We start from the raw sequence: 115343 nt of genomic DNA, 5'->3' as shown, positions 1-115343 counted from the left end.
ATAAAAGTATGTGAAAATTTAAATAATTTTTTTTATAATAGAGGTGAATTTAAAGAATTTTTAAATATAGGTTTTAGTACAAAAAAAAGTGATTTGCTGAGAGATGCTCATACATTTAAAATGTTTAAAATAATTTTGTATAACTTTAATGTTGATTTATTATTTGGTGACAATAAATTTTATAATTTTATAATTTTATTATTGAAGAATAAGATTTTCTTATTGGCTTATTTGTTTTTGTCGTTTAGAAGGTTGATGGTTAAAGCTTATTCTTGTTTTTTATTTTAAAATTTATTTTTTCAACTTGGATTCCATTAATATGAAGTTATTATACTTTATTCCTAATCTTAGTACTGCTGGTGGTATGGAGAGAGTTTTAACAAAAAAAGTTAACTATCTTGCTAAAACTGGTAACTATAATATTTTTATTATTACAACAGATATGAATGAGTGGGAGGCTCCATTTTTTGAACTGGATGATAGTATAAAAGTTTTTAAATTTAAATTATTTTTTAATGAACTGTATGGCTTAAATATTTTTCTGAAAACTTTAGAAACATATAGGTTATTAAGAAAATATCGTGAAATGTTAGAGTTTTTTCTTAATAAAGAAAAAATTGATTTTTGTATTAGTATGGGGGGGAAAGAGTTAGAGTTCTTATATAAAATTTCATATCCTGTTAAAAAAATATATGAAGCTCATTTCAGTTATGGAATAAGGACTAGGAACTTATTACAAAATAAATCTAATAGTATTTTTTGGAAAATTATAGGAATAATTAGAGAGAAACAATCTTTAGTTCAAACAAAAAGCCTTGATAAAGTAGTTGTCTTAACAGAGAAATCTAGAGTAGATTGGAGTAAAACTAATAATAATGTAGTAGTGATCCCGAATCCATCGTCAATTTCGACAAGTAACTGTGATTATAAATATAATCCGAATTCTAAAAGGGTGATTGCAGTAGGGCGTTTAGAATATGAAAAAGGGTTTGATTTATTAATTAATGCTTGGGTGGAAGTTAATAAAAAACATTCTGATTGGAAATTGGATATTTATGGTGAAGGTACTTTAAGAAAAGAATTACAAGAATTGATCAATATTAATAATTTGAATGATAATGTGAATTTATGTGGTTTAACAAATAATGTTGCTTTAGAATTGTCAAAAAGTGCTTTTTATGTACTTAGTTCTAGGTATGAAGGACTTCCAATGGTCATGTTAGAGAGTTTAACATGTGGTATACCTATGGTTGCATTTGATTGTGATACTGGACCTAGGGATATTATAGAGAATAGTGATTGCGGATTTCTAGCAAGAAATGAAGATGTTGCTGACCTTAGTAAGCAAATTATTAAGATGATTAATCTAGGCTGCAAAAGATTTAACCTTTCTCAAAATTGTAAAAATAAATCTCAATTATATTCAATAGATAGAGTTATAAATATATGGGTTTCTCTTTTTAATAGTTTATGAATTAAGTCATTTATTTTAGTAACTCTATATTTAGGATATGTTTATGAGTCGGGCGAATTATAGTATTTCTATCACTGTAATAAATTTTTTGTTGGCTTTATTGCCTGGATATTTATCCGTATCATCATATATATTTCTTAGCTTATGTTTAATAACTAAATATAAATGGGCACCTGTGATTTTTTTAAATTTATGTTTTTTGGTTCTAGGGAATGAAGATCTTTTTACTGGTTTAAGTAGCTTTGGAAATCTAAAATATCTTATTATTTTTATTTTTATTATTCAATCCATTTTTTATTTTCCTCGAAGTTTTATAAATAATAATCATTTTGTTTATTTGGTTTTATTATTCTTTGTTATTTTTACTCATAGTTTATTTTTTAGTTTTTTCCCATTGTATTCAATTATTAAAATTGGTTTTTGGTTTTCTTTTGTTATGTGTTTTTTAATATTTTTTTATAAATTTAATGTTGATGATAAAATTAAAATCTTCAGCTCTTCTTATTTTGTGCTATTATTAGTGGTAATATTTTCATTAATTTTAAATTTTTTCCCTTCTATAGGTTATTCTCTTAATGGTGAAGGTCTCCAAGGTATAACTAATCAGCCTCAAGTTTTTGGGGCTATTTCAGGTTTATTCTCTTTAGCTTCTTTAATTTTATTTTTTAAAAAAAATAAATATTTACTTTTATTTTGCTTTTTAATGGGGGTTTTTGGGGTTTATTTGAGTCAATCAAGAACGGCTTTTCTAGCTCTTTGTATTTCATTATTTTTTTTGTTAATTCAAGTTTTTTGGGATAAAATTTCATTAAGTAAAATAAAAGTATTCTCTAAAAATTCATTAAAAATCTCTATTAGTTTTTTATTTATCTTCCCTTTTTTTATTTTGTTTAACTTTGAATATTTTATTGATTTTCTTAATAAGCGAGGAGAAGGGGGGGTTACAAGTGTTGGTGAATCATCAAGGTCTTTTTTTATAGGACGCATGTTAAATAATATTGATACCTATGGTTTAACTGGTATTGGTTTAGGGATTCCTTCTGATTTTAACTTTTCTGATATGAGTTATTTACCATTTATTGATTTACCTATTAGTTTGCCTGTAGAAAAAGGTGTATTTTATATTGCAAATATAGAAGAGTTGGGGTTTTTATTTGGCGGATTGGTTTTTCTAATTTTATTTATAATGTTTAAAAAGAGGTTTATTGTAAATATATATGCTTCTATCATTGTATTTATATTTTCTACTAATTTAGCAGAAAACACTTTTTTTTCTGTGGGTGGTTTGGGTATGTTGTTTTGGGTTTTTGCTTGTATGGCTATGGTTTATTTAAGAAGAGAGAGTTTAATAAAATGATACTTCTTGATTCAGTATATATTAATACAGGTGGTGGTTTAGTCTTACTAAAATACTTGGTAGATTGCTTTGAGTCTGCCTTTGATAATGTTTTCTATTTGTTTGATAAGCGTACGGAAAATATTTTTAAAAAAATCCCTTTAGAAAAAAAAATGTTTATATCTAATTCTATTTTAGAAAGGTATTTTTTTTATAAAAAAAATAAACACCAATTTAATAAAGTTATTTGTTTTGGTAATTTACCTCCTAATATTCGATTAAATGCTAAAGTTTTTGTCTATTTTCATCAAAAACTTTTTCTAGAAATACCTGGAAATTTTTCAATTAAGAATAAATTTATAATTTTTTTTAAACAAAATATATTAAATTTTATAAAAAATAATACTGATTACTGGTTGGTTCAAAGTAACACTATGAAAATAGAGCTAGCTAAAAAATATTTTAATGGGTTTAGTGGGAAAATAGTCAAATTGCCATTCTATCCTAAGTTAGAATTTTCTAAGCTTAGTGTTCCACGTATTGCAGGAAGTTTATTATATGTCAGTAATAGTTCACCACATAAAAATCACTATAAATTAATAGAGTCTTTTTGTTTAGCTTATGATGAAATAAATAAATCAAGCTTAACAATTACTGTACCAATTTCAGATGTTAATCTATGTGATCTTATTAAAGAAAAAATAAATTTAGGTTATCCTATTATAAATGTTGGTTTTATTGAAAGAGAAAAGCTGGCTGAACTTTATTTAAGTCATGAATATTTAATATTTCCTTCATTAGCTGAGAGTTTTGGTTTGGGACTCGCAGAAGCTATTGATGGGGGATGTAAAATTATTGCGGCAGATTTGAATTATACTTATGAAGTGTGTGAACCTTCCTTAGTTTTTAATCCTTACAGTGTAGAATCTATGAAAAATGCAATAGTAACTGCTGTCCAGAATGAATTACCATATGCCCAAAAATTGATTGAAAATGATATTTCTAAGATTATGCAACTTTTAGCGGATTAAATAATGACTTTTGTAAACAAAACTTTACTTATTACAGGTGGTACGGGTTCATTCGGAAATGCTGTTTTAAACCGTTTTTTGGAAACAGATATTAAAGAAATCCGTATTTTTAGCCGTGATGAGAAAAAGCAAGATGATATGCGTAAGAAATATCAGTCATCTAAGCTTAAATTCTACATTGGTGATGTACGTGATTATAACAGTGTCTTAAATGCTACTCGCGGCGTAGATTATATTTATCATGCTGCAGCTTTAAAACAAGTACCTTCATGTGAATTCCACCCAATGGAAGCGGTTAAAACCAATGTACTGGGTACAGAAAATGTTCTGGAAGCTGCTATTCAAAACCACGTAAAACGTATTGTATGTTTAAGTACAGATAAAGCTGTTTATCCAATCAATGCAATGGGTATTTCAAAAGCAATGATGGAGAAAGTCATTGTGGCGAAATCACGTAATTTAGAAGACTTAGATACGACTATTTGCTGTACGCGTTATGGTAATGTTATGGCATCACGTGGCTCAGTGATTCCTTTATTTGTTGATCAAATTCGTCAAGCTAAACCTTTGACAATTACAGATCCTGATATGACACGTTTTATGATGACTCTGGATGATGCGGTAGACTTAGTCTTATATGCATTTGAACATGGTGAAAACGGTGATATTTTTGTACAAAAAGCACCAGCCGCAACAATTCATGTGTTAGCACAAGCTTTAACTCAGCTATTAAATGTACCAGAGCATCCTATTTCAATTATGGGTACTCGTCATGGTGAAAAGGCTTTTGAAGCATTATTGAGTCGTGAAGAAATGGCTGTTGCTTTAGATCAAGGTTATTATTATCGCGTGCCAGCGGATCAGCGTGACTTAAACTATGCAAAATATGTTGAAAATGGTGATTTAAAAATTACCCAGTTTGAAGACTATAACTCCCATAATACAGAACGTTTAGATGTTGAAAGTATGAAAAAGCTTTTACTCAAGCTGGAATTTATACGTGCCCTAACTCAAGGCCAATATATTGATCCTGAGGCTTAAAATATGAAGATTTTAGTCACCGGTTCAAATGGCTTTATTGCAAAAAACTTGATTCAATTTCTCTCAGAAAAATCTGATGTTGAAGTATTAAAGTTTCATCGAAATTCCGCTGAGTCAGAACTGGAACAGTCTGTACTTGCTGCAGATTGGATTGTACATTTAGCGGGGGTCAATCGTCCCTTGAGTGAACAAGAGTTTATTGATGGTAATCTTACTCTCACACAAAAAATAGCAGACATTCTTAAACAAGCAAAAAAGCAAACCCCGATCATTCTCTCTTCCTCTATTCAGGCTGAACGTGATAACGCTTACGGTCAGAGTAAATTGGGTGGTGAACAAGCTTTAGTGGAACTGCAGCAAAAGCAGGGCAATCCTGTCTATATTTGCCGTTTAGCCAATGTATTTGGTAAATGGTCACGACCGAACTACAATTCGGCCGTTGCAACATTCTGCTATAACACCGCGCATGATTTACCGATCCAGATTCATGATGAAAATGCAGTTATTCGTCTAGTGTATGTAGATGACGTTGTAGAATCATTCTGGAATATTATTCAGGGTACACAGCAGGTAGAACAAGTTTTTGCCATACAACCTGAGTATCAGATTAGTGTTGGTGAGTTAGCGCGGACACTGAAAGGTTTTAAAGAATCTCGTAATACATTAATTACTGATCGTGTCGGAACAGGTTTAACTCGTGCATTGTATTCAACCTACTTAAGTTTCTTAAAGCCTGAACAGTTTGATTATAGTGTGCCGAAATATGGTGATCAGCGCGGTGTGTTTGTTGAAATGTTAAAAACACCTGATGCAGGACAGTTTTCTTATTTCACAGCACACCCAGGCATTACTCGTGGCGGACATTATCATCACAGTAAAACTGAAAAGTTCTTAGTCATTAAAGGCAAAGCATTATTCAAATTTAAGCATGTGGTTACTGGTGAATTCTATGAATTAGAAACAACAGGCGAAGAACCGCGTATTGTTGAAACTGTACCAGGCTGGACACATGACATTACCAATATTGGTGATGAAGAAATGGTGGTCATGTTATGGGCAAATGAAATTTTTGACCGTGAAAAACCAGATACTTATGCTATGCCATTAACCAATTAAGAGTTGAAATTGTGAAAAAATTAAAATTAATGACGGTGGTTGGTACTCGTCCTGAAATTATTCGTTTATCACGTGTCATGTCTGCCTGTGATAAATATTTTGACCATGTATTGGTACATACCGGTCAAAACTATGATTATGAATTAAATGAAATTTTCTTTACTGATTTAGGTATCCGTAAACCAGATCATTTTTTAAATGCTGCAGGTGCGACGGGTGCTGAAACGATTGGTAATGTGATTATTGCAGTTGATAAAGTTTTGGAAGAAGTTCAGCCAGAAGCATTACTTGTATTAGGTGATACCAACAGTTGTATGGCGGTTATTCCTGCTAAGCGTCGTAAGATTCCAACCTTCCATATGGAAGCGGGAAATCGTTGTTTTGATATGCGTGTGCCTGAAGAAATTAATCGTCGCATTGTCGATCACACTGCTGATATCAATTTAACCTATAGCACAATTGCACGGGATTATTTACTTGCTGAAGGCTTAGCTGCTGATCAAGTAATTAAGACAGGCAGTCCGATGTTTGAAGTGTTAAATCACTATAAAGCAAAAATTGAGTCTTCAGATGTACTTGAGCGTTTAGGTTTAAAAGAGCATCAATACTTTATTGTCAGTGCGCACCGTGAAGAAAATATCAACTCAGACCAAAATTTTTTAGATTTAGTTGAAATGCTCAATGCAGTTGCTGAAAAGTACCAATATCCTGTGATTGTTTCAACACATCCACGTACCCGTAAACGTATTGAAGAGCTGAATATTGAGTTTCATCCCTTAGTTCAATTACTAAAACCACTGGGTTTTAGTGATTACAATAAATTGCAACTTGCTGCAAAAGCAACTTTGTCGGACAGTGGCACCATTAATGAAGAATCTTCAATTCTGAATTTTCCTGCTTTGAATTTACGTCAGGCACATGAACGCCCTGAAGGTATGGAAGAAGCAGCAGTGATGATGGTAGGTTTAACGTCTGAGCGTATTTTACAAGGCTTAGAAATTTTAAATCATCAGCCTCGTGGTGAGGAACGCTTATTACGTTTAGTGGCTGACTACAGCATGCCAAACGTGAGTGAAAAGGTTGTGCGTATTATTTTAAGCTATACCGATTATGTTAACCGTGTAGTGTGGAAGAAATATTAAGCTATGAAAATTCTTCTTTTAACGCAGTGGTTTGATCCTGAACCTACTTTTAAAGGATTGGCTTTTGCGAAAGAGTTAAAGCGCCAGGGCCATGAAGTACAGGTGCTTACAGGATTTCCTAATTATCCTGGTGGAAAAATTTATGATGGTTATAAATTAAGATTGTGCCAACGTGAGGAAATAGAAGGTATTTCTATTTTGCGTGTTGCTTTATATCCAAATCATGATAGCTCTGCGTTAAAAAGAATTTTTAACTATATTAGCTTTGCTTTTATGGCCATGCTGTTTGGTATTTTTGCGACTAAAAAAGCCGATGTAATTTATGCTTATCACCCACCTTTAACGGTGGGTATTGCTGCTATTTTTATTAAATTGTTCCGCCGTACACCAATTGTATATGATATTCAGGATATGTGGCCTGATACCTTAAAAGCAACAGGCATGCTGAATAACAATAAAATTTTAAATCTTATTAATTCAGTATGTAAGCTGGTTTATCGATCTGTTGATCATATTGTCGTGTTGTGTCCGGGCTTTAAAAAGCTGTTGATAGAGCGTGATGTACCAGAAGAAAAAATTAGCATTATTTATAATTGGTGTGATGAACAAGGCTTGACTCAGGCTCAGCCGGCAAAGATTGAATATCAACAACTGATGCAGAATAAATTTAATATTGTTTTTGCTGGAAATATGGGGAAAGCTCAAGCTTTAGATAGCATTTTAGATGTTGCTAAAAAAGTTCAGCATATCCAAGAAATTCAATTTGTTTTTGTCGGTGGTGGAACTGAAACCGAGCGTTTAAAACAACGTTTAACTACTGAAAATATTTCTAACACCATCTTTATTCCACGTATGCCTATGGCCGAGGTCGGGGGAGTCTTAAAGCTTTCGAACTTATTGTTGGTACACTTAAAAAAAGATCCATTGTTTGAGATTACTGTACCATCCAAGACTCAAGCTTATATGGCGATGGGTAAACCTGTATTAATGGCAGTGGCTGGAGATGCTGCTGATCTTGTAGAAAGAGCGGAGTGTGGCTGTATTGCAATCTCTGAGGATGTAGCAAGTATTCAGCAAGCTGTTTTGAAAATTTATCATCTAAGTGATTCAGAGAAAGCAAATATGGGTAGAAATGCTTCGTATTTTTATGAAGAAAAACTCTCTGTTAAAAGTGGCGTAGGTCAATTTATAGAGGTTTTTAGAAAGGTTTATAAATGTTAAAACGTTTACTTGATATTATTATCGCTTCAATAGCCCTCATTCTGCTTTCTCCACTTTATTTTATTGTCGCACGTAAAGTTAAAAAGAATTTAGGCTCGCCTGTATTATTCCGCCAAGTACGTCCGGGTTTGCATGGCAAGCCATTTGAAATGATTAAGTTTCGTACCATGAAAGATGCTGTGGATACACAAGGTAATCCATTACCAGACAGTGAACGCCTAACGCCATTTGGTAAAATGCTGCGTTCAACCAGTCTGGATGAGATGCCAGAGCTCTGGAATGTGGTTAAAGGGGATATGAGTATTGTTGGCCCCCGTCCATTATTGACAGAATATTTGCCACTTTATAATACTGAACAAGCCAAACGTCATAATGTGCGTCCTGGTATGACAGGTCATGCACAAGTCAATGGACGTAATGCGATTAGCTGGGAAGAAAAGTTTAAACTGGATACCTGGTATGTAGAGAACCAGTCGACACTACTTGATTTTAAAATCATGCTAAAAACAGTGCACAAAGTTATTGCTAAAGATGATATCAGTGCCGAAGGTGAGGCGACAATGCCAAAATTTACAGGGAATGCGAAAAAATAAACATGAATATTTTAATCACTTCAGCAGGGCAACGAGTTTCATTAGTACGTTCTTTCCAAACAGAACTGAAAAAATATTTTGAAAATGGTCAGGTCTTTACCACTGATTTAAACCCTGTATTAGCCCCTGCATGTCATGTTTCTGATCAAAGCTTTACTGTACCACGTGTCACAAGTCCTGAATATATTGATCAGTTGTTACATATTTGCTTGAATAATCAGATTAAATTAGTCGTGCCAACGATTGATACAGAGTTGTTAGTTTTAAGTGAAAATATTGAATATTTTAAGAAACAAGGTATTCACTTATTGGTGAGCGACACTGAACTAGTGCAGCAATGCCGTGATAAACGTCAAATTAATCAGTTTTTTGAAAATCATGGAATTTGTATTCCTCAGCAATATGATTTAGACAGTTTACAGTTCCCTGTATTTGTCAAACCTTATGACGGCAGTTTAAGCAAAGGTATTTTCACTGCACATAGCACAGAAGACATTAAGCCTGAACATTATGCTGATCCTAAACTGATGTTTATGGAATACATTGTGCCAGAGGATTACGATGAGTTCACCGTCGATTGTTACTATGATCAAGCTTCTGAATTAAAATGTGTGGTACCACGTAAGCGTATTTTTGTTCGTGCGGGTGAAGTCAATAAAGGCGTGACTAAAAAGAATATTATTGTGACTGAGTTTAATCAGAAGTTAAAACATATACCAGGTGCACGTGGTTGTTTAACAATTCAAGTATTCTTGCATAAAACTGAAGATAAAATTCTAGGGATTGAAATTAACCCACGTTTTGGTGGGGGTTATCCACTCAGTTATTTGGCTGGTGCCAACTATAGCCAATGGGCTATTAGAGAATATTTATTAAATCAAAAAATTGAAGAGTTTGCAGCATGGAGTGATAAATTGCTGATGCTACGCTATGATGCTGAGGTTTTGGTAAATGACTACCAAGGTTAAGGCTTTAGTTTTAGATTTAGATGACACGCTTTACGCTGAAATAAAGTATTTGCAATCAGCATATCATTTTATTGCAGCACAAATTAGTGCTCAGCCACAACAACTGAGTGCTAAAATGCTGGCAGAATATTATGCTGGCGAAAATGTTTTTGAAAACATTTCCAGAGTATATCAACTAGATAAGGCAAAATTACTAGATTGGTATCGTTTCCATAAGCCAGATATTACATTATTTCAGGATGTTGCAGAGACGTTAAATCATTTAGCTACAGAATATAAGTATGCAGTCATTACTGATGGGCGTTCAGAAACTCAGCGTAACAAATTACAAGCATTAGGATTGACTGATCTTTTAAGTAGTATAGTAATTTCTGAGGAAATTGGTTCAGAAAAGCCATCTACAGCTAATTATGAAAAAGTAATGCGCGATTTACAGTGTGAACAGTATATCTATGTGGGCGATAACTTAAAAAAAGATTTTGTGACCGCAAAATGCTTAGGTTGGACAACTATTTGTTTGAAAGACCAAGGACAAAACATTCATAAACAGAATTTTTCAATTGCTGAGGAGTATCAAGCTGATCATTGCTTAAACTCTTGGCAAGAAATTAGAAACTTCTTATCAATAGATAGCAATAAGATCAAATAGGATTAGTTATAAATGTTAAACACTGCATTTGAACCATGGCCAAGTTTTACCCAGGAAGAAGCTGATGCGGTTTCCCATGTATTATTGTCCAATAAAGTCAACTACTGGACCGGACAGGAATGCCGTGAGTTTGAAAAAGAATTTGCCCAGTTTGCGGGAACTCAATATGCAGTAGCACTTGCCAACGGTACGGTTGCTTTAGATGTTGCACTTAAAGCATTAGGCATCGGAGCAGAGGATGATGTGATTGTCACTTCCCGTACTTTTTTAGCTTCTGCCAGTTCAATTGTCACAGCAGGTGCAAATCCAGTATTTGCCGATGTGGAACTTGACTCCCAAAATATTTCACGTCGCACCATTGAAGCAGTACTCACACCAAATACCAAAGCCATCATTTGTGTGCATTTAGCCGGTTGGATGTGTGACATGGATCCGATCATGCAATTGGCTGAAGAGAAAGGCTTATATGTGATTGAAGACTGTGCTCAAGCACATGGCGCAATGTACAAAGGTAAATCTGCCGGCTCCATTGGTCATATTGCTGCTTGGTCATTCTGCCAAGACAAGATCATGAGCACTGGCGGTGAAGGTGGCATGGTCACCACTAATGATGAGTCGCTTTGGAAAAAAATGTGGTCCTATAAAGACCATGGTAAAAATTTTGATAGCATCTATAACAAACAACATCCACCGGGGTTCCGTTGGTTGCACGATTCATTTGGTACCAACTGGCGCATGATGGAAATGCAGGCGGTGATTGGGCGTATTCAGCTGACAAAAATGGTTGAATGGACAAAAAAACGTACAGAAAATATGGAAAAAGTTTTAGCGGTATTTGAAAGCAGTCCATATTTTACTGTGTATCGTCCATCCGCAGATTATGTACATGCAGCCTATAAATGCTATGTACAGGTCAATACTGAAAAGCTGCCTGAAGGCTGGTCACGTGACCGCATAATGAATGAAATTGCAGCTTTAGGCGTGCCTTGCTTTAGTGGTTCATGTTCAGAAGTTTATTTAGAGCTTGCTTTTGATGATACACCTTGGCGACCAGCACAGCGTTTGAAAAATGCGCAAAAATTAGGTGAAACCAGTCTGATGTTTTTAGTTCACCCTACTTTAAGCCAAGAGAGCATGAATAAAACTGTAGCGGGTATCCAGCAGGTGATTAACCAGCTTTAATAGTGCATTGAATAATGTGGAGCGTAAAAATATATGCTCCACATTATAAAATAGGTGGATTAAATGCATGGGATCTAGATTAAATCAAGAGATATCTAATCTATATAAAATAATCGAATTGAAAAAGAAGCCTTTCCAGTGAAATCAATTATTGTTCCATTCGCTACAGCATCAAGACATAAGAAACAAAGCTTTTTAATCGTTTTAGATTTTTTGGTTTTTCCTGTTCTTATCTGGCTTTGTTATGCCATTCGTCAGTTTGACCTCGGCGCAGAGGTTGTTCCAAACTTGGCTTTTGGCTCTTTATGGGTCAGTGTTTTGGCAGTTTGTTCATTACTGGTTTGTGGTGTTTATCTTTTTATTGTACGTACCTTCAATGAGGTATTCATTGCTAAATTAGCACTTGCAACTGCCTTAACGGTTGTAGGTCTATATGCAATGGCATATTGGACTGATGCTTTTATTCCAACATCGATTCCTTTGATGTTTGGTTTCTTGATGTTTAGCTGGATCTGGGTAAGCCGCGGCATTATTCGAGCTGTGGTGAAGTCTTATTTACAGTCCGATATTCCGCGTAAACGTGTTGCAATTTATGGTGCCGGATATGCCGGTCAACAGGTGGCAGCCACACTCTACAGATCCGATGAGCATTTACCGGTATTTTTTATTGATGATGATGTTTCATTGTCGAGTCAAATGATTGGCGGATTAAAAGTTTATCATCCTGCACATGCTTTAAATTTATGTGCAAAACAACAGGTAGATGAAATACTGATTGCACTGCCTTCTGTGGGGCGTGTGCGCAAAAGTGAAATACTCAAGTTTTTAGAGCCAGCACATCTTAAAATTACTGAAATCCCGGGTTTGACCCGATTGGTGGATGGGGAAATTCGCGTTTCAGACATCAAAGAAGTAGATATCATTGATTTGTTAGGCCGCGATCCCATCCCGCCTATTCAAGAATTATTGGCTAAAAATATCCTGAATAAAGTCGTGATGGTGACTGGCGCGGGCGGTTCAATTGGTTCAGAACTGTGCCGACAAATTATTAAAAATAAGCCTCAAAAATTAGTGATTTATGAACTTACAGAATTTGCCTTATATGGTATCGATAAAGAGCTGAATTTAAATACCGATATTGAAATTATTCCTATTTTGGGAACCGTGCTGGATCAAGCAAAATTAGAACGGGTGATTGAACAATATCAAGTTCAAACGATTTATCATGCTGCCGCATATAAGCATGTACCTTTAGTTGAATGTAATCCACTTGCTGGGTTAAAAAATAATTCGATTGGTACTGCATTTAGCTTGAATGCTGCGGTAAAAAAAGGTGTTGAAACTTTTGTTTTAATTTCAACAGATAAAGCAGTACGTCCGACCAACGTGATGGGCGCCTCAAAACGTATGGCAGAATTGTACTGTCAAGCCATGGCTGAAGCACAAAACCAGACCCAAGTCAGTATTGTCCGTTTTGGTAATGTTTTAGGTTCATCGGGCTCAGTGGTTCCTTTGTTTAAGCAGCAAATTGCTAAAGGTGGTCCAATCACTGTGACCCATCCCGATGTAACCCGATACTTCATGACTATTCCGGAAGCATCACAGCTGGTGATTCAGGCCGGTGCTTTGGGACAAGGTGGTGATGTATTCTTATTGGATATGGGTGAACCTGTCCGTATTCAAGATCTTGCACGACAAATGATTTCCTTAAGTGGATTGACAGTTCGTGAATCAGATTCGAAGCATGGGGATATTGAAATTCAATATTCCGGTTTACGTCCAGGTGAAAAACTGTATGAAGAATTACTGATTGATCATGAAGATACCGAGATCACACAACATACTCGTATTTTAAGATCCTTCGAAAAGCATTATCCTTTGAACGAGTTGATTGAAATTTTTGAAAGAATCAATATGCTGACCGCTGTTGAAGATGATGTAAATTGGGCATTAGTGCAATTAGAACATTATGTTGATGGCTATCAACGTGGTAAAGAAATTAAAGTAAATTAATATTTAGGTATGATGATGATCAAAAAAGCGATTCTCCCTGTTGCTGGATTAGGCACACGTTTTTTACCCGCAAGTAAGTCGATTCCCAAAGAAATGGTTACGGTTGTTGACCGTCCTGCAATTGAATATGTAGTCCGCGAGGCAGTTGCGGCAGGGATTGAACAAATTATTCTGGTGACGCATTCTTCAAAAGCTTCCATTGAAAATTATTTTGATCGTAACTTTGAACTTGAAACCATATTAGAAAATAAAAAGAAATTTGATTTGCTCAAAGAAATTACTGAAATTTTACCACTGCATGTCAGTGTGATTAGTGTTCGTCAACCTCAACCGCTGGGTTTAGGGCATGCTGTTCTTTGCGCTAAAGCAGTGATTGGTGAAGATGACTTTGCTGTATTGCTTCCAGATGTGTTGGTGAAAGATTCTGATACTCCAAATGACTTAAGCCTGATGATTCAGCGTTTTAATGACACTCAAGCATCGCAAATTATGGTGGAAGCGGTTCCTGATCGTCTGGTGGATCAATATGGAATTGTTGACGTTAAGCATTCACCGAATGAAGGTGAAAGTATCGTGATGCAGGGTATTGTTGAAAAGCCTGCAATAGGTACAGCACCATCCAATCTTTCAGTGGTTGGTCGCTATGTTTTGCCTGCAAAAATTATGAAATTACTTGAAAATACACCAAAAGGTGCTGGTAATGAAATTCAACTGACCGATGCTATTGCCCTGCTTCAGGAAACAGAAACTGTTGAAGCCTATCGTATGAAAGGTCAAACCTTCGATTGTGGGAGCAAAATTGGTTATTTAAAAGCAGTGCTTCATTATGGTATTGATCATCCTCAATTAGGTGATACATTTAAAGGGTTAATCAAAGAATTAAAACTATAAAACTATAAAATTATAAAGCTAGGAGCTTCTATGAAAGTTGCGGTATTTGGACAAACCCTTTATGCAGGTGTAATGACAGCTTTATTGGCAGAGTGTGGACATCATGTTTATTGGTGTGATGTATTAAAAAAATCATCATCAGAACAAGCCTATGCACAAGATGAAGCAGTTAAGCATTTATTGGAAAAACAAGCAAAAAATGGATTTCTTCAATACTGCAACTTCAATGAAATTTCTTTAGATATCGATGTTTATTTTTTTAGTTTAAGCCCTGCTGAAGAAGCCCAAGGCATCGAACTTCTAAACGAGCTAAAACAACGGCCAATTATTCATCCCAAATTGATGATCAATGCTTCAACTTTGGGGCTACATAGTACTGAAAATTTTCAACATATTCTTGCTCAAGATGAGTGGGTGTATTTACCTGATATGATTCAGGAAGGTAATGCACTACCCAGTATGACGCAAGCCGAGCAGCTGATTGTCGGCTGTACGCAATCTGAAGTTCAAAACAAAGTCCGGGAATTGTTACGTCCCTTATTTCCCCGCCAGCAACAGTATCTGTTTATGCCTGTTTTAGATGCTGAGTTTACCAAGCTGAGTATTTCAGGCATGTTAGCAACGCGCATTAGCTATATTAATGACTTGGCTGTAGTTGCAGAAAAACTAGGTATTGATATTGAGCATGTCCGTCAGGGTATGGCTGCAGATAGTCGTATTGGCGCTTCTTATTTGTATCCGAGTGCCGGCTTTGGTGGGGAAAATTTCTCACACGATATTATGACTTTGGCCAATACGGTTTCTGGTACGGGGGTTAAAAGTCAGTTGCTGGCTCAAGTTTGGGAAATTAACCAACAGCAAAAAGAACTTTTATTTAGAAAATTATGGAACTATTTTCATGGTGACTTGAACGGGAAAACCGTCGCCATTTGGGGGGCTGCCTTTAAGGAAAACACCTCTCGTATTCAACAATCGCCTGTTCATGTCATGCTGAATGCCTTATGGGCACAAGGGGTTAAGGTTAAATTACATGATCCTCAAGCCCTCGCTGAAATTGAAAAAATATATGGTCATCGTGAAGACCTGATTTATTGTACAGATCAATATGAAGCTGTAAAAGACAGCCATGCGTTGTGTTTACTGACTGCGTGGAAGCAATACTGGAGTCCAGATTACAAGAAACTGCTTCAAACCATGCAGCATCCTTTAATTTTAGATGGTCGTAATATTTATGACCCAAGTTATGTGAAAGCTCAAGGCTTCGCTTATATGGGAGTAGGACGATAATGATCGGGCAGATTCATCCTTATCCTGTAGAGGATTTAAGTTCAGTCATTACTCAGTTAAATACATTAAAAAATGAATTTGAATCTAAACATCTAATTGAACTATTTGCACAAGATACGGACCGATTTCAGCATTTTTCTGTGGCTTTAGAGCCGATTGTTTATGATTTTAGTAAACATCGGGTCGACCAGAAAGTAATTAAGGCATTAGTTCAGTGGGCACATGCACAAGACCTGACATCGTGGATTAAACGCTTATTTTCGTCTGAAGAAATTAACTATACAGAACAGCGTGCAGCCATGCATTGGGCATTACGCTTGCCTCGGCAGGATGTCGAACATCCTGAAATTGCAGGTCAGGTCCATGAACAGTTAGAGCGGATGTTTGATCTGGTCAATAAAATTCATGAGGGTCAATGTCGCGGTGCAACGGGTGAAGTCATTCAGGATCTGGTCAATATTGGAGTCGGGGGGTCGGATCTTGGACCGATGATGGTCAGTCATGCCTTATCTGACTTTAAAAAAGCCACACAAAAACCACTAAATACGCATTTTGTATCGACCATTGATGGTAGCCAACTTTCAGACTTGTTGCATAAACTTCGCCCTGAAACCACCTTGTTCATTATTTCATCAAAGTCGTTTAGCACGATTGATACATTATCCAATGCACAAACCGCGCGTTTGTGGCTGGAAAAAGCATTGGGCGAACATAATCAGGTCCTCAAGCACCATTTTATTGGCGTTTCGACAAAACCTGAAAAAATGACCGAATGGGGAATTGCGCCTGAAAATCAATTCTTGCTTTGGGATTGGGTCGGTGGTCGCTATTCACTCTGGTCATGTATTGGTCTGCCTATTGCCTTAACCGTAGGTGTAAATGGATTTAAGCAATTGCTGGCAGGCGCTTATGCAATAGATCAACATTTCCAGACTGCACCGCTTGAAAAAAATATTCCTGTGCTCATGGGACTGTTGGGTGCCTGGAATAATAATTTTCTCGATATCCAAACCCATGCAGTATTGCCTTATGATGGCCGTTTAAAATACTTCGCATCTTATTTACAACAGCTGGAAATGGAGTCAAATGGCAAGTCGATTCAACGTAATGGCGAGAAAGTCGAATGGGATACTTGTCCAATTGTTTGGGGTGAAGTAGGACCAAATGCACAACATGCATTTTATCAACTGCTGCATCAGGGAACTCAATCTGTAAGTAGTGATTTTATTGCCCCAGTGAATCGTTATAACGGCAATCAGTTTACCTATGTCGACAATGCAGATGCGTTGATTGAACAACATTATTTGGCATTATCAAACTGCTTGGCACAATCACGTTTACTGGCATTTGGTAACCAGGCCTTAAATGAGCAGGAGTTGAAGGACCTGCCTGCCTACAAGCAATATAGCGGTAATCAGCCAAGCTCGACCATTTTGATGCAAGAGCTCAATCCATATAGTTTAGGCATGCTGATTGCGATGTATGAGCACAAAGTATTCGTGCAGTCTGTACTCTGGAATATCAACCCATTTGATCAATGGGGCGTTGAAAAGGGCAAGCAAATTGCCGATCAGCTGTTGCCGATTTTAAATGGTGAACAAACAGATTTATCGAAATTAGATGCTTCTACACAAGGCTTAATTCGTATTTTAAAGGGAAAGGATCATGTCTAAAGTTTTAGTCACCGGTGGGGCAGGCTATATTGGCTCGCATACTTGTGTTGAATTATTAAATGCCGGGCATGAAGTTGTTGTTTTAGATAATTTATCCAATAGTTCTGAAGAGTCTTTAACACGTGTAAAAACTTTAACTTCTAAAAATTTAGACTTTGTAGAAGGTGATATTTTAGATCAGCAAATTTTGGCTCAAATTTTTCAAACACATGATATTGATGCGGTGATTCATTTTGCAGGGTTAAAAGCGGTAGGTGAAAGCCAGCAGATTCCGCTGAAGTATTTTGAAAATAATATTTCAGGTTCAATCAGTCTGGTTCAGGCCATGCAGCGTGCTCAGGTTTTTAATCTGGTTTTTAGCTCATCGGCAACGGTGTATGGTGATAACCACCTTTCACCATTGAATGAAGATATGCCGACGGGTATGCCGAGTAATAATTATGGTTATACTAAACTGATTGTTGAACAGTTATTAGAGAAATTAGCGATCTCCGATAAGCGTTGGTCGATTGCTTTATTACGTTATTTCAATCCGGTTGGTGCACATAAAAGTGGGCAAATTGGTGAAGATCCGCAAGGAATTCCAAATAATTTAATGCCATTTGTGACCCAGGTGGCAGTAGGTCGTCGTGAAAAGCTGTCTATTTTTGGCCAGGATTATGACACCATCGATGGCACTGGTGTGCGGGATTATATTCACGTGGTCGATCTGGCCAATGCTCATTTATGTGCCCTGAATAACCGTCTTGGGGCACAAGGTTGTCGTGCCTGGAATATTGGAACAGGCAATGGTTCATCTGTGCTTCAGGTTAAAAATACTTTTGAAAAAGTAAATGGTGTACCCGTCAAATTTGAATTTTCGCCACGTCGAGAGGGTGATGTTGCAACATCATTTGCCGATAATGCACGTGCAGTTACAGAACTGGGTTGGCATCCACAATACGGCTTGGAAGACATGCTTGCCGACAGCTGGAACTGGCAGAAGCAAAATCCGAATGGCTATCGCTAAAATGCTTGAATTTGTATGAATAAAAATGGGAGCAAAATTGCTCCCATTTTTATTGTACGTGATACAGCAGTATTAACTCTGGATCAGCTGAGTTAACTCATCCACATAGTCTTGCATCGGTCGTGGATTTTGATCACGACGGCTTTCGATATTTAAACGTAAGAGTGGTTCGGTATTTGAAGCCCGCACATTGACACGCCAGGCACCAAAATCCAGGCTGACGCCATCCGTTTGATCAATTGCAGGTTTTTGATCGGCATAGTGATCGAAAATCTTTTGAATTGTTTCCTGAGTATCGGATACTTTGAAATTGATTTCACCCGAGCAAGGGAATTTGGCGATCATTTCTTCTACAAGGCTAGACAATGGTTTCTGGGTTTCAGACAAGACTGATAACGCCAATAACCACGGAATCATGCCGCTGTCGCAGTAGGCAAAGTCACGGAAATAGTGATGGGCACTCATTTCACCGCCATAGGCCGCATTGTGTTCACGCATCACATCTTTAATAAAGGCATGGCCTGACTTCGACTGAACGGTGATCCCTTGGTATTGTTCCACGATATCCAGCGTATTCCAGACCAGACGTGGATCATGTACAATTTTTTCACCCGATTGTTTCAGTAAGAAGGCTTGAGCCAAAAGACCAACAATATAATAGCCTTCAATAAACTGGCCTTTTTCATCAAACAGGAAACAGCGATCAAAGTCACCATCCCAGGCAATCCCCATATCCGCGCCATGTTCAATCACCGCATTACGGGTGCTGTCACGGTTTTCAATTAAAATCGGGTTGGGAATCCCGTTCGGAAAATTGCCATCGGCTTCATTATGAATTTTGATAAATTCAACCGGAATCTGCAGCTGTTGAAATTTTTGTTCAATCGCATCGACCACATGACCTGCAGCCCCATTACCGGCATTCATCACCAGTTTCATCGGACGGATTTTTGCCGGATCAATATAAGTCATCAGGTGATCAATAAACTCAGGCAGAATATTGTATTTTTCAGTACGGCCTTTGTGGGTGACTTCAATAAATTTACCTGATTCTGCTAAAGCCTGGATTTCTTTAAGACCGGTATCGGCACTGATTGGGCGCGCATTTTCGCGTACCAGTTTCATACCATTATAATCCATCGGATTATGGCTAGCCGTTACTTCAATTCCACCTTGAACATCGAGATGAAATGCGCCGAAATAAACTTCTTCAGTGCCGGTCATGCCCAGATCTAGAACATTGACCCCGGCATCATTTAAACCGCGAATGGTGGCCTGTTTTAAACCTTCACTGCTAAGGCGGATGTCACAGCCAATCACCACGGTTTTCGGTTGATAGATCTGTCCATAAGCACGCCCAACTTTATAGGCAATGTCTTCATTCAGTTCAGTGCCGAGTTTGCCGCGAATGTCATAGGCTTTAAAACAAGTGAGTTGTGTCATCTGAATTCTCTACATAATTCCTGAGAAGTGAAGGAAGTATAATTATAGGAGGAAAATAGTTCCTCTATGCTAAGTTACTGTTTAAATTTTATATCTTCTTTAAAAATAGATGTTTAAGTGTATAGAGTACTATTTCATCTAATTTTTAAAGTTTAGTACTTCAGCATGCTGTTATTTCTAGGGGGGATTACCTTAGCTCTTCATAAAATTTATATTGATTTTACCTTTGCTAAGATCCGCTCCGCCCAGTCAGCATAATAATTTACATCTTCTACTTCTTCCTTTTTTGAAGGATGATTAATTGTAGTTATTGCAGTAATACCTCTCACTTCAGATAGAAACTTTTTAGGCCAACTGAGTGATTGAGACAGTATCGAATTATTTAATATTTCCAAATCTATCTCAATTAATCGTTGAGTTTCTTCTTCATATGGGAGTAATAAGGTAGAGATATTTTTTTTACCATCTGAAGTATCAATTTCACACAAATAAAATTGATGATTATTTTCTATATTTAAAATTTTATAGACATAAAAGTAGCGTAATTGATTGTTTGCAAACTTATGCCCTCTGAAACGTTTATATTTTTTAAAAGGTGAGTTCTTGATTTCTTTGGTTTTATATCCTTTTTTCTCAATTTGTTCCAGTAGTTTAATCAAGTCTTTATGAGTGACTCGCTCTAGTTGAATTTCTGATTCTGTTGTAAATCCAGGCACTGTACCCTCTATATCTCCTTCTCCACCAGCAAATCCTTCTTCTTGATTTTGATCTTTATCCATTTGCTTTCGTCTTTTACGTACTACAGTTTCAGCGGGAAGTGTCTCTAAAGAAATTTTTAATTCTTCTATCGTATAAATTTCTCCAGGTAGGTTTCTTAGCTTGGCCAGTAGCTTATCGGTATCTGCCTCAGCATTTTTATTCAATTTCTCTTTAGGTTGACTCGCTGGTTTTGGTTTATTTGAACCTTGCCCTTGAGCATTTTTGACCTGTTGTATTATTTTTTTTGAAGTGAAATGAAATTGAATAGGGCGGTTGATAGCTGTATCCAAATGTTTGAAAGATGTGATACGCTCAATTCTGTAAATACCTGTTTCTTGATCATAAATTCCATCTACTGTTAGATCAATATTTCTGATATTAGGAGCTTCCATGTCAAAATTAAAACTTTTAGCGCCTTTTTGATCAATAATTGTTTTCTGATAAATACTAAGGAAGGCCTTATTTAAATCAGGCTGTAATAAAATTAAAGCGAGTTTCTTTAAAAAATGAGGATCAGAGATATCTGCTTTCATAATTTTTTTGTTTTGTGCGATAGTAATATGAATAGCCTTTTCATCACTCCTATCCACTAAAATATCGGTTGAATAATTTTCTGCAAAAAGTGCTGCACGTAAAAGATAAGGGTGTGAAAAAAATAGATCTCTAGCAAGAATGAGCTTAGGTAAAAGAATCGTAATACTTTTATTTAATATAGGTGAATCATAATTAAATTCAAAACATAACCGACCAGTATGAATTTTTTGATTACAGTTCTCGGATGAATCCAAAGCGTTGAGCGCTGAAAAATCTACTGCTTTAAGTGTATGGTCAAATAACTTCTTTGGATAGTGATTAGCAATTGGAGTGTTATAGTAATAAAGAAGAATACTTTCAATCGGTAATTTAAGCTGAATGGATCGGTTAATAATAGGATTAAACAAGCGAGTATCAATATCAAACCGAGTTTGACCACGTCGACTAATTTTTGTCGCAGTATAGTAAATCATATCATTCGGTAAAAAGTCGGTTGAACAATCACTCATTTTTTATTTCTTCCCAAATATTATTAAAAAATCGACGTGCTTCTGGCGTTAATCGCTGCTCACTTAATCCTGATTGACGTAAAAAAACACTCGGTGGATAACATTTATCTTCAATATTTTGGCGAATAAATGTTCGAGTCATGCGACGTATTTGATAGCAATCTATGGACTCAGCGTAACGATCTAGAAATGCTGCAGTCAATGGGAAAAAATTCCAGTTTTTTTCAATCATACTCACTGAACCAAGTTGTCTAATAAAAAACTTTTTTGTCCATTGAGGTGATTCGAGATCTTCTAATAATTCATTCCGTATTTTGATGAGTTGTTTAACAAACTGTCGATCTCTCTCTTTCCAATCTACACGTGGCTTGGAAAGAGAAGAGGGTAATATTACTGCAGATTTATTTGTCAGTAATATCCAATCTTTATTATTACGGTATAGGCGAGCGTACAAGGCTGAATCACATTGACGTGCCTGTTTAGCAGAATGTTTCTGAATTAATGTTGTCCATCGTTTTTGGTCCTCAGATAACGTTTGATCTACTTTATTATCAATACATACTGTTGCGGCGGCTTCCTCTAGATCCAGTGATGCTAGGTCAATATATTGTTTATATGTTTCAATCGGATTTTTCTCTGGAACAAGAGCTTTTAATACGATGAGATGCTCAAGATAAGAAAATGCTTTACGATGTTTTCTTAATATATTTTTCAGCCAGCAGTTTTCACTATCTAAATCTGCTAATTGATAATATGCAAGCAAACTTTCGCCCCAGTAATCTATGACTAATTGACGAGCTTTTTCGTAGTGGATGTTTTTACGACCTGATAGTAAGTCCCTATTTTTTAAAATCAGAAAATAAGCATCTGATAAAGTAGAAAAATCTTGCACACTAACGTATGTCGAATGAGCGAGTAGCTCTTCGATCAGTCCTGAAAGCTCGATATGGTGATTTAAGTCCTGAGGACTAAATGCAAGTTGTGAAGAATCTTCAAGAGCATTTAAATGAGCAACATAAAACTTTCGGTCTAGTCCATTACAAGGGATAGAACTCACAAAAAGAGGTTGCTGATGCTTTGTACAATACTCGAATCCAGTAATCTGCCAGCGGCGCTTCCAGTAAACTTCCCCATATTGCTCCATCTGTTCTTGCCAGCAATCTGGACAAAATCGAAAAAAAGTCACAGATTTGATCCGCGATGCATTTTTTCCTAATTTGGTATGCAATGATTGGTATTGCTCACTCCGCAATGCTTGCACAGCATAACGCATCACTGTATAAGGCTGAAATAATTGAAAAATTGGTAGTAGAGTGTGCTGCCTGATCAAAGTAAGCGCATTATATTGATCTGGTAAATAACTGGCTAACCTGTCTAGATGAGAGGGTAAATCATAAGTTGGAGTCAAATTCCTGTTGTTGAATAATTCTTCCGTGAGATATTTTGGACTCAGAACTCCATGGTGAACGGCATAACGTGCAATTACACTATAAATCAATTCATCCGGATATGGGGTGGGGAAATTCGAAATCATGATAACGTGCTCTCCATTTTTTGTGCTTAATGTAAAATGGGGCGAGTAGGATCAAACAAATAGTGAGATGATTTTAATAGCTCATAGACATCTACTTCCTGTTCTTGTGCTTGACTGAAAAAATTTCGTAAATCATTCGCTTCAGTACTCTTCCATTCCTCTGCTTTCATCACTTTACGTGATGCTCTTGGCTTCTTTACTGGAGTCATAGTCTGATCTTGTCCAGGTTCATCTTCAGTGGAAGAGCTATCTAATATCTCTAAAATATGCTGGAGAAGTACCTGTAATTTTTCGTTTGGATATCGTTTTAATGTAGAAGTAACATACGGTTCTATTGTAGCAGCCGGGTGACCTAAGGCTGTCAGCATACCAATGAGGGTAGAATAATGCGGTCCTAAATCTTTATGCTGTTTTTTCATTTTTAATTCAGATTTAAAGCGTTGTTTTTCAATATATTCTTTAATTTGAACTTGAGGGATGGTTAGGTCAGAATACCGTGCAATACGTGCGGGATTGCCTGAACGCAGTGCATCTAAAATGTCGTGGACTGGCTGTAATTGTTCTTCATAGACCTTTTTAAATAATTCTGAGGTGATTTTTTCCAGGCCGATGGTGATGGCGTGAATTTGTACCAGACAGAACAGCTTAACCACTAGATCTGGAATACCCTGCGTATAATAATACCAAGTGTTTCTTAATTCATCGGTCAGTTCAGCTGGTTGTTGAACCCATTGATATTGCCACAGCTTGTTGGTAAAGGCATACCATTCAGAAATGATCATTTGATCAGGGTCGCCAGGATCGGGAATAGGCGCTTCATTGCGCATAGGTTCCCAGATTAAAGAGCCTAATCCTGCACTGCGTCTAGCTGACCTTAAGTCTTCTTGCAGGATTTCATTGGCTTTAGGTGTCCCAATCATCACGATAGGGATCGATGCCACATTCACCAGCGTGACAAAGAAATTAAGAATGATCTCAGCCCCGCCAGATTTTTTTGTATTCAAATGCTGGATTTCATCAATGATTAAAAGTCCAATAGAATAATTATTTGCGATAATTTTCATCTGTTGCAGCATGGCATTCACATTTAAGCGGCTTCTGGTGAAACGATGCTCGAAGTTAGTATCTCCTAACGCTAAATCTACTGCTCTAAAAAAGTTTGAACATAAGTTTTTTAAAGAGCTGTCATGCGGGCAATCAATTTTAAGGAAAACAATTTGTTTTAATCCTAGCTCTTTATGCCCAATCACTTGTGGGTAATAACGCAAAATCTTGTTCATCGTCGTTGTTTTTCCGCTTCCTGAGCATCCTATAATTGACATGCTGGTCGCAGTTGATTCTGGAGGTGCATAGCGGTAAGAACTTTCATTCGATGGTTCAAGTTGTTGAAAAGCGGCGTGCAAATGCCTTTGTCTATCACCATTATTGATGTTTCTACTCACGTAACCTTGCCGGATCATGATAGAAATTTTTTGTTCCAGTGATAGATGTTTGGTTAGTGGTTGAAAAAAATCATGAGGCAGCTGAGCAATCAGATGGATTCTTTCTGGTTGGGGTAAAAAACGCTGCTCTGGAATAAATTTCAGTTTTCCTCGTAGGTGTTTAATGACTGATTTCGTATCAAGGATAGGCGGTAATTTAGTAATGAGAGGATTATCCCCATAGATGTCTTGTATCGATGTATTAACTACTATTTCATTATTATTCATTCTTCATCGTCCTCTTCAAATAATTGTCTCATTAAGTCTGGTTGACTGGTCAAATCCAGATTGCTGCTGTCAGATTGGGATATTTGAGAATTGTCTTGGTTGGGATGGATAGTCCGGATAGAATTGCTGGGTCTGTTCTGGAGATGTTCCGCACGTTCCACTTGGATAGCTTCTTGTTTATTCTGACGGATATCCCGAGTACGTTGTGCTTTAGAAAGTTGGTGAACTCCTACTTGAGCCTGCCGACTCTGTGCTGCATGAATGATTTTGTCAGTAAAATCCTGCAATTCACTGATGGCTACAGACTTTAGTTGCGAATGCTGTTTTTCAACAGTTTTGATTGCTTTTTGAATTTGTTCAGCTTCCCACCAGGTCAGATGCTGATATTGACGTGATGCATCACTTAAGTGGGCTTCCCAGTATTCCAATTTATTTTCATCAAAAAAAACATAAATGGTATTTACTGAGTATGGGTCAAAACCAATCCGCAACTTTTTCGGGCGGGATTTGGTCGTGTTACGAATAAACCAGCCTTGTTGATGCATTTCCAGACATTGATAGACTAATCCTTTGACTTTAAGTCCTTTGTCACTTAAGGAGGCATCGATCCTAGGTAGCAAGCCAACATATAGTGATTTGTTATCCACTTGTCTCAACATCCCAGTACGGTGCTGTAGGCCCCACTGCCAGAGTTTAAGGGGTATAGAAGGCAGATCAGTCGGCATATCGGCACTGCGATCATATTTCGTCAAAACATCAAAATTATTGCGTAATAAGATGCAGCTTAATATGATTTTTCTGAACTCTTCCAAAGTCAGACAAGCTTCTAGTCGATAATCATGTCCGCCTTTCTTTTTTTCCTTGAATCCAGAAACAACACCGATATTATCGTAGGATTTAAAGCGTGACTGAATAATTCCGAAAGCCCTCTCCACAATACCTTTGGCATCGCTTCGATACGGTGGCGCATTTTCAATTCGAACAGAAAAGTTTTTTTCAAGAAGTTCAATTTGATAGCCAATTAGTTCACCGCGGTCTGCAAGTATGGCGCTAGGTAAACCATAAATAGGCCAGTCTTCCGGTTGTATTTGCAAGCCGTAACTCTGACAGAATGTCACTTTATCTTGGATTGCGACGCTGAGGCATTGTATGGCTGTGTTAAATGAACTGTTTTCCATACCGACATAAAGCCCAGTAATCATCCGGCTGAATACATCGATAACAATATATACGGTAGGTCTGCCAATAATCTGTGATGGATCTCGTGATGATACAAGGTAGATATCAGCAATTGTTGAATCTATCTCATAACGTGCACCAGGACCATTTGCTTGCTTGGTTGCTGTTGAAGTCAGAGGTTTGTGATCTTTCAGTGTTTTCTGATTCGTCAGAATTTCCTTGGAATTGTTCTTATTTCTGTATCGCGTATTATAAAAATAATAGAATTGAGCATACGTTGGAATATCTGCGGCTTGCACTTGATGAAAGTGCTTAGAAAATGAATTTTTAAACCGAAGATAAGTTTCGTTAATGGATTGTTTTTTGACGGGTACTAAATACTCTTCGATAGCTTTCTTAAAATACAATTCAACCTGTTCAGTGACATTCTTACCTTCACTCGCTTCATAGATGCGTGGTCTGCCAATCTTTTTATTACCTATAACTCTTTTTTGGCCTTTTCCACCTGAGTTTTCATAGTCCGGTACCAAAGCATTTATAGTTTGACCACGCTGCCAGTAACGTCTCAGGAGTCGTAAAATTTTATTAATTGATACCTCTTTTTCCAGATGTATAGTTTTTATTCTTGCTGTCCTAATTTTTGCATTGATAAGCACGTGTTCATCATTAATTAGATCTTGAATAATCGAAAAGTTTTCATCTCTTTTTTTGAGTTGAATAGAATCTTCACTCAAGTTTAATCGTTTTAAGTATTCATAAGGATCTTGTGCTGGTATTAGGCTTTGATCATCTGAGAGAGTTTGAATTTCCTTGGACAAAATGAGTTCAGGGAATGCATTTTTATTATCAATAGCAATCCATACCGTATATTGAGGTAGGAATTTGAGTATTCGGTATTGTGTTGAATTCAATAGGTAAACTGAATTAATTAGTTGCATGGACTGTATTCTCATTCTGGAGCAAATTACTTGCATGAATATCAGAGAGTTTAAGCTCCAAGTATGAAATTTCTAGATTAAATTGCAGTATTCGCAGTGCAAATAGTTTTCTAAACAATGCGAGCGTCGTTCCGATACCCATTTTTTGAGTTTGGTCAATATGGTTACAGAAGAGGATCAATGTGCTTTGAGGATATTGGCTAATTTCTTCCATAAAATAAATTGCTTGATCAATCATATGATTTGTTATTTCAAGATCACTTTTTTCTACATACAGCCATTTAATGTTCTCTAGTACCGTAGCAGGAATGTCTTTTTCAGTAATCAGTTTGAAAGGCGTATTGTGCTCTTCTTCCCAGTAGCGACGTTTAATTTCTAATGACTCAATAATATGAGCTTTATTCAGATCTTTGCTGTAAAGAGTGTCAAGTGCTATAGGAAACTTGCCAAAATCAACTAAAAAATCTGAAGATAGGGTAAACGGTATATAATCAACCGATACCTTTTTCATCCGATAACGAGAACAGATAGAGTTAAGATCATAGATATCTAAAGGATAATGTTCGCGAATATCTGTAACTTTCTGATTCCAATCAAGTAGTAAAAAAGTGGATAGCTCTAGATCAGAAAATAAGTGATGAAGACGTTTACTGACACGGCCTTGTACTCTGTGAGAGCGACCAATTGAACTGAAGTTTTGAACAGTTTTACAAGGTTTATAATCGCGTCCATGGCCTTGGCCATACCCTTCCGTTACTAATTCTTCATAGTTTTTTATAATTTTTGCCATACAGAAGACCTGTGAGTTTTGGTTGATAATTCATCATATCTGAAGGGAGCTAATTTTGTATTTGGCAAAAATATACAAACTTAAATATATTTATATACAAACAAAATTTTATAATTTTAATTCTATTATTCATATAATTTAATAACTTAAGTTTTAATTGAGTATTTTAATACTCAATTATTAGACTTTGGAAACATTATTGATAGGCTAAATCATCCACAACACGTCTTAGTGAGCATAGTTCCTTCCTAATATAATTATACTTTTATGACCAAATATTATGCCTAATTATGGGAATTTAATTAAGTTTGTCTAATTTTTTATCTTAAGTTATTGATATTTTTCATTCATTATTTTTTAATTTTAAAATTAAGTTTGTATTTAAATTTTATATATTAAATTATGAGCAAAATTAAGTTTGTTTTCATATTTTCATTATTTGAAAATATAAAACACGATTTTTTGATCGGAAAGGCAAAGATCAACTGAAATAAGAATGATATTTTCAAGAGAAATTTAAAAAATTGATACTTGTTGAATGTTAAATAAGAGTTTTATGTAGATATATGCTATTGAATATATTGTATTTTTAATAAAAAATTTGTTTTTGTAGCATGGGTTTTAATTTAGATTGCATTATATTAAAAAACCCTTTAGATTTGGCAGAGAACTACCATACCTAAAGGGTTTGATTTGCTGTTTGCTTACTTTATCAATATACAAACTAAAATAATTAAATCTAAACTTAATTATTTGATATGAACTTAATTATACGAACACATCAGCCTTTTATATATTAAATCTTTATTCTACGGTGACCGATTTCGCCAAGTTACGTGGCTGATCGACGTCGGTTCCACGTAATACCGCGACATGGTAGGACAATAGTTGCACCGGGATACTGTAAACAATTGGAGCAAGGATCGGGCTGATACTTGGGACATGTACCACGTGTTGACGGTCTTTTTCTTTAATGCCACTGTTTTCATCAGCAAAAACAAATAACTCACCACCACGGGCTTGAACTTCTTCCATATTGGATTTGAGTTTATCTAGCATGTCATCTTGAGGGGCAAGAATCACCACAGGCATGTCATTATCAACTAGAGCTAATGGGCCATGTTTGAGTTCACCTGCAGCATAACCTTCAGCGTGGATGTATGAAATTTCTTTCAGTTTTAAAGCGCCTTCAAGTGCAATAGGAAACTCTGTACCACGACCGAGGAATAGGCAGTGTTGTTTTTCTACAAACAATTCAGATAAACGCAAAATATCTTTATCTTTTTGCAGGGTGTCTAAAATTACTTTTGGTGTATGCCATAAATCAGTAATGATCGCGCTGGTTTTTTCATCGCTAATACTTTGTTTCACTTGACCAATTTTTAAAACCAACAGCATAAGTGCTGCAAGTTGAGTAGTGAAGGCTTTAGTCGAGGCAACCCCAATTTCTGGCCCAGCCAAAGTGAGTAAACTATGGTTGGTTTCACGAATCATTGAAGAGGTTGCAACATTACAAATGGTCAGGGTGGCAATGTTTAGGTTTTTTGCAGCAGCACGTTTTTGTGTGTCACGAAGCGCAGCCAAAGTATCGGCAGTTTCACCTGATTGAGAAATACACACATAGAGTGTGTTATTCACAATCACCGGGGTGCGATAGCGGAATTCACTGGCAATTTCAACCTGGCAAGGTAAATCAATCAGTTGTTCGAACCAGTATTTTGCGATCATGCCGGCATGGTAGCTAGTACCACAGGCAATGATTTGTACTTGTTGAATTTTTTCAAAATCAACCACAGCATTTTTTAAAAAATCTTCACGTAAAACATTTCCGTTTAATGCTTGGGAAATGGTTTGTTGAATCGCTTCTGGTTGCTCATAAATTTCTTTGAGCATGTAGTGTTTGTATTCACCTTTCGATGAATTGCTCACAGTCGCATCTAATTCTTTAACAGGACGCTCAACCAATTGACCATTTACAAATACTTCAATGCTATTACGGGTTAAACGTGCAATATCACCTTCTTCAAGGTAAATAAAGCGGTTGGTAATTGGAAGTAAAGCTAGCTGATCTGAACTGATAAAGTTTTCACCAATCCCGACACCAATCACCAAAGGTGAACCTTCACGCACGGTAATGAGTTCATCAGGATGATCGGTATGTACAATCCCGAGTGCATAAGCACCTTTGAGTTGCGGAACAACTTGTTGTACTGCAGTTAAAAGGCTAGAAGTCGATTTCAATGCATCATTGACTAAATGTGCGACAACTTCGGTATCGGTTTGTGAAGTAAATACATAACCGAGTGCTTCTAGATCATCTTTAAGTTCTTGATAGTTTTCGATGATGCCGTTATGAACAACAGCCACCGTGCCTGAAATATGTGGATGAGCATTATCTTCAGTTGGTTTACCATGCGTTGCCCAACGAGTATGGGCAATACCGAGTGAACCTTGAATATCAGCTTCTGCTACTGCCTGTTCCAAGTTGACGACTTTACCAACACGGCGTTCACGCAGTACATGGCCGCCATTAATCAGCGCCAGACCTGCCGAATCATAGCCACGGTATTCCAGGCGTTTTAAGCCTTCAATTAAAATATTGCTAATATTACGTTCAGCAACGCCACCGACAATTCCGCACATATTTAAATCCTCTTATTTTTTCAGTTTTTGGGGGCGTTGATAGTTTTCTTTAGCCACTTGTTTTGAACGTTCAAAAGCTAAGCTATTCTCGGCAACATCACGGGTAATCACCGAGCCTGCACCAATGGTTGCACCATTGCCAATGCTTACAGGGGCAACCAGTGAGCTATTTGAACCGATAAAAGCAGCATCGCCAATAATGGTTTTATATTTATTTGCACCGTCATAGTTACAGGTAATGGTACCCGCACCAATATTTGAACCTGCACCGACTTCAGCATCACCCAAATAAGTGAAGTGATTGGCTTTAGACCCTAGACCAATGCTTGAATTTTTAACTTCAACAAAGTTACCAATATGCACTTCGTTGGCAAGTTTGGCACCTGGGCGTAAACGTGCAAATGGACCAATTTGTGCATCCGAACCCACCACAGCATTATCAAAGATGCTATACGGTTGAACTTTGGTGCCGGATGCAATCACAGTATTTTTGATCACACAGCCTGCACCAATTTCAACATCATCACCAAATTCGCAATCACCTTCAATGATCACATTGATGTCAATACGAACATCTTGACCAACTTTTAAGTTGCCACGTAAGTCAAAACGAGCAGGGTCGATTAAATGCACGCCTTGCTGCATGAGTTTTTTTGCTTGATAGCTTTGGAATTCACGTTCTAATGCTGCCAGTTGAACGCGGTCATTAACCCCTTCAACTTCAAAAGCAAGTTCTGGTTCAACAGAAGCAACTTCCAAGCCATCTACAATCGCCATAGCAATAATGTCAGTCAGGTAATACTCGCCTTGCGCATTTTCATTCGAAAGCTTGGGTAACCATTGATGCAATTTGGCATTGCTGACACAGTAAATACCGGTATTAAATTCTTTAATTTTACGTTGTTCATCATTAGCATCTTTATGTTCAACAATGGCTTGAATCTGACCATTTTTACGAACGATACGACCATAACCTGTTGCATCATCAACAGTTAAAGTCACAATACCAATGCCTGTTTGTGCTGCAGCATCAAGTAGACGTTGTAGTGTCTCTTGAGTCACACACGGTACGTCACCTGAAAGGATAAGAGATACACCTTCAGTAGGAAGTACAGGGAGTGTTACTTTTACGGCGTGACCTGTCCCGAGTTGTTCTGCTTGTTCAACCCATTGCACATTTTCTTGTGCGAAAGCTTGCTGTACTTTATCGCCACCATGACCATAAATGGTAATAATATTTGCCGCATTGAGTTTTTTTGCCGTTTCGATGACATGACCCAGCAAAGGACGTCCTGCAAGGGGTTGTAATACTTTCGGTAAATTAGAACGCATACGTGTCCCTTTACCTGCAGCAAGAATAATAACGCTAGTAGACATCTGTAATCCTACAATTTTTAGCTTAAGCCATCATGAACAATAAATAAATGTAAATGCATAGTGCAGCCCAAATGCCGGCGATAATATCGTCAAACATAATGCCAAAGCCGCCACCGATTTGACGATCGATCACGCGAATAGGCCAAGGTTTCCATACATCAAACAAACGAAATAAGGCAAATCCAACCAATACCCATAACCAGCTCATGTGCCCTAAATAAATGAGGGGTAAAAAGGTAATGGATTGCCCGGCAAACTCATCCCAGACAATGCGACCATCATCATGAACACCCATAACTTTAGCGGTTTGCCCACAAATATAGATGCCCACAAGGGACATCACAAAAATAGCCAAGATGGAATTCACAAATCCCAATGCCAGCCAAATAGGAATAAACAGCAATGCGAAAGCGGAACCGAATGTTCCTGGGGCTTTGGGAGCCAGTCCAGAACCAAATCCCACACCACAAAACACGATGCAGCGGTTTGACCATGACATGCTTTTAAAATTGATGCTGGGTTTATGCAAAGTGTTGGTATCCATGAAATTGCAGCGAATGATCTACGCCATTCTGCACAAAAGTTAAGCCTTTTTGTTGGGTGATTTGTCCAATCTTGGTAATGTTGACATCTAATTGTTGTTGCAAAAGTTTTTCATAATTTTGCGGGCTTATTGTAAAGCATAATTCATAGTCGTCGCCACCCGCGAGTGCGTATTGCCATTGCTTTTCTTGTTGTAATTTTTTTAAAGCGGCATCAATTGGTAGTTGGTCTAAATCCAAAGTTGCACCGACATGCGATGCTTTAAGGATATGCCCTAAGTCTTGGGCTAAGCCATCTGATACATCAATCATGCTTGATGCCAAGCCTTTTAATTTTTGACCGAGCTGACAACGTGGTGTTGGATAATCCAGACGTTTTTGTAATGGATGACCCAAATGAGCTAGCCCAAAAGCTGCATCGCCAACGGTTCCACTGACACAAATAAAGTCACCCACTTGAGCGCCAGAACGTGTTACGGCTTGACCTGTTTCAATCCAGCCGAGGGCAGTGACTGAAATGGTCAGATGAGGACTTTGCGTGGTGTCACCACCAATTAAACTGACTCCAAATTGATCGCAACAATCATATAAACCCTGACTAAAGCCTTGCAGCCAGTCATGATCAATTTGGGGTAAGCTCAATGCAAGAAGAATACTATGCGGTTTGGCACCCATAGCCGCAATATCAGATAAATTGACAGCAACAGATTTCCAGCCAATGGCATGTGGGTTGGTATTTAAGGGGAAATGTCGACCGGCAACCAAAGTGTCGGCACAGATAACCAATTGCTGGTTGGGTGGGGGAGTGAGCAAGGCTGAGTCGTCACCAACACCTAAATCGACAGAATTGACATCGGTAGATGTAACAGTCTGACGATTGAAATAGGTGTCAATAATCGAAAACTCAGCCATACAACAAATCTACTGAAAAATTAGTCGGCTTGTTGCTTTTCTGCTGCACGTAAGCTTGCTGCTAAACGGTCCAATACACCATTGATGTATTTATGGCTGTCTGCACCGCCAAAGTGTTTAGCAAGCTCAATCGATTCATCTAAAACGACGCGATATGGAATTTCAAGATGATCTTTCAATTCATAGGCACCCAGACGAAGGGTCGCGAGTTCAACGCCATCAAGGGCGCTAACTTCGCGGTCAAGCACCGGGATTAAGAGCGCATCCAATGCTTCATGATTGGCAACCACTTGAGTCAACAATTCATGATAATAGCCGAGATCCACTTTGTGCATGGCATTTTCCACACGCGTACGTGCTTCAATCTCATGCACTGGATTGTGGCTCATCTGCCATTCATAAATTCCTTGTACAGCAAAGCGACGTGCTTTACGTTTCGCTGCATAAGTTGCTTGAAGTGTTTGCGACATAGCGTTAAATAGCCTTTAACAAGTTAACCATTTCAATCGCAGTAAGGGCAGCTTCACCACCTTTATTACCTGCTTTTGTTCCAGAGCGTTCAATCGCTTGTTCAATACTATCCGTAGTTAATACACCGTTGATCACTGGTAAGCCAGTGTCCAGGCCAACAACGCCTAAACCTTTAGCACATTCACCCGCAACAAAGTCAAAGTGAGGCGTGCTACCACGAATCACGGCGCCAAGTGCAATGATCGCATCAAAACGATCTGAAGCGGCAAGTTTTTTTGCAACCACAGGAATTTCCCAAGCGCCAGGTGCGTGAACAACAGTGATATTATCCTCTGATACGCCATGACGTTTCAACGTATCAATTGCACCTTCTAGCAAATGTTCAACAACAAAGCTATTAAAGCGACCCACTAAAATCGCGTAACGGCCTTCGCTCGCGAGATGTAACATACCTTCAATACGGCGAACTGCCATAGCAACCTCGATTATTTCTTAAGTTGTTTGATGTGCGGTGATGTATTCCACCACTTCTAAGTTAAAGCCAGATAGCGCGTTGAAACGTAATGGAGAGCTAAGCAACTTCATTTTTTCAACACCTAAATCACGTAAAATTTGTGCCCCAACACCAATCGTTTGATATTGCTGTGAAAGGGCAGCATTGGATTTTGTTGGTTTTGGCGCAGTCAAGCTGTCCAGTGCAGGACCCAAATCCTGTAAATGGCGTTGACCAATCCAGACCAAAACACCGCGATCACTGTTTGCAATTTCTTTCAGTGCACGGTCTAAGTTCCATGCCGGTGCGCCGTCAATTTTATTGAGCTTAAGTAAGTCGCGTGCTGGATTAAAGCCATGTACACGAACAGTGGTCACGCCGTCTTTTGGTTGACCTTTCACTAAAGCTAAATGAACGTCTGGGTTACCAATTTCGCGGTAACGATATAAATCAAATGTACCGTATTCTGTATCAATGCTTTGTTGGTCAATACGTTCAACCGTTTGTTCATTGGTCATGCGGTAATGAATCAGATCGGCAATGGTACCCATTTTCAAACCATGTTTTTCTGCGAAAACTTCAAGGTCGGGACGGCGCGCCATGCTGCCATCTTCATTGATAATTTCACAAATGACAGATGCTGGCTCAAGACCTGCTAAGCGAGCAAGGTCGCAACCTGCTTCGGTATGACCGGCACGGTGCAATACGCCGCCTGGCTGCGCCATCAATGGGAAAATATGTCCGGGTTGTACGATGTCTGCCGGTTTTGCATGTGCCGCAACTGCAGTTTGAATCGTGTGTGCACGTTCAGCAGGAGAAATACCTGTTGAAATACCTTGCGCTGCTTCAATCGACAATGTGAAGTTGGTGCCGTGTTGTGCACCGTTCGCATCCACCATTAAAGGTAGATTGAGTTGCTGGCAACGGTCGCGACTAAGCGTTAAGCAAACTAAACCGCGCGCATGCGTAATCATAAAGTTGATGTCTTCTGCACGTACGTGTGTCGCCGCAATGACTAAATCACCTTCATTTTCACGATCTTCATCATCCATCAGGATGACCATTTTTCCTGCACGGATATCTGCTACGAGCTCTTCAACGGTATTGAGCGGCATCAACCTTCACCTTCTTTTTGTCTCAAATGACATTTTGCTTGCATTGGTTGCTGCATAGTCTAACGTGTTTTGACGTCATTTGCCTATGCTTATTGATTTCCCTAAACTGCCCATTGTTATACACAGTCGTGGAATGCTTGAAAAGAGGACTTTATTTTAAAAAGCCGTGATTATGCCCAATCTTTAAGCAGTTGAAATACATAAATAATGACAAGCTTATGCAAAATGGTGATGATTGATTAGATTTTAAACTGTTATTGCATAAAAAAAGCGCTCTATCTTTCGATGAAGGCTTTTTTGAAATTTTTCATTCGTGAACTGATGAGTTGTAAAATCAGGCTTGGTTGGATAGATACATTTTTGTCTATGACAAAGTTCAGCAGATGAATGGAATTTACGACAAACGAATCAGGAATTACAAGTACAAAATAAAGTTCAATTACAGATTATCTGATTAATATTTAAGCTTTTTTATGTGACTATCAATTGGGTCAGAAGAATAAACTTATCTTTAGTCGAATAGGCTTATCCATTATTAGGGTTAACTAATAATCTACTTTATAAAGATTAGGGATGCCGGTATGATGTCATCCACATATTTAACTTAATATGATTCACTAATAAAAAGCTTATATACATGGAATTTCCAGAACAACATCAACTGAAAAAACTACCAAGACTTGAGCCACGTGGTGGCTTAAATGTAATGCAGGCTGCTATTCGTGCACTCTTATTAAGGGAGTTACAAACTCGCTTTGGTCAATACCGTTTAGGATATTTATGGGTCTTTCTAGAGCCCTTATTAACCATTGGGATCATGGTGATACTGTTTGGTACAGTCATGCAAAGAACATTACCCGGTATGGATTATTTGGTCTTTTTAATTAATGGCATTATTCCCTTCTTTATGTTTAGAACAGGAGTGACGCTTGGAATTAGTGCAACCGAGTCAAACCGAGGGCTGTTTAGCTATCGTCCAGTAAAACCGATCGATGCTTTGCTCGCGCGTAATATTCTTGAGTTTTTGCTGAAATTTACGGCTTATATCGCTTTTACTGCAGCATTTGTATGGTTTGGCTATAGCATCAGTTTTGAACAGATTCCGCAGCTTTTGGGCTATTGGGCGCTATTATTTATATTTATGCTGGCATGTAGTCTTATTTTTATTGTGATTGGCGATTTTTCACAAGAAGTGGGTAAATTTCTTTCAGTGTTTTTTTTAGTTCTTTACTTCCTGTCTGGCATTTTGTATTCCATCCATATTATTCCAGTGGAATATCGTGAATACCTATTATATAACCCGCTGATTCATATCTTTGAGTTAATGCGGCATGCTGTTGCACCTACCTATAGTTTAGTACCAGGGATTAGTTTAAGTTACTTTGTATTATGGATGATTATATCTTTATTTATCGGATTACTACTGTATAAGCGCTTTGAACGCCATATGGTGAAATCAAAATGATCGAATTAAAAAATTTAACAAAATCATATACAACACCCAAAGGCCGGCATTATGTCTTTAAAAATTTAAATGCTTTTTTACCCGAAAATAAAAGTGTAGCTCTATTGGGTAAAAATGGTGCAGGCAAGAGTACCTTGCTGCGTGTCATTGGTGGGATTGACTATGCTGATTCTGGCAGGGTTATTACCAATAAAACGATTTCATGGCCAGTGGCATTGTCAGGTGGCTTTCAAGGCAGCCTAACAGCCAGACAGAATGTTCGTTTTGTCGCCAGACTTTATGTAAATAGTCACGATGAAGTCGAACATGTAGTAAATTTTGTTGAAGAGTTTGCTGAAATTGGTAAATACTTTGATATGCCGATGAAAAGTTACTCGAGTGGTATGCGTAGCCGGATTGGTTTCGGTTTGAGTATGGCTTTTAATTTTGATTATTACTTGCTGGATGAAGCGGGTGCTGTAGGGGATGCATCTTTTCGGAAAAAGAGTCAGGCTTTACTCGATGAACTCAAAGAAAATTCAAATATTATTATGGTTTCTCACGACTTAAAAGATTTAACTCGTAATTGTGATGTAGCTTTCTTGGTGAGAGATGGCAAAGCAGAATATTTTGATAATGTACAAGATGCAGTAGAGGTATATAAAGCGTATGCAAGCTAAAATAAATAAGCGACTTTGGATCGCCTATACCTGCTGTGTTCTCATTCCGGTATTGATCATTGTATTTTATCTTTTTTCCTTTGCTAAAGATCGTTATCAATCTTCTTCTATAGTACTGGTGAAGCAGGTGGCCGATACCCCAGTTGTTGATGCCTCAGGAATAGGTGCTTTGTTGGGAGTGCCAAATACCAGTCGAGAGGATTCTCAAATTCTGAAGGAATATATTAGCTCTCGCGATATGATTGAGCAGTTAGATCAAACGCTGAATCTGCGTCAGGAATTTTCATCAGTCAGAGACCCAATCTTTGCACTGCCTAAAGATGCTTCAGTGGAAGACTTGGTCGAATACTTTAATAAAATGATTAAAGTTGAGCTTGATGAGCAAACCATGATGTTGCATGTGCATGCCCAGGGTTTCTCGCCACAGTTCTCACTAAAACTCAATCAAGAAGTGCTTAAGCAAAGTGATCAATTTATTAATGAAATTTCACAGACCATCGCGCAAGAACAGCAAGTATTTGCACAGAAACAGTATACGGAAGCAACGGCACAGTTAGATGAGGCACGTCAGGCGGTACTCGAATATCAAAATGAAAATGAAATTTTTGATCCTGAATTACAAGCAAAAGCTGTCGCTACATTGATTGCAGGCTTGCAAAGTAGTCTGGCGCAAATGAAAACCGAAGAACGGACTTTACTCAGTTACTTGACCCCTGAAGCCCCTCAAGTAGTGGCTTTACGTAGTCAAATTGCAGCACTACAACAGCAAATTAATACTGAAAGCTCAAAACTGACTTCACCGAATAATTTAAAGCTCAATAAAAATGTCGCTGATTTTGAAGCACTCAAAGCGCAAGTTGAATTTGCAGCCGACCTTTATAAAATTTCCCTAGTATCTCTTGAAAAAGCACGTTTAGAAGCTTCGCGTAAGCTGAAAAAATTAGTGGTCATTGCGACACCACGTTTAGCCCAAGATGCTTTATATCCACGAAAAGTGTATATCAGCCTGACCTCATTTATTTTATTGAATATAATTTTTGGTATTGGATTGCTGATCCATTCAATTATCCGTGAGCACAGAGAATAAATTATGAAAAAAATTGCTTTATTATCAGTTTTATCATTGGCATGTGCGACGGAAACTTATGCATTTGAACCAAGTTTACTGCCAACCGAAGTATCTCAGGCCTTTAATGGCGGAAATTTCGATACTGCAAGTACTAATAATGCCCCACTGTTAACTAGCCAGTCTGTGGTTGAGCTTTCTCCAAGCAGCTCAATGAAATACCCAACTCAAAATAAGATGTTTGGTTCGCAGCTTTTTAAAGGGGCTTTTGCCTCAACGGCGGGGTCGACCTTCAATAGCAATTATCAAATTAACCCGGGCGATAATATTAATTTACGTCTATGGGGCGCCTATCAGTTTAACGGCACTCAAACAGTCGATCCACAAGGCAATATTTTTATTCCGAATGTCGGGCCGGTCAAAGTAGCGGGTGTTCGTAATGGCAATCTGCAATCGGTAGTTGAAGCGCAAGTACGCCGTATTTATGTCTCTAATGTCGGGGTATATGCTGCTCTTGAGCAAGCTCAGCCAGTAAAAGTGATGGTCACCGGCTTTGTTAATCAACCGGGTAATTATGGCGGCGTGGCTAATGATAGTGTGATTGCTTATTTGGATCGTGCAGGTGGGGTAGATCCAGAGCGTGGCAGTTATATTGATATTAAAGTAATGCGAAATGGACAAACGATTCAGCAGGTCGATTTATACAACTTCCTGTTACAAGGTCAAATTCGTCCTTTTTCCTTCCGTGATGGTGACGTGATTGTCGTAGGACAGCGTACCCATACCTTTAATGTATCGGGTGAAGTCTATAACCAGAATGATTTTGAGTTTAATTCACCCGCAGTCACGCTGGCACAGGCATTGGCATTTGCCAAACTCAAACCAGGGGCGACCAATGTCAGTATTCAACGTCGACAGGGTGCAGAATACCGCAGTGAATATTACTCGCTGAGCCAAGCTTATAACGTAATGGTGGAAGATGGAGATATTGTCACTGTTACGGCTGACCGTTATGCAGGTACCATTCAAGTACGTGTTGATGGTGCACATAATGGTGCCCACGCTATTGTATTGCCTTATGGAGCCAAGCTCAGTGATGTCCTGACGCAACTGCAACCGAATGTTTTGGCTGAAGTTGAATCTTTGCAATTGTTTCGTCCTTCTGTGGCCAAGCGGCAAAAAGAAATGTTGAATGTTGCCTTAGATAAGTTAGAGGAAACCACATTCAATGCCCGCTCAAGCACTCAGGAAGAAGCAGCTTTGCGTTTACGCGATGCAGAACTGGTCAAGCAGTTTATTATAAAAGCGCGTCAAGTAGAGCCTAAAGGGCAGGTGGTACTCAATCCAGATACTTTTCAAGATGTGATATTGGAACAAGGTGATATTTTACATATTCCAGAAAAAACATCAGTGATTATGGTACATGGGGAAGTTGCTTTCCCTAATGGTATTGAATACAGAAATGGATTGAGCGCCAAAAATTATATTGAGCAGGTAGGCGGCTTTAGCCAAAAATCGAATAAATCCAAAGTGATTGTGATTCGTCAAAATGGTAAAGCTGAACTTGTACGTAAAGGTGAGAAAATTCAGCAAGGTGATGAGATCTTAGTATTACCTAAAGCTCAGACCAAAGGGATTGAGCTTACTCGTGGTATTACACAAGTATTATATCAAATTGCGGTTGCTGCAAAAGTGGCTTTGGATTTATGAAAGTAAAATAATTTCAGTTAATTTTTTATAATACTGAGATAAACATAAATGAATTTATTATAGATTGAATTCATTTAAATTAATAGATATACCTTAGGGTAACTATGTGTTTATGAAAATTGGTTGATATTCATTTAGTTTTCTAAAAGGTGAAAGTAATCTTGAAAAAATAGATTTATTAAATTACTTGGTGGAAATTTATAATTTTTGTAAGAAACGGAAAAATAAATTATTCACCCAATATAGAATTTTATTTTATTATTTATATAAGTGTATTTTAATTTCTAAGGTGAAAATCTGTATATTATGTTGAATTATTTTATTATAATTAAGATATATAGAGAGAGTTATATATAAATTATGAAATTTTTATTAGGAATAAGAACAAATAATGTAGATTACCAAACTATTAGTTTGTTAAGTTACTATAAGTCAAATGGCATTGACTGTATTTTATGTATTGATGAATTGAAAGAAGAATATGCTAAATATGATTTAGAAAAAATATCAATTAATAGTGATTTTATTAAAGAAAATCAACTAGATATTAGTATAAGTAAGCCTTTGCTATGGAATTGTGGAGATTATTTTTTATATGGAATGTTCAGTAAGTACCCAGATTATGATGGTTACTGGTTATTGGAAGATGATGCATTAGTAAAGCACGAAAATCTAAAGGAATTTTTAAGTAAGCCAATCAGAGAAAATGTAGACTTTAGTGCTAGTGCCATGAACTTATTGTCAAAAGAAAAAGATTGGGAATGGAAAAAATCTATTCAAAAAACTCTTAATATTGAAGAAGTATATGCATGTTTATTTAGTGTCGTATTTGTCTCTAGAAGATTTGTGGAAGAAGCATTTAAAAAAAGAGTAGAAAATTGTAAGATTTTCAAATCTGATTATTCTGATTATTTATATCCTAATGATGAAGGATTTATGATGAATTATCTAGATAAAAATAAATTTAAATATAAGTCCCTAAGAGATATCTACGGATTTTTTTATACAAATAATTTGAAATTTTCTTCAAGTGGGGATGTATTCTATTTTAATCAACTTCTTTCTAATAATGATAGTGGATTTTATCATCCCATAGTTATTGATCAAGAAATTTTGAGTAGTATAAGTAGGGATATTAAAATTAATAAAAAGCAAAAAAAAGATATATCTGATGTTTTAAATAAATATAAAATAGATTTAAGTGGGTTGAATTCTGAAGTGAGTAATAATAAATTTTTTTGTTTTATATTTTATGGTTTAGGTACAAATAAAAATTTAATAAAAAATCTTTTAAAACCAACATCTGTTTTTTTTATAGAGGAAAATATCAGTGATGATAAATTTTTTGAAGAATTAAAGAATATAGTTGAAAATAATGATAAATTTTATAGCTTTATTTTGATTGATAGGGATGTGGAAATAGCGAATAAAAACTATTTGAATTTTTTTTCCTATCCTGCTTTATCCAATGATAAGATTAAAATTTATTATAATAAAAAAAATAAAATGGTAGATAAGAGATTCTCTATTTTTTCTAGAAATAAAATTGAAGATTTTAAAAAATTTTTAAATAATAACTATGATATTGATAATTTAGATTTTTTGAATAATTATATTGAAATTGAGGAATACTTTAATTTTAGAAAAAAATAAAATAATTTTATTATGTAGAATAGAAGTTATTTGATGTTTTTTATAAAAATAAATTTTGTAATTAAAAAATAGCAAGTAATTTTTTAAAATATTACTTGCTATTTTTATTTAAATAATAAAACTATTTTATTATTTTTGCTATTGGTCTTAAGAAATTATATTTACTTTCTTTAAAAAAAAGATTAGGGTTTCGTACAAGTTTTCGTAGCTTTCTTCTAGATCTTAAAAACTCAGTATCTAATATTAAATTTAATACTTTATTATTTTCATTAATTGGCTTTGCTTTTAATGGTTGCTTATTGGTTTTTAAATAATTGTAAAACTTATATTCATTAAATAAAATTGATGATTTAATATCAAATTTATTATTTTTGAATTTTTTTTCAATATAGTTGGGAATACGTATAATATAATAATTAATAGATTTTATTTTTGTTACTTTGGATTTTTCATTCTTATTTTTTGTATAGGATTCCCAATGGGCATAGCTATAAAAATTTTGAGATAAGTAGAAATAAAATTTCTTAACTTTCTCTGAATCAATTGGTCTAATATTTTTTAATAATAATATTAAATTATTATAATCATTAAATTTATAATTAACACCATCTATTTTATAAAAACATTGACCATAGTAAAATACCGGTTTAAGAAATGCTTGAGCAATTAGACCTACTCCAGAATTAAATACACTAACTGCAGTGCTAGCTTCTAAAAGATCGTTTATATGATAATTATCTCCACAGATTGTATTTTTACATTCAAATTTTTCTAATGATAAAGGGTGATTTTTATATACTAAAACCCAATCCTTTGGTAATTCTTCCGCTAGACTCATTAATTGCTGTAAATAATTACTGTAGGTAAAACTATCTTCTGAAAAATATGTAGTAACAGTATCATCGGAGAGTTGAAGTGGGCAAAATAGTATTTTTTTATTACCTGTACTAAGTTTTAATTTAGTTAATGCTCCTCCCTGTCTAGAATTTTGTTTTTCAAGAGCTGTATCTCCAAATCTAATATTTTTGATATAGTTACTAACAATATCATTCTCTTCTTCAGTAAGCTTTCTATCCCATTTTTCTTGGCTATAGCTAGTGCTTTCTACACATAAACCATTTTCATCGAAATATATTGTATTTGGAAGGGCACCTCGTTCAGCAACAATAACTTTGATTTTGACTTTTAATAAAGCTTTATATACTTCTAATCTCCATAAAGTTCCATAAGGGTTCCAAATAATAACTATTTCTGGATTTAGATTATTAATTTTGTCGATATATTCTTGTGGTGTCAAATCAATATTTTCTTCTATAAAATAAGGATTTTCTAAACACTCTATTAATTGATTATTATATAAATGTGGATTATACCCTAGAATTATTTGAACTGGTTGATTGGTTTGAAAAGTGTTAGGTAAGATATTACTTTTAAAGTACATTAAAGCTTTTTCTTTAGCTAATTGAATATTATTTTTAGATAAGTCTGAACGCCAAGATAGCTTCTCATGATACAAGTGATACCCATATAAGCCATGATTTTGGACGTATTTTCCAATAATTTTATATAAAGATCTCCAGCCTTCAAAGACACTAACATCATTTAGATTTTGATTAAATGTTTTTTCAAAGAAATCTGGTTTATCTATTAATTTATTTTTTAGTAAGAGTTTGAAAACAAAATCTCTATCTTCTCCTCCCCATCCTGAAAAGTCTTCATCAAATCCCCCTACACTTAGAATTTCCTTCTTCTTTGCAAAAATGACAGAAGTTACAGGTGCAAATGATTCTATATAATTATTACTTAAATTAGGTTTGGGGTCTTCAAAATGCAATGCAGATAGAATTTTAGGAATATAATATTCAATATTTTTAGCACTTAAGATATTTTTACTAATATTCTCTTTTAAATAGATAACAGGCACAGTTATAAAGTTTAAAGGGGTATTGTGCAGATTAGCTAAAATATCCAATAGTGTTGGGTAGTGATTGCTAGGATATACTAAGTCAGCATCTTCGAAACCTATCCATTCAGTATTGGCATGTTGTATACCTACATTCCGAGCTCTAGATAAGGAGAATTGAGAATCTTTTGTATCTAAAAAGATATATTTATAGTTGTTTGATTTGCAATATTCTTCGATTTCTATAGAAGCAATAAGTGAACTACCATCATTTACGATAATTATTTCTATCTTATCATTTTTTTGATTCAATCTGAAATCTAAACGCTTTTTATAGAAATCAAAAACATCACATCTTAAGCAAATAATTAAAGAAACTTCTTTCATTGGAATTCTCAATTGATATTAAAATTTTTTAAGAAAATAAATTTTTATATTATAATGTTTTTATTTGAAAATATCTTTTTCTGAAATGTAAAAAATTAATTTATTTGATAATTTAAAAAGGAAAGAAATTTGTATTTTTCAAAAGGAATCAAAAAAATACCTGCCTTAAATTGCTTCTTTAGCCAAAACCAAAATATTACAGCAGGCTGGGGGCGTAAAAAAAGCTTTTTTAAAGCCAAAGCTCATGCTGAAAAGACAGGGACTCAGCTTTTATGCCTAGAAGACGGCTTTATCCGTTCTCTAGGTTTAGGCAAAGATGGTTATGCACCTCTTTCCCTTGTCGTAGATGAAATAGGGATTTATTTTGATGCTTTACAAACATCTGACTTAGAGCAGCTAATCCTTCAATCCGAAAAGGAAGAATTAAATCTACGGGCTACACATGCCATTCAGACCATTCTGAATCAAAAAATCACTAAATATAATCAACAATTCAAAAAACTTGATCCTTCTCAGTTTTCAAAAACAGCAAAAAATATACTGGTTGTCGATCAAACTTTTGGCGATCAATCGATTAAATATGCGGGTGCAACTCCTGAAATATTTAAACAAATGCTAAAACAAGCATGTCTTGATCATCCAGATGCAATAATTTGGGTAAAAACTCATCCAGATGTGATTGCAGGAAAATCAAAGGGGCATTTTTCAACAGCTGATTTAAATCATCCAAATATAAAAATTTTAATTGAAAATTATAATCCTATTGATCTACTTTCACTAATTGATGAAGTTTATGTTGTAAGTTCTCAATTGGGCTTTGAAGCTTTAATGTGTGACAAAAAGGTTCATTGCTTTGGTGTTCCTTGGTATGCAGGTTGGGGGCTAACCAATGATAAGTTTGCTCCTTTAGAGATTCTTCAGGGACGCAGAGGAGTTAATCGTTCCTTAGAACATCTTTTTGCCTGCGCCTATATGAAATATGCGCGTTATGTTTCACCAGTCACACATAAATGCTGTGAGTTGGAAGAGATTATTGCCTTACTTATACCGAATATTAAAGTACAAGCCACTTTACCCTTAAAGCTGACCGCCTATGGTTTTAGTGCTTGGAAGAGGAAATTTATACGAGATTTCTTAGCTTTTCCAAAAGTTGAAATTAATTTTAAAAACTTCTTCAAACCAAATCAGAATGATCATATTTTAGCTTGGGGGAAAAAAGCAAAACTGTTAAAAGATAAAGGCTATAAAAATGTGATAACAGTCGAAGATGGTTTTATTCGTTCGATTGGTCTGGGTGCCTCCCTGATCCGTCCCTGTTCTTTGGTGTTTGATGATGTGGGTATTTATTATGATGCAACACAGCCTTCTAAAATAGAAAATTTACTAAAAACCACAGAATTAACCTCTACCCAGTATGAGCGTGCCCAGAATCTGCGTGATTTATTGGTTGAACTCAATATTTCCAAATACAATGTAGGTGTAGCTAAAAAGTTAACTAAACCCTCAGAAGATCAAAAAATTTTATTGGTCATTGGTCAGGTTGAAGATGATATGTCGGTGCAATTGGGGGGAGTCGAAATAAAGACAAACCTTGCTTTGCTTAAAGAAGTTAGACGCAATAATTCAAAGGCATATATTATTTATAAGCCTCATCCTGATGTTCATGCTGGCCTTAGAGTGGGCAAAATTGAAGAGCAGGTCGTGTTGCAATATGCCAATCAAATTGAATTGAATTCTTCAATTTTAGAATGTTTTGAAATTTGCGATGAAGTGCATACAATTACTTCATTAAGTGGTTTTGAGGCATTGTTAAGAGGGTTAAAGGTTTATTGTTATGGTATGCCTTTCTATGCGGGTTGGGGCTTAACACAAGATAAATTTCAGTGTGATAGACGAAATAAAAATTTAGACCTTGATACTTTGGTGTATGTGACACTTGTAGAGTATGCGGTATATAATATCGAAAAGACTACAAGTATGAATATCCCACTCGTTTCTCCTGAAGATGTTATTTTATACATTCAAAGCCAGATGAATTTTCCAGCTGAAACTTCAAAAGAAACATGGAAGGATATTTTTTTAAAATTTAAAAAAATTCAGAATAGGTAAAATTCATTCATGTCTATACATGTAGATAAATTGTTGCTGGCGAATAAAGTTTTACTTTTGCAGGGACCAATGGGTGATTTCTTTTATCGTTTAGCACAATGGTTAAACGGTAAAAATATTGAATGTTATAAAATCAACTTTAATGGTGGCGATCGATTTTTTTATAAATCCAAAGAAAATGTTTTTGATTATCAAGGGCGTTTAGGGGATTTTTTAGGGTGGATTGAGGCTTTTTTAATAGAGCATGAAATAGATGCTATTGTTTGCTTTGGTGATTGTAGAAAATATCACAAGTTGGCAAAAGTAATAGCAGAAAAAAATAATATTAATTTTTTTGCTTTTGAAGAGGGCTATATTCGACCCAATTACATCACTTTTGAGCAAAATGGCGTTAACTTTTTCTCTAATTTTTTGAACCACTTAAATAATATACAAGCTTTAGACAACCGTAATGATTTGAATTCTGATATCACTGATGTACAAAATAGCTACTCGAAAATGGTTGCGAGTGTTATTACCTATTATCTTTTATGGGTTTTATTTTCTTTTAAATATCCAAGTTATGAGCATCATCGCGGTATTCACCCAATAAAAGAATTGGGATTTTGGACATTATCGGGTATTCGAAGGGTTAAAAATAAACTGTTTGAAAAGCATGAATTTAATAACTTTTTAGAGGGAAATTCAAAAAAATATTTTATTTTTTCTTTACAAGTACATAATGATTCACAAATTAAAATACATAGTGATTTAAAGAATGTAGAAAAGTATATTGAATTGGTTTTAAAAGACTTTGGTCTTTATGCAGATCAGTCAATGCATTTGGTTTTGAAACATCACCCGATGGATAGGGGTTATCGAAATTATAGAAAATTAATTAATCGATATGCCAAGCAATTCCACATTCAAGGACGAGTTCATTATTTTTGTGATATCCATTTTCCTACCTTGTTGAAGCATGGCTTAGGTTTGGTTACGGTTAATAGCACAACAGGTATTCAGGCATTATTCCATCACATACCAGTTAAAGTGCTTGGTTTTGCTTTATATAATTTGCCAAAACTTACCAATCAATATGCTTTGTCCAAATTTTGGACAAATCCCGGAAAGGTCGATTCTCATTATTTTTCTTATTTCCGCAGTGAGCTTATCCTCTATTCACAATTGAACGGCTCTTTTTATGGTATTTCTCCTTGGAAAGAGGTTTATAGCAATCAAGCCGTAATTGCTCATCAAGAAGATCCAGAGAAACAAACTAAAGTTGTTTAAAGGTGGATATTGGTCTTTTTTAATGAAGAAACTTCATGCAATAAAAAAAACCCATCGAAAATGGTGATTCGAACTCATTCTGGGTAAGATCACCGCGATTTTATTATATTAAATTTTAAAAACAGAGAGTTAAATAGACTTTATTTTTCTAGATAAATTTTGCGAACTCTACCTGTGTCAGCTAATACCCATGAAGATTTTAATGGTAATTCTAATGATTTTGGTCAATTTTTGACATATCATTTCATCGTTATTTGGCGATATATCCTTAAAATTTTCCGAAAAGATAAGCAGTAATTAATTTTTTGAAAATATGGAATAACGTCAGGGTAAGGTCAAATAAAGAGCAAACTAATAAAATAGAACATTTACAGAGAAAATATAAAAATTAACAAAAAAAAAAGCCCCCATCTTTCGATGAGGGCTTTTTTTGAATCTGGAGCGGGAAAGGAGACTCGAACTCCCGACCCCAACCTTGGCAAGGTTATGCTCTACCAACTGAGCTATTCCCGCTTATTGAGTAGTTTTTTCTAAAACTTACACTAAAAAATTTGAGCGGGAAAGGAGACTCGAACTCCCGACCCCAACCTTGGCAAGGTTATGCTCTACCAACTGAGCTATTCCCGCATGCCGTGTATAATACAGTATGCAAAAATAGGGTCAATAACTTTGTGAAAAAACTTGTATCAATTGCATAAAATAAAACCATTTTTCACGGTTGTGGCGGTTTTGTAAGCAAAAATAATATAGATCACCCTAATCTCTGCTTAAAACTACTGAATGATTTAGCTGGTTCAAGATCAAGATTGAATCCGAACACGTTATACTAAACCCAGAGCTTTAGTGATTTGGGAGTATTATTTTGACTTTAGAACAACAACTGATTCAACGCCTTCAAGATTTATCACCAACACATTTAGAAGTGTTGAATGAATCATCAGGTCATGGTGGCTATTTTCCAGGTAAGGAGTCACATTTTAAAGTGATTGTGGTGAGTGACAGCTTTGAAGGATTACGTTTAGTGCAACGTCATCAAAAAATTTATGCTGCTGCAGGTGACTTACTGAGCCCGAGTCGTATTCATGCACTTGCCATCCATGCTTTTGTTCCCTCGGAATGGCAAGGACAAGCCACGCCAAGTCCTGACTGTGCACATGCACCCAAATCTGAATAAGGGATGTTGAATAATGGACATGCAGCTGACTGTTAAAATTATACATATGAGCATTGTGACCCTGCTGATTGGGGTTGTGATTGCTCGGGCTTTTACTCTGTTTGTCGGGGTTCAGGGGAATCAACCGAATCCAGTGGCACGGAAACTCTTGGTGGCGCTACAACATTTGTCGATGACCTTAATTGTACTGACAGGGATCATATCTTTAGTGATCAAAAACTTTGAAGTGCAATCCTGGTTCTATGCCAAAGTGGTTTTATTCTTGGTTTTATTTTCATCTTTAATCAAAGCGTATAAAAAAGATGACAGTATTTTGTTGGCACAACGTCGTGCAGGCTTAGCCATTGCTGTGGTGGCACTCATTGGGATTATTGGTCTAGTCATAATTAAGCCAAATTTCGGTTAATTGTTAGACATAATTGTTTTTGAAGCAAGGCGGGTAGGTTAAACTGCAAGCAATACATAAATATAAAGCATAGAGGGCTGCAATGCGGACACGTGTGGTTTTTAATCAAAAAGGTGGGGTCGGCAAGTCAAGTATTGCCGTAAATTTAGCAGCAATCAGTGCACATCAAGGTTTTAAAACTTTGTTGATTGATCTCGATCCACAAGCCAATTCGAGTCAATATTTATTGGGGGATGATGCGACTTACTCGGTTGATAAACCTGCGTTGGAGCCGAATGTTGAAAACTACTTTGAAGAAGTACTGGGTAATACCCAAAGTAAAGGGCTTTTAGGCAATGCAATTGGTTCGATTTTAAAGAGTCGTTCCAAAGGTCTGGAAAGCTATGTGCATCAATCGCCGTTTAAAAATTTGCATGTGATTCCTGCCAGTCCAACCTTGGGTGCACTGGCACACGCTTTAGAATCGAAACATAAAATCTATAAATTACGCGATGCCTTGCAACAGTTGGCTGGACAATACGACCGTGTTTATATTGATACACCCCCAGCGTTTAACTTCTTTACTTTATCTGCACTGATTGCCGCAGAACGGGTACTGATTCCTTTTGATTGTGATGTTTTCTCGAAACGTGCCTTAAAAACATTGATTGAAAATGTCATCGAAACCCAAGACGATCATAATGACCGCCTGGAAATTGAAGGTATTGTCGTCAATCAGTTTCAAGCTCAGGCAAAATTGCCACGTGAAGTGGTGCAACAACTCAAAGATGAAGGTTTGCCTGTTTTAGAAAGTATGTTGCCCCCGTCAATTTTAATGAAAGAATCTCATCTTAAAAATCAGCCTTTAATTCATTTGGCTACTGATCATAAATTGACGCAAGCCTATCAATCATTGTTCAATGAAATTGAGCAAAATAAGATTTGAGGTTTCCCATGAAAACATTGTATTTAAGCCTGTTACTGGGTAGTACTCTTTTATTGGGTGCATGTGCGACAACCGTCAAACCGACTTATGTATCACCAACGCAGTATCAAGCCTTGAGCTGCCAGCAATTACAAAGCGAATATAATCGTATCCAGCAATATATCGACAGTGGCGTACAACCGCCCAAGCGTAGTGGTGTGGGTGTTGGTGTAGGCGTTGGTGGTGGTTGGGGCAGTCATGGTGGCTGGGGAATTGGTCCAAGCGTTTCAGTCAATATGGGACAATCTTCAAATACCAAAAAAACTGAATTAGCCCGTCTATTGGGTGAGCAAGAAGCTGTGGTTCAGGCGGCTAAATTCAAAAATTGCCCGATTATTATTCGTAATAAAGCTCAATAATTCATCAATTTATCGCGCTGTTGTTGGGCTGTACTCGACAGCAGGGTGATAAAATCTTAGCAAAATGTTTCAATAAAATTTTATTAATATCAAGTACTTAATATTTTTTAGTGTGAAATTTAAACGTATGAGGTTATGATTTTTTAATCGAAATACTTGTCACTTTTTGTGACTTTCGTATAAGGTGTGCCACTCTTTAGTGGTGATATCAGGTATTTATGATTGAGAGTTGGCTTTTTGTGTTGGCAGTGATTGCGGTTCTGATGATTCCGGGTCCAACTAACGCATTACTTGCAAGCTCTGCACATCAACAAGGCATTGCCAAAACCAGTTTATTTATTCCAGCAAAGCTGCTTGGATATTTTTATGCCATTAATTTATGGGCATTGCTAATTCATGTATGTAGTCCAGTCTGGCCGAACTTTATTCATATTGTGCATTTTTTTAGCGCCCTCTATGTGGTTTGGATGGCCTTCCATTTATGGAAAACCTCAGATTTAGAAAAGCATAATCAACGTCATCCTTCTATCCGACCTCGACAACTGTTCTTTTCCACCTTCAAAAATCCTAAAGCTTTATTATTTGCAGCGGGTATTTTACCGATTGAAACCTGGAATAATCCGACTAATTTTGTTTTGGTGTTCGCAGCATTCAGTTTGGTGTTATTGCCTACAGCGGTGTTCTGGATGTCTTTTGGTCGTGCCATTTTGGCAGGCCAATCGAAGCAAATAAAAGCCGATCTTTTATATAAAGGATCGGCCATGTTGCTGCTGCTGGGTATGTTGCCTGTAGTGATTCGTTTCTTTTAAATTTCACAGCTGTTGCAACACACCAGTTTAATGTGCCTTTTTCAGCTTTTGGCGAATAAAACCAATAATGCCGGGCAGTACACTAATAATAATGATGCCAAAAATCAGATGGGTGAAATTGTCTTTTACAATTGGCATGTTGCCAAATAAATAACCCAAGGTAATAAATGAACCGATCCACAAGAATCCGCCAATCGCATTAAAGCTGAGGAAGAATTTGTAATTCATGCTGCCTGCACCGGCAACAAAGGGAGCGAAAGTACGGGCAAAAGGAACAAAGCGTGCAAAAATAATGGTTTTACCACCATGTTTTGCAAAGAATTTTTGCGTGTAATTTAAATGCTGTTTGTTAATAAAACGTGATTCCGTTTCAAAAACACGTGGTCCGATAAATTTACCAATATGATAATTCAGGGTATCGCCCAAGACTGCAGCAATAAACAAGAGGATCATCAGAACAAAAGGATCCATTGCACCTGTTGAAGCGGCTAAGGCCCCTGCAGCAAATAATAAGCTATCGCCCGGTAGAAACGGCATAACCACCAGACCCGTTTCTACAAAAATAATTAAGAAAAGAATGGCATAAATCCACACGCCATAATTGGTGATAAATTCGAGCAGATGGTCATCAACATGTAAGATAAAATCAAGCAGTTCCATGGGGCTACAGGCAGCAAAAATGTGCTGAAATCCTAGCAGTCTAAGGTATGAAAGTCAGTATGAAAAAGTAAATAAATTCCATTTTAATCGTTCCGTATTTGCAACGATGTATCTACAAAGTGCTGCTTTATTCAGCAAAAAAAACAGCCTAGTATGAATCCATCATTAAAAATATCGAAAAGGTTGTCTCATGTTAAATCCGAATGTTGTGGTAAAAAATCTGGTTCAAGGCCCACAAAGTGATGCTTTGATTAGCCTGATAGCCCGTGTTCTTATGGCTTATATTTTTATTATGGCAGGTTGGGGGAAAATCACTGCCTATAGTGCGACCGTGGGTTATATGGAGTCGATGGGTGTGCCGGGGATGATGTTGCCTTTAACCATTTTGGTTGAGTTTGGTGGTGGCTTGGCTTTGTTGTTTGGCTTTCAGGCTCGTTTCGCAGCATTGGGTTTGGCCTTATTTAGCTTAATCACTGCTTTCCTGTTTCATGGTGGTGCTGAAGATGCGATTAACTTTATGAAAAATATGGCCATGACCGGTGGTCTATTGTTTCTAATGCTGCATGGCGCAGGAAAATTCAGTGTGGATCATGTGATTGAGAAAGCATGATCGAAGCTAAAAATGAGATGACTTTAGCTTGGTCATTTCATTTTTGTAATTACATAAAAGCTATGCACAATACATAAAAGCTGCGTACAAATTGTCCGAATTTTGCTTCAATAAAGATTGATGAAGCTAGCTAGTGGAGTCAATCATGAAAAAAATGTTATTGGCACTGTTTGTTACGGGTTCAATGCTTTCCACAACATCTACATGGGCAGGTAAAAGTGATCAGGTCATCATGACTGAAGCTGCTCAAAACATGGTGACTGTTGCAGAAGCAAAACAACTCCCAGATGAAACTGCGGTCATGCTCTCCGGCACAATTGTTAGAAAAACACATAAAGATCATTATGAACTGAAAGATAGCTCGGGCAAAATTGGTATAGAAGTAGATTCTGATTTATGGAGACCGATGGGCTTGAAAGCAGGTGATAAAGTTAAGGTGATTGGTGAAGTGGATACCCATACTGGTCAACCGACGACAATAGATGTAGTTCAAATTGGAAGAATGGACAATCAATCTGATAAATGGCTCTGGTTTAACCGATAGTAATATGGAAGATGACTGGAAAAGACCAGAGCAGGAAGCAAATGATTAGGTTAAAGCAGTGCTCTCAATTAATCATTCTGAATGACAAAATAAAAAAGCACTCGAGATGGTGTTTTTTTATGCTCAAAATATAATCTAATCAATTGAATAGATGCCTTGTGCGAATAGTGTGCTTAATGCGACGAAAAATGATAGAATGCAGCGCTTATTTCGTTTGCCTTACATAGTTGTTTGTCATGACTACCAATACTCAAATCACTGAAGACCGCATCCTGATCTTGGACTTCGGTTCTCAATACAGTCAGCTTATTGCACGTCGTGTACGTGAAGCTGGTGTATATTCTGAAATGTATGCCTATGACATGTCTGAAGAAGACATTCGCGCATTTAATCCAAACGGTATCATCTTGTCTGGTGGTCCGGAAAGTGTTCATGAAGAAGGTAGTCCACGCGCACCTGAAGTTGTATTTAACTTGGGTGTACCTGTATTAGGTATTTGCTATGGCTTGCAAACCATGTCTGAACAACTTGGCGGTAAAGTAGAGCCAGGTACTGTTCATGAATTTGGTTATGCTGCGGTTGATGTTTTAGTCCGTGACCAACTTCTTGGTGATTTAAACGATGGTGAAAACAAACTGAATGTTTGGATGAGCCATGGTGATAAAGTGAGTGCGATTCCAGAAGGTTTCTCTGTTACTGCAAGCACTCCAAGCTGTCCATTTGCAGCTGTAAGCGATGAAAAACGTCGTTTCTACGGTGTACAGTTCCATCCAGAAGTAACCCATACTGCAAAAGGCGCAGAGTTATTATCTAACTTTGTACATAGCATTTGCGGATGTCGTAATCTTTGGAACTCTGAAAATATTATCGACCTACGTGTTGAACAATTGCGTAAACAAATTGGCGATCAAAAAGTATTGCTTGGTCTTTCAGGTGGTGTTGATTCATCTGTTGTTGCTGCGCTACTTCACCGTGCGATTGGCGACCAATTGACTTGCGTATTCGTAGACAACGGATTACTTCGTTTGAACGAAGGCGAGCAAGTGATGGACATGTTTGCGAAAAACATGGGTATCCGCGTGATTCGTGCTGATGCTGAAGAGCGTTTCTTGTCTGCACTTGCAGGTGAAGTTGATCCTGAGAAAAAACGTAAAATCATCGGTCGTGAATTCATTGAAGTTTTCGCTGAAGAAGCTCGTGGGCTAGATGGCGTAAACTTCCTTGCTCAAGGTACGATTTATCCAGACGTAATCGAATCTGCTGCAACTAAAAATGGTAAAGCGCACGTGATTAAATCACACCATAACGTGGGTGGTTTACCAGAAGATTTAGCATTTGAATTGGTTGAGCCAATTCGTGACTTGTTTAAAGATGAAGTACGTCGTTTAGGTACAACTTTAGGTTTACCACACGAAATGCTTTATCGTCATCCATTCCCGGGTCCAGGTTTGGGCGTGCGTATTTTGGGTGAAGTGAAAAAAGAATATGCTGACATCCTTCGTTTAGCTGATGACATTTTCATGCAAGAACTTCGTGCCAGCGGTTGGTATGATAAAACTGCTCAAGCATTCGCTGTATTCCAACCAGTTAAATCTGTTGGTGTAGTAGGTGATGGTCGTCGTTATGCATGGGTGATTGCACTTCGTGCAGTTGAAACTGTTGACTTCATGACAGCACGTTTTGCACATCTTCCATATGAATTGGTTGATAAGATTTCGACTCGTATCATGAACGAAATTAAAGATGTTTCACGTGTTGTTTATGACGTGTCATCTAAGCCACCAGCGACGATTGAATGGGAGTAAAACTGGGCTTTCAAGCAGCATTGCTGCTTGCCAGGTTTACGCCAAAGGCTACGCCTGCGGCAGTTTAGTGAAAACTAAACCTCTCAATAAAAAAGGACGCGAAAGCGTCCTTTTTTATCTTATGAAAATCAAATATTCAATCAAAAGAAAATAATTTCAATGACTTATGATCAATTTATTTTACTATACATGAAGTTGTTGATTGAAGAAAAACTAAATTGGGTTTTCGGCTATCCAAATTGAACTAAATTTTCATATTTATAAAATCGACCAAGATCGTTTTGATGAAGAAACTTTTTAATCATTCACAGGTATAAATAGCCACCTGATTGCGGCCATTTTTCTTGGCTTGATACAGCGCAATATCGGCATTTTTAATCAGTAAACTCAAATCATTTTGATTGGGTTGTAGTTGGGATACCCCAATCGAGACACTAAAATTGAAAAAGAATTTATCTTTAATACAGATTTGATGACTTTCAATGGTTCGGCACAATCGATTCGCGATGGTGATTGCCTCCTCCAGTGTGGTATTCGGCAGTAATGCAATAAATTCCTCTCCGCCAAAACGGGCTAACACATCTGTGTGTCGCATTTCCTTGCGAGCAATTTCAGCAAGCACCCGAAGGACTTCATCGCCTACATCATGTCCATAAGTGTCATTAATGTTTTTGAAAAAGTCGATATCCAGCATCAATAAACAAGCTAAATTATATTTTGGCCATTTCTGAATGGTTTGTTCAGCAACCTGTAAAAACTGTCGACGATTATTGAGTTGAGTTAACTCATCTGTATGCGCCAGTTCACTTAAGGCATAGTAGTTCCAGTCATTTAATAAAACCCGTAAAAAATTGCGTTTTGAATTTAAAGTATTATTCCAGCTGATATACATGCTGAGTAATAAAACAGGGACATAGATGAGAGAAAATAAGACAACTTCCTCTAAGCTGACCAACTGAGATACACCATGAAAAATGACCGCACTAATCAGCAAAGAGGTGAAGATTGAATTTCGAAAAGAGACTTGTACACATAAATTGCCTAATAAAATAAAAATGACAGCGGCATATATATATGTGGTCACGATTGGACTATGTGACAACATCAGAAGACTTAGCCACAATGCAGCTGCTGCCGCGACGTATATGGGAAGTAAGCTGTCTATAATTTTAATATTTTTGCAGTAACGAAAGGCGAACCCGTTGATTAATATTGCACAGACCACAAGAATAATCCGTGAAATACCTGAAAGCATGCCAATTTCAGGGATCAGCAACCAGTCTACAAAGAAATAACTTAAAAATGTAATCTGACCAATAAAATTGACGCATTTTAAAAATTGTCGTTGGTGTTTATTTTGATAGTCCAAGTAATATTGTTGAAATTGATCCGGAATACGTGTGGCTGGATCTCGTAATTCCTGTTCTATCACTTTTTGATTTTCAACAGTACACAGCTGCTTTGGTAAAATATAAGCAGTTTCATGATTTGAATTTTTATCCACATTTGTCCCAATCTGATCAGGATTTTTATCATTGTTGTTCTGAGTTTTTTTTTGATCTCCCCTAAACATGGAGATACCCCTTTCTTTGTGGGATTCGTAAAGCAAAAATAATAGGTGGATGAATAGAATTTGTACACCAGATAAACAATAAGCGGTTAAGGTAATTGTGACAAAATTTTATTTATATATAAAATTCATATGAATAGGAGATGAATAGCGGGGTGAATAAAGAATGAAGAGATTGTTTTATTACGGAAAATTTCAAAAATAATATTGTCCTATACATGGTATTCAGCGTATTAACTTAGCTATAGGCTGAATCTGTAAGAGCCTATATGATCATAAGAATAGATTCAGGACATTCAAGAGCGGTTTAGCCCGTACGATTCAGGATAAAAATATGACCAATAGCAACTATATAGAGCTTTCTGATTCAGATGATTGTGAAAAATACGTGAATCAATTTATTCAGGAATTTCCTTTACGTAGCGTGGAAATTGGGCAGGGAACCGTAATCAAGCGTGCTTTGCCAAGTCGCCATAAACGCTTAATTGGAGCATGGTGTTTCTTGGATCATGCCGGTCCCGTGACTTTTCCGCAAGGTGATGGCCTGGATGTTGGGCCGCATCCACATATAGGTTTGCAGACCTTCACCTGGATGATTGAAGGCACCATGATGCATACTGATAGTTTGGGCACAAAACAGTTGCTTCGCCCGAAACAGGTCAATTTAATGACAGCCGGTTATGGTATTTCACATACTGAAGTTGCACCGGAAACTGAAACCCATATGCATGCTGCACAGCTCTGGATTGCGTTGCCAGATGATAAAATGAATATGGCCCCCTGTTTTGAGCACTATCCAGAACTGCCTGTGGTTGAAAAAGATCAGGTCGAATTTACCGTATTGGTCGGCGAGTTTCTAAAAACTAAATCACCGGTAGCCGTACATACGGAATTACTCGGGGTTGATTTAACGGCAAAAGAATCGACCACCACCCGAATTAAACTCAATCCAAAATTTGAATACGGTTTCATGGCCTTGGATGGGGGAGCTGTCGTGAATGGTCATGAACTGACTGAAGACAATATGGTTGTTCTTGAGCCGGGTGTTACTGAAATTGAAATTCAGCTCCATGCGGGCAGCCGTATTCTACTGTTGGGTGGTGAACCTTTTGAGTCGCCAATATTGCTGTGGTGGAATTTTGTCGGTCGTACTCAGGAAGAACTTTGCAATGCTCGTGACCACTGGATTGAACAACATGAACGCTTTGGCAATATTGCTGATTATCCTGGACCACGCTTAGAAGCGCCGGCATTCCCAGATAAAATGCGTGCCTCTAAATAAAGATAAAATTTAAAATAAAGATAACATTTAGGAATCATCCTCCTCATGGCCATTATTGCAAATGCAGAAGTACATCGCTTGGCTGAACCTTGGTCGGGCGAGATCAAGACGGGTATACACCAATTTATGACTGATAAACCCGAATCTTTTGGTGGGCAAGATAAAGGTCCTGCACCTTATGATTTGATTTGTTCAGGTCTGATTTCTTGTACCATGATTACGCTGCGCATGTATGCCAGTCATAAAGGCATAGAGCTGGGGGAGTTTTCTGTTGAAGCTGATTTTAATGCCAATAAAGAAGGCAAAGAATGGATTGAACGTCGTTTGTCTTTTGCGCAGCCCTTGTCGGATGAGCTAAAGCAAAAGGTTTTAGAGATCAGCAATAAAACGCCAGTGACCAAAACATTATTACGTAGCCTAGACATTAATACTGTACTTGTCTAAGTTGATGAACAGATCGAAATGACATTTTGTGTAAAGCAGGATGTCATTTTTTTAGGGCTATGCGTATAGTCAAAGCAGAAAAAATAGAGAGCAAAATAATGATTACATTGCACCACTTAGATCAATCGCGTTCTTTTCGAATTTTATGGGCGTTAGAAGAACTGGCTTTGGATTATCAGGTTAAATTTTATAAACGCTTACCCACTTTTGCTGCCCCTCCAGAATTAAAACTGGTTCATCCTTTAGCCAAAGCACCGGTATTGACCGATGCGGATCAAACCATTGCCGAATCTGCGGTGATTTTGCAATATCTGCAAGAAACCTATGATCAGCAACAGCAATTTAATCTGCAGAATAAAAAAGATCAGCAGCAATATCGCTATTGGATGCATTATGCGGAAGGTTCATTGATGCCTTTACTGGTGATGCAGTTGGTGATGAGCAACGTACCCAAACATGTACCATGGCTGGTAAAGCCGGTCGCGAAAAAAATTACATCAGGGGTAAAGGCAGGATTTATTCAACCGCGTTTAAAAGATCATATTAACTATCTGGAAGATTATCTGGCTAAGCATGAGTACGTGGCAGGGGCATTTTCTTTTGCCGATATTCAGATGGGTTTTCCGCTAGAAGCCCTGCAGTCGAGAACATCAGGGTCATATCCTTATATTGCGGCCTATGTAAAACGTTTGGCGGAGCGTCCGGCTTATCAGCGAGCAAAGTTTAAAGAACAGAATCTAGCTTCTTAGATTGAGCTAGATGTACTGTACGTCTAGCTCATGTGGTAGAGGCGTTCTTTAGGGAAGATTACTTTAAAGGTTGAGCCTTGGTTTTCTTTTGATTCGATTTCTAAGTGTGCGCCATGTTGCATGAGCACATGTTTCACAATGGCCAACCCTAAACCTGTTCCGCCAGTTTGACGGCTACGGGCACTATCGACACGATAGAAACGCTCGGTTAAACGCGGCAGATGTTTGGGATCAATCCCGATCCCGGTATCTTCAACAGTAAAGATACCGTGCTCGCCATCATCATGCCAACCCATAGTAATGGTTCCGCCCTTAGGCGTGTATTTAATGGCATTGGTAATCAGGTTGCTGAAGGCGCTGGCAAGTTCGGTATCTGAACCAATCAGGTCACAATGACTGTCGATATCTAAATTCAGCGTGTGGTGATAGTCAACGTTGTAGGCTTGAGCATCATCAAACAGCTGGTTCATCAGACTCGGCATTTCAATAATCTGATTTTTGGCAATTTGCTTGTTGCTTTCTAAACGAGAGAGCAACAATAGGTCATTGACCAAGGCATTCATACGTCTGGTTTGTGCTTGCATCTGGTCAAAGGCACGTTTCCAACGTGGATTTAAATCTTCCTGATCGGTAAAGGTTTCAATATAACCACTGAGTACGGTCAGGGGCGTACGCAGTTCATGGGAAATATTGTCGACAAAGTCTTTACGCATTTGTTCCAGATTATGCATGCGGGTGACGTCATAGGCCACCAATAGACGGCTTTCACCACCAAAACGAGTCATTTTGACTTGCACATAATGGTCTTCAAAGGCTGAAGATTTCATTTTCAAGCCATCAGGTGCCTCGTCAATATGGTTGAAATATTGAATAAAATTCGGCTGACGCAGCAGGGTTAAAATATTACGCCCGCGATCTAAAGGCTGTATCCCGAGCAACTTTTCCGCTGCGGGATTCCACCATTCAATTTGGTGTAATTCATCAATCAAAACCACGGCTTCGGCCAGGGCAATCAGTGAAGATTGAGCACGATCAATTAAACCGACCATTTCTGCCTGAACAATACGTTCTTGGCGCTGGGCGCGATAAACATTAAACAGCAATGCGCCCCAGATGCCATCCAAGTTGGGCGGAACATCATAAGGGCGGTTGGAAATCCATTCATTTACCAAATACAGTGAACGGAGTTGCAAAGCAAAAAATATCGCGAAAGCGATGAAAATAAAAATCCAGAAATACCCAATCCCGATACCCATTAAACCTGCAATTAGCAGTAAAAAGGCGAGTAAACGTAAATCTTGCTTGGCAAAAGTCCATAAACTGCTGTAACGGAATCGTTTATGTTCTCGTGCAATTTCCGGGACGGGGTAGGGTTCATACATAAAACGCAATTTACCTAAAAAACGACTAACCTAAAGCGACATCCGCGCGGGTCGAAAAACGATAACCTGTGCCACGAACGGTTTGTATATAGCGGTCTACCCCAAAAGGTTCCAGCACTTTACGTAAACGGCGAATATGCACGTCAATGGTACGGTCTTCAATATATACGTTACCACCCCAAACCTGATCAAGCAATTGAGCACGGGTATAGGCACGTTCGGGATGAGTCATGAAGAATGCCAATAAACGGTATTCTGTGGGACCCATCTCTAAAATATTATCAGCATAACTGACGCGCTGGCTGACCGGATCAAGCATTAGACCATTGGCATCAATGGTTTTTTCACCACTTAAGGCATTGGCACGACGTAATACCGCTTTAATACGTGAAACCAGTTCTCGAGTCGAGAAAGGTTTGGTCATATAGTCGTCTGCACCCGCATCAAGACCTTGTACTTTATGGTCTTCTTCGCCACGTGCCGTCAGCATAATCACTGGAATTTCATTTAAGCTCTCGTCGCGTTTTAAGCGGCGGCACAGGTCAACCCCGCTGATACCACCCGGTAACATCCAATCTAGTAAAATAAGCGCAGGGCGTTGATCCACGATCATTTGGTGGGCTTGTTTGGCATCTTCTGCCTGTAAGCATTGAAAGCCTGCCATGTCTAAAGATGTGTGAATCATCTCTCGAATGGGAAGTTCGTCATCGACGATTAATATATAGTCATCTTTCACAACGCAATATCCTATTTGATGTTAACGGTGAACCGTTTTGTATTTATGACAGGCTTATTACAAAGATTAATTATGACAGTATCATTGCAGAAAAGGGCGATAGGCCAGTTTTCGCAAAGAAATGTGACAATTTTTATAGTGAAAAATGAACAATTTAAAATAAATCAGTCATCTAAATATAATGAATTCAACATATTGTATGAATTTCAATCTAAAGATTAAGATGAACTTTCTTTTTTCATTATTTTTTCTTTTTCTGAAAAAGTATCGAGCAAAGATAGAAAAACGATACTACAAGACGATAAAACCTCTTGCATCGATTGTTTAAAGCCACTGACCACCCAGCGAATCGCAATTTGAGTGACATAGCCATTCAAACCTGTTGCGACTAAAGAAATTTCACGTTCAGAACGGTCAATATGCGGCATCATTAACATGACAAAGGCATGAATCATACGGTCAAAACGCAACATGGTTTCATGAATAGTGGCTTGATTATGCAGCTCCTGAACCAGCATGGCATCGATATAAATAATCCGTGCCATACGTGGATTATCTTTTAATGTAGTGAGTAACGCCGTTAAGCCGGATTCAATCATTTTTCGCGGATCGGTCGATGCCTGCATGATGGCTTGCATGACATTGTGCTGCAATTGATCGATTAATTTTAAAAAGATGGTTTGAAAAAGCTCATCACTTTTCTTAAAAGATTCATAGAAATAGCGTTCAGTCAGTTTGGCTTCATTACAAATATCTTTTACCGTCACCGCAAAAAAACCATGCGTGCCATAGGCTTCAATGCCCGCTTCAATCAGCTTTTCACGACGTGCTTGTTTGCGCTCAGTTAAAGACAGGCCTTTAAATTGACGTTCTTTGGTTTTTGACGGCTTATTTTGTTTTTCTTCAAGATTTTCGTGTTGTTCAGTCATAAATATGGTGTGCCGAATTAAATCTGGGTTTTGCCCTATGTTAACAATAATTTATTCACAGACCTATGCTGAAAATGGCCAGATGGTCTTTGATCTTGCTATTGATCATATATTATATTGACAATGAGTATTGTCAAAATTATATTGGATGGATGAACTGCACATCATCACCACAGAAAAACAATCGAGATGTTTAGGTGAATGGTGCAGAAAAAATTGGATAAGGATGAGTCATGAAAAATTTTAAAAATAAAGTCGCAGCAATTACCGGTGCGGGTTCAGGTATTGGTCAGCAATTGGCTGTACTTTTGGCAAAGCAAGGTTGTCATTTGTCCTTAAGTGATGTGAATGAACAAGGTTTAGCGCAAACGGCTGAATTGGTAAAACAAAGTCATGTACGTGTAACCACCCAAAAACTGGATGTGGCTGACCGTGATGCCATGAAAGAATGGGCTGCGGATACCGTGCAAAATCACGGTTCAGTCAACATGATTTTTAACAATGCGGGGGTTGCACTGGGTTCAACCGTTGAAGGGGCAAGTTACGAAGAACTGGAATGGATTGTGAATATTAACTTCTGGGGTGTGGTCTATGGCACCAAAGAGTTTTTACCTTTAATCAAGAAGTCCGGTGAAGGGCATATCATTAATATTTCCAGTCTGTTTGGTTTAACTGCACAACCGACCCAGTCTGCATATAATGCCACCAAATTTGCGGTACGTGGTTTCACTGAATCACTGCGTCAGGAACTGGACATGGAAAATTGTGGCGTGAGTGCGCTATGTGTTCACCCAGGCGGTATTCGTACCAATATTGCCAATGCAGCCAAGATGAATGACAGTATTCGAAGCTTAGGTATGCATCCGGAAAAATCGGCAGAATCCTTTAATAAATTATTACGTTGCCCACCAGAAGAAGCAGCACGTCAAATCATTGAAGCGGTGCAAAAAGATAAACGCCGTTTATTGATAGGTAATGATGCCAAAGCCATTGATTTGATGCAGCGCATTTTGCCGACCGGTTATCAGCGTGTCATGGCATTCGCTACAAAATTAGGCAATAAAAGCAAGAAATCTGCTTAAAACCAAAAGCGCTTAAAAACCCGCAAATGGCGGGTTTTTTTATGCCTTAAAATTGCGGTTTTCGAATATCCCAAAAGTATTTTTCCTTAAGTTTTAGCTTATAAATTGGAGCTGTAGCGGGTACTCGAAAAAGTAGCCTTATATCTAAAAATAAGAAATAAAAATAAAAAAACCAGCTGAATTTAAATAAGCAAGTGTTGAAATATCAACACACATACCGCGTTAAAACCAACATGTTTAGTTGGAATAAAATTAATAAATTCCGTTAAAACAATAATTTATATAGTTGGCATGGTTGTTGCGAAATAACAAGAACGAAAACATGAAGAATAGGCCAAAACCTATGCGTAATTTAAACCATTTAAAAGCAAAACCGCAGTGCTTGAGTATAGCCAACATGACTTCAGCTCATTTAGTGATGTGCATGACCATGTGTGGCTATACATGCTGTCGCTAACAGAAACTAATTTAAAAAAAATGGCTGTTGGATGATCTTGATTATTAATCACGTGAATCATCCGAAGTTCGTTTCAGGAAATAAAGAAAAACTGAAAAACAAACAGGCCGCATAACCCGTATTTCCCACGCACTACATTTACCTCAAGTCCTTGGCTTGGGGTTGGGGCAGCTTTGCGCTTTGGGGCACAAAAAAGAAGTGAAATTAGAGTATGAAAAAAACATCGTTAAATCTTGCAGTGGCATTGATTTTATCTGCAACCAGTCAATTGAGTTTTGCCAGTGATGCTGACTTAAAACAGCAGCTGAGCAGTTTGAAACAACAAATTGAAACCCTTCAACAACGCTTAAATGCTGTTGAAGCACAACCCCAAGCCAAAGCTGCTGTCGTTGCACCAGTGAATGACAGCGTAGACAGTTATAGCAGTGAAGATGCCGAAGGATCTGAATTGGCTGCTGGTCCAACACCGGCAACCTCAGATGATATTGAAGGTGTACGTTCCGATTTAGAAAACTATAAATATGATCAGTCGCGTCAGTATGAACGCCAAACAGTGAAGTCAGCACGTGATACGACTTTATTCGGTACGGTGCAACTGCGTGCCAATGTGCAAGACAATAACACTGCACCCAATACGCCAAAATCAACCTTTGATGTCGGTACGGCACTACTTGGGGTGCGCGGTAATTTATTTAAAGATTATAACGAAGGAAAGAACCTCGATTACCAAGCCTCTTTTGGGTATTCAAAGCGTAACGACGGCACCAACAACAGCAACTTTAACTTGCTCGATGCTTACTTACGCTATCACGTGCTGTCGACCAATGGTGGCGCAGAGGTCTCTAAATTAAACCTAACCTTAGGTCAGCAATTGCTGCCATTTGGTCTAGACGTGCAGTCACCTGAAGATTTACGTCCAACCATCAGTACAGCAACCGCACCAACTTATTTGGGTTTATTTACCCGTCAAAATGGCTTGATTGTTCGTGGCGATGCAAAGCCATTTGTCGACTACGGTGCGAACTACCGTGCGCCGTTGTTTGAATATGCGATTGGTGTGACCAACGGTAATGGCAGTAACAAAACCGATGACAATAACGGCAAAGATTATATTGGTCGTGTGGCATTTACCTTACCTGTGGACTATGCAAGTTGGTTACGTGAATTCAAAGTTGGCGCGTCTTATATCAAAGGTGAAGCCAAACTTTCTAGTCTTGGTATTTTAGACAATAAAGCAAAGCGTGACCGCCTTGGTTTTGACGTCTATTACAATCACGCACCGTTTGGCGTGACGTATGAATATCTACAAGGCAAGACTGATTACATCGACACGACTGCACTTGCTGTAAAAGAAGCCAAAGCAGAAGGGCATACCTTTACCGCGTTCTATACCTTGGGTGACCAGTTCTATAACAGTATTAAATCCAATGCCAAATTTGACGATTTCTGGCCGAAATCGATTCAAGGTTACTACCGTTACGACAGCTATAACCCAAATAAAAATCAAAAAGATTACTTAGATACCGCGAGTGGCCGCATCGGTGAATACGACATTCATTCACTAGGTTTAAATCTGTTTTTTGCCCAGACCACCAAATTCCAGTTACAGCTCAATCATTACATCTATGACATTGAGGCTGCGACACAGAAAGACACCAATGAACTGCAAGCGCAATTCCAATACACATTCTAATTCAATCATTTAATTCTATAGGACCGTTAAATATGAAACTTTTTTCTAAAAAAATAGCCGCAACATTCTTGGCCTTATCGGCACTGGGACTCAGCTTGCAACTGCATGCAGCCAATCCCAAAGAAATCCGCATTTCTATGTCAGGTGCGGGTGAAGGTGGTAAGCCTAAAACAGGGGGTAGCTTTGTCGCTTCAGCGCATTTACGCGGTGTATTAGAGCAAGAATTTAAGAAAGATGGCATTGCTGTGAAGTGGTTATTCTTCCCAGGTGCAGGCCCTGCAACCAATGAAGGTTTAGCCAACGGTAAAGTCGATTTTGCTTTACATGGTGACTTACCTTCATTGGTGGGTCGTTCTACTGGACTTAAAACTAAGGTTTTGTTCTCAACCGGTCGTTTTGGTCCAACCTATGTGGTGGTTCCTGCTGGATCAAGTGCTAAGTCTTTTGCTGATCTAAAAGGTAAGAAGTTTTCAATTTTTAAAGGTACAAATCAACAAATCGTTTTTAACCGTGTCTTGGCGAAATATGGCTTTACCGAACGTGACCTACGCGTGATTTCGCAAGATGGTTATTCTGCGCGTACATCTCTAGCAACAGGTGATATTGATGCCGCGATTACTTCACCATTTAGTTTGGTTTCACGTGGAGTCGCAAAAACTTTAATTGAAATTAAAGATCCTAAAGTTGCCCCGATTGCACATTTTTGGGTAACTGAAAGTTTTGAAAAACAATACCCAGAAGTGACACAACGTGTCGTCACGACACTGATTAAACAAGCACAGTGGAGTTCGGAAGAAGCCAACCGTGTCACCCAATATAAGCTTTGGTCACAAAGCGGTATTCCATTGGTCGACTATCAAAAAACCTGGGATGGCTGGAACCTAAAAGATCGTACCAATCCATTGCTAGATGAATTTCATCGTTCACAAATCGACAGCGCATTAAAAATTGCCAAAGATGCAAAACTCATCCGCCGCGATGTGGATACCAAAACCTGGTACGAACCAAAGTATTTAAACAATGCTTTAAAAGAACTGAATTTGCAGAACTATTGGCGTGCATTTAATGCCAATGGCCAGCCAAAATAATTCAGGAATGTGGTCATGAATCCGATTGAAACAAATGTTGTCTCTACCCCTTTAACCGCGAAATTCATGAGCAGTTTTGTGCTGCTGACGATTATCGCCGGTTTAGGGGTTGGGGTTGCCCGTATCTTGATTTCATTGTACGCCGTGCAACTTGAAGCGACAGAGCTTCAGCTTGGATTGATTGCTGCAGCACAAAGTGTCGGTATCTTGTTTATGGCGCTGCCGATTGGTGTTTTGGTGCAGCGCCTGGGTTCCTTAAAAGTTTTTAGTATGGGCAGTGTGATTGGTGCAGCTTTATATGCACTGACACCGCTGCAGGAAAGTGCTTGGTATTTACTCATTGTGACGGCATTGGTGAGCTTTGTTTTACCGATGCGCTTTGTCTCAATTAATACCGTTTTTCTGAGCAATTTAAAACGTCTTGGGCCGGCCAAAGCAGGTTGGTTCCGCGGTTCTCACATGATGGGTTTTTTCCTCATCGCACCTGTTTTAACGGTATTACTGATTCAACAGTTTGGTTATGGTGGCAGCTTTTACTGCGTGGCGTTGTTATTTTTGGCAACCCTGATTTTTGCGCCATTTTGCTTTCAGCAGATTCATCAAACCGCAGCCAATGCACCGAGCTTTCAATGGCGTGATGTGGTTGCACCACTGGCATTACTGAAAACCCATACAGCTCTGCGCATGGTCTGTGCTTTAGAGTTTTTAAGCAGCGTAGCGAATAGCTATTTTGGCTTTTTCATTGTGGTTATCGCCATTCAAAGTTTCTCACTGTCTGAATCTGTAGCGGTAATGTTACTCACGACACAAGGCATTGTTTTTGTCGGTTCGTTATTCACATTGGGTGGCTTGGCTGAACTGATTGGTTATCCGAAGTTTTACTGGATCGGACTGAGCTTAATTAGTAGCTCATTACTGATTTTAGCCTTTACCTCAGTCACTTTTTGGATGTGGCCAGCATCACTGATGTTAGGACTCGGTTTGGGCATGTTGCACATTGCCAACTTTATGTCCTTTGCCAAAGTGGGTGAACAAACCGCAATGGCAAAAATCTCACCCATCTTGGCTTTAGTTGGTCCGGCAGGTGGCTTGTTTGGCGGCTTTTTAGGAGCAGCCTTCGGTGCCAGCATCGGCTTACAGAATTTATTTTTCCCAATCGGTCTGGCCTTTATCGGACTGATTTTAGTGATCTCTCGTGATCAGGCGTTTCTCTCTTTTTTAAAACCTGATGATTTAAAACATATAGCAGAAGGACAAGAATCATGAGCCTTACGAATGTAACCGCACATTCGGTACAGTGGCAAAGTTACCGTAGTGCATTTGAATTTTTTAAGAAATACCTAAAAGTAACCTTGCAATTGGCTTGTGGTCTACTGCTACCGGTGTTGTTGTTGGGTGTTTGGTATGTGGCAACAGTGCAGCACTGGTTGCCAGAACAAATTTTGCCTGCGCCGCAATTGGTGTGGAGCACAACCGTTGAACTGTGGCAATCGGGTGATTTGCAATTTCACTTTGCCACCAGTGCTAAGCGTATTTTATGGAGCGTCTTACTCGGTGTCAGTCTTGGACTGAGCCTTGGGATCTGGTTTGCTTTATCACAACGCGCGCAAAGTTTTGTTTTACCGAGCATTCATTTGCTTACGCAATTTCCGATCATTGGCTGGATTCCACTGTTAATGATTTTCTTGGGCATTGATGAAGCCTTGAAGATTGTTGCGATCTCGCTTGCGGTGGTTTCTCCAGTGTTGATTGCAACCTTTAAAGGTATTCAACAAGTACCGAACCGTTTGCTTGAAGTGGCGCAGGTTTATCAATTCTCTAAATTTCAGACTTTTTCCAAAGTGATTTTACCGGCAAGCCTACCCGCCATTATTAGTGGCTTACGTCAAGGTGTGATGCAAGCATGGTTAGCCTTGGTGTTTGTGGAATTACTGGCAAGCAGTGAAGGGATTGGCTTCCTGATGGTTTGGGGACGTCAATTGATGCAGATGGATATTATTTTCATGGGCATCATTTTAATTGGCATCACGGGCTTTGTTTTGGACAGCGTATTGGCTGCCTTTGAACGCCTTGCTCGTTTTTACGCAACACGAGTAGGGGGCTAATCATGTCAGAACTCAGTCTTGAACAATCCAATATTCCTGCAAATTCAAACTTGGACAAAAGCATTAAAGTACTGCAAGCCTTGATTTTACCGATCGCATTTATTGCACTTTGGTCGCTGGCGTCAGCTTTACAGTGGCTCGATCCTAAATTGATTCCATCGCCAGTCACGGTATTAACGGGTGCTATCCAGAGCTTTAGCCAACCCGAATTTTGGCAAGGCTTTGCCGCAAGCCTCGGTCGTAACTTCACCGGTTATGTGATTGGTGCAAGTCTAGGGGTGGCTTTTGGTGTGGCACTGGGCACAACCCGTTGGGTCAATTGGTTATTTGCACCGGGCTTTAACGTATTACGTCAGGTGTCACTGTTTGCATGGTTGCCGTTGATCTCGACCTTTTTAGGCTATGGCAACGGTGCAAAAATTTTATTTATCAGTCTATCGGTGTTTTATCCAGTGGCATTACACAGCTTGGAAGGTGTCAGCAGCATCAGCGCGAAATACAGTGAAGTCGCAAGAGTCTATCAATTTCCGAAACTGTATACCTACCGCAAACTCATTTTGCCGGCAGCGAGTCCACAGATTTTTGTCGGTCTGCAATTGGGTTTAATTTTCGCGTGGTTGGCAACGGTGGGATCAGAATTTTTACTGGCAAATTACGGCGTTGGACTCGGTAATTTGGTCATTCGTGGTCGTGAGCAATTTAATGTGTCTTTGATTATTTTAGGCATGCTGACCATTGGTTTTGTCGGGGTGATTTTAAACAGCATCCTCAGCCGTATCGAACGTAAAGTACTGCGCTGGCAGCAGCGGAGTTAGGAGAAATAACAATGAAAATACTCCCGAAATTTTGGCAAAAAGCCCTGTTGGCAGCCGTCATAACTAGCAGTTTGGTGGCAGGTTGTACGACGCAGAAGGTTGATAAAACCACGTCAAAGGACGTGACGCATTTACGTTATCAAAGTTATCCAGGTTTGGTGTCGCTGCCTGAATTGGCGCAGGACTTGGGTTACTTGGGCAAACTTAAACTGGATTACGTCGGCACAGTACAAGGTGGACCACAAGACTTACTCACTTTGGTGTCCGGTGACGTCGATTTTGCTTCAGCGTTCAATGGCGCCGTGGTGAAAGTCATTGCTGCGGGTTTAGATGTGGTGCCTGTGATCGCATCTTATGGCAGTGATGAAGACATGAACGTGGGTTTTTATGTTTTAGAGAACAGCCCGATTCGTAGTCCACGCGATTTTATTGGTAAAAAAGTCGCAGTGAATGCCTTTGGTGCACATTATGAGTTTGTCGTAAAAGATTATTTATTGCGTCACGGTTTAACAGAAAAAGAAATTCGTGAGGTTGAATTGATTGTCTTGCCACCTGTCAGCACCGAACAAGCGCTCCGTAATGGTCAAATTGATATTGCGGTGTTCTCGGGGATTTTAGAAAAACGTGCACTTAAAACTGGTGGAGTTCGTCCAATCTTTAAAGATGTTGAGCTGTATGGTCCATTTACTGCGGGCAGTTACGCGATGCGTAAGGATTTCATTGCAGAGCATCGTGATGCAGCAAAAACCTTTGTGAACGGTGTGGCTCGTGCACAAGAGTGGTTGCATCACACACCAAAAGAACAAATTGTGGCACGTATGGAAAGCATTATTGATAAACGTCAGCGTAATGAAACCAAAGTGTTGATTCCGTATTACACGGGAACTGGAGTGAAAGATGTCGGCGGCGTACAAAAAAATCAAGACTTCGAGCCATGGGTGAATGCCTTGGTGCAAGAGCAAAAATTAAAACCGAATCAATTGAATGTGAGCACGCTGTATAGCAATGAATTCAACCCTTATGCAGCACAGAAAAATTAAGATTAGAAAAGGAATACAACAATGACCAGTGCCTTAAATTTAGATCATGTGCGTAAGGTTTTTCCTGCGCAGAATCATCCCAATAGCAAAAATTATAAACCTGAATTTGTCGCGGTTGAAAATGTCACTTTAGATATCCAACACGGTGAATTTGTTTCCATTGTGGGGCCAAGTGGCTGTGGTAAATCAACCTTACTTGACCTGATTGCTGGACTGACTAAGCCATCTTCGGGGCAAATTTTACTCAGTGGTAAGCAAATTACTCAGCCAGGTCTGGATCGCGGCATTGTGTTTCAGCAATACGCACTTTATCCATGGCTGACTGCTTTAGAAAATATTGAATTTGGTCTGGAAGCCAAAGGCGTGGACAAGAAAACCCGTCGGGAAAAAGCCCAGTATTATCTGCAATTGGTGGGGCTTTCAGGTTTTGAAAAGCATTATCCGAATGAGCTTTCAGGCGGGATGAAACAGCGTGTCGCGATTGCGCGAAGCTTAGCGTATGAACCTGAAATTTTATTGATGGATGAACCGTTTGCCGCACTGGATGCGCAAACCCGTGAAACCTTGCAAGAAGAACTGATTAAGATTTGGCAAACCTCGAAGAAGACCATTGTTTTCATCACCCATAGTATTGATGAAGCGATTTTCCTCAGTCAACGCGTGGCGATTATGACCTCAAGACCGGGACGGATTAAGGAAGTCATCGACATTCCAGCCAGCCTGAAAGCCAAAGGTGAGGATATCCGTTCAACGGCTGAATACGGCAGAATTCGTCATCAAATCTGGTCGCAGCTCAGCGAAGAGGTGATTAAGGCGCAAGCACTCGAAAAAGACAAACAGCTTGCTCACGCATAAATAAATTAGAGGATTATTCATTATGTCATCGACTCAACAGGCGATTCCACATCGCCAAACTTATACTGTGGCAAAACCACGCTTACAACTGACTTGGCTCAATACGATTTTTAAACGCAGTATTGCCATCGTGTTGTTCTTATTATTATGGGAAAGTTTGCCGCGCTTAGGTGTGGTGAGTCCAGCCTTTTTACCGCCATTGTCTGTAGTGTTGGATACTGCATGGCAGCTGTACCAAAGTGGACAACTGGGTACGCATTTTAGCGCCAGTATTCAACGCTCGATTATTGGTTTTGTTTTGGCCTTAGCCATTGCCATTCCACTGGGTTTGATCATTGGTTGGTATAAATTGGTGGCAGAAACTTTAAACCCATTGTTGGAGCTGTTTCGTAATACCACAGCGCTGGCATTAATGCCGTTGTTTATTTTATTTCTAGGCATTGGTGAAGCATCTAAAATCAGTTTATTGGTTTACGCCTGCACATGGCCGATTCTGTTAAATACCATTACCGGTGTACAAACAGTCGATCCTTTGCTGATTAAATCAGCACGCACCATGGGCTTAAAACCGTATCAACTGTTCCGTAAAGTCATTTTACCAGCATCAGTACCAACCATTTTCGTTGGTATCCGTTTGGCAGGGGCGATCTCCATCCTTGCGCTGGTTGCGGTTGAGATGTTTGGTGCCAAAGCCGGTCTGGGTTACCTGATTATGTATTCACAATTTAGTTTTGAAATTCCACAAATGTTTGTGGGGATTTTAGTGATTACTTTAGTGGGCTTATCTTTTAACTATATTTTGATTGGGTTGGAAAAATACTTTACCGCTTGGAAACGTAATCCATCAGAATAATATTAATATCTAAAAATTAAAATGCAAAAAAGCAGTGTTGATTCACTGCTTTTTTATGTTTTCTAAGATAAGAAATCTACGAGCTTTAAAATAAATAAAATATTAAATTTTTTATTTTGAATTAAAATAAAGCCTTTAAGATAATTGATATAGATTTTTAATATTTATGCTAGGTTTTTATTTTAAAAAATAGATTTAATTATAATAATGCATATTTCATTAAACGCGTGCGAATCACGTTACGTGTCACGCCCAGTAACCTTGCAGTATGCACCTGATTGTATTCACAGTAAGTATAGGCACTACGAATAAATTGTTCTTCAATTAACTCATTGATATTGAGTTGCGGCAATTGCTGTGAGGCTTGGAACAAATGTTGAAAGGTCGATTGCAACAATTTTTCAGCATCGGTGTTGGCCAAAATTTCCGGCAAAGCGTTGTTGTTTAAATCATTTTGCGGTGCACTTTGATTTTGTCCTTTGCTACGACTATGTAACAGGTTTGAGAAGCGAATATCCTCCGGTTCAATCACACCATTCTGACTGACCAAAACTGCATGGTGAATGGTATTTTCCAGTTCACGAATATTGCCCGGCCAACGATGTTGTAACAGCTTTTTAACCGAAAGTGGACTGATACGTAACGGCGTTGCATGCGGGTCAGTTTGATAGCGTTCCACAAAGAATTTAGCCAAGGGTAAAATGTCATCGCGACGCTCTGAAAGCTTCGGAATACGTAGCAAAGCGACATATAGGCGATAAAATAAATCCTCACGGAATTTGCCTTCCAGCACTGCTTTTTCAAGGTCGACATTGGTTGCAGCAATGATGCGTACATTGATCCGAATCGGCTTGAGCGAGCCGACCCGAACAATCTCCCGTTCTTGTAAAATACGCAGTAATTTTACCTGCATAGACAGCGATAAATCACCTATTTCATCTAAAAATAAGGTGCCATTATGCGCCGCTTCAAACCAGCCAATCCGCTGATGAATTGCACCGGTAAACGCACCTTTTTCGTGACCGAATAATTCGCTTTCTGCTAATGATTCGGTTAAAGCACCACAATTGACTGCAATAAAAGGGCCTTTGGCACGGTGACTTAGGGCATGAATTTGTCTGGCAACCAACTCTTTACCGGTACCGGTTTCACCAATAATCAAGGCATTGGCATCGCTTGGCGCAATTTGTTCAATGCGCTCCAGCAGTGCCTTTGACAATGGATCTTCAAAGACGGTCGCTCGTGCGCGTTCGTAGCGAACCGTCTGACTGACGCTAGGATGCGTTAATATAGACATATGATTTGCTTCATTATAAAAATTGAGCTCATCATGAAATATTTAATATCGAAAAATAAATAATAAAACGATATTTAATTATCTGTTTTGCTGCATAAACGCTTTTTGATAAATATATCTGTTAAATAGATAAATGAAGCATGCATAACTAAATATTAAATCGAGATAAATAATCAGCCAAAAGTATTTTATATTAACAACATCATAAACACAGAGTAATTATAATGACAATCACAGCCGTTAACGTACGTAACCAATTCAAAGGCGTTATTCAAGAAGTATTAGAAGGGGACGTTGTTTCAGAAATAAATGTGGAAACCAAAGCCGGTTTGTTCACTTCAATTATTAGTACCCGTTCAGTCAAAGATCTTGATCTGAAAGTCGGTTCTGAAGTGGTGGTATTGATCAAATCGACAGAAGTGTCATTGGCGAAGCTTTAATTCGCCATTGCCTCAAGCTTTACAGGAGAATTGAGATATGACACAGCAACAGACCGGCCATGTATCTATTCAGCAACTCAGTAAAACCTATCCGACTCAAAATGATGAAGCATTAACCGTGCTGGACGATATTAATTTAGACATTCAACCGGGTGAATTTATTAGTATTGTCGGTAGCAGTGGTTGTGGTAAATCCACACTGTTACGCTTATTGGTTGGACTGGAAAATAGCTATCAAGGCCAGATACACGTTGATGGTAAAAAGATTTTTGGCACCAGTTTAAACCGCGGGATTGTGTTTCAAGATCACCGTCTTTTTCCGTGGTTAAGTGTGACAGAAAATATTCGCATTGCATTGCATCAAAGCAATTTAAGCCGTGCCGAAGAAGATCTAATCATCGATGAGCATTTAGAATTGGTCAAATTGACCAAGTTTAAAGATGCTTTTCCATCGCAACTTTCAGGCGGGATGAACCAGCGTGTTGCCATTGCACGAAGTCTGGTGAATCGTCCGGAAATTTTATTTTTAGATGAGCCGTTTGGTGCACTTGATGCCTTAACCCGTCAAAACCTGCAAGATGAATTACAGCGGATTTGGCAGGCAGAAAAAATCACCATGGTGATTGTGACCCATGACGTTGAAGAAGCGGTATTTTTAGGTGATCGTGTGGTGGTGATGCAGCCACATCCGGGTCGAATCAAACGCATTGTGGATGTACCGGTTGCGCATCCGCGTAAACGTGAAGATGTGCGTTTACACAATATTAAAAATAATATTCTGCTCGATTTTAGCGATCCTTTAAAAGACCAATTACACAGCAACAAACAGCCAGCGAAGTTTTCAGATTATCAATTTGCTTGGTAATTGTGCTTTATGTGTTATCCAAAAGCCTGCGTAAAGTAGGTTTTTTTATGTCGAATTAAAATGATCTGGCATAAAAAATCCCTCATGAATGAGGGATATTCAACTGATTTTAAATTAAGACGCTTTCACTTCCTGACGTGCCAAAACATATTGGTTTTCTGGACGTTTTAAACCTAGGTTTTCACGTAAAGTTTTGCCTTCATATTCAGTGCGGAACAGGCCACGACGTTGCAGTTCAGGTACCACTAAATCAACAAAATCATCTAAACTCGCTGGGGTTGTTGGTGGCAAAATATTAAAACCATCCGCGGCTTCATTTTCAAACCAAGCCTGAAGTTCATCGACCACTTTTTCAGGTGTACCAATAATGGTCCAGTGACCGCGTGCGCTTGCGATCCATTGGTACAACTCGCGAATAGTAAAATTGTTTTGACGGGCAATGTCTAAAATCAGTTGGTTGCGGCTGGCACCATTTTCAATTTGACCGATATGTTCAGGTAAAGGTTCATCGAGGTTGTATTGACTGAGGTCTTCGGTAAAACCGCCCAATTGCTGTAGCAAAGATAAACCGAGTGATGGGTGAATATAGCTGTTCAGTTCATCATATTTCGCTTTTGCTTCTTCTTCGGTTTCCGCTACAAAAATCGAAACACCCGGCATAATTTTCAGGTCATCGGTATGACGGCCATATTTGACTAAACGTTGTTTAACATCTTTATAAAAGGCTTGTGCATCTTCAATTTTTTGCTGTGCAGTGAAAATGACTTCGGCAAATTTAGCCGCCAATTCACGACCATCTTCCGATTGACCGGCTTGTACAATTACCGGATAGCCTTGCGGTGGACGCGCGATATTGAGTCCGCCATGTACGGCTAAATGTTTACCTTTAAAACGCGGTGGATGCAGTTTGTCACCGTCAAAGAATTGACCAGTTTTTTTGTTGTACTCAAAGGCATCATCTTCCCAGGTATCCCACAGTTTTTGTGCCACTTGAATAAATTCATCGGCACGTTCATAGCGTTCTTTCGGATGCGGCGCATCGTTTAAACCAAAGTTTTTCGCTACGATTGGACCCGAAGTAGTCACCACATTCCAAGCCGCACGACCTTCAGATAAATGATCGAGTGAGGCGAATTTACGGGCCAAATTGTACGGTTCTTCATAGGTGCTTGAAGCGGTGGCAATAAAGCCAATATGCTCAGTGACTGCAGCGAGTGCTGAAAACAGTGAAACAGGTTCAAGACCTGCGGAAAAACCTCCTGTTAAGCCTAAATTGGGCGTGGTGTCTGGGTCGACTGTGACTGGAACATCGGCAAGAAAATACGCATCAAACAGGCCGCGTTCAGCGGTTTTTGCCAGTTCAATAAAATATTTTAGATTATGACTGTCTTGTGGGCGAGCTTCGGGATGGCGCCAACCTGCAACGTGTTGTGATGTTCCCGGTACAAAAGCACCTAAGCGAATTTGACGTTTAGCCATGTTAATTATCCTATTTTTTATCTTGTTTCAATCTTTGTACTTCATTTGAAGTAACGTAAAAAGCCTGCTCTAAATGAACAGGCTCAAGCACAATTTATGAAGCTTTGCTTTGCTGTTTTTCTAAAACATATTGATTTTCAGGACGTGCTAAACTTAAGTTTTCACGCAGTGTCGTGCCTTCATATTCGGTACGGAATAAGCCACGACGCTGCAGTTCAGGCACAATAAAATCAACAAAGTCATTCAGACCGGCAGGGGTCGTCGGCGGCAAAATATTAAAGCCATCTGCACCTTCATTTTCAAACCAGTTTTGCAGCTGATCTACTACTTGTTTCGGTGTACCAATCAAGGTCCAGTGACCACGTGCGCTGGCGATATATTCATAAAGTTGGCGAATGGTGAAATTATGCTTGCGCGCAATATCAATCATCATTTGCTGACGACTTGAGAAGTTAATGTCGGCATCTTCAAGTTTCGGGAACGGGGCATCTAAATCATATTTCTCTAAATTAATCCCGCCCGATAAACCTGACAGTAAACTTAAACCGACTTTTGGGTGAATTAAGCTATTGAGTAATTGGTATTTTTCCTGCGCTTCTTGTTCAGTTTTCGCAACGAAAATTGACACGCCTGGCATGATTTTAAGATCATCTGGCTGGCGGCCATACTTGGCCAAACGGCTTTTCACATCACGGTAAAATTCTTGTGCATCGGCTAGATTTTGTTGTGCGGTGAAAATCACTTCAGCATATTTGCCTGCAAGTTCTCGGCCATCTTCGGATTGTCCCGCTTGCACAATCACAGGATAACCTTGCGGTGGGCGAGAGACGTTTAATGGTCCTTGTACACTGAAATATTTGCCGCTATGTTGAGGTTCATGGATTTTATCGGCATGGAAAAATTGACCACTTTCCTTGTTGTAAATAAAGGCATCATCTTCCCAAGAATCCCAAAGCTTTTGGGTTACTTCAATGAATTCATCGGCACGTTCATAACGTGTTTTAGGATCCGGATGCTGTTCTAGGCCGAAGTTACGCGCGGTATCAGCTGAAGCCGTTGTCACGACGTTCCATGCGGCACGACCTTTAGAAATATGGTCCAGCGAAGCAAATTTACGTGCTAATAGATACGGATCTTCATAGGTGGTTGATGCCGTCGCAATAAAGCCCAGATTTTTAGTCACTGCAGACAGCGCAGCAAACAAGGTCACAGGTTCAAAGCCGACGCCTTTATCCCCTAAGCCCAATTCACCTTCAATTGCCGAACCCCAACGAACGGATAGGCCATCTGCTAAAAAGTAGGCATCGAATAAACCTTTCTCTGCGGTTTTTGCCAGTTCGATAATGTAATCAATATTCAAATGATCTTGAGGGCGAGATTCAGGATGACGCCAGCCTGCAGCATGTTGAGCGGTCGCGGGAATAAAGGCACCGAGTTTAATTTGACGTTTTGACATTGTTATATCCTATGGATTCTAATAAATATTCAGAACATCTCATTCAAACTTTGTGCCAATGATAAATACTAATTAAAACAATAATATAAAATACATAATATTTTTATGTGTTTAAGATTCAACAGTAAAAACGTTGCTTTGTTTCAAATCAGACAGTAGAAAAAATGCAGTACTTATATGAAAAGCTATGTATTGGTCGAAAAGGGATAATCTCTATTCTTATGTTGTTTTTTAGATAGATCAAAATGGTGTGATCTTTAAAAAGCGGCATAAAAAATGCCCCGAAGGGCATTTTAAATCGTTCTTGGATTAAGATGTCTGAGCTTGTTGTTGTGCCAGCACATATTGATTTTCAGGACGTTTTAAACCTAAGTTTTCACGTAAGGTTGTACCTTCATATTCGGTACGGAACAGGCCGCGACGTTGCAGTTCAGGCACAATAAATTCCACAAAGTCATCCAGACCCGCGGGGGTCGAAGGGGGCAATACATTGAAGCCATCCGCAGCTTCATTTTCGAACCATTGTTGTAATTGATCGACCACTTGTTTAGGTGTACCAATCAAGGTCCAGTGACCACGTGCTGAGGCAATATATTCATACAGCTGGCGAATGCTAAAATTATGTTTTTGTGCAATTTCAATCATCATTTGCTGACGGCTGCTAAAATTGATTTCTGTTTCATCAAGTTTTGGAAATGGAGCATCTAAATCAAATTGAGATAAATCAATATTGCCTGCCAAACCGGAAAGTAAGCCTAAACCAACATCTGGATGAATCAGGCTATTCAACAACTGATATTTTTCTTGCGCTTTTTGCTCGGTTTTTGCCACGAAAATCGACACGCCTGGCATGATTTTTAAGTCATCGGCATGGCGACCATATTTGCTTAAACGTGCTTTGACATCACGGTAGAAGGTTTGTGCATCATCCAAACTTTGTTGCGCAGTGAAAATGACTTCGGCATATTTTGCTGCAAGTTCACGACCATCTTCCGACTGACCGGCTTGTACAATGACCGGATAGCCTTGCGGTGGACGAGGAACATTCAGTGAACCTTGTACATTGAAATATTTGCCTGTATGTCGCGGTTCATGCTGCTTGTTGGCATCAAAGAATTGACCGCTTTCTTTATTATATAAGAACGAATCGTCTTCCCAGGAATCCCAAAGTTTTTGGGTGACTTCAATAAATTCATCGGCACGTTCATAACGGACTTTTGCATCTGGATGCGCAGTAAAACCAAAATTACGTGCCGTATCCGCCGAAATAGTGGTCACCACATTCCATGCAGCACGACCTTTTGAAATGTGATCTAGTGAGGCAAATTTACGTGCCAAAAGGTAAGGTTCTTCATAGGTGGTTGAGGCCGTGGCAATAAAACCAATGTGCTTGGTCACTGCTGAAATGGCAGCAAATAATGTTACGGGTTCAAAACCGACAACTTTGTCGCTATAACCAATACTTTGCTTGTTTTTGGAAGCGCCATGACTCCAGTTCACCGATAAACCGTCGGCAAGAAAATAGGCATCAAATAAACCTTTCTCAGCAGTTTTTGCCAATTCAATAACGTAATCAATGCTTAGATGATCTTGTGGACGAGACTGCGGGTGACGCCAGCCTGCTGCGTGCTGTGAGGTGGTGGGAATAAAAGCACCCAGTTTAATTTGTCGTTTCGACATGGTCATACCCTGTTGTAATCATTCATTTTCACAGGGTTATAACAAGGAATTAGAAGCTTGGAAAATACGATAAAATTAAATCCTTATAAAATATATGGGATAAGGATTTAAATCACATTTATCAGCCTTTTGCAGCGGGTTTTGCAAAGAGCATTGATTTGCTTAAAGGACTTTTAAATTAACGCTTTAACGGTTTTTTTCTTCCAGATAAATTGATAATACAGACCTTGAAGAATACTTAAGCAAACAAATGCCAGTGCGTACGCATACCAAATGCCTTGTAAGCCCCACCATTGACTGAACAAATAAGCGCATGGCACTTCAATGCCAATAATGGCAACAATGTTAATGATCATTGGGACAGTTACGGTACCGCTGGCACGCATGATGGAAGCAAAAATGGCACTCGCACCAAAGAAGATAATCGACCACAATACAATAAATAAAAGTTGCTGCCCAAGTACAACCACCGTCGGGTCGGTGATAAATAGCGCCATCAGATATTTTGAGAATAGATAAGCTAAAGCTACCAATCCACCCGTAATGACGATATTCATACCCAGTGCAGTACGCGTGACTTTGTTCAGTAGTTCCGATTTACCTGCACCAATAGCTTGAGCAGCAAAAATCGACGCGGCAATAGAGATAGATAGGGCAGGGAATTGAATATAATTCAGCACCTGATTGACTGCACCATAGGCTGCAGTGGCATGGGAACCATAACGATTCACCAAACCTACAATCACCAAACCGGCAACTGAAGTTGTCACCATCTGAATGCCGGTTGGAATGCCTAAACGTAGAATGATTATACTGAGTTCGCGTTGATGGCGAATATGACTGAGCAGATGACGGTCAGGCTTAAGCGGATGATCTTTTTTATTTAAGTACACGGCCAAAAAGATCAGTACTGCAAGGTAACCGACAATGGTGGCAATAGCAGGTGCAATAATGCCCATTTTCGGAAAGCCAAAATACCCCGCAATCAGCACAGGGGTAATTAATACGCCAATCAGAATGGTCATGCCTGACGCAATCAGCGGGGTGGTGCTGTCACCGACTCCACGTAAAATTGACGTATAAATAATATAAATAAACAGCAAGGGACTGCCGGCAAGCATCCACTGTACATAAGGCAGTGACAGGTGCATGACATCCGGATCCGTGCCTAAGGCAAGTAAAATATGTTCAGCAAAAAGCACCCCAAACAGGGCAATAATACTGCCGCCAATTAAAGTCATAAACAGGGTAGAGCCGACCACACAGCGAACTTTTTCAACATTTTTCGCCCCCCAAGCTTGTCCAACCAATACGGTTGCACCCGCTGAAAGGCCAATCACAAAAGCCAGCAGACAAAACAAAATCGGGAAGAATACAGCCACTGCTGCAATGGCATTCACCCCCATCATTTGCCCTACAAAAATGGTATTAATCGTTCCTGAAAGGTTTTGCAAAATATTGGTTGCAATCAACGGCAACAGGAAAATTAAAAAGGTTTTCCATAATTTTTGTTGATCGAGCAGTGATTGATGTTGAGACATTGAACGTCCTGTAAAGGTATTTTTATCATTTTTCAGATTTAAAATCACACTACCTGAGTTCGCTTAAAAAAGCCTTAGCTGTTAAGTAACTAAGCGTTGTTAAGTAACTAAGGCTTAAATTTATTAATAAATCATGAACTTAAACAGCAGATAAAATGGCAGAGGCTTGTTCTAAGGTTTCATCTTTTTTGGCAAAACAAAAGCGAATTAAACGTAAATTTTCGGGCGCCTGCTGATAAAAAACTGAAATAGGAATCGCCACAATGCCATGATGTTCCGCGAGAAATTTACACATCTCGATATCGTTTAAATCGGGGCGAATGGCACTGTAATTTAAGTTCTGGAAATAGGTTCCTTGTGACGGAGTAAAATGAAAACGTGAGTTGCGAATGCCTGAATTAAATAGATCGCGTTTATCCTGATAGAAGTCGGCAAGTTGTTCAATATGTTCAGGATGCTGCTGCATAAAAGTCGCCAGTGCCATTTGTATCGGCGTGACACCGCAGAAACTGACAAATTGATAAACCTGTCTAAATAGTTTCATCAGTTCGGGTGAGGCAATGCAGTAACCGGTTTTCCAGCCCGTGACATGGAAGGTTTTACCAAAAGAACCCACCACAATACTGCGATCACGCAATTCAGGAAAAGACAGTGCGGAATAATGTTTTTTACCATCATAAATCAGATGTTCATAGACTTCATCGGACAGCACCACAATGTTTTTATCACGAATCAGCTCAATTAAATTTAACCAGTCCTGACGTGACCAAATTGCACCAGTAGGGTTGTGAGGGGTATTCACAATGATCATTCGGGTCTTGTCGTTGATGGCATCTTTAACCTGATTCCAGTTTACGGAAAACTCGGGTGCAACCAGAGGAATATGAATGGCTCTGCCACCCACCAGTTTCACGCTGGGGCCATAACTGTCATAGCAGGGGTCGAAAATAATAACTTCATCACCCGCATGGATCAGCGCCTGAATAGTACAAAAAATCCCGATGGTTGCGCCTGGGGTAATGGTGATTTCAGTGACGGGATCAATCACCAGTTGATCGCGTTTTAAAAATTGATGTGCCAATTGTTCGCGTAGTGAAATCAGTCCATCACTTGGTGCATATTGATTAAAGCCATCCAAAGTAGCTTGGCTTAACGCTTTTAACAGTGCAGGAGGGGCTGCAAAATCGGGAAAACCTTGAGAGAGATTTAAGGCATTCAGGCGATGTGCCATTGCGGTCATCACACTGAAAATGGTGATCCCTTGTGCAGGCAGTTTGGAATGGATGTCAATCATGACCCGAACTCTTGAATATTGTTATTCTTTTCAGTGTAGCAGTAAGACAGGAACCGAAAAATAAAAGTCTAATTTAATCTCTGTATTTTTTAACAGATTTAAATAGGTTGAATTGGATGTATGGTTTTTTTATCGAATTAACAAAAAACTCACTAGACTAAAAAAACAACATTTCTTAGAATGCAGCCACTCATTAAAATAATATTCTTAAAACAATAAATTATTATGTTAAACACTATCCATGCTGTGATTGAAGGTATGGGCTTAAGTTTGCAAAAACGTGCCCTGCATTTATATTTTTCCAACGAATTGCTTAATCCTCAGGTCTTTATTCAAAGAATTGAAGGACAACATCGCATTAATCATGGCTTTAAGGCTGAATTGATTTGCTTGTCGACCAATGCCCATATTCCCCTAAAGCAATTTATAGGTGGACGTGTAGCTGTCGATCAAGTCACTGATTTAGGTGAACTCTCACGAATCACTGGTATCATTACTGGTGCCAGCCAAGGTCAAAGTGATGGGGCACTCACCCTCTATAAAATCACCATTGAAGATGCGTCGGCACTCTGGCACAAGCGCCAGAATAGTCGTGTGTTTATGAACAAAAGCGTGCGTGATATCAGTGAAATACTGTTTAGAGAATGGCAAAGTAAAAGTGCCTTATTTGCCGCCAGCTTAAGTCTAAATATTCAGGGCTTAACCCGAGAATACGATATTCGTCCTTTCGTAATGCAAGCCAATGAAACGGATTATGAATTTCTCACACGACTGTGGCGCAGTGAAGGCATTAATTGGCTGATTGATGAGTCTGAACACCGAGTTGCAGTTTCCTCCTCCGCGATTCAGCCGCAGAAACTACGTTTGATTGATGATAATCATCAATATAGTGCTTTAAGCAGAAGATCAATCCGATTTCATCGTAGTCATGCCACAGAACGCCTAGATAGCATCACCAGTTTTATCGCCGAACGCTCTTTGCAGTCCACCGCAATTCAGGTACAGCGTTGGCAAGCCAACAGCCTGTCGCAAGATCAAGCCAATAGTCTGCTCAGTAATCATCAACATAGTGAGTTGCAAGATAATGAAACTTTAAGTTTGGAGCAAGCCTGGACCATCAGCCCAGCATGGACATCAGATTTAACCGGTACCGATCAGACCACGATTTCAGGTAGTAACCAATTAGAAAAGCTTAATCAGCAGCTGTCCCAATACCAAGACTTGCAGGCCAAATACTTCACCGCCAATAGTAGTGTACGTGATGCACAGGTGGGTTATTGGTTTGAATTAATCGATCATCCTGAAATTGATCTGCATTCAGGTTCAGATAAAGAATTCCTGATTTTAGGCAAAGCTTTTTATAACCAGAATAATTTACCGAAAGATATTCTCCGTCAGTTAGATGTCTTATTAACTTTAAGCCGTTGGCAACACCAAGGAGATGAACGACAAGCCAATGAGCTGTATCTAGTACGTCGTAATGTCCCCGTAGTGCCTGAATATAGTCCTTTAATGCATCGACCTGCGGCCTATCCACAACGAGCCAAAGTCGTTGGACCTGAAGGTGAAACTATTTTTGTGGATGCATGGGGACGCATCAAAGTTCGCTTCATGTTTACTCGTGTGGACGACCATGGTCACGATGGCGGTGCGGGGAGTAATGAAAACGATACCGACTCAGCCTGGGTAGATGTGTTGACCCCTTGGGCAGGTGAAGGTTATGGCGCGCGATTCCATCCCCGAATTGGTGAAATTGTGGTGATCGACTTCTTTGAAGGTGATGTTGATCGGCCATTTGTGGTTGGGCGAATTCATGAAGCTGAACGCCATCAAACCATGTTTGATATCAAAGGGCAGTTACCCGATACCAAAAAGCTCAGTGGCATCCGTTCGCAAGAAGTGGCTGGAGCAGGCTTTAACCAACTCCGTTTTGATGACACCACCAGACAGATCAGTACCCAATTGCACAGCAGTCATGGGGCAAGCCAATTGAATTTGGGTAACTTGAGCCATCCCAAAGATAAAGAAATCAGTGATGGGCGTGGTGAAGGATTTGAGTTAAGAACCGATCAATATGGAGCTGTTCGTGCGGGGAAAGGTCTGCTGATTTCGACATATTCTCAAGATCAAGCCAATGGTCATCATCTCGGTACAAATGAAGCAAGAACTCAACTGCAATCGAGTTTGAATAATTCTGAAGCATTGAGTCAAGTTGCGGAAAATCAGTTAACGGATCCGTTAGATGTTTTGGAAAATTTGAAGGCTTTTCTTGACCACATTGAAAGTGGGGAAAAAGAGCAAGCGGATACATTTAAACAGGCTTTAATGCTATTGGCTGCACCCAATTCGATTGCGCTTGCAACAAATGAAGATATCCATATTTCAGCAGATCAACAGATTAACCATAGTGCAGGAGAGAGTATCAACTTCAGTACACAAAAGTCTTTGATTGGGCATGCAAGTAAAAAAATTAGTCTTTTTGCAGCACAAGAAGGATTCAGAGCCTTTGCTGCAAAAGGTAAAGTTGAACTTCAAGCGCAGGATGATGCAATTGAAGCCATCGCTCGCAAGGTCATTAAGCTGATTTCTACCGAAGATAAAATTGAAATTACTAGCCCTAAAGAGATTGTACTGACTGCAGGCGGTTCACAGTTAAAGATCAATGCCGAAGGTGTTTTTACAACTACGGGTGGCAAGTTTGAGAGTAAGGCTGGGCAGCATAGTTTTGTGGGAGGGGCAAAAGTACTGACACCTCAGGTAAGTTTGCCAATGTTTGAAACTCCTTATAGCAATCAAATTGATTATATGTGGAACAAGCCATCTGAGGGTGAAAAGGAGATTTTTATTGTTGGTAAATCAGATGGAAAATTAATTAAAAATATTAAAAATGAATTAAATAGTGAAAAAATCATTAGTTCCTTAAGGTTCTATACTCCGCAACAATCAGAATTTACAGCATTGGGATTTAACTCTTTAAATACTTATTTAAGTCAGGAAATATCAAATGACAATATTGATGAACTGATAGAAGAAATAGAAGGAGAGATTTTTGAGGATGATGAAGTTTATACAGAAGAGGACTTTGATTAATGAGTAGTTTAGTCACCATTACGTCTAAATTCTATGACAAGTCGGGACGTCGAGTTATCAATTTAAATGTAAAGTCTCGTTATAAAGGGTCAATAAGAGAGAATCTTCAAAAAACAGATGATAATGGATTATTCGTGTTTCAATCTTCTTCTAACAGGATAGTCGAAATTTTAGCTAAACCACCGAATGCTAAAGATTATACAGTTTTTAAAACGATCAACTCATCCATAGTTTCATCTGACCATAATCCGATAAAAGTTCAATTGCCAAAAACTATTGAGGAATATAAAAAGGGAAATGTAAAACAGCCTGCAAGTGGAACAGTGTTTACTTTATTTAAAGTTGTAGATAGTACAGGAAAAGTTATGTTTAATTTTCCTATTCAATCTAGACCCAAAGGGAAAAAAACTTTTGAACGTTCTACTAATAAAGAAGGGGTTGCAGAAATAGAATCTTCCCCAAATAGAGAAATAGAAATTTTAGTTCTGACATCTAATGATAAATTTATTCTAAAAAAATCTGTAAATTCTGGCAATGGTTCCAAACAGCCAATTCTTATTAAATTAGATGAACCATATGATAGTTTTAAAAGTTTATCGACGATCACTCTGTTGGATAAAAATGACAATAATTATATTGTAGAAAAAACAAACGTTGAAATATTAGCTCTAGATAGTGGAGAAAAAAATATAATCACTGCTTCAAATGGAAAGATTGTAGTTCGGGGTCATATCGGAAAATGGGTGAAGATAACAGTATATAGACCTGATGGTACTCCACTAAAATCTGTAGATTATTTGCCACAAAGAATAAATGCACGTTCTGTTAAGTTGCATTTAGATGTGGATGTAACGAAGGGAAGTACTCAACAAGATAAACCAGTCATAAATAAAAGCATTAATCATAAAGATTGCTCTTCTGAATGTATTATTCAAACATATTCTTTTGAAACATCTTTAGGAATAATGATTATTTCAAAAGAATCTCTTGAATCAATTTTAAAATGGGAAAAATATGAATCTCAACCTTATGTGCCGAGTAAAGGAGGAGATGGTAAAAGTGGAGTAACATTAGGATATGGTTATGATTTAGGACAACAGAGTACAGAACAAATTAAAAAAGATTTAACTTTATATTATACTCCAAATCAAATTCAACGCTTATTAAAAGCTCAAGGGAAAAAAGGCGTATCTGCACAAGCCTTAGTTAGTAGCCTATCCGATATTACGATAAGTAAAAATAAAGCTTATGATATGGTAATGATAGTAAAGAAAAGATATGCAGAGGATACATTAAAAATTTACCCTGATATTTTAAAATATCATCCTCATTGTCAAGGTGCTATTTTATCGCTTGTATATAATCGATATATAGGTCTTAAAGGAAATAGACGAAAAGAAATGAGAGAAATTCAGGGAGATTTGAAAAAAAGTGGAAGTAATGTTCCTATATCTTTAAGAAGTATGAAACGTTTGTGGACAACAAAACAAAATAGAGGTTTACAAGCAAGACGCGAAGATGAAGCAAAAATTTTTGAAAAAGGATTAAAATGTGATTGCTATAAATAAATTTTTATTTTGTTTAATTTTATTAATTTCTTTAAATGCTCATGCAGTTATTCCTGAGGATTTTTTATATAAAGATGCTCTAAAAGTCAAATGTAAAGAAGGAAGTCCTATGCAAGAGGATTTAATGTATTGTGTCTCAAAAGATTATTTAGAGTCAGATAAATTTTTAAATATAAAATATAAAGACAAAATTAAATTAATGAATAAAGTTAAGAAAAAAGAATTATTAGTAAGCCAAAGAGTATGGTTGAAAAACCGAAAAAATAAATGTACAGCTGAATATAAAGAGGCAGAAGGGGGGAGAGAAGCACCCATTTATTTAATTGATTGTTATGCACAAGAAAATCATAAACGAATAAAATTTTTAGAAAATTATAAATAGCCGAAGGAAGTGATAAAAATTAAATTAAAAGAGTGTACTAGAAGCTTTAAGGTGTAAATTAACTTCCTAAGTGGCTTCTAGTTATCTTTATTTCACATTAAATTCTTTCTTGTAATTTTGGCTAATGTAAATAATAGCTACATTTTACTTTACCCTTCCAAAACTTCTTCCAGCAATTCCTCACTCGGTGCAAAGTAATAAGCACCATCAACTGGGGTTACAAAGTGAAGAAGGCGGTCATGAATACCGTCGCCAGTGGTACCAAACATATGTTGCAACATATGATCTATAATTTCTAATTTTTTGGTATAAGCAATAAAGAACAAACCTTGGTCACCTTTACCATCACCATAAGGAAGAGAGTGGCGTAAAATTTCCATTTCTTCACCTTCCTCATCTTCAATCACAACACGGGCAATGTGCGCATTTTCAGGCTTAACCTCGTCATCCAGTTCAATAGACTCTAACTTGGTTCGACCAATCACATTTTCTTGTGTATCAACTTTTAGTTGTTTCCATTTTGCCAAGTTATGCGCATAGCGTTGTGCAAATACGAATGAACCATCAGCAAAAACGCCAGCATCTTCACCGAGTAAAGCGACTTCGGCACGGTCATCTGGGAATTGTGGGTTTTCAGTTCCGTCAATAAAACCTGTCAGGTCACGACCGTCAAAATTACGGAAGCATACCCGTTCATCCAGCACTTCAACTTTATCTTGAATACCTTCAAAGAAAGATTGGCTTAATGCAAAACAAATGTCAGTGCGTTGAGATGCAACATGAATTAAAACATCAGCAGGGACAACAGGCATTTGAAATGAACCTTGAATCGGTTCCAATTGTTTAAAATCTTCAGGGGTTTGATTATAGAGTTTTGCCCAAAGTGCAGGACCAAACGCTACACCCGTTTTAATTTGCGCGTTAGGATGCTGTGTGATTAAACGATCACGTGTAGTAAATAAATCTGCAAGCTTTTCTTTTAACTCATCAATCGTTAAGTCTTTTAAACGTAAAACAATAAACCGAGCATGATCTGAAGGTAATGGTAAAATTACAGATTGGGCAGTCATACATGGCTCCTAACAATTTTTATAAAATATGTGGCTGGCTTTATTGTGCCTTATCACTGCCTGAGTGAATAGCCCAAAGTTTTATTTTGATAGTTGATTTTTAAAGCTTCTAAAAGATGAAAAGTCATATAATAAGTCGGTCTTTCTATCTTCTTGTATTTTATGTCTTACCAAATTTGGCTAGCGTATATGTTGGCTTGTTGGGTGATTAGTATTTCGCCGGGTGCAGGTGCAATCGCTTCCATGTCGAGTGGTTTAAATTATGGCTTTCGCCGTGGCTACTGGAATGCTTTAGGTCTGCAACTTGCATTATTAGTGCAAATCGGAATTGTCGCAGCCGGGGTAGGGGTACTCTTTGCGACTACACCATGGGCTTTTCTGGTAGTAAAATGGTTTGGGGTGTTGTATTTGTTATATCTGGCTTATCTGCAATGGAAAGCACCAACTCAGTCGATTGAGATTCAACACGAACAACCGAATAAATCGATTGCTAAACTGGTCTTGCATGGCTTCTTGGTCAATATGAGTAATCCCAAAGCTATTGTGTTTTTACTTGCAGTGTTGCCGCAGTTTTTAGATTTATCCAAACCACAGTGGATTCAATATCTGATTATGGCGTTGACCATGGTCACGATTGATTTGATTGTCATGGCCGGCTATACCGGATTGGCAGCCAAAGTTTTACGGTTACTGAAATCACCAAAACAGCAGAAATATATGAACCGAACTTTTGCAGTGTTGTTTAGCTGTGCAGCTGGATTACTTAGTTTTGTACATCAGTAATCAGTAAAGATTGTTTTTCCTCTCCTTTAAGGAGAGGTTGTTGGAAAATAAAAAGCATCGTAAAAATGATAGATATATAAAGGAAAGACTAAGCCAACTTTTTAAACTTCTGCACTGCAAAAATCACGGCAAATAAAATCGCCATGGTGAGCACAATCGTTAAGCCAGTCGATGTATCTAAACCTGCACTTGACCATAAACCTACACTAATCCCGATTTGTGCAATCACAAAAGCCCAAACCACCATCTGTTTTGGCGAGTGTGCGAGTAAGCGTGCAGTTAATGCCGGAATAACAAGTAAAGCACCCATCAACAATGAACCTACGGCACGTAAAGCCAACACGGTAAATAATGCCAATAACAACATAAACACCAGACGTTGCCATTTGGCATTCACGCCTTCACTGATTGCCATATCAGGGTCAATTGCAATTTGAATTTGTGCTTGCCAGTTTTTATACAGCACAGCCAAAGCGGCAATAATGACAAAAGCAAACATCGGTAGATCTGACCACGAAATTTGTAGTAGATCGCCAAATAGATAGCTGAGCAGTTCCGGTCTTAAGCTTGGAATATGCTGAATAAACAATAAACCTGAGCAGAGCAGGGTGGCTGAACAAAGGGCCAGTAAAGCATCATTGGGTAGGCGAGGGTCATGCAGTACCCATAAAATCCCGACCAACAAGAATGCCAAAAAGGTCACGCCTAACCAGAGTGGCAGGCTTAAAGCACCGGCAATCGCAACACCCAGTAAAGTACCGTGCGCCATGGTATCCGCAAAAAAAGACATCCGTCGCCATAACATTAAACAACCCAGTGGAGCAGTCAGAAACACCAGTAGCGTTCCCATGGTCCATGCAGGTAACAATATTTGTAACCATTCCATCATGGCTTAAGCTTCCGGTTCGGGGTGAATATGTGGGCGAGGATCATGCTGGCACGAGGTTGCACTATCACCATGTGCGCAATGATCATGATGATGCTGATAGAACGCACGGTTGGTACCAAAAATAGCTTGATACTCTGGATGCTTCTGCACATTTTCAGGTAAGCCACTGCAGCAGATGTGTTTATTCAAACACACTACGCGGTGCGTACCTTGCATCACCCATTGTAGGTCGTGCGATACCATTAACACGGCACAACCATATTTTATCGGCAAGCTTCTTACATATTCGTACAGTTCAGCTTCTGACTGAATATCTAAACCTTGCATCGGTTCATCAAGAACCAGAACATCGGGTTGACGAAGTAAAGCACGTGCCAACAAAACACGTTGTCGTTCACCGCCAGATAGTTGCTGTACTTTAGAATCTTGGAGTTTGGTAATACCGGTATCGCAAATAATTTCTGCTTTTCTATCCGCATCGCATTTTTCTAAAGCCAATAAGTCTCGTACACGCAAAGGCAAGCTATGCGACGGATTAAACTTTTGCGGCACATAAGAAAATTTTAATTTTTTATGACTATGAATTTTGCCTGAATTGGCTTTAACAATCCCTAATAGGACTTTAATCAGGGTGGATTTCCCTGCGCCATTCGGACCAATCAGCGTGACAATTTCTCGCTCATGTAAGGCGAAATCGATATTCTTTAAAATGTCACGCTCATCGATGCGCACACTGATTTTGTCTAAGGCAATCAGTGTGTGAGCTGTTACTGTTTGTTGCGACACTGCTGACATATCCCAGAAATTTCAATAATACTGTGATGTGCAGTAAATTGATCAGATGCTGAAAGCGCATCTAATTGTGTTAATAAACCCTGTGCAGAAGCTTCTGTCACATTTTTGCAATGGGTACAAATTAAAAATGCCGCCTGATGTCCTTCACGAGGATGACAACATGGAATGTAGGCATTAATAGAAGTTAAACGGTGGATTAAACCTTTTTCTAATAAGAAGTCTAAAGTACGATAAACCGTCGGGGGGGCAGCAGGGCGGTCTGAATCGCTCTTGATTTTAGCCAATAAGTCATATGCACCCATTGGACCTGTGGCATTTAAAATCAGTCCTAATACTTCTTTGCGTAACGGGGTTAAACGTGCGCCAGTCAGCGCACAGAGACTTTCAGCTTCAGCCAGTCGTGTTTCGACATTATGATGGTCATGTACGCCATGTAATGCATTGTGATGTTCGTGCGAACATAAGCTCATAGCCAACCTCAAGTGCGAAATTTATAAAAACAAATGGACATTAAATCTTAACATGAAGCGATACCCGTTTCGATTAGCCGTAGGTATTTTTGTCTATTTGTTATATTATAACACCTGTTGAAAATTTGGTGATCTTCTTTCATGTCCCGTTTCTTTGCATTTTGTGCGCTTGCTTTATTCAGTACCTTAAGCTGGTCACAAAGTTTAGTGGTCTCTACGCATCCAATTTATCTTATTGCTGAAGAAATCACGCAAGGGATTGAAAAGCCTGTACTGTTATTGGCAGATCAAACTGGACACGATGTCACACTTACGCCTGCACATCGCAAAGCTATTCTGGATGCTTCACTGGTGATCTGGTTGGGCAAAGCACATGAAGCACCGCTGGATAAGTTGTTGTCTGATAATCCCAAAGCCATTTCTGTTTTAGATTCTGGTATCGTGCAAACATTGCCACAGCGCAATACCCGTGGTGTGGCTTTAAACAATACCGTAGATACCCATGTTTGGCTTGATCCGAATAATGCGGTGCGGATTGGCTTCTTTATTGCTGCACTGCGTTCACAGCAAATGCCAGAACATAAAGATGCCTATTGGACCAATGCCAAGCGCTTTGCCCAAGAGATGTTGCTGACTGCACAACAATATAACGCAACTTCATCTGCAAAGACCTACTGGGCATATCACGATGCTTATCAATATTTGGAACGTGCCTTAAATTTGAAATTTGCCGGTGCATTGACCGATGATCCACATGTCGCACCGACTATGGCGCAAATTAAATACCTAAATGATAGCCGTCCAAGTCGCAATATGTGCCTGTTGGCAGAAGGACATGCCAGTAAAAATCAATACCAGAAATTGAATCCGATTACCTTTCAGGCAGTAGATGAAAGCATGGGTGGGGCAGGGGATTTTGTCGTGGCTTGGAAAAAACTTGCCGAGCAAACCCATAACTGTGTGCTAAATGCACGAAAGTAATACAAAAAATAAACAACTATTGATTAGTATCAAAGCAGCTTTTTCGTTGAAAAAAACCAGACTTAGGTCGGGAAAAGATTGCATGTTCAGGGGTGTAACTCTATAATGCCTGCGATTAAAAACGATCATCAGCTAAACTTGTCAAGCATGAATGCTGTGAGTGAATAAATAATGAGCCGAACTAGTCGCATGATTGATCGACGATTAGCGAAAGCTTTGGTCATCTTACAAGCATGCATGATCCCTGTTTCAGCCTTGATAGCGTGGGTCCTGAAAGACTCGACTGCAGCCTACAGTGCCGCACTTGGTGCGTTGGTGTGTTGGCTTGCAAGTTGTTATTTTTCTTGGCAATCGTTTCGAGCCGCAGGTGCGCGAGCTTCAAAACAGGTTCTTTCGAACATGTATCGAGGCTTGATGGGCAAGTTTGCAATTGTGATCGTTGGTTTCATTTTAATTTTAAGTAACGTTAAACCGTTGTCAGCGGTGGCGTTGTTTTGTGGTTTTATCCTCGTTCAAACCATGTCGTGGGTCGCTCCTTTTTTGGCGTCACGTCTACAAAAACGGGTTTAAGCACAACAAAAAATTGAAAAGTTTTTTAGGAGATGGACGAGATATCAGGCAGCACGCGATGTTCGTTCACTCTATTTAGTATTTGACATTGACCAGGTGTGATTTATGGCTGCTGAAGAACATGCGCTTACTTCGACCGAGTATATCAAGCATCACTTGACCAATTTAACCTATGGCAAAATGCCGGATGGTTCTTGGAAATTGGCTGAGACTGCTGATGAAGCTCAACAGATGGGGTTCACTGCTATTCACTTGGATTCAATGGGTTGGTCTATCACGCTTGGTGTGATTTTCTGTTTGTTGTTCTGGTGTGTAGCGAAAGCTGCAAACTCTGGTGTTCCTACCAAGTTCCAGTCTGCAATTGAAATGATTATCGAGTTTGTTGACTCAAGTGTCCGCGATACTTTTCATGGCAAATCACGTTTGATCGCGCCTTTAGCCCTCACAATTTTTGTGTGGATTTTCCTGATGAATGCGATGGATTTACTTCCAGTAGATTTCATTCCGCATCTGGCAGGAATTATTGGCTCAAACGTATTTGGTATGGATCCTCACCACGTTTACTTCAAGATTGTTCCATCTACTGACCCTAACATTACCCTTGGTATGTCATTGTCTGTATTTGTCCTTATCTTGTTCTACAGTATCCGTGAAAAGGGTATTGGCGGTTTCGTTGGCGAATTGGCACTTAACCCGTTCAATCCAAGTAACCCAGTTGCAAAAGCGTTGCTTATTCCAGTGAACTTAATTTTGGAATTGGTAACCTTCCTTGCACGTCCAGTTTCATTGGCTCTACGACTGTTCGGTAACATGTATGCGGGTGAATTAATCTTCATTCTTATCGCGTTATTACCGTTCTGGATCCAGTGGGCGTTGTCTGTGCCTTGGGCGATCTTCCACATTCTTGTTATTACGCTACAAGCATTCATTTTCATGATGCTAACTATCGTATACTTGAGTATGGCTAGCGAAAAACATTAATGGTATTACCTGACTATCACGAGATGGTTGGGTACAGTTTTCTAACTTAATTTGGTATAAAACCTAACCTCTGAGGAATTATCATGGAACTCACTTTAGGTCTAGTTGCAATTGCATCTGCTATCTTGATCGCTTTTGGTGCTTTAGGTACTGCGATTGGTTTTGGTCTTTTAGGCGGCCGTTTCCTTGAAGCTGTTGCTCGTCAACCAGAATTGGCTCCACAACTTCAAACTCGTATGTTCTTAATCGCAGGTCTTCTTGATGCTGTGCCTATGATCGGTGTTGGTATTGGCTTGTTCTTCATCTTCGCTAATCCATTTGTAGGTTAATCAGCTTAATTCCTAAATTAAACTATTGAGGAATAGCTATGAATATCAACCTCACATTGATTGGCCAAGCAATTGCATTTGCGATGTTTGTCGCATTCTGCATGAAGTTTGTATGGCCACCACTAATCAATGCGATTAGTGAACGTCAGCGTCGTATCGCTGATGGGCTAAATGCTGCTGAAAAAGCAAAAGCTGACCTTGCCGATGCGCAAGCTCAAGTGAAAGCTGAATTAGATGCGGCAAAAGCACAAGCGGCTCAATTGATCGAACAAGCGAACCGTCGTGGTGCACAATTGATCGAAGAAGCGCGTACTCAAGCATCTGCTGAAGGTGAGCGTATCCGTCAACAGGCGAAAGAAACTGTTGATACTGAAATCAATGCTGCACGCGAAGAATTACGTCAACAAGTTGCTGCCTTGGCAGTTACTGGCGCAGAAAAAATTCTGAACCAGCAAGTTGATGCGGAAGCTCACAATGCCATGCTTACTCAGCTGGCTGCTAAACTTTAAGCGAGGCGATTATGGCTGAACTCTTGACGTTGGCACGCCCGTACGCAAAAGCAGCATTTGCTTTCGCTTCTGAGCAAGGTGCAACTGACAATTGGTCGAATGTGTTACAAGTGCTCAGTGCTGCGGTGCAAGACGAAGCATTTTCCGCTTATTTGAATCGCCCTGAGCTTACTCCTGCTGAGCAGGTAAGTGTTTTTGCAAAAGTTTTAGGTGAGAATCAAACTCAAGAAGTGTCAAACTTTTTGACTCTTCTTGCAGACAACGATCGTTTAGCGTTGTTACCTGAAATTGAAGCAGAATACGAACTGCTCAAATCACAGAATAACAATACTGTGGATGTTGTGATTGAATCAGCATTCCCTGTAACTTCTGTACAAGAACAATTACTGGCTCAAGCGTTAGAGAAAAAATTTAACGCTGCTGTAAATGTTACTGTAGAAGTTAACCCAGCGTTAATTGCGGGTGTTGTTATTCGTGCAGGCGACCAAGTGATAGATGACTCTGCACTTAACAAGCTTGAAAAAATGCGGACTCGTCTTCTTGCGTAATTAGCTGAAAATAGCGACGTATAAGAAGACTGAACTTTAAAAAGATTGAGGTATAGCGCAATGCAACAACTGAATCCATCCGAGATCAGTGCGCTCATTAAACAGCGTATCGGCGATCTGGACACCAGCGCGACCGCTAAGAACGAAGGGACCATTGTTATGGTTTCCGACGGTATTGTGCGTATTCACGGCCTTGCTGATGCAATGTACGGTGAAATGATCGAATTCGACGGCGGCTTATTTGGTATGGCACTGAACCTAGAACAGGATTCAGTGGGCGTCGTTGTTTTAGGTAACTACTTAAGCCTTCAAGAAGGTCAAAAAGCGCGTTGCACAGGTCGTGTATTAGAAGTTCCGGTTGGTCCAGAACTTTTAGGCCGTGTAGTAGATGCTTTGGGTAACCCAATTGATGGTAAAGGCCCTATTGATGCAAAATTAACTGATGCTGTTGAAAAAGTAGCACCAGGCGTAATTTGGCGTCAATCAGTGGATCAACCTGTACAAACTGGTTATAAATCAGTAGATACAATGATCCCTGTAGGCCGTGGTCAACGTGAGTTGATCATTGGTGACCGTCAAACTGGTAAAACAGCAATGGCGATCGACGCGATCATCGCTCAGAAACATTCTGGCATTAAATGTGTATACGTAGCTATTGGTCAAAAACAATCGACTATCGCTAACGTTGTGCGCAAGCTAGAAGAAACTGGCGCTATGGCGTATACCACTGTTGTAGCAGCAGGTGCATCTGATCCAGCAGCAATGCTGTATTTGGCTCCGTACTCTGGCTGTACAATGGGCGAATACTACCGTGACCGCGGTGAAGACGCGTTAATCATTTATGATGACTTGTCTAAACAAGCTGTTGCGTATCGTCAAATTTCATTGCTTTTACGCCGTCCACCAGGTCGTGAAGCGTATCCAGGTGACGTGTTCTATCTACACTCGCGTCTACTTGAACGTGCTTCTCGTGTATCTGTTGACTACGTTGAGAAATTCACTAACGGTGAAGTTAAAGGCCAAACTGGTTCATTAACTGCATTACCGATTATTGAAACTCAAGCGGGTGACGTATCTGCATTCGTACCGACCAACGTAATTTCGATTACAGATGGTCAGATCTTCTTAGAAACATCATTATTCAACGCAGGTATTCGTCCTGCTGTGAACGCGGGTATCTCTGTATCTCGTGTTGGTGGTTCTGCGCAAACTAAGATCATCAAAAAATTGTCTGGTGGTATCCGTACCGCTTTGGCTCAATACCGTGAATTGGCAGCGTTTGCTCAGTTCGCTTCTGACCTTGATGAAGCAACTCGTAAACAACTTGAACATGGTCAACGTGTAACTGAGTTAATGAAGCAAAAACAATATGCTCCTTACTCAATTGCTGACCAGGCTGTTTCAATTTATGCATCTAACGAAGGCTATATGGCTGACGTTGAAGTGAAGAAAATCGTAGACTTTGATGCTGCGTTGATCTCTTACTTCCGTTCAGAACATGCTGCGTTAATGCAAAAAATCGATGAAACTGGTGATTACAACAAAGACATCGAAGCTGCTATCAAAGCAGGTGTTGAAAGCTTTAAAGCGACTCAAACTTACTAATTTTAGCAATTGCTAAAAGCTAGTCGGTTTGGTTCACGGAATCAACCTTCGGAGGCTTGAAAGAGCCTTCGAATACTAGGTTAAGCGTATGGCAAATTTAAAAGAAATTCGCGCCAAAGTAGCCAGTATCAAGAGCACGCAAAAGATTACTCGAGCGATGCAAATGGTGGCTGCTTCTAAAATGCGTCGTGCGCAAGAGCGCATGGCTCAAGGCCGTCCGTATGCCGAAAATATGCACCGTGTAATTGCTCATTTGGTCCAAGCGAACCCTGAATACAAACACCGTTATATGGTTGAACGCCCTGTTAAGCGCGTTGGCTATATCATTGTTTCTTCAGATCGTGGCCTTGCTGGTGGTTTGAACATTAACTTGTTCAAGAAAGTGGTAAAACACGTCCAACAGCAACAAGAGCAGTCAATTGAAGTTCAATTTGCTTTAATTGGTCAAAAAGCGGTTTCGTTTTTTAAAAACTACGGCGGTAAAGTTCTTGGTGCAACGACCCAAGTGGGTGATGCTCCAAGTCTTGAACAGTTATCTGGTTCTGTACAGGTGATGTTAGATGCATTTGATAAAGGCGAGTTAGATCGTATTTATCTAGTGTCTAACGGCTTTGTGAATGCCATGACTCAAAATCAAAAGATTGAGCAACTCGTTCCTTTGGCAGCTGCTGAAGAAGGCGAGAATCTGAACCGTTCATACGGTTGGGATTATATCTATGAACCAGAAGCTGAAGAGCTATTAAATGGTTTGTTGGTTCGCTATATCGAGTCTGTGGTGTATCAGGGTGTGATTGAAAACATCGCATGTGAGCAATCTGCACGTATGGTGGCAATGAAAGCTGCTACCGACAATGCGGGTGACATCATCAAGAGCCTACAACTTATTTATAACAAGCTGCGTCAAGCCGCGATTACTCAGGAAATTTCTGAGATCGTTGGTGGTGCCGCTGCCGTTTAACATTATTTTGAATTGAGGAGACAGCAATGAATAGCGGTCGTATCATTCAGATCATCGGCGCGGTTATCGACGTCGAGTTTGAACGCAACAGCGTTCCTAAGATCTATGACGCTCTCCATGTTGATGGTACTGAAACTACTTTAGAAGTTCAGCAACAACTTGGTGATGGCGTAGTTCGTACTATTGCAATGGGTTCTACTGAAGGTCTTAAACGTGGCCTGAACGTAACTAACACTGGTGCGCCGATTTCTGTTCCTGTAGGTACTGCTTGTTTAGGCCGTATCATGGACGTTCTTGGTCGCCCGATCGATGAAGCTGGTCCTGTTGCTACTGAAGCGCGTTTGCCAATTCACCGTCAAGCACCTTCTTATGCTGAACAAGCTGCTTCTACTGACCTTTTAGAAACTGGTATTAAAGTCATCGACTTGCTTTGCCCGTTTGCTAAAGGTGGTAAAGTTGGTCTGTTCGGTGGTGCGGGTGTTGGTAAAACCGTAAACATGATGGAATTGATCAACAACATCGCGAAAGCTCACTCAGGTTTATCTGTGTTTGCTGGTGTTGGTGAACGTACTCGTGAAGGTAATGACTTCTATCACGAAATGAAAGATTCTAACGTTCTAGACAAAGTAGCAATGGTCTACGGTCAGATGAATGAGCCACCAGGAAACCGTTTACGCGTAGCGTTAACTGGTTTGACTATGGCTGAATACTTCCGTGACGAGAAAGACGAAAACGGTAAAGGCCGTGACGTATTGTTGTTTGTTGACAACATTTACCGTTACACATTGGCTGGTACCGAAGTGTCTGCACTTCTAGGTCGTATGCCATCTGCAGTAGGTTACCAACCAACTCTTGCAGAAGAGATGGGTGTTCTTCAAGAACGTATTACATCGACTAAGTCTGGTTCTATTACGTCAATCCAAGCGGTATACGTACCTGCCGATGACTTAACAGATCCATCGCCTGCTACAACGTTTGCTCACTTAGACGCAACTGTTGTATTGAGCCGTGACATCGCATCTTCTGGTATTTACCCAGCGATCGATCCACTAGACTCAACTTCACGCCAATTAGATCCGTTAGTTGTTGGTCAAGAGCATTATGAAATTGCACGTTCTGTACAGAACGTATTGCAACGTTATAAAGAGCTTAAAGACATCATCGCGATCTTGGGTATGGACGAGCTTGCTGAAGAAGATAAATTGGTTGTTTACCGTGCGCGTAAAATCCAACGTTTCTTCTCTCAACCGTTCCACGTAGCTGAAGTATTTACTGGCGCGCCTGGTAAATTAGTATCTCTTAAAGAAACGATTCGTGGCTTTAAAGGTCTTCTAGCTGGTGAATACGATCACATTCCAGAACAAGCGTTCTATATGGTTGGTGGTATTGACGAAGTTATTGCTAAAGCCGAGAAACTTTAATTAGCTACTCTAATTTAGGAGATTCTCATGGCGACTATGCAATGTGATGTTGTAAGTGTAAAAGAGTCTTTGTACTCTGGCGCTGTAACTATGCTAATTGCAAAAGGTGCTGGCGGTGAGTTGGGTATTATGCCTGGCCATGCTCCGTTGGTAACTTTGCTCAAGCCAGGCGCAATTCGCGTTTTGCTTGAAAATGGTACAGAAGAGTTAATTTATGTATCAGGTGGTATTCTAGAAGTTCAACCGCACGTGGTTACGATTCTTGCAGATACTGCAGTTCGTGCACACGATTTAGATGAAGCGGCAATTATTGAAGCGCGTAAACACGCTGAAACTTTGCTAGCGAATCAAAAGAGCGATTTGGACGCTGCTGCTGCTTTGGCTGCCTTGGCAGAAACTGTTGCACAGTTGGAAACGATCCGCAAAATCAAAAACCGCGCTCAATAAGAGACGGTTCGAGATTGAAAAGCCACCCGAAAGGGTGGTTTTTTTATGTCTATGTTTTTTAAAATAATATTAGTAAATAAAATACATATTTGTTATATTTTATGCTCTTGTAATAAAAATAAGAGGATTTTCGGGTGTCTAATAAAGTTATTATCCCACTATTATTATCATTAGCATTTGTAGGTTGTGCATCTGTTCCTAAAGCAGATCAGCAAGCCGTACAACTACAAAAATCAATTCAAGCACCTCAGGCAGGTAATGCAGGTATTTTTGTTTATCGCTCAAACAATGTAATCGGCTCTGCACTTAAAAAAGATATTTGGGTTAACGGACAGTGCTTAGGTGAAACTGCACGAGGTGTGTATTTCTATAAAGAAGTTGAAGGGGGCAAACCACATACGGTATCAACCCAATCAGAATTTTCACCGAATCATTTAAGCGTGAGTGCTGAGTCAGGTAAAAACTACTATATTCAGCAGTACATTAAGCCAGGCGTATTTATCGGTGGGGCAAATGTTAAGTTAGTCGATGAGGCTGAAGGAAAGCAAGCTATTGAAAAATATAGCTTGGCAGTTGCAGGTACATGCTATAAACCTTCTATTGAATTACCAAAATCTTAAGCCTTAAAAACTGAGTTTGCGATTAAGACAAAGTTTGAGTCGTAAACTCCCCATTCCCCACAACCTTCATCTTAAAAATCTCAGCAAAACTGTTTGAGCTATTTTCCTAAATCAAAAGTCTAGTTTTTATTGTCCTCGAAGAAAGCCTGTCTGAGCTGACCTAACAACAGATGATTCACTCTGTCATTTTGCATCTTAATCATTTGCTTTAATTTTTCAGCTTTTGGTGCATCTTCAGGGATAAAAATGTCTTTTTCAGATTGATCAGCATATGAAACAGGTCGAGGGTTTGCTGCGACCAAATTGGATGAAGCGGGATGTTCAACATGCCAAAGCTGAGTTGAAAGAGCCTTAATGTATTTGTATTCATCCGTATTTGGGTGAAAATGTTTATATAGTTGTAAATCTTGCGACGCTTCTGAACGATTACGTGTTGTAGTTGAGGATGAACTTTGCCATTCAGCAACAATCGGATGAATCTCATGTTGCATTAAATGATAGTTAAGCCAGTCGCCAAGTAGGCTGTGGTCAATATCTGCAACAAAATCGCTATCTTGCTGTACTAACTGTTGTAATTGTTGCAATACGCTAATTTCTTGTTGTTGAAATGCATAACGTGCTCCAGTATCAAGTTGCTCAAACTCTTCAATGGGCAGATCTAGAAAATGTTGTTGCTGTTCAAAAGCATCAACAATATTGCTTTGATGGATATTATTCCATTGTTGTAGAGCATGAATTTCAAGTTGTTGAATTTCTTTAAATGCCTTGCTTTGATAGTGACTGAGCTCAAGACGCTGAATATTTTGCTGGTTGAATTCAATTCGTTGTTTTATGTATTCAACATAAGCACCTTTTTGCTTCGGATTGACCGGTTGAAGGACATCAACCAATAACAATTGCTGTTGTTGATTGTGTTTGAGCCAGTCTTGAATCAGTTGAACATCTTTTATTTGTTTAGAAAAAAACTGATTTAAGCGTGGCGTGGTTTTTTCAGGCATGATGAAATGCAACACGCCATATACCATGATTGCTAAACAGACCACCCCAAGAACAATTTTTTTCATTATATAAAATGTTTTTCTATATTTCTATTTGCACATTTTATAGGAAAAATGAGAAGTGGTTACTGTTTTTTTATAAAAACATCAATTATTTATAGCTGAAATAGAAAACTCTCCATTTCCCACAATCTTCACCTTAAAAATTTCATCAAAACCTTCATCTAAACTGGGTTGTTCTAATTTTTTATAAGTCGCTTTAACACCGACTTCAGGAATATTGGCTTTGCCAATACGTTGATTATTTCGTTGTAAAGTACTGTTTAAATCCGTTTCAAAGAAATAAGAAATCACTTCAAAACCGGCAGCTTTAGCACGCTCAATATAACGTGCGCGATCTGCTTTTGTTGGGTTGGTATTATCAATGACACATTTGGCTTTACCCGCTAAACACGCTTCAAAAATTAGATTTTCACGATGCCGTGTTTTTAGCATATCCAAATTAATTCGCAAATGACTGTGATGCAGATTCAGTAAATAAAAAGAGGATTTACCTGAAGCCTGAACACCGGTAAAAATAATCAGTTGCATGAAAAATCTGCGAACTAGAAAGAGAATCTTCATTAAATCATGCAATCACCAATGTGGCAAAATTCCATTAAAAGACATACATTTTGAATGTTGTGGACGGCGGCTAATCGCTTCAGTATTTTTAAAATGCCTAGAAATCGAGTTTTTATGGGGAATTGATGAATAAGCAATTTATTTTATTCATTTAAATCTTAGCTGAAAGATGCCCTATAGATGGGCTGCAACAATAATTCAAAACGAGCAAATCCTCTACAAAACCCCTACTGTTGGCTATTTATTGCCCGATATAGTGAACTATGGTCTTTAAAAAAGAACCATCTCAGTATGGGTTATATGGAGAGAATCAACATGGCAAATACCATGAAAGCAGCGGTGGTGACTGCATTTAATCAACCACTACAAATACAAGAAGTTGAAATACCAAAAATCAGTCCGGGCAAAGTATTGGTGAAAATCATTGCCACAGGTGTTTGTCATACCGATTTACACGCCATGCATGGTGATTGGCCGGTGAAACCGAGTTTACCCTTTATTCCGGGACATGAAGGCGTGGGTGAAGTTATCGAAATAGGTGAGGGCATTGACCACTTAAAAGTGGGCGATATTGTCGGTGTCCCATGGCTTTATTCGGCTTGTGGTCACTGTGATCATTGCTATGCAGGCTGGGAAACGCTGTGTAAAAAGCAACAAAATTCAGGTTATTCAGTCAACGGAAGTTTTGCCGAATATTGCCTGGCAGATGGTGATTATGTCGGTGTCATTCCCGAAGGTGTCGATCTTCTTGAAATAGCTCCGATCTTGTGTGCAGGAGTCACAGTCTATAAAGGCTTGAAAATGACGGAAGCCAAAACAGGGGACTGGGTTGCCATTTCCGGGATTGGCGGTTTGGGTCATGTGGCGGTGCAATATGCCAAAACCATGGGTTTTAATGTAGTCGCCATTGATGTCGATGACACCAAGCTTGATTTGGCAAAAAGTTTGGGTGCAGATGTTGGATTGAATGCACTTAAAGTCGATGTGAAAGAAGAAGTGTTGAAAGCCACAGGCGGTGAGGGATGTCATGGCGTATTGGTAACCGCTGTATCGCCTAAAGCATTTGAACAAGCGGTTGCCATCGTCCGTCGTGGTGGGACCATGGTTTTGAATGGTTTGCCGCCCGGCACATTCGACTTGTCCATTTTCAATATGGTACTGGAAGGGATTACGGTACGTGGTTCGATTGTCGGAACACGTTTAGACCTGAAAGAAGCACTGGATATTGCTGCGCGTGGCAAGGTCAAGGCCCATATTCATGTGGAACCACTAGAAAATATTAATGATATTTTTGACCGTATGGAGCACGGGAAAATCGACGGGCGTATTGTGATCGATATGAGACTTTAAGGATCAATTTTATTAGACCAATTCGGCTCAACTGAATTGGTCTAAATTGGTTTAAGTATTAGCTTTCCTGATTTTGTTCATTTGAGTCTTGTTCGTTCTGTTCTGGTTCATCCTGTCCTTGTGGAATCATCATCCCGGCCAATTTGATCATTTCCATTTGAATGCTGCCCATCTGTTTTTCGATTTTCTTGAAATCGACCTGACTCAAATCCACTTCTCCATTTAAAAATGGAGTAGCAAGGACTTGCTGATTGGCTTGCATGATATTTTGACGAATCGAATCAATTTCCTGACTTTTCAGGTTCAAACCAGTGAGTGCCTGATTAAAACCCGTCAGTTGTTGTTGCAGGGTTTTGGCAGTAGTTTGTAGCTGCTGTTGATCTTTGTCGTTGATTGCAGTTTCTAAATCAGTTTGAGTTTGCTTGAGCTGCTCAACATAATCGCCAGCTTTCAGCTGCATATCTGCAACGTCACGCACGATATAAAACATATTGCCACTTTTCAGTTCAGCCTTAGATGTTTCTGCTGATTCTTTAGAAACCTGTTCAGATACTTCGCTTGATTGTGAAGTTTGGTTTTCTGTTGAATCAGGAGAGTTGGCTTGCTCGCAACCCATCAACAAAATGCCCGCACTAAACATCACAAAAGGAGAAACCACATTTTGGATGAATTTTTTCATAATCAATTCATATCATTACTTTAATGCTGCTTAATATAAGGGTGAAATGTGTAGAAAAAACCGATTGTTGCAAAGCGATAACAAATTTATTTTCAGGCATTAAAAAAGAGTGCCGAAGCACTCTTTTTTCACCGAGATTGCTGGAATTAACCACCAATAATTTTGATGATGCTATGGCTCATCACATTGATTAAAACATAATCGCCATTCACTTTAATCCATTGCTGGTTTCTACCGGGTTTACTCAGTTTTTTAATTTTTTTGTGGTCTACTTTATAGCTTTGAGCATAGTATTGACTTGGTACTTTTTGCCCCACTCTCCAGTCATGTGACGGATTCACCGCTTTTTTATGTGCAGCATTATGGTGTTGCTGAACAGGTGCTTTATGGTGACTTTGAGCAGACTGTTGGCTATGTTGCTGGTTGTGTTGTTGCGAATGATGATCTTGTGGAGCAGCCATTACAGGTGCAGCAACCAAAGCAGTAGATAATGATAAAACGATTGCTTTTACTAGAGTATTCATACTTCACCTTGTGTTCATGGCGGTTTGTTTATAGGTTCAGCTTATGCCTAAGTTATTGATAGATGGTGAAGAGAGTGTTGTTGAATAATTAAAATAAAGGATAAAGTGTGAAGTATTAAAGTGTGAGTTTTTATGTGATTAAGTTTTTGTTTTTGAATAAAAAATGTAAGTATCTATAACCGGTATAGATACTTACATACTGTTACAAATTACTTGGCAAGTTCTGCATTAACCGCATCAACGATACGTGCATCATCTGCAGTAATATCCGGTGCGAAACGCGCCATAACTTCACCATTTTTATTGATCAGGAATTTTTCAAAGTTCCACAGCACTTCCGGTTTAGGATTCGGGGTTAAACCATAATCAACCAAATCTTTCCACCACGGACCTTCGCCAATACGTTCTGGAATAGCTTGAGTCAAAGTTTGATAAAGCGGGTGCTTGTCTTCCCCGGCAACCGAAATTTTAGAAAACAGTGGAAAATTGACTTGGTAATTGAGTGAACAGAATTCCTGAATTTCTTCATCAGAACCCGGTTCTTGTGCCAAGAAGTTGTTGGCAGGAAAACCTAAAATCTCAAGTCCTTGCTCTTTCTTTTCTTTATACAGTTTTTCCAAGCCTTCATATTGCGGTGTAAGACCACACTTAGATGCGGTATTTACAATGAGCAGAACTTTACCTTGATATTGGTTCAGTGTGGTGTCATTGCCTTGAATGGTTTTGACAGGAATGTCATAAACGGATTGGCTCATTCTGTTGTCCTTAAATGCTTGAGATTATCACTGTTTTGTTTTAACGGTTATTGCGCCTATCGACAAGCATTTATTAGGGCTTGTTGATAATTTAGTATTTGTGAGAAAATCTTATTATTGATAAATGAATTAAAAAACAGGCCGATAGACCTGTTTTTTAGATATTAACCCAAGATTATGGGGCTGTTTTCGCTTTGGTTTGCAAAGCTTGCATTTCAGTAACCAATTCTTTTTGCAATTTAGTGGCCCGATTTTGCAGTTCAGTGATTTTTTTGCTATCGGGTGTATTGGCAATACTCGCTTCAGAAAGTTCTATACCAATATTATTGGATTCTTTGATTTTGTCGCGGACAGCATCAAGCTCTGAACTTTTCAGCTTTAAAGCATCGAGGTCTTGATTAAAGCGTGCAATGTAGGTTTTCATGTCCGCAACAATCGCATTTAAAGAAGCTTTATCACTTTTTTGTGCAGCTTCATTGGCTTTATTTTGCAAGGCTGATGCTTCTTTGGCTCGACTGTTGGAGAGCGTTTCAATTTGCTTTAAATCATTTTTAATATCTGCGGCATTGTTTGAGCTTAAGGCAGCGGTTGCGGGTTGAGTGCTAGCAGGGGGAGTTGCCGCTGGGCTAGTCGATGACGATGCAGGTGCTTCATTTGGTTTTTTATCACACGCCGTTAATGCCATAGCCGCAAAACACAGTGAAGCCAGTAATCGTTTTTTCATAACGCATCCTCACAAGTTTAATTCAATCATCAAACCTGATTCTATTTATTCAAATTTAAAAATACGGCACATACTAAGTTGAGTATGGTTGTCGTTGAGTATGGTTATCAAAATCGCATACTTCTCTGGCTGCTGACTATGGTTTTTTTGTTGGGTTATCTACCGAAAATTGCAAAAAAGGTAATTTAAAGTCATGTAAATATTAGACATCACGCAGCTGTGCAGGGGTTTGTTCGGTATAGCGTTTAAAGAATTCAATAAAGCTGGAACTGTGCTGATAACCCAGTTCATAGGCCAGTTTTTTCACGGTCTTGCCTTGGCGAATCTGAGTGATCGCATATAAAATTTTCGCCCGATTACGCCATTCAGATAAGCTCAATTGTAATTCTTGCTGGCTTAAACGTAGTAAATGCCGTTCGCTTATGGATGAGTTGCGGAGCAGTTGCTGCAAACTTTTGTGAAATAGCTGCGGATTGGCTAATTGCTGTAAGAGCGGCTTAAGCAAGACATGACTGGTTTGCGGTAAATAATGCTCATAAGCCGGTGCAGTTTTCAGTTGATCCATCAGCACTTGTAATAAATGCCGATAATGTGTGGTTGTTATGCCTTGCTGTTTTTGTTCTAAAATTTCATGTATCAAATGCCGAAGAAAGGGGCGAATACTTAAAGTTTTGCTGCAAGATGCAAAATGTTCAGAGAGTGACGGATGGATTCGAATACAGACATAATGGGTGATTTGTTCATCCAGTGCGATAGAAGCATGTGCTGTTTGAGGCGGCAACCAGAGGCCGTAATTCGGTGGTGACAGATAAATTTGTCCTTCAATTTCATATTCCAGAATACCGTTCAAACTAAAATTGAAATCGCCCCATAAGGAACTGTGTGGCGCAACAATTTCATCCTTTTGATAAAAGAAATCATCCACTTCTATATATTGTTCAATATGTTCCAGCATGTGAATGTCCTTGTTTCTGGTTTTTATATGTCACTGCATCAATTTTATAAAGATCATGAATTTTACTTACACAGCAGTGAAGCGATCTATAGGTGTCTGTAGCTCGATATGAATGTCTGAAATCCGATATTCTAATTATTTCAGACTTCAGTAAAAATGAATACTGGATATTCAAGTACAGGAAAGGACATGGCACAGCAAAATAAAACCGTCTGGTGGGCACTCGGTTTGCCATTACTGGCGGTTTTAATCTGGTCAATGAATATCACGGTGACACGCTATGTGGCAGATTATATTTCTCCTGTCAGTATAAGTTTTTATCGTTGGCTAATCGCTTTCCTGGTTTTAACACCCTTTATGTTGGCTAAAGTCTGGCGTGAACGTCAGTTGGTTATGCAGCACTGGAAACAGCTCGCAGTATTGGGGGCTTTTGGCATGGTACTGTACCAAGGCTTGGGTTATACCGCAGCGCATTATACGACGGCGACCAATATGGGCATTATTAATGCCTTTATTCCAGTGTTTACCATCTTTGTTTCCATGCTCATGCTCAAGGAGATTCCTAACCGTTTTGCAGTGGTGGGCAGTATTTTATCTTTTGCCGGTTTGCTCTATGTGATGGCACAGGGAAATCCGCTGAATCTGGTGCAGTCAGGTGGCCATCTTGGCGATGTCATGATGGTACTGGCAGTATTTTTCTATGCTTTTTATGGCGTGTTCCTGAAAAAGTGGCAGCTACAAATTCCATTAATGATTAGTTTATATGTGCAGATTGTTTTTGCTTTGCTTTACCATTTGCCCTTTGTTTTGTGGTTAGGATTGGATGCGATTGATCAACACAATGTCGGCAGTGTTGTCTATGCCGGTATTTTCCCTTCCTTGATTGCACCCTTGGTGTGGATGATGGCAGTACAAATGATTGGACCGAATCGAACCAGTATTTTTATGAACTTGATGCCGGTCTGTACTGCGATTATTGCCAATCTGTGGTTAGCTGAAGCTTGGACGATTTATCACAGTATGGGTGGCGTGGTCATTTTGCTGGGAATTTTATTGGCGCAAAAGAAAGTGGCGACAGTAGAAACAGTAAAATTGAATGCTTAAATTAAAAAAATAGATTAAAAAAACAACAAATGAATTAATTTTTTTCACTCATTTTTAATTGAATTGGGAGATGAATAATCGTTTTAATCATAGCTTGAAACGATTATTTATAAAAAAGATGATTAAAAAATAGTGAGATAATTTAAATTGTTAAGAAAATATGATGAATGTTTCATAGTTTTTAAGTGTTTTATAAGATAAATAATATATTTGTATAGAAGCACAATTTATTAGATAATATTTATATCGTGAATGTTTAAGTATTTCTTAATAATATTTAAACTTTTGCAACCAGATTTACAGACCCTCTGGATGTGATTTATGCACATCCTTTTTATGCTCAGCCGTCCCTATATGGTTGAGCTTTTTTTTGTCCAAAAATTGGTATTTGTCAATCTAGTCATCAAAATGATCCGCTTTAAGCGCGGATCACTTCACCTGTTTCAGCATCAATAATTCGGCTTGGTTCTTGGCTGAGACCCAAATCACCATTCAAATAATTAATTTGAGTTGAGAAATATTGATTGGCTTCTTGAAGTGAGTGTGCAGGGTTGCCGCCGGCAGGATTGGCACTGGTCGATACAATAAAACCATTAAACGCATTGCATAGCGCCACGCATAAAGGGTGGGTGGTGACACGAACCGCCACTTTAGGATGGTTACCTTTAATCCATTTTGGAATATGCTCACCTGCAGGAAGTAACCAGGTGGTCGCTCGTTCAGTCGGTGAGCGATGACCCCAGGAATCGATCACTTTTTCACGCATTTCTGCAGTGAGGGGTTCTAAGAGATGTTCAACTTGCGCAATTTGTGCCGCCAATAAAATCACCCCTTTTTCAATCGGGCGTTGCTTTAAGCGTAAAATTTCCAGGAAAGCCTGTTCATTAAAAGGATCACAGCCTAAGCCCCAAACTGCCTCTGTAGGGTATGCTAAAACCTGTCCTTGTTTTAAACATTGAGCAGCTTCGGCAACAGAGGTGGTAATCATTGGATCTTATCCCTTTAAATACATTTAAGCGGGATATTGTGAACCTTATTTGCTTGGGCGACAACGTAGATATAAACCTGCCTGTTGCATACATAAGCCAAGTAACTCTAATTCCATCAGTTGACTAGTCAATGTGCCGATATCTGATTGCTGTTTAGCAATAATGTCATCTATGTTTTGCCCCACCCAATCCAGCTGGTTATAGAGTGGCGTTAAGTGAATTGGTAATGCTGTGGGTGCTTCGGTTGGTACTTGGAGGCTATTTGAATTTTTGGATTGTTCAATCTGCTGTTGATTCTGCCATTGGGTGGGCAGTGCCAAGTCTTCAATCACTTGCTCTGGATGGTCGACTAAAATGGCACCTTCACGAATCAGTTGATGACAGCCTTGATGATGTTCACTATAAATATGACCTGGAATAGCAAAAATCAATTTACCTTGTTCGGCTGCCCATTTCGCCGTAATTAAAGAACCACTTTTCAGTGCCGCTTCTGCAACAATCACACCAAGACTTAAGCCACTCACCAGACGGTTGCGCCGTGGAAAATGCTGTTGTAAAGGCGGTGTTCCGGGTAAAAATTCAGTCACCACTGCACCTGACTGGGCAATAATCTGTTGTCGCAGTTGCTGATGCTGTGTCGGATAGGTTTGGTCCAAGCCTGTGCCCATGACGGCAATGGTTCGACTGTGACGTAAAGCTCCTTGATGTGCCGCTTCATCAATCCCTTCCGCCAAACCACTAATAATGTAAAAACCTTGATCACTTAAATAATAGGCAAAATCATAAGCCACTTGTCGCCCGTGGGCACTGGGTTTTCGACTGCCGACAATCGCAATTTGAGGTTGTAACAGTGCTTGAGCATCACCTTGACCAAACAGAATAGGCGGTTTATCTGCATAGGGCAGCAGTTGAGTCGGGTAATCTGGATGTTCGAGAGTGAGAATAAAGTCGCTATGTTTTTGAATCAGGGCAACACAATGCTGAAATTGCAGCTGAGATTCAGGAAGATGAAAATCTCGCAGGCGCTGAATATGATTTTTGTGAATACCAAGCTTTTGCCACGTTTCAATTTGATCAGGCTGTGTTGCCTCAGCTAGATGGGGATAGTATTTATTAATTTTATAAAAGCTGGTTATCGAGTGTTGTAGCAGAAACCATAAACGAATGTAATCCAGCTGCAAGGAGCTTAATGAATTGAGCATAACGAGACCTTTAAATATGTCTTCTTTTTATTGTTTAAAAAATAAAATGAGGCTGAATCTCAGCCTCATTTCTAGATTTCGATTTAAGGATTATTCATCCATAAGTGGTGGCTGAATTCCAGCACCGACTTTAATCGGTAATTCACTATCAAGTACATAAGCATAGCTTAAGTTTTCAAAGCTTTTGAATACCATGATGTTACCGATACGTTGCCCAGGTAATTGAACCCGTTCTTTTGTTTTCGGATCGGTGACGACTTCACCTTTTTGGTTGACAGTCAGCACGTGTCCAACTTGAACACCTTGCAAGCTACCACGGTCAATGGTCACTACGCTGTGTTTTGCCGCTGTCCCGATGGAACCCATCACGCGAACAACTTGCCCCCCTGCAACCACATCTTCTGCATTGGTTGGATAGAACAAGGTTGGCAACATTGGATCATATTCAGGAAGAACCCGATCACCACGACGAACTTCAGCATTATAAGTATCTGTCAGTTCAAGGGTAGTAATGTCATTTTCACCGCGAACAGCAATGCCTGATGCAACTTGAATTAACTCAAGACCGGCATTGTATTTTTTACCCTTGGCATCCGTAAACATATACGGTTCGCCTTCACGGTAAACTGCATAGCGTTGACCGATTTCCAGACCATTTCCGCGTGCATAAACCGTTTGACCTTTAGCAGCAAGAACACGTTGATCCGCAGTACCTAAAATGTATGGCGTACCTGTAATAGATTCAGGAGCCACAATGGTGCTACGTTCTAACCAGTGTTTGATATATTCCAGTGGAATCACGGGAATGGCATTATTTAAAGATTCAACCCGAACTTGAGGTTGGAGCTTGGTGCTGCCACCAGTATAACGACGGATAATCCCTTCACAGCCATCACCCTCATCTTTACCAATAAGCGGTTTGCCATTATAGGTACACATGAGCAGGCGATCGCCCGGGAAAATCCAATGTGGATTTTTCACGTGTTTATTGCTTGCCCAAATTTCAGGCCACCGCACTGGATTTTTTAGAAATCTTTTGGAAATATCCCATAAAGTATCACCTTTTTTCACCACATAGACTTGCGGCGCACCGGCTTTTAATGCAGGTGGATTGATATTTCGAGCAGGTGCCGCTTCAGCTACACTGACAACGCCGACCCCAACACTTACGCAAACGGCAAGTGCCAATAATTGTTTTTTAAACCCCAAGGCACTAAAAGTTGGCATGCCCTTCAAAACCTTTTTCATTATCATAATTCCTAAAATTATGTATGTAGTTGCGTTATAATAACGATATTACACACATTTTTTTGATGAAGCATTCCTTCATTTTGTTTTTTGATCAATGGCATAAGTGAGGACACCGTATGGCCTTATTACCTATTTTAAGTTTCCCGGATCCCCGTCTTCGTACCATTGCTAAACCAGTCGAAGAAGTCACTGATGAAATTCGTCAGCTTGCAGCAGATATGTTTGAAACTATGTATGAAGCACCCGGCATTGGTTTGGCTGCAACACAAGTGGACTACCATATTCAGCTGATTGTTATGGATTTATCTGAAAATAAAGATCAACCCATGGTATTTATTAACCCCAAAGTTACCCCATTAACTGAAGAAACTCAGCCCTATGAAGAAGGGTGTCTGTCAGTACCTCAAATATACGATAAAGTTGAGCGCCCGTCACGTGTAAAAATCGAGGCAATTAACCTTGAAGGTCAATCATTTGAGATGGAAGCAGACGAACTTCTCGCTGTTTGTATTCAACATGAAATGGATCACTTAAATGGCAAGTTATTTGTTGATTATTTATCGCCGTTAAAGCGTCAACGTGCACGTGAAAAAGTCGAAAAAGTTGTTCGTCAACGCCAAAAAGAGAAAGTTGAGGTAAAACGATAAGCACCAATATTCAGATAAAATGAAAATTAACAAAGCCCAATTTTGATTGGGCTTTGTTATACTTGGACGCGACAAATTTTAGGGTTTACCTGTGCTTTTACGTAGTGGGTTACTGCTATCTTGTATAGCCGTATTTTTACAGATTGCTGTTTTTTTACAGCCCTTGCTGCCGAAGCAATATCAGATTGCTCCGGTCTGTGAAACCATTACGCGTGCATTATTACTCAGTTCTACTTCCATTCATCAAACTTCTTCTGAACATTCCCATCATTCAGTAAAGCAAGACACACAACTGCATGAGCAGCATGCAGGGCATGACCATGATGCCAGTCATAAGTGTCAGTACTGTACCGTTTACGGCAATTTGGTTTTGCCACCTGAATTAGAAGTCAAAGAAGTTTTAGATCGTATTCAAATTCGTTTATTGGCATTCCAAAAGACTTTTAGTCATGTCTGGTTTGTTTTACAACGACTCTTTCTTCTGCCCCAAGGGCGAGCGCCACCACTATTTGCATAAATCAAAAGGTATTTTCGGGTCTTGACTGACTCTAGCCCTTGCGCTGCTTCAACCGCAGCTCGTATTTATGTATTAGTGAGATTGAAAAATGGCTCAGCCAAAATTCTTTTTACAGCCACTTGCGGCTGCGATTTGTGTTGCTTGTTATTCAGCTTCAGTATTTGCTCAAGAGCAAACAGCAATCATCCAGACTTTAGCCCCAATTGTGGCAACCGCACATCAAGGCAATGATGCTAATGGTTTGATTGTGCATGCAGATCCTAAACAGCCGATTCAACCGATTCCAGCCAGTGATGGCGCTGATTATTTGCAAAGTATTATGGGATTCAGCTCGATTAAAAATGGCGGCACCAATGGTGATGTAACATTCCGCGGTATGTTTGGTTCGCGTATTAAAATTTTAGCGGATGGCACAGAAAATCTGGGCGCCTGCCCAAACCGGATGGATGCGCCAACTTCTTATATTTCACCGGAAAGCTATGACCGTATTTCTGTGATTAAAGGTCCGCAAACGGTTCAATATGCCAATACCGGTTCGGCTGCGACGGTCATTTTTGAACGTAACCCTGAACAATTTGATGCTGATAAAAACTACCGAGGTCAAGCCAGTGTCTTGATGGGTTCATATGGTCGCCTTGATCATAATGTTGAAGCCGCAGTAGGAGATGAACAGAAATATATTCGTTTGAATGCCAATCGCTCAGTTTCAGATAGTTATAAAGATGGTGATGGCAATGCTGTTCCTTCGGATTGGGAGCGCTGGAATGCTGATGTAGCGTTAGGTTGGACACCGGATGAAAACACGTGGGTCGAACTTACCGGTGGGAAAGCAGATGGTGAAGCAGTCTATGCGGGACGTGAAATGGATGGCTCGCAATTTGCTCGTGAAAGTTTGGGACTTCGTGTAGAAAAGAAAAATGTCACCGACGTCATCAAGAAAATTGAAGCGCAGGTGAACTACAGCTTTAATGATCATGTTATGGATAACTTTAGCTTACGTGAATTTAACCCTAGCGGGATGATGACAATGCCCATGGCATCAAATGTCGCACGAGAAACCTTGAATGCACGTCTGGCTGTGACACATGAATGGAACAAGCTACAATTTATTAGCGGTTTAGATAGTCAAAACAATGAACATTCTAAGCGCAGCGGCAGTTTAATGGCACCGTATCAAGATCAAGCGCGTAATAAAGATATGAAATTCCGCTCTTATGGTGCTTTTAGCGAACTCAGTTATCAGTTGAGTGATCAAAATAAATGGGTGGGTGGTGTCCGTGTCGATCAGGTCAATGTAAAGGATTTGCGTTCGGAATCTTTAGAGAAAAGATATAATCGCAAACTAGACAAAACATTGCCGAGCGCATTTCTCCGTCTTGAAAATCAGCATCCAGAACATGATGCCAAAACTTATATCGGCGTAGGTTATGTCGAACGTATGCCTGATTATTGGGAACTGTTTAGTACCGCGCATGGTAATGCAGGTTCGGTCAATGCTTTTAATGGGATAGATACGGAGAAAACCCTACAGCTTGATTTGGGTTATCAACATGAACATGGCGCACTCAGTTCTTGGGTATCGGCTTATACAGGCTTAATTAATGATTATGTTTTAATGAGCTATCACGTTCATGCCATGCCTGGAATGATGAGTCATGGCAAAACGGCAGGTGCTAAAAATGTGGATGCGACCATTGCCGGTGCAGAAGCAGGTGTAGGCTATCAATTTACAGATCATCTGCAAGCCGATGTCAGCGCGATGTATGCTTGGGGTAAAAACACCACAGACGATAAGCCTTTACCGCAAATCTCACCTTTGGAGGCACGTATCAATCTGCGTTATGTGCAAGATCAATATACCTTGGGTGCATTGTGGCGTGTGGTAGATAGTCAAAATCGTATCAGTAAAGATCAAGGCAATATTGTGGGTTATGACTTGGGTGAAAGCAGTGGTTTTGGAACATTATCACTGAATGGCACCTATCATGTTTACGATGGGGTAGACCTTTCTGTGGGTATTGATAACGTGTTGGATAAAACCTATAGCGAACACTTAAATAAAGCGGGGAGTGCTGGCTTTGGTTTTGCAGCTGATGAGCAATTTAATAATATTGGTCGTAACTACTGGGCACGTATCAGTATGAAATTCTAATTCAAACTGAATTTCTTTAACAAAAGCCATTACTGTCTCAGTGATGGCTTTTTTTTCTAGATAAATAGGCAATCGGTTAGATCTTTTTTAATGGGTTTATTTTGCTTGATCACACCATTTTGCTTATTAAATAACAGAAATGTCGAAGAAAGCAGCAAGAATCGTTCTCTAAATAAGCATCAATTTGAGATTTTATTTTATAATCTTAATAAAATCAGTGCGTTGTTTTGTTTTGACTGCAGGTTTTAAATGAGAAATCAAAAATATAAAAATAATTTAAAATTAATTAATTATATAAAACAATAACTTATATTTTTGTTGGAATATAAAACCAACAGCTAAATAAAAACTTTTAAAAACATGCTTGCAAGCCATCTAAAATGCTGTAGAATGCACATCCATCGGCGGTGATGTTGATTAAAACTTGTTGAGAAACAAGGATTTAGCCTAAAAGGTTTGAATCTGAAAGTCTTGAGGAAGTTGAAAATTAATCAATAAAACCTGTTGACTTTCTTTCAATAGAGAGTAATATAGCCGACCTAGCTTGCTGCTGACGAAGTAGCAAGAAGATCATTAAGAGATTATGAAGAACAACTTG

General features: G+C 38.9%; 105 protein-coding genes and 2 tRNA genes (1 of these 107 running past the window's edge). 66 read left to right on the top strand and 41 right to left on the bottom strand.

Annotation, left to right across the window (positions count from 1 at the left end; genetic code table 11):
- The 17 genes from HLH14_RS11720 to galE all read left to right on the top strand — a co-directional run.
- Positions 1-288 carry the 3' portion of a glycosyltransferase family 2 protein gene (locus tag HLH14_RS11720; RefSeq protein WP_171533120.1) on the top strand. 687 nt of this gene lie to the left of the window's left edge, so 288 of the gene's 975 nt are visible here — the last part of the coding sequence; the start codon falls outside the window, past its left edge; the stop codon is at positions 286-288.
- Positions 289-319: 31 nt separating this feature from the next.
- Positions 320-1474: a glycosyltransferase family 4 protein gene (locus HLH14_RS11715; RefSeq protein ID WP_171533119.1), complete on the top strand. Its 1155-nt coding sequence runs from the start codon at positions 320-322 to the stop codon at positions 1472-1474.
- Between the two features lie 43 nt (positions 1475-1517).
- A complete protein-coding gene (locus HLH14_RS11710) occupies positions 1518-2831 on the top strand; it encodes an O-antigen polymerase (protein WP_171533118.1) in 1314 nt (437 codons plus the stop codon).
- Positions 2828-3841 carry a glycosyltransferase gene (locus HLH14_RS11705; protein ID WP_171533117.1) on the top strand — a complete coding sequence of 338 codons (1014 nt, stop codon included), beginning with the start codon at positions 2828-2830 and terminating at the stop codon, positions 3839-3841. Before HLH14_RS11710 ends, HLH14_RS11705 begins: the two co-directional genes overlap by 4 nt.
- Positions 3842-3844: 3 nt before the next feature.
- Entirely contained in the window at positions 3845-4882 is a 1038-nt protein-coding gene (locus HLH14_RS11700) for a polysaccharide biosynthesis protein (RefSeq protein WP_171533116.1), read from the top strand.
- Positions 4883-4885: 3 nt separating this feature from the next.
- Positions 4886-5998: a UDP-2-acetamido-2,6-beta-L-arabino-hexul-4-ose reductase gene (gene wbjC, locus HLH14_RS11695; protein ID WP_171533115.1), complete on the top strand. Its 1113-nt coding sequence runs from the start codon at positions 4886-4888 to the stop codon at positions 5996-5998.
- Between the two features lie 11 nt (positions 5999-6009).
- Positions 6010-7140 (top strand): non-hydrolyzing UDP-N-acetylglucosamine 2-epimerase, encoded by a 1131-nt coding sequence (wecB, locus tag HLH14_RS11690; RefSeq protein ID WP_171533114.1) that lies wholly within the window; start codon positions 6010-6012, stop codon positions 7138-7140.
- Between the two features lie 3 nt (positions 7141-7143).
- Entirely contained in the window at positions 7144-8361 is a 1218-nt protein-coding gene (locus HLH14_RS11685) for a glycosyltransferase family 4 protein (protein ID WP_171533113.1), read from the top strand.
- The gene (locus tag HLH14_RS11680; protein WP_171533112.1) at positions 8355-8954 is read left to right on the top strand and encodes a sugar transferase; all 600 of its coding nucleotides are present in this window, start codon (positions 8355-8357) and stop codon (positions 8952-8954) included. The genes HLH14_RS11685 and HLH14_RS11680 overlap by 7 nt, the downstream gene beginning before the upstream one ends.
- A gap of 2 nt (positions 8955-8956) precedes the next feature.
- A complete protein-coding gene (locus tag HLH14_RS11675; protein WP_171533111.1) occupies positions 8957-9922 on the top strand; it encodes an ATP-grasp domain-containing protein in 966 nt (321 codons plus the stop codon).
- Positions 9906-10571 (top strand): HAD family hydrolase, encoded by a 666-nt coding sequence (locus tag HLH14_RS11670; RefSeq protein WP_171533110.1) that lies wholly within the window; start codon positions 9906-9908, stop codon positions 10569-10571. The genes HLH14_RS11675 and HLH14_RS11670 overlap by 17 nt, the downstream gene beginning before the upstream one ends.
- A 12-nt stretch (positions 10572-10583) precedes the next feature.
- Positions 10584-11753: a DegT/DnrJ/EryC1/StrS family aminotransferase gene (locus HLH14_RS11665; RefSeq protein WP_171533109.1), complete on the top strand. Its 1170-nt coding sequence runs from the start codon at positions 10584-10586 to the stop codon at positions 11751-11753.
- Between the two features lie 138 nt (positions 11754-11891).
- A complete protein-coding gene (locus tag HLH14_RS11660) occupies positions 11892-13766 on the top strand; it encodes a polysaccharide biosynthesis protein (RefSeq protein WP_171533108.1) in 1875 nt (624 codons plus the stop codon).
- Between the two features lie 15 nt (positions 13767-13781).
- Positions 13782-14657 (top strand): UTP--glucose-1-phosphate uridylyltransferase GalU, encoded by an 876-nt coding sequence (gene galU, locus HLH14_RS11655; RefSeq protein ID WP_171533107.1) that lies wholly within the window; start codon positions 13782-13784, stop codon positions 14655-14657.
- Between the two features lie 30 nt (positions 14658-14687).
- Positions 14688-15944, top strand: a complete 1257-nt coding sequence (locus HLH14_RS11650; RefSeq protein WP_171533106.1) for a nucleotide sugar dehydrogenase — start codon at positions 14688-14690, stop codon at positions 15942-15944.
- A complete protein-coding gene (gene pgi / locus HLH14_RS11645; protein WP_171533105.1) occupies positions 15944-17617 on the top strand; it encodes a glucose-6-phosphate isomerase in 1674 nt (557 codons plus the stop codon). Before HLH14_RS11650 ends, pgi begins: the two co-directional genes overlap by 1 nt.
- Positions 17610-18626: a UDP-glucose 4-epimerase GalE gene (gene galE / locus HLH14_RS11640; protein ID WP_131271088.1), complete on the top strand. Its 1017-nt coding sequence runs from the start codon at positions 17610-17612 to the stop codon at positions 18624-18626. Before pgi ends, galE begins: the two co-directional genes overlap by 8 nt.
- A 72-nt stretch (positions 18627-18698) precedes the next feature.
- Here the strand turns inward: galE and HLH14_RS11635 are convergent, their stop codons facing one another.
- From HLH14_RS11635 to ribBA, 13 genes are all read right to left on the bottom strand, one after another.
- Positions 18699-20069: a phosphohexomutase domain-containing protein gene (locus HLH14_RS11635; RefSeq protein WP_067725777.1), complete on the bottom strand. Its 1371-nt coding sequence runs from the start codon at positions 20067-20069 to the stop codon at positions 18699-18701.
- A 209-nt stretch (positions 20070-20278) separates the two neighbouring features.
- Complete coding sequence (locus HLH14_RS11630) at positions 20279-21871, bottom strand: Tn7-like element transposition protein TnsE (RefSeq protein ID WP_171533104.1); 1593 nt, start codon at positions 21869-21871, stop codon at positions 20279-20281.
- Positions 21864-23405, bottom strand: a complete 1542-nt coding sequence (locus tag HLH14_RS11625) for a TnsD family Tn7-like transposition protein (protein WP_131271085.1) — start codon at positions 23403-23405, stop codon at positions 21864-21866. The genes HLH14_RS11630 and HLH14_RS11625 overlap by 8 nt, the downstream gene beginning before the upstream one ends.
- A gap of 26 nt (positions 23406-23431) precedes the next feature.
- On the bottom strand, positions 23432-25114 hold the full coding sequence (locus tag HLH14_RS11620; protein WP_131271084.1) for an AAA family ATPase: 1683 nt from the start codon (positions 25112-25114) through the stop codon (positions 23432-23434).
- Complete coding sequence (locus HLH14_RS11615; RefSeq protein WP_171533103.1) at positions 25111-27231, bottom strand: Mu transposase C-terminal domain-containing protein; 2121 nt, start codon at positions 27229-27231, stop codon at positions 25111-25113. Before HLH14_RS11615 ends, HLH14_RS11620 begins: the two co-directional genes overlap by 4 nt.
- Complete coding sequence (locus tag HLH14_RS11610; RefSeq protein WP_131271082.1) at positions 27218-28021, bottom strand: TnsA endonuclease C-terminal domain-containing protein; 804 nt, start codon at positions 28019-28021, stop codon at positions 27218-27220. Before HLH14_RS11610 ends, HLH14_RS11615 begins: the two co-directional genes overlap by 14 nt.
- An 804-nt stretch (positions 28022-28825) precedes the next feature.
- On the bottom strand, positions 28826-30664 hold the full coding sequence (gene glmS, locus HLH14_RS11605) for a glutamine--fructose-6-phosphate transaminase (isomerizing) (RefSeq protein WP_171533102.1): 1839 nt from the start codon (positions 30662-30664) through the stop codon (positions 28826-28828).
- Positions 30665-30676: 12 nt separating this feature from the next.
- A complete protein-coding gene (gene glmU / locus HLH14_RS11600) occupies positions 30677-32041 on the bottom strand; it encodes a bifunctional UDP-N-acetylglucosamine diphosphorylase/glucosamine-1-phosphate N-acetyltransferase GlmU (protein WP_171533101.1) in 1365 nt (454 codons plus the stop codon).
- 22 nt (positions 32042-32063) lie between these two features.
- Positions 32064-32585 (bottom strand): phosphatidylglycerophosphatase A family protein, encoded by a 522-nt coding sequence (locus tag HLH14_RS11595; RefSeq protein ID WP_171533100.1) that lies wholly within the window; start codon positions 32583-32585, stop codon positions 32064-32066.
- On the bottom strand, positions 32563-33495 hold the full coding sequence (gene thiL / locus HLH14_RS11590) for a thiamine-phosphate kinase (protein WP_171533099.1): 933 nt from the start codon (positions 33493-33495) through the stop codon (positions 32563-32565). Before thiL ends, HLH14_RS11595 begins: the two co-directional genes overlap by 23 nt.
- A 20-nt stretch (positions 33496-33515) precedes the next feature.
- Positions 33516-33965 carry a transcription antitermination factor NusB gene (gene nusB, locus HLH14_RS11585; RefSeq protein WP_067725795.1) on the bottom strand — a complete coding sequence of 150 codons (450 nt, stop codon included), beginning with the start codon at positions 33963-33965 and terminating at the stop codon, positions 33516-33518.
- Between the two features lie 4 nt (positions 33966-33969).
- Positions 33970-34440: a 6,7-dimethyl-8-ribityllumazine synthase gene (ribH, locus tag HLH14_RS11580; protein WP_171533098.1), complete on the bottom strand. Its 471-nt coding sequence runs from the start codon at positions 34438-34440 to the stop codon at positions 33970-33972.
- Positions 34441-34458: 18 nt separating this feature from the next.
- A complete protein-coding gene (gene ribBA / locus HLH14_RS11575; RefSeq protein WP_171533097.1) occupies positions 34459-35574 on the bottom strand; it encodes a bifunctional 3,4-dihydroxy-2-butanone-4-phosphate synthase/GTP cyclohydrolase II in 1116 nt (371 codons plus the stop codon).
- Positions 35575-36211: 637 nt separating this feature from the next.
- On the opposite strand from ribBA, the gene HLH14_RS11570 reads away from it, so the two are divergent.
- The 5 genes from HLH14_RS11570 (at position 36212) to HLH14_RS11550 (ending at position 42127) form a co-directional block, all read left to right on the top strand.
- On the top strand, positions 36212-37039 hold the full coding sequence (locus HLH14_RS11570; RefSeq protein WP_131271078.1) for an ABC transporter permease: 828 nt from the start codon (positions 36212-36214) through the stop codon (positions 37037-37039).
- Positions 37036-37698 carry an ABC transporter ATP-binding protein gene (locus tag HLH14_RS11565; protein WP_067725801.1) on the top strand — a complete coding sequence of 221 codons (663 nt, stop codon included), beginning with the start codon at positions 37036-37038 and terminating at the stop codon, positions 37696-37698. Before HLH14_RS11570 ends, HLH14_RS11565 begins: the two co-directional genes overlap by 4 nt.
- Positions 37688-38785, top strand: coding sequence for a capsule biosynthesis protein (locus HLH14_RS11560; RefSeq protein ID WP_067725803.1), 1098 nt, complete (start codon positions 37688-37690; stop codon positions 38783-38785). Before HLH14_RS11565 ends, HLH14_RS11560 begins: the two co-directional genes overlap by 11 nt.
- 3 nt (positions 38786-38788) lie before the next feature.
- Positions 38789-40474, top strand: coding sequence for a polysaccharide biosynthesis/export family protein (locus tag HLH14_RS11555; RefSeq protein WP_171533096.1), 1686 nt, complete (start codon positions 38789-38791; stop codon positions 40472-40474).
- Between the two features lie 360 nt (positions 40475-40834).
- The gene (locus HLH14_RS11550) at positions 40835-42127 is read left to right on the top strand and encodes a hypothetical protein (RefSeq protein WP_171533095.1); all 1293 of its coding nucleotides are present in this window, start codon (positions 40835-40837) and stop codon (positions 42125-42127) included.
- A gap of 121 nt (positions 42128-42248) precedes the next feature.
- On the opposite strand, the gene HLH14_RS11545 is transcribed toward HLH14_RS11550, so the two are convergent.
- Entirely contained in the window at positions 42249-44417 is a 2169-nt protein-coding gene (locus HLH14_RS11545) for a glycosyltransferase (RefSeq protein ID WP_171533094.1), read from the bottom strand.
- A 129-nt stretch (positions 44418-44546) separates the two neighbouring features.
- Between HLH14_RS11545 and HLH14_RS11540 the strand changes: the two genes are divergently transcribed.
- Complete coding sequence (locus HLH14_RS11540; RefSeq protein ID WP_171533093.1) at positions 44547-46526, top strand: capsular polysaccharide biosynthesis protein; 1980 nt, start codon at positions 44547-44549, stop codon at positions 46524-46526.
- Between the two features lie 9 nt (positions 46527-46535).
- On the top strand, positions 46536-47795 hold the full coding sequence (locus tag HLH14_RS11535) for a capsular biosynthesis protein (RefSeq protein WP_171533092.1): 1260 nt from the start codon (positions 46536-46538) through the stop codon (positions 47793-47795).
- Between the two features lie 437 nt (positions 47796-48232).
- Here HLH14_RS11535 and HLH14_RS11530 read toward each other — a convergent pair.
- Both HLH14_RS11530 and HLH14_RS11525 read right to left on the bottom strand, forming a co-directional pair.
- Positions 48233-48308 (bottom strand) — tRNA-Gly (locus HLH14_RS11530).
- 41 nt (positions 48309-48349) lie between these two features.
- A tRNA-Gly gene (locus tag HLH14_RS11525) sits at positions 48350-48422 on the bottom strand.
- A 235-nt stretch (positions 48423-48657) separates the two neighbouring features.
- On the opposite strand from HLH14_RS11525, the gene HLH14_RS11520 reads away from it, so the two are divergent.
- The 5 genes from HLH14_RS11520 (at position 48658) to HLH14_RS11500 (ending at position 51507) form a co-directional block, all read left to right on the top strand.
- A complete protein-coding gene (locus HLH14_RS11520; RefSeq protein WP_171533091.1) occupies positions 48658-48969 on the top strand; it encodes a BolA family protein in 312 nt (103 codons plus the stop codon).
- 13 nt (positions 48970-48982) lie between these two features.
- Positions 48983-49375 (top strand): SirB2 family protein, encoded by a 393-nt coding sequence (locus HLH14_RS11515; protein ID WP_086193939.1) that lies wholly within the window; start codon positions 48983-48985, stop codon positions 49373-49375.
- An 82-nt stretch (positions 49376-49457) separates the two neighbouring features.
- Positions 49458-50300 carry a ParA family protein gene (locus HLH14_RS11510; protein ID WP_067725819.1) on the top strand — a complete coding sequence of 281 codons (843 nt, stop codon included), beginning with the start codon at positions 49458-49460 and terminating at the stop codon, positions 50298-50300.
- Between the two features lie 8 nt (positions 50301-50308).
- Complete coding sequence (locus HLH14_RS11505) at positions 50309-50698, top strand: hypothetical protein (protein WP_171533090.1); 390 nt, start codon at positions 50309-50311, stop codon at positions 50696-50698.
- A 218-nt stretch (positions 50699-50916) separates the two neighbouring features.
- Entirely contained in the window at positions 50917-51507 is a 591-nt protein-coding gene (locus HLH14_RS11500; protein ID WP_067725822.1) for a LysE family translocator, read from the top strand.
- A gap of 27 nt (positions 51508-51534) precedes the next feature.
- Here HLH14_RS11500 and HLH14_RS11495 read toward each other — a convergent pair whose 3' ends face one another.
- Complete coding sequence (locus HLH14_RS11495; protein WP_067725824.1) at positions 51535-52167, bottom strand: DedA family protein; 633 nt, start codon at positions 52165-52167, stop codon at positions 51535-51537.
- A gap of 190 nt (positions 52168-52357) precedes the next feature.
- On the opposite strand from HLH14_RS11495, the gene HLH14_RS11490 reads away from it, so the two are divergent.
- The 3 genes from HLH14_RS11490 (at position 52358) to guaA (ending at position 55126) form a co-directional block, all read left to right on the top strand.
- On the top strand, positions 52358-52777 hold the full coding sequence (locus tag HLH14_RS11490; RefSeq protein ID WP_067725825.1) for a DoxX family protein: 420 nt from the start codon (positions 52358-52360) through the stop codon (positions 52775-52777).
- A gap of 145 nt (positions 52778-52922) precedes the next feature.
- A complete protein-coding gene (locus HLH14_RS11485; RefSeq protein WP_067725827.1) occupies positions 52923-53321 on the top strand; it encodes a NirD/YgiW/YdeI family stress tolerance protein in 399 nt (132 codons plus the stop codon).
- A gap of 236 nt (positions 53322-53557) precedes the next feature.
- Positions 53558-55126, top strand: coding sequence for a glutamine-hydrolyzing GMP synthase (gene guaA, locus HLH14_RS11480; protein WP_067725829.1), 1569 nt, complete (start codon positions 53558-53560; stop codon positions 55124-55126).
- A 301-nt stretch (positions 55127-55427) separates the two neighbouring features.
- On the opposite strand, the gene HLH14_RS11475 is transcribed toward guaA, so the two are convergent.
- A complete protein-coding gene (locus HLH14_RS11475; RefSeq protein ID WP_252152411.1) occupies positions 55428-56630 on the bottom strand; it encodes a GGDEF domain-containing protein in 1203 nt (400 codons plus the stop codon).
- Positions 56631-57030: 400 nt separating this feature from the next.
- Here HLH14_RS11475 and HLH14_RS11470 point away from each other — a divergent pair, with 400 nt between their 5' ends.
- From HLH14_RS11470 to HLH14_RS11460, 3 genes are all read left to right on the top strand, one after another.
- Positions 57031-57978 (top strand): pirin family protein, encoded by a 948-nt coding sequence (locus HLH14_RS11470; protein WP_171533088.1) that lies wholly within the window; start codon positions 57031-57033, stop codon positions 57976-57978.
- 45 nt (positions 57979-58023) lie between these two features.
- A complete protein-coding gene (locus HLH14_RS11465) occupies positions 58024-58422 on the top strand; it encodes an OsmC family protein (RefSeq protein ID WP_086193930.1) in 399 nt (132 codons plus the stop codon).
- A gap of 98 nt (positions 58423-58520) precedes the next feature.
- Positions 58521-59171: a glutathione S-transferase gene (locus tag HLH14_RS11460; RefSeq protein ID WP_086193929.1), complete on the top strand. Its 651-nt coding sequence runs from the start codon at positions 58521-58523 to the stop codon at positions 59169-59171.
- Positions 59172-59194: 23 nt separating this feature from the next.
- Here the strand turns inward: HLH14_RS11460 and phoR are convergent, their stop codons facing one another.
- The 3 genes from phoR to HLH14_RS11445 all read right to left on the bottom strand — a co-directional run bounded on the left by phoR (position 59195) and on the right by HLH14_RS11445 (position 62218).
- Positions 59195-60553 (bottom strand): phosphate regulon sensor histidine kinase PhoR, encoded by a 1359-nt coding sequence (phoR, locus tag HLH14_RS11455; RefSeq protein WP_067725839.1) that lies wholly within the window; start codon positions 60551-60553, stop codon positions 59195-59197.
- Positions 60554-60578: 25 nt separating this feature from the next.
- Positions 60579-61289 (bottom strand): phosphate regulon transcriptional regulator PhoB, encoded by a 711-nt coding sequence (gene phoB / locus HLH14_RS11450; RefSeq protein WP_067725841.1) that lies wholly within the window; start codon positions 61287-61289, stop codon positions 60579-60581.
- Positions 61290-61507: 218 nt separating this feature from the next.
- Positions 61508-62218 (bottom strand): TetR/AcrR family transcriptional regulator, encoded by a 711-nt coding sequence (locus HLH14_RS11445; RefSeq protein WP_086193928.1) that lies wholly within the window; start codon positions 62216-62218, stop codon positions 61508-61510.
- 233 nt (positions 62219-62451) lie between these two features.
- Between HLH14_RS11445 and HLH14_RS11440 the strand changes: the two genes are divergently transcribed.
- The 9 genes from HLH14_RS11440 (at position 62452) to HLH14_RS11400 (ending at position 72206) form a co-directional block, all read left to right on the top strand.
- Positions 62452-63300 (top strand): SDR family NAD(P)-dependent oxidoreductase, encoded by an 849-nt coding sequence (locus tag HLH14_RS11440; protein ID WP_086193927.1) that lies wholly within the window; start codon positions 62452-62454, stop codon positions 63298-63300.
- A 668-nt stretch (positions 63301-63968) separates the two neighbouring features.
- Positions 63969-65450: a porin family protein gene (locus tag HLH14_RS11435; protein ID WP_086193926.1), complete on the top strand. Its 1482-nt coding sequence runs from the start codon at positions 63969-63971 to the stop codon at positions 65448-65450.
- A 32-nt stretch (positions 65451-65482) separates the two neighbouring features.
- Positions 65483-66538 carry an ABC transporter substrate-binding protein gene (locus HLH14_RS11430; protein ID WP_086193925.1) on the top strand — a complete coding sequence of 352 codons (1056 nt, stop codon included), beginning with the start codon at positions 65483-65485 and terminating at the stop codon, positions 66536-66538.
- A gap of 15 nt (positions 66539-66553) precedes the next feature.
- A complete protein-coding gene (locus tag HLH14_RS11425; protein WP_086193924.1) occupies positions 66554-67804 on the top strand; it encodes an MFS transporter in 1251 nt (416 codons plus the stop codon).
- Positions 67801-68643: an ABC transporter permease gene (locus HLH14_RS11420; RefSeq protein WP_086193923.1), complete on the top strand. Its 843-nt coding sequence runs from the start codon at positions 67801-67803 to the stop codon at positions 68641-68643. The genes HLH14_RS11425 and HLH14_RS11420 overlap by 4 nt, the downstream gene beginning before the upstream one ends.
- A gap of 2 nt (positions 68644-68645) precedes the next feature.
- A complete protein-coding gene (locus HLH14_RS11415) occupies positions 68646-69458 on the top strand; it encodes an ABC transporter permease (protein ID WP_086193922.1) in 813 nt (270 codons plus the stop codon).
- Positions 69459-69469: 11 nt separating this feature from the next.
- Positions 69470-70498: an ABC transporter substrate-binding protein gene (locus HLH14_RS11410; protein ID WP_171533087.1), complete on the top strand. Its 1029-nt coding sequence runs from the start codon at positions 69470-69472 to the stop codon at positions 70496-70498.
- A gap of 21 nt (positions 70499-70519) precedes the next feature.
- Complete coding sequence (locus HLH14_RS11405) at positions 70520-71353, top strand: ABC transporter ATP-binding protein (RefSeq protein WP_086193920.1); 834 nt, start codon at positions 70520-70522, stop codon at positions 71351-71353.
- 22 nt (positions 71354-71375) lie between these two features.
- Positions 71376-72206, top strand: a complete 831-nt coding sequence (locus tag HLH14_RS11400) for an ABC transporter permease (protein ID WP_086193919.1) — start codon at positions 71376-71378, stop codon at positions 72204-72206.
- A gap of 199 nt (positions 72207-72405) precedes the next feature.
- Here the strand turns inward: HLH14_RS11400 and HLH14_RS11395 are convergent, their stop codons facing one another.
- Entirely contained in the window at positions 72406-73503 is a 1098-nt protein-coding gene (locus tag HLH14_RS11395) for a sigma-54 interaction domain-containing protein (RefSeq protein WP_086193918.1), read from the bottom strand.
- 224 nt (positions 73504-73727) lie between these two features.
- On the opposite strand from HLH14_RS11395, the gene HLH14_RS11390 reads away from it, so the two are divergent.
- Positions 73728-73943, top strand: a complete 216-nt coding sequence (locus HLH14_RS11390; RefSeq protein WP_086193917.1) for a TOBE domain-containing protein — start codon at positions 73728-73730, stop codon at positions 73941-73943.
- A gap of 37 nt (positions 73944-73980) precedes the next feature.
- The gene (locus tag HLH14_RS11385; RefSeq protein WP_086193916.1) at positions 73981-74808 is read left to right on the top strand and encodes an ABC transporter ATP-binding protein; all 828 of its coding nucleotides are present in this window, start codon (positions 73981-73983) and stop codon (positions 74806-74808) included.
- Between the two features lie 114 nt (positions 74809-74922).
- Here HLH14_RS11385 and HLH14_RS11380 read toward each other — a convergent pair whose 3' ends face one another.
- The 5 genes from HLH14_RS11380 to HLH14_RS11360 all read right to left on the bottom strand — a co-directional run bounded on the left by HLH14_RS11380 (position 74923) and on the right by HLH14_RS11360 (position 82258).
- On the bottom strand, positions 74923-76287 hold the full coding sequence (locus HLH14_RS11380) for an LLM class flavin-dependent oxidoreductase (protein ID WP_171533086.1): 1365 nt from the start codon (positions 76285-76287) through the stop codon (positions 74923-74925).
- 94 nt (positions 76288-76381) lie between these two features.
- Positions 76382-77743: an LLM class flavin-dependent oxidoreductase gene (locus HLH14_RS11375; RefSeq protein WP_171533085.1), complete on the bottom strand. Its 1362-nt coding sequence runs from the start codon at positions 77741-77743 to the stop codon at positions 76382-76384.
- A 309-nt stretch (positions 77744-78052) separates the two neighbouring features.
- Positions 78053-79423, bottom strand: coding sequence for an LLM class flavin-dependent oxidoreductase (locus tag HLH14_RS11370; RefSeq protein ID WP_086193913.1), 1371 nt, complete (start codon positions 79421-79423; stop codon positions 78053-78055).
- A gap of 173 nt (positions 79424-79596) precedes the next feature.
- Positions 79597-80964, bottom strand: coding sequence for an MATE family efflux transporter (locus HLH14_RS11365; RefSeq protein ID WP_086193980.1), 1368 nt, complete (start codon positions 80962-80964; stop codon positions 79597-79599).
- Positions 80965-81103: 139 nt separating this feature from the next.
- Positions 81104-82258: a methionine aminotransferase gene (locus HLH14_RS11360; RefSeq protein ID WP_086193912.1), complete on the bottom strand. Its 1155-nt coding sequence runs from the start codon at positions 82256-82258 to the stop codon at positions 81104-81106.
- 225 nt (positions 82259-82483) lie between these two features.
- On the opposite strand from HLH14_RS11360, the gene HLH14_RS11355 reads away from it, so the two are divergent.
- The 3 genes from HLH14_RS11355 to HLH14_RS15985 are packed head-to-tail and all read left to right on the top strand — an operon-like array spanning position 82484 to position 87298.
- The gene (locus HLH14_RS11355; protein ID WP_086193911.1) at positions 82484-85348 is read left to right on the top strand and encodes a type VI secretion system Vgr family protein; all 2865 of its coding nucleotides are present in this window, start codon (positions 82484-82486) and stop codon (positions 85346-85348) included.
- On the top strand, positions 85348-86916 hold the full coding sequence (locus tag HLH14_RS15990) for a pesticin C-terminus-like muramidase (protein WP_228145915.1): 1569 nt from the start codon (positions 85348-85350) through the stop codon (positions 86914-86916). Before HLH14_RS11355 ends, HLH14_RS15990 begins: the two co-directional genes overlap by 1 nt.
- Positions 86900-87298: a lysozyme inhibitor LprI family protein gene (locus HLH14_RS15985; RefSeq protein ID WP_086193910.1), complete on the top strand. Its 399-nt coding sequence runs from the start codon at positions 86900-86902 to the stop codon at positions 87296-87298. The genes HLH14_RS15990 and HLH14_RS15985 overlap by 17 nt, the downstream gene beginning before the upstream one ends.
- Positions 87299-87447: 149 nt before the next feature.
- On the opposite strand, the gene HLH14_RS11335 is transcribed toward HLH14_RS15985, so the two are convergent.
- The gene (locus HLH14_RS11335; protein ID WP_086193909.1) at positions 87448-88368 is read right to left on the bottom strand and encodes a Dyp-type peroxidase; all 921 of its coding nucleotides are present in this window, start codon (positions 88366-88368) and stop codon (positions 87448-87450) included.
- A gap of 162 nt (positions 88369-88530) precedes the next feature.
- On the opposite strand from HLH14_RS11335, the gene HLH14_RS11330 reads away from it, so the two are divergent.
- Complete coding sequence (locus tag HLH14_RS11330; RefSeq protein ID WP_086193908.1) at positions 88531-89151, top strand: LysE family transporter; 621 nt, start codon at positions 88531-88533, stop codon at positions 89149-89151.
- 88 nt (positions 89152-89239) lie between these two features.
- Here HLH14_RS11330 and znuB read toward each other — a convergent pair whose 3' ends face one another.
- From znuB to HLH14_RS11315, 3 genes are read right to left on the bottom strand one after another with little or no spacing between them, the layout of a single operon-like run.
- The gene (gene znuB, locus HLH14_RS11325) at positions 89240-90040 is read right to left on the bottom strand and encodes a zinc ABC transporter permease subunit ZnuB (RefSeq protein ID WP_067725882.1); all 801 of its coding nucleotides are present in this window, start codon (positions 90038-90040) and stop codon (positions 89240-89242) included.
- Positions 90041-90043: 3 nt separating this feature from the next.
- Complete coding sequence (znuC, locus tag HLH14_RS11320) at positions 90044-90835, bottom strand: zinc ABC transporter ATP-binding protein ZnuC (RefSeq protein ID WP_086193907.1); 792 nt, start codon at positions 90833-90835, stop codon at positions 90044-90046.
- On the bottom strand, positions 90808-91305 hold the full coding sequence (locus HLH14_RS11315) for a transcriptional repressor (protein WP_067725886.1): 498 nt from the start codon (positions 91303-91305) through the stop codon (positions 90808-90810). Before HLH14_RS11315 ends, znuC begins: the two co-directional genes overlap by 28 nt.
- Before the next feature lie 141 nt (positions 91306-91446).
- On the opposite strand from HLH14_RS11315, the gene HLH14_RS11310 reads away from it, so the two are divergent.
- From HLH14_RS11310 to HLH14_RS11260, 11 genes are all read left to right on the top strand, one after another.
- Positions 91447-92286 (top strand): metal ABC transporter substrate-binding protein, encoded by an 840-nt coding sequence (locus HLH14_RS11310; protein WP_086193906.1) that lies wholly within the window; start codon positions 91447-91449, stop codon positions 92284-92286.
- 171 nt (positions 92287-92457) lie between these two features.
- The gene (locus HLH14_RS11305) at positions 92458-92856 is read left to right on the top strand and encodes an ATP synthase subunit I (RefSeq protein WP_086193905.1); all 399 of its coding nucleotides are present in this window, start codon (positions 92458-92460) and stop codon (positions 92854-92856) included.
- A 105-nt stretch (positions 92857-92961) separates the two neighbouring features.
- The gene (atpB, locus tag HLH14_RS11300; RefSeq protein WP_067725893.1) at positions 92962-93837 is read left to right on the top strand and encodes a F0F1 ATP synthase subunit A; all 876 of its coding nucleotides are present in this window, start codon (positions 92962-92964) and stop codon (positions 93835-93837) included.
- 83 nt (positions 93838-93920) lie between these two features.
- Entirely contained in the window at positions 93921-94166 is a 246-nt protein-coding gene (gene atpE / locus HLH14_RS11295) for a F0F1 ATP synthase subunit C (protein WP_000424060.1), read from the top strand.
- Between the two features lie 38 nt (positions 94167-94204).
- Positions 94205-94675, top strand: a complete 471-nt coding sequence (locus HLH14_RS11290) for a F0F1 ATP synthase subunit B (RefSeq protein WP_067725895.1) — start codon at positions 94205-94207, stop codon at positions 94673-94675.
- Positions 94676-94686: 11 nt separating this feature from the next.
- The gene (locus tag HLH14_RS11285) at positions 94687-95223 is read left to right on the top strand and encodes a F0F1 ATP synthase subunit delta (protein ID WP_086193904.1); all 537 of its coding nucleotides are present in this window, start codon (positions 94687-94689) and stop codon (positions 95221-95223) included.
- Positions 95224-95283: 60 nt separating this feature from the next.
- Positions 95284-96828, top strand: a complete 1545-nt coding sequence (atpA, locus tag HLH14_RS11280) for a F0F1 ATP synthase subunit alpha (protein ID WP_067725899.1) — start codon at positions 95284-95286, stop codon at positions 96826-96828.
- 88 nt (positions 96829-96916) lie between these two features.
- Positions 96917-97786, top strand: a complete 870-nt coding sequence (gene atpG / locus HLH14_RS11275) for a F0F1 ATP synthase subunit gamma (protein ID WP_067725901.1) — start codon at positions 96917-96919, stop codon at positions 97784-97786.
- 26 nt (positions 97787-97812) lie between these two features.
- A complete protein-coding gene (gene atpD, locus HLH14_RS11270) occupies positions 97813-99207 on the top strand; it encodes a F0F1 ATP synthase subunit beta (protein WP_067725903.1) in 1395 nt (464 codons plus the stop codon).
- Positions 99208-99234: 27 nt separating this feature from the next.
- A complete protein-coding gene (locus HLH14_RS11265; protein ID WP_067725905.1) occupies positions 99235-99654 on the top strand; it encodes a F0F1 ATP synthase subunit epsilon in 420 nt (139 codons plus the stop codon).
- 134 nt (positions 99655-99788) lie between these two features.
- Positions 99789-100274, top strand: a complete 486-nt coding sequence (locus HLH14_RS11260; protein WP_086193903.1) for a DUF2846 domain-containing protein — start codon at positions 99789-99791, stop codon at positions 100272-100274.
- Between the two features lie 119 nt (positions 100275-100393).
- On the opposite strand, the gene HLH14_RS11255 is transcribed toward HLH14_RS11260, so the two are convergent.
- Both HLH14_RS11255 and HLH14_RS11250 read right to left on the bottom strand, forming a co-directional pair.
- On the bottom strand, positions 100394-101338 hold the full coding sequence (locus tag HLH14_RS11255) for a hypothetical protein (RefSeq protein ID WP_086193902.1): 945 nt from the start codon (positions 101336-101338) through the stop codon (positions 100394-100396).
- A gap of 81 nt (positions 101339-101419) precedes the next feature.
- Positions 101420-101863, bottom strand: a complete 444-nt coding sequence (locus HLH14_RS11250) for an AAA family ATPase (protein WP_086193901.1) — start codon at positions 101861-101863, stop codon at positions 101420-101422.
- Positions 101864-102211: 348 nt separating this feature from the next.
- Here HLH14_RS11250 and adhP point away from each other — a divergent pair, with 348 nt between their 5' ends.
- A complete protein-coding gene (gene adhP / locus HLH14_RS11245; protein WP_086193900.1) occupies positions 102212-103246 on the top strand; it encodes an alcohol dehydrogenase AdhP in 1035 nt (344 codons plus the stop codon).
- Positions 103247-103304: 58 nt separating this feature from the next.
- Here the strand turns inward: adhP and HLH14_RS11240 are convergent, their stop codons facing one another.
- The 5 genes from HLH14_RS11240 to HLH14_RS11220 all read right to left on the bottom strand — a co-directional run bounded on the left by HLH14_RS11240 (position 103305) and on the right by HLH14_RS11220 (position 106910).
- On the bottom strand, positions 103305-103925 hold the full coding sequence (locus HLH14_RS11240) for a hypothetical protein (protein WP_086193899.1): 621 nt from the start codon (positions 103923-103925) through the stop codon (positions 103305-103307).
- 146 nt (positions 103926-104071) lie between these two features.
- Entirely contained in the window at positions 104072-104449 is a 378-nt protein-coding gene (locus tag HLH14_RS11235; protein ID WP_171533084.1) for an RcnB family protein, read from the bottom strand.
- 209 nt (positions 104450-104658) lie between these two features.
- Positions 104659-105204, bottom strand: coding sequence for a glutathione peroxidase (locus HLH14_RS11230; RefSeq protein WP_086193897.1), 546 nt, complete (start codon positions 105202-105204; stop codon positions 104659-104661).
- A gap of 175 nt (positions 105205-105379) precedes the next feature.
- The gene (locus HLH14_RS11225) at positions 105380-105928 is read right to left on the bottom strand and encodes a hypothetical protein (RefSeq protein ID WP_086193896.1); all 549 of its coding nucleotides are present in this window, start codon (positions 105926-105928) and stop codon (positions 105380-105382) included.
- A gap of 202 nt (positions 105929-106130) precedes the next feature.
- A complete protein-coding gene (locus HLH14_RS11220) occupies positions 106131-106910 on the bottom strand; it encodes a helix-turn-helix transcriptional regulator (protein ID WP_378321002.1) in 780 nt (259 codons plus the stop codon).
- A 162-nt stretch (positions 106911-107072) separates the two neighbouring features.
- On the opposite strand from HLH14_RS11220, the gene HLH14_RS11215 reads away from it, so the two are divergent.
- Positions 107073-107987, top strand: a complete 915-nt coding sequence (locus tag HLH14_RS11215; protein WP_086193894.1) for a DMT family transporter — start codon at positions 107073-107075, stop codon at positions 107985-107987.
- Positions 107988-108405: 418 nt separating this feature from the next.
- Here HLH14_RS11215 and HLH14_RS11210 read toward each other — a convergent pair whose 3' ends face one another.
- The 3 genes from HLH14_RS11210 to HLH14_RS11200 all read right to left on the bottom strand — a co-directional run bounded on the left by HLH14_RS11210 (position 108406) and on the right by HLH14_RS11200 (position 111426).
- A complete protein-coding gene (locus HLH14_RS11210) occupies positions 108406-108975 on the bottom strand; it encodes an L-threonylcarbamoyladenylate synthase type 1 TsaC (protein ID WP_086193893.1) in 570 nt (189 codons plus the stop codon).
- Between the two features lie 45 nt (positions 108976-109020).
- On the bottom strand, positions 109021-110178 hold the full coding sequence (gene dprA / locus HLH14_RS11205) for a DNA-processing protein DprA (RefSeq protein WP_086193892.1): 1158 nt from the start codon (positions 110176-110178) through the stop codon (positions 109021-109023).
- 90 nt (positions 110179-110268) lie between these two features.
- Complete coding sequence (locus tag HLH14_RS11200) at positions 110269-111426, bottom strand: LysM peptidoglycan-binding domain-containing protein (protein ID WP_086193891.1); 1158 nt, start codon at positions 111424-111426, stop codon at positions 110269-110271.
- A 119-nt stretch (positions 111427-111545) separates the two neighbouring features.
- Here HLH14_RS11200 and def point away from each other — a divergent pair, with 119 nt between their 5' ends.
- The 3 genes from def (at position 111546) to HLH14_RS11185 (ending at position 114745) form a co-directional block, all read left to right on the top strand.
- Complete coding sequence (gene def / locus HLH14_RS11195; protein ID WP_086193890.1) at positions 111546-112076, top strand: peptide deformylase; 531 nt, start codon at positions 111546-111548, stop codon at positions 112074-112076.
- A 91-nt stretch (positions 112077-112167) separates the two neighbouring features.
- Positions 112168-112593, top strand: coding sequence for a DUF2946 family protein (locus tag HLH14_RS11190; RefSeq protein ID WP_086193889.1), 426 nt, complete (start codon positions 112168-112170; stop codon positions 112591-112593).
- A gap of 88 nt (positions 112594-112681) precedes the next feature.
- On the top strand, positions 112682-114745 hold the full coding sequence (locus HLH14_RS11185; protein ID WP_086193888.1) for a TonB-dependent copper receptor: 2064 nt from the start codon (positions 112682-112684) through the stop codon (positions 114743-114745).
- The last annotated feature ends 598 nt before the right edge of the window (positions 114746-115343 follow it).

It is taken from the genome of Acinetobacter terrae, from assembly GCF_013004375.1.
Lineage (GTDB): Bacteria > Pseudomonadota > Gammaproteobacteria > Pseudomonadales > Moraxellaceae > Acinetobacter > Acinetobacter terrae.
This window is presented reverse-complemented; position numbering and strand designations above follow the sequence as displayed.

Coding starts and splice junctions, on each gene's coding strand:
- HLH14_RS11715 (WP_171533119.1), top strand. CDS start 320: ATGAAGTTATTATACTTTATTCCTAATCTTAGTACTGCTGGTGGTATG.
- HLH14_RS11710 (WP_171533118.1), top strand. CDS start 1,518: ATGAGTCGGGCGAATTATAGTATTTCTATCACTGTAATAAATTTTTTG.
- HLH14_RS11705 (WP_171533117.1), top strand. CDS start 2,828: ATGATACTTCTTGATTCAGTATATATTAATACAGGTGGTGGTTTAGTC.
- HLH14_RS11700 (WP_171533116.1), top strand. CDS start 3,845: ATGACTTTTGTAAACAAAACTTTACTTATTACAGGTGGTACGGGTTCA.
- wbjC (WP_171533115.1), top strand. CDS start 4,886: ATGAAGATTTTAGTCACCGGTTCAAATGGCTTTATTGCAAAAAACTTG.
- HLH14_RS11685 (WP_171533113.1), top strand. CDS start 7,144: ATGAAAATTCTTCTTTTAACGCAGTGGTTTGATCCTGAACCTACTTTT.
- HLH14_RS11680 (WP_171533112.1), top strand. CDS start 8,355: ATGTTAAAACGTTTACTTGATATTATTATCGCTTCAATAGCCCTCATT.
- HLH14_RS11675 (WP_171533111.1), top strand. CDS start 8,957: ATGAATATTTTAATCACTTCAGCAGGGCAACGAGTTTCATTAGTACGT.
- HLH14_RS11670 (WP_171533110.1), top strand. CDS start 9,906: ATGACTACCAAGGTTAAGGCTTTAGTTTTAGATTTAGATGACACGCTT.
- HLH14_RS11665 (WP_171533109.1), top strand. CDS start 10,584: ATGTTAAACACTGCATTTGAACCATGGCCAAGTTTTACCCAGGAAGAA.
- galU (WP_171533107.1), top strand. CDS start 13,782: ATGATCAAAAAAGCGATTCTCCCTGTTGCTGGATTAGGCACACGTTTT.
- HLH14_RS11650 (WP_171533106.1), top strand. CDS start 14,688: ATGAAAGTTGCGGTATTTGGACAAACCCTTTATGCAGGTGTAATGACA.
- pgi (WP_171533105.1), top strand. CDS start 15,944: ATGATCGGGCAGATTCATCCTTATCCTGTAGAGGATTTAAGTTCAGTC.
- galE (WP_131271088.1), top strand. CDS start 17,610: ATGTCTAAAGTTTTAGTCACCGGTGGGGCAGGCTATATTGGCTCGCAT.
- HLH14_RS11635 (WP_067725777.1), bottom strand. CDS start 20,069: ATGACACAACTCACTTGTTTTAAAGCCTATGACATTCGCGGCAAACTC.
- HLH14_RS11630 (WP_171533104.1), bottom strand. CDS start 21,871: ATGAGTGATTGTTCAACCGACTTTTTACCGAATGATATGATTTACTAT.
- HLH14_RS11625 (WP_131271085.1), bottom strand. CDS start 23,405: ATGATTTCGAATTTCCCCACCCCATATCCGGATGAATTGATTTATAGT.
- HLH14_RS11620 (WP_131271084.1), bottom strand. CDS start 25,114: ATGAATAATAATGAAATAGTAGTTAATACATCGATACAAGACATCTAT.
- HLH14_RS11615 (WP_171533103.1), bottom strand. CDS start 27,231: ATGCAACTAATTAATTCAGTTTACCTATTGAATTCAACACAATACCGA.
- HLH14_RS11610 (WP_131271082.1), bottom strand. CDS start 28,021: ATGGCAAAAATTATAAAAAACTATGAAGAATTAGTAACGGAAGGGTAT.
- glmS (WP_171533102.1), bottom strand. CDS start 30,664: ATGTGCGGAATTGTCGGTGGCGTTGCTGAACGTAATATTAGCAATATT.
- glmU (WP_171533101.1), bottom strand. CDS start 32,041: ATGTCTACTAGCGTTATTATTCTTGCTGCAGGTAAAGGGACACGTATG.
- HLH14_RS11595 (WP_171533100.1), bottom strand. CDS start 32,585: ATGGATACCAACACTTTGCATAAACCCAGCATCAATTTTAAAAGCATG.
- thiL (WP_171533099.1), bottom strand. CDS start 33,495: ATGGCTGAGTTTTCGATTATTGACACCTATTTCAATCGTCAGACTGTT.
- nusB (WP_067725795.1), bottom strand. CDS start 33,965: ATGTCGCAAACACTTCAAGCAACTTATGCAGCGAAACGTAAAGCACGT.
- ribH (WP_171533098.1), bottom strand. CDS start 34,440: ATGGCAGTTCGCCGTATTGAAGGTATGTTACATCTCGCGAGCGAAGGC.
- ribBA (WP_171533097.1), bottom strand. CDS start 35,574: ATGCCGCTCAATACCGTTGAAGAGCTCGTAGCAGATATCCGTGCAGGA.
- HLH14_RS11570 (WP_131271078.1), top strand. CDS start 36,212: ATGGAATTTCCAGAACAACATCAACTGAAAAAACTACCAAGACTTGAG.
- HLH14_RS11565 (WP_067725801.1), top strand. CDS start 37,036: ATGATCGAATTAAAAAATTTAACAAAATCATATACAACACCCAAAGGC.
- HLH14_RS11560 (WP_067725803.1), top strand. CDS start 37,688: ATGCAAGCTAAAATAAATAAGCGACTTTGGATCGCCTATACCTGCTGT.
- HLH14_RS11555 (WP_171533096.1), top strand. CDS start 38,789: ATGAAAAAAATTGCTTTATTATCAGTTTTATCATTGGCATGTGCGACG.
- HLH14_RS11550 (WP_171533095.1), top strand. CDS start 40,835: ATGAAATTTTTATTAGGAATAAGAACAAATAATGTAGATTACCAAACT.
- HLH14_RS11545 (WP_171533094.1), bottom strand. CDS start 44,417: ATGAAAGAAGTTTCTTTAATTATTTGCTTAAGATGTGATGTTTTTGAT.
- HLH14_RS11535 (WP_171533092.1), top strand. CDS start 46,536: ATGTCTATACATGTAGATAAATTGTTGCTGGCGAATAAAGTTTTACTT.
- HLH14_RS11515 (WP_086193939.1), top strand. CDS start 48,983: ATGGACATGCAGCTGACTGTTAAAATTATACATATGAGCATTGTGACC.
- HLH14_RS11510 (WP_067725819.1), top strand. CDS start 49,458: ATGCGGACACGTGTGGTTTTTAATCAAAAAGGTGGGGTCGGCAAGTCA.
- HLH14_RS11505 (WP_171533090.1), top strand. CDS start 50,309: ATGAAAACATTGTATTTAAGCCTGTTACTGGGTAGTACTCTTTTATTG.
- HLH14_RS11500 (WP_067725822.1), top strand. CDS start 50,917: ATGATTGAGAGTTGGCTTTTTGTGTTGGCAGTGATTGCGGTTCTGATG.
- HLH14_RS11495 (WP_067725824.1), bottom strand. CDS start 52,167: ATGGAACTGCTTGATTTTATCTTACATGTTGATGACCATCTGCTCGAA.
- HLH14_RS11490 (WP_067725825.1), top strand. CDS start 52,358: ATGTTAAATCCGAATGTTGTGGTAAAAAATCTGGTTCAAGGCCCACAA.
- HLH14_RS11485 (WP_067725827.1), top strand. CDS start 52,923: ATGAAAAAAATGTTATTGGCACTGTTTGTTACGGGTTCAATGCTTTCC.
- guaA (WP_067725829.1), top strand. CDS start 53,558: ATGACTACCAATACTCAAATCACTGAAGACCGCATCCTGATCTTGGAC.
- HLH14_RS11470 (WP_171533088.1), top strand. CDS start 57,031: ATGACCAATAGCAACTATATAGAGCTTTCTGATTCAGATGATTGTGAA.
- HLH14_RS11465 (WP_086193930.1), top strand. CDS start 58,024: ATGGCCATTATTGCAAATGCAGAAGTACATCGCTTGGCTGAACCTTGG.
- HLH14_RS11460 (WP_086193929.1), top strand. CDS start 58,521: ATGATTACATTGCACCACTTAGATCAATCGCGTTCTTTTCGAATTTTA.
- phoR (WP_067725839.1), bottom strand. CDS start 60,553: ATGTATGAACCCTACCCCGTCCCGGAAATTGCACGAGAACATAAACGA.
- HLH14_RS11445 (WP_086193928.1), bottom strand. CDS start 62,218: ATGACTGAACAACACGAAAATCTTGAAGAAAAACAAAATAAGCCGTCA.
- HLH14_RS11440 (WP_086193927.1), top strand. CDS start 62,452: ATGAAAAATTTTAAAAATAAAGTCGCAGCAATTACCGGTGCGGGTTCA.
- HLH14_RS11435 (WP_086193926.1), top strand. CDS start 63,969: ATGAAAAAAACATCGTTAAATCTTGCAGTGGCATTGATTTTATCTGCA.
- HLH14_RS11430 (WP_086193925.1), top strand. CDS start 65,483: ATGAAACTTTTTTCTAAAAAAATAGCCGCAACATTCTTGGCCTTATCG.
- HLH14_RS11425 (WP_086193924.1), top strand. CDS start 66,554: ATGAATCCGATTGAAACAAATGTTGTCTCTACCCCTTTAACCGCGAAA.
- HLH14_RS11420 (WP_086193923.1), top strand. CDS start 67,801: ATGAGCCTTACGAATGTAACCGCACATTCGGTACAGTGGCAAAGTTAC.
- HLH14_RS11415 (WP_086193922.1), top strand. CDS start 68,646: ATGTCAGAACTCAGTCTTGAACAATCCAATATTCCTGCAAATTCAAAC.
- HLH14_RS11410 (WP_171533087.1), top strand. CDS start 69,470: ATGAAAATACTCCCGAAATTTTGGCAAAAAGCCCTGTTGGCAGCCGTC.
- HLH14_RS11405 (WP_086193920.1), top strand. CDS start 70,520: ATGACCAGTGCCTTAAATTTAGATCATGTGCGTAAGGTTTTTCCTGCG.
- HLH14_RS11400 (WP_086193919.1), top strand. CDS start 71,376: ATGTCATCGACTCAACAGGCGATTCCACATCGCCAAACTTATACTGTG.
- HLH14_RS11395 (WP_086193918.1), bottom strand. CDS start 73,503: ATGTCTATATTAACGCATCCTAGCGTCAGTCAGACGGTTCGCTACGAA.
- HLH14_RS11390 (WP_086193917.1), top strand. CDS start 73,728: ATGACAATCACAGCCGTTAACGTACGTAACCAATTCAAAGGCGTTATT.
- HLH14_RS11385 (WP_086193916.1), top strand. CDS start 73,981: ATGACACAGCAACAGACCGGCCATGTATCTATTCAGCAACTCAGTAAA.
- HLH14_RS11380 (WP_171533086.1), bottom strand. CDS start 76,287: ATGGCTAAACGTCAAATTCGCTTAGGTGCTTTTGTACCGGGAACATCA.
- HLH14_RS11375 (WP_171533085.1), bottom strand. CDS start 77,743: ATGTCAAAACGTCAAATTAAACTCGGTGCCTTTATTCCCGCGACCGCT.
- HLH14_RS11370 (WP_086193913.1), bottom strand. CDS start 79,423: ATGTCGAAACGACAAATTAAACTGGGTGCTTTTATTCCCACCACCTCA.
- HLH14_RS11365 (WP_086193980.1), bottom strand. CDS start 80,964: ATGTCTCAACATCAATCACTGCTCGATCAACAAAAATTATGGAAAACC.
- HLH14_RS11360 (WP_086193912.1), bottom strand. CDS start 82,258: ATGATTGACATCCATTCCAAACTGCCTGCACAAGGGATCACCATTTTC.
- HLH14_RS11355 (WP_086193911.1), top strand. CDS start 82,484: ATGTTAAACACTATCCATGCTGTGATTGAAGGTATGGGCTTAAGTTTG.
- HLH14_RS15990 (WP_228145915.1), top strand. CDS start 85,348: ATGAGTAGTTTAGTCACCATTACGTCTAAATTCTATGACAAGTCGGGA.
- HLH14_RS11335 (WP_086193909.1), bottom strand. CDS start 88,368: ATGACTGCCCAATCTGTAATTTTACCATTACCTTCAGATCATGCTCGG.
- HLH14_RS11330 (WP_086193908.1), top strand. CDS start 88,531: ATGTCTTACCAAATTTGGCTAGCGTATATGTTGGCTTGTTGGGTGATT.
- znuB (WP_067725882.1), bottom strand. CDS start 90,040: ATGATGGAATGGTTACAAATATTGTTACCTGCATGGACCATGGGAACG.
- znuC (WP_086193907.1), bottom strand. CDS start 90,835: ATGTCAGCAGTGTCGCAACAAACAGTAACAGCTCACACACTGATTGCC.
- HLH14_RS11315 (WP_067725886.1), bottom strand. CDS start 91,305: ATGAGCTTATGTTCGCACGAACATCACAATGCATTACATGGCGTACAT.
- HLH14_RS11310 (WP_086193906.1), top strand. CDS start 91,447: ATGTCCCGTTTCTTTGCATTTTGTGCGCTTGCTTTATTCAGTACCTTA.
- HLH14_RS11305 (WP_086193905.1), top strand. CDS start 92,458: ATGAGCCGAACTAGTCGCATGATTGATCGACGATTAGCGAAAGCTTTG.
- atpB (WP_067725893.1), top strand. CDS start 92,962: ATGGCTGCTGAAGAACATGCGCTTACTTCGACCGAGTATATCAAGCAT.
- atpE (WP_000424060.1), top strand. CDS start 93,921: ATGGAACTCACTTTAGGTCTAGTTGCAATTGCATCTGCTATCTTGATC.
- HLH14_RS11290 (WP_067725895.1), top strand. CDS start 94,205: ATGAATATCAACCTCACATTGATTGGCCAAGCAATTGCATTTGCGATG.
- HLH14_RS11285 (WP_086193904.1), top strand. CDS start 94,687: ATGGCTGAACTCTTGACGTTGGCACGCCCGTACGCAAAAGCAGCATTT.
- atpA (WP_067725899.1), top strand. CDS start 95,284: ATGCAACAACTGAATCCATCCGAGATCAGTGCGCTCATTAAACAGCGT.
- atpG (WP_067725901.1), top strand. CDS start 96,917: ATGGCAAATTTAAAAGAAATTCGCGCCAAAGTAGCCAGTATCAAGAGC.
- atpD (WP_067725903.1), top strand. CDS start 97,813: ATGAATAGCGGTCGTATCATTCAGATCATCGGCGCGGTTATCGACGTC.
- HLH14_RS11265 (WP_067725905.1), top strand. CDS start 99,235: ATGGCGACTATGCAATGTGATGTTGTAAGTGTAAAAGAGTCTTTGTAC.
- HLH14_RS11255 (WP_086193902.1), bottom strand. CDS start 101,338: ATGAAAAAAATTGTTCTTGGGGTGGTCTGTTTAGCAATCATGGTATAT.
- HLH14_RS11250 (WP_086193901.1), bottom strand. CDS start 101,863: ATGCAACTGATTATTTTTACCGGTGTTCAGGCTTCAGGTAAATCCTCT.
- adhP (WP_086193900.1), top strand. CDS start 102,212: ATGGCAAATACCATGAAAGCAGCGGTGGTGACTGCATTTAATCAACCA.
- HLH14_RS11240 (WP_086193899.1), bottom strand. CDS start 103,925: ATGAAAAAATTCATCCAAAATGTGGTTTCTCCTTTTGTGATGTTTAGT.
- HLH14_RS11235 (WP_171533084.1), bottom strand. CDS start 104,449: ATGAATACTCTAGTAAAAGCAATCGTTTTATCATTATCTACTGCTTTG.
- HLH14_RS11230 (WP_086193897.1), bottom strand. CDS start 105,204: ATGAGCCAATCCGTTTATGACATTCCTGTCAAAACCATTCAAGGCAAT.
- HLH14_RS11225 (WP_086193896.1), bottom strand. CDS start 105,928: ATGAAAAAACGATTACTGGCTTCACTGTGTTTTGCGGCTATGGCATTA.
- HLH14_RS11215 (WP_086193894.1), top strand. CDS start 107,073: ATGGCACAGCAAAATAAAACCGTCTGGTGGGCACTCGGTTTGCCATTA.
- HLH14_RS11210 (WP_086193893.1), bottom strand. CDS start 108,975: ATGATTACCACCTCTGTTGCCGAAGCTGCTCAATGTTTAAAACAAGGA.
- dprA (WP_086193892.1), bottom strand. CDS start 110,178: ATGCTCAATTCATTAAGCTCCTTGCAGCTGGATTACATTCGTTTATGG.
- HLH14_RS11200 (WP_086193891.1), bottom strand. CDS start 111,426: ATGAAAAAGGTTTTGAAGGGCATGCCAACTTTTAGTGCCTTGGGGTTT.
- def (WP_086193890.1), top strand. CDS start 111,546: ATGGCCTTATTACCTATTTTAAGTTTCCCGGATCCCCGTCTTCGTACC.
- HLH14_RS11185 (WP_086193888.1), top strand. CDS start 112,682: ATGGCTCAGCCAAAATTCTTTTTACAGCCACTTGCGGCTGCGATTTGT.